The organism is Mucilaginibacter tolerans, from assembly GCF_030519375.1.
Lineage (GTDB): Bacteria > Bacteroidota > Bacteroidia > Sphingobacteriales > Sphingobacteriaceae > Mucilaginibacter.
In genome coordinates, this window is the sequence record NZ_JAUMKB010000017.1 from 1 (window position 1) to 88906 (window position 88906).

An 88906-nucleotide genomic window follows, 5' to 3' on the forward strand; every position below is an offset into this window, starting at 1 on the left:
ATCTGATAGGTTAGCGTTGGGTCTGAGTCACCATATATTTTGGTTTTGGCATCCGCTGTGATGGTCACCGGCCTTGCGGTAATATCAAGATTGGCGCCTGAATAGCTCAGCGCATAGTTCGTGCCGAGCGTGACTGTACCCTGGCCGATAGGGTAGCTACCAACAGCTTCTCCCGTAGCTCTTGCAAGTGAACCTGAAAAACTATCCCCGGTTACTACAGTTCCGGAAGTGACTTTATAGGTCAGCGCCGGGTCGGGGTCACCGTAGATTCTTGTTTGGGCATCGGCGGTGATCGTAACGCTGGCAACAGAAATATTGGCGGTCGTCGTCGCTGTTGAATTAAATGAATAATTACCCGCGTCGGTACCAGTTATCGAGATACCCGATACGCTTACAGTTTTGCCGGTGCCGACGTTCTTGTCTGCAAAGTTAGCTGAGGTATAAGTATCAATGAATGCATCACCAGGCAGACGGTTGTCAGTCAGGGTGACCGTTGCTGTGGTAGTGCCGTCATAAACTTTATTTATACCGGTCGCTGCTATCAACAGCGGAAGTTGGGTGATATTCGCTGTCGTAGTTATCGTAGTGCCGGCAAGCGTATAGTTGCCGGACGCAGGTCCCGTTATAGAGAGCGGTGTTACCGTAACAATCTTTCCGCTGCCCACATTTTTGTCTGAAAACGTAGAGGTGGCGAAATGGACAGTAAGATTATCGCCACTGGTTCGGTTATCACTCACTGTTACACTAGCCGCGGTGGTTCCGTCGTAAACTTTGTTTGAAGCCAGGGCTGTTACGGTCAATGTCCTGGAGGTAATACTGGCAGTGGTGGCAGCGCTGGTGTTGAAGCTATAATTACCTGCATCGGCTCCGCCTATAGATATACCACTTACATTGACCGTTTTGGCAGTACCAACAGACGCGCTTGAAAAAGTTGCCGACGTGAACGAATCGGTAAAGACATCGCCGCTTATCCGGTTATCACTCAGGGTGGCCGAAGCTGAATTAGTGCCGTCATAAACTTTATTGGCCGCAGCAGCTGTGATCGTCAAAGCCTTAGCGGTAATATTTGCTGTCGCAGTAGCAGTAGTAGTGCTGAGGCTGTAATTCCCGACATCGGCTCCGCTGATCGATATTCCCGACACACTCACCGTCCTGCCGTTCGCTACAGTTTTATCCGCAAAGCCCGCCGCTATATAGGCGTCTGTTATTATATCCCCGCTTACTTTGTTATCGCTTAAGGATACTGTAGCAGAGGCAGTACCATCGTATGTTTTATTGACGCCGGTTGCTGTAACGGTTATAGGCCTTACCGTAATATCAGCAGTAGTAGTCGTCGTGGTGTTAGCTGCATAGTTAGCGGCATCTGTACCAGTGATCGTAATACCGCTGACCGTTACCGTTTTGCCCGTACCGACATTCTTGTCGGCAAAAGTGGCTGATGAATTAGTGGTTGAAAAAACATCACCGGCTACCCTGTCATCGTTTAGGGTAACAGTAGCCGCAGTGGATCCGTTATAAATTTTATTTGAGGCTGATGCTGTGACGGCTAAGGCTCTGGGTGTAATATTGGCTGTAGTTGTAGCCGTTGTGTTAGCCGTATAATTACCGGCATCTGCACCACTAATCGAAATACCGCTTACAGTCACCGTTTTGCCGTTGGCGACAGTTTTCGATGAAAAAGTTGCCGATGTAAACGCATCGTTAAATACGTCACCGCTTACGCGGTTATCACTTAATGTAACTGTGGCTGCGTTAATCCCATTATATACTTTATTAGATGCGCTGGCGCTGATCGTCAATACTTTAGCAGTAATATTGCCGATCGGATTTGCAGTGGCGTTAAACGTATAATTGCCGGCGTCTGTGCCAGTGATCGAAATACCGCTTACTGTTACCGTTTTGCCGTTGCCTACATTCTTATCGGCATAAGTTGCTGAGGTAAAAGCACCGACAAACACGTCACCTGATACCCTGTTGTCGCCGAGCGTGACCGTGGCAGCGGTCGTTCCGTCATATACCTTGCCGCCACCCGTTACAGTTGCTGTTACCGTTAACGCCCTTGCAGTAAGACTCGCCGTTGTTGATGGAGTCGGTGCTCCTGTCAATGTATAATTCGCAGAACCTAATGTTGGAACGAGTGCCGCCGTTACCGTCTTTCCTGCGCCTACGTTCTTATTCGCAAATGTAGCAGTACCACCTGATGTGGTAACCACGTCAGGGCTAAGAACGCCGCTCAGTGATATTGATGCAATTGCTGCTGTCGTATTACCATCATAAACCTTGTCTGAAGCTGTAAACGACCAGGTTATAGCCAATGGATTAACAGTTAACGTGCCAGTTGCGCTGCTGCCATTAAATGAAGCATCAGCTGTAAAACTGGCTGTAATGGTTGGACTACCTGCAGGGATGCGTGTTCCGCTGAGCGTTAGAGCAATGTTCGGCAGTGTTGCTACACCGGAGCTATTCGTAGTCGCACTTCCCACGGCTGTTCCATTTATTACAAAATTGATAGTTTTACCTTGGATGGCGTTGCCATTTCCTGGCCCGCTCGATTGTGTGAGTGTAGCAGTAAATGTGGCGGTTCCACCATAGGTACCCGTAACATTAGTGACTACTATTTTGGTATTAGGATTGGCATCCGTAAAAGTCACCTGGGCGATTAACCCGGAACTCTGTCCCGTCGCGGTCAATTGAAGCGTTGCCCCATACTCATCCTGATCCGGCGGCACTACCCATGTAGCTGTAATATTTCCGACTGAATCCGCTGTTACTGTCCATGGCTGATGCGCTGTGCTTATCTGATCATCAGCAGGTTCTCCCACATGGAGCACCTGTAGTGTTACAGGCTCATTAACCATAAAACCCGAACCGGTAATGTATACCGTTGATCCCGGAGGATAATCCTGCTGATCAGTCTGTACAGTCGGCTGTTGAGTAGTTTGAGAAAATGCGTAAGGTGAAATAAAATATAGTAAACAGAAAATTATTACCACCCTGGCAGCAAACAAACGTACAACGAAGTTCATTGCCATTACGATGGGCTTCGGTACAAAATCTTTGAACCGTTTATTTTTCCGAGGAAAATCATTGACAACTGGCACGCCCACTTCGGCATAAAAACCATTATCTGTTGATAATTCACCGGCTTCTGTTGAATTTGATCCAAGGGATTTAATTCCTGTTGATAAAAGAACTTTGTCTTTTATAGATAAAATCGGATGCAAGATTCCTTTTTGTGACATGTTAAACTAGTTCTAGGTTGAAATTGGTTGGTGAATACTTACTTAAGGCATTCACCTTTTTGAGGCTTATCGTTACGCTTACCAGAAAATTATATTCCCTGATATTGTATATATTGCTTATGCCTATGCCAACTATCATACCATTCACGAAAAAATGAATGGCATTTTCGTCTTAAACTCCCTTTATTTGCATCAACAGTTATATAAATTGCTTCATGATTTATGGATAAATTGCTTCAAAACTTATTTATAAATTAAAAGAACAATAATTTTAAAAAAATCAATGCGTTGCAGATAATTGCCCAATATGGGGAATAAATATCTGGTAGGTGGGTAAAATAATTGCCATTGTTTACTGATAACTATCACATTATCAATATTATACAAATAACCCTCATAAGATTTTGATTATTAATCACATATATGATTATATGCTGCGTTGATATCCCTGGGTGAAATGCAAAGAAGGAATTCCTTATCTTTTCAATTTTTCATAAAATACAGATCAGGGCCCTTTATAACCGGATATACGTTATCGCGCCTGGACGGCAGACAAACCGCTCTACAAAATATCATAGTCCCTGTGCGTTGCCTGGTTCCGCGAGTGTCAGAACTCAGGGTCTGACGAAAGTATAGTCGGTTTCGTAGATGGCTTCATCAACCAATCTGCCTATGAAAATAACCAATCCCCGCGGCTTCAACCGAAGCCGGCAAGTCATATATTTTGCCCGTAATTACTCAGATAGATCTATTTTAGTTATTGCTAAATATGGCCGGTTATGATTTGTTATCCGACCGGGATCGGCAAGGTTAACTTCGGAAAAATTGCAGCAAGCCGGGCCTGGCTGAAAACGGATGAATGACACGCTTTGGAAACCTAAGGATCGAATCTCCAAGAGCTTGTCCCCAGGAATATCTATCGGACTGCTTAATCCAATTGTGGAAAAAAAGCCTTATATTAATCCTTTGGATGAATACGGATCGAAGAAAATTATAGTAGGGTAGGTGCGGATCAGGCGCTCGGCGCTTTGCCAAACTTTTTCTTAAACGAAGTGGAAAAATGAGCCAGGCTTTCAAAACCCAGGTCCAAATAGATTGCCGATGGTTTCATTTGCTTCTGTTCGATCAGATGTTTCGCTTCAGTTAGGCGCCTGTCCTGCAACCAATGCCGAGGCGGCGCGCCAAAAGTTTTTTGAAAATCCCGCTTAAAACCTGCCAGGCTCCGCCCGGTCAGCTGCGCAAACTTCTCCACCGGCACATTGAAATGATAATTATTGAGCATAAACTTCTTCAGATCGATCTTATGCGGCTCGGCAAAATCAAACAAAAAACTCCGCAAACCAGGCAGGACATACAACAGCAATTTGACACCCTCTTTGATCTTCAGAACACCCATTTCTTCGGTCAACGTGGCTGATGTTCGCCGCGCATAAGGCAGGATAGACTGAAAATAACCCTTCAGAAATTCATCCGGAGGCACCAGAATATTCGGCGGTCCGACATACTTCGGACCTGATTCAATCTTCTCCTCCAGGGCGATCTTCCGCAGCAGATCCTCCTGCAGCGTAATAATGATCGTCTCATAATTTCCGCCCGGCAGAGGCGTCTTGGTGATCGTACCCAACTGGCTCTTGCCAATCAGCAGCATCTGGCCGGCCGACATGGAGATCGTTTGTGCAGTCGTTTCCAGATGGAATGCGCCAGAAACCTGCAAAACCAGGGTATGATGGTTCCAAAAGCATACCTTCTCCTTCCTGGCGGCGGAGAGGTATGCATGGAAAATAACACCGGGAAGAATTTCTTCGTGATTCGTCATTTACCGTTGTAAGTAGGTGCCGCCTAAAATAGCGCCCGGTGCAAAAGTAGTATTTAAGGTATTCATTTCCTCCGGCGTAAAGGTAATCTCCATAGCGGCCGTATTCTCCGGCAAACGCGACCTTCGGCTCATACTTACTAAAGGCATGAACTCAGCGCCCTGGGCATTGACCCAGGCGATGGCGATCTGCGTAGGAGTGAAGCCCTTGTCTTTTGCGAGTTGCTTCAACACCTCCACCTTCTGCAAGTTCTTAACCAGGTTGTCGCCCTGGAAACGCGAAAAGTGCGTGTGGTAATCATTTTCCGGTAGCGGCGCCTTCATTTCACCGGTCAACAAACCCTCTGCCGTATTGGCAAAAGTCACCACCGCGATGCCCAATTCTTTAGCAACAGGTAACAAATCCTTTTCGATCTGGCGGTCAGCTAAAGAATAACCGATCTCCAAAGCGCTGATTGGATAAACGTTATTGGCTTCCCGTAACTGATCCGCAGTAATTTCAGATACGCCGATGTAACGCACCTTACCTTCCTTGACCAGGTCAGCCACCGTGCCGATGATATCGGCTACTGGCACGCTGCCATCCATGCGACAGGGCTGATACAGATCAATGGTCTCGATGCCTAAACGCGTCAGCGAATAATTGATAAAATTTTTGATGGCGATAGGGCGGAGGTCCAAACCCAACCATTGACCGTTATGAAAGATCGCCCCGAATTTCACGCTGATGAAAGCATCGTCCCGACGACCTTTAATGGCCCTGCCAACAAGCATCTCGTTATGCCCGGCACCATAAAAGTCGCCGGTATTTAAAAAGTTGATGCCATTGTCCAGCGCCTGCTGTATAGTGGCTATACTTTCGTTTTCATCCGGCGTCGGGCCGCCCCAGATGGACGACATGCGCATACAGCCCAAACCTAACTTCGATACCTCCGGGCCGTTGATACCTAATTTAATTTTTTGAATGTTTTTCATGACACAAAGGTCAACATGCAGACCTTTGTAAGGTTTCCCTGATGGCTCAATTTACTTTACTCTGCGGCTCACCGTATCTTTACCGCTTGATATTCCGGTTTGTAATTCTTCTCATTCGAGGACATTCTTGGGGGCAAATGCGAATTCATCACGTTAAACATAATTACGCGTCAGTCACGCCCCCTGAGTTACAATTCTAATGTAAACTCATAACGACCAGCCGGTAATCGGAATGTATTTGTGAAGGCAGTCTTGCCATTAATTGTGAGCAGTTTTTTCCCTGCCTTGCCAAGATCGAGATCAGCTGATGTATTTGGCGGAACAATTAATTTATAATGGATCTGATGCCCTTTGGTCTGCCAGGATGAAGTGATCCTGCCGAAAGGGCTGTCATGCCTCGATTCAAGATCTGTAATTAGAAAATTAGGACTAACCTCAAAATGTCTGAAGCCGGGTTGCGCCTCGTCAGTTTTTATGCCACCTAATGCCTTAAACATCCAGGCACTAATCTCGCCGAACATAATGTGGTTGAGGGACAGGTCACGCTTCAGCTCAATATTCCAGTTTTCGTATAAGGTGGTTGCCCCGTTTACTATCCACCATCCCCACGATGGAAATGTGTTCTGTGTTGCCAGTTTATACGCCGTTTCTGCCTGGCCGTTGTCACTTAACGCTCCCAATATAGCTTTCGCCCCCAAAATGCCGACGTCCAGATGATAATTATTCGCAGCAACGGACCTTGCCAGTATAACTGCGGCTTTTTCTTTCAGTTGGTTCGGTACAATGCCCCAATATAGTGGCACAGCCTGCTCGGTTTGATAACCATCTGCGTACTGACCGGTTTGAATGTTTAAATATTTAGCATTGATGGCATTCTTGATTTTGGAGGCGAGAGCTGAATAGGTAGCTGCATCTGCCGATTTTCCTAATAATTTGGCGGTTTTTGCTAAGATGTTAGCATCAACGTAGTAATAAACGGAAGACGTTAGTTCTACAGGGGTTTTTGATTTTACCGGCGCCCAGTCGCCCAAACCCCATGTCGTCAAACCAGTCGGATATAATTCATTGATATGATCCACATAGCGTTTAATGTTATCATAGTTATCGCGTAATATCTTATCGTCACCATAAAAGACGTATACATTCCATGGAATTATAGCTATCGTGCTTGTCCAGTCGGGACCATTACCCCATTCATAGCCCCAGCCATCGCTCGGAATAATGGACGGCAATACGCCATTGGGTTGCTGCTCGTCGCGGTGATCGGCAAGCCATTTTTCATAAACGGTGATGCTATCAAAATTATATAATCCGGTTTCACTGGCTATATGAGCATCTCCGGTCCAGCCGTTCTTTTCGCGCTGCGGGCAATCGGTTGGATAACCAAACAGATTAGAAAGATAAGACGCGTTAGTAGCCTCATAGATTTTGTTGATGAGATCACTTGAGGTATGGATATAACCTACTTGCTTCACATCGCTGTGCATAAACCAGGCGCTCAGGCTTTCCTTTGTTAATTTAATGGGTTTATTACTCACCACTTCTACATACTGAAAGCCTTTGTAATTAAAGTGCGGCATAAAAGTTTCGGGGCCTTTGCCATGAAGCCTGTATATATCGGTAGCGTACGGATCGAAAGCTTTGGTGGCGGTATCGAGGAAATAGTCTACATTGCTTTGATCCGGATACCCGTTGGGATAAAGTTTTTCGGCATGGATAACGCGCACGACCGTACTCGAATCACCCTCCAGCGTAATTTGTGTCACACCGGCAATATTGCGCCCGATATCGAAGATGTAAGTCGTATCATTCAGCTTTTTCAAAGTCACAGGGACTATCTTTTCAACATTCCGGATCGGCTGGATGGCCTGTGCTACGATCTTCTGCGCGGGCGCCTGCCGGTTGATCACATTGTGCCATTTACTATCATCAAAATCCGGCCTATCCCATCCCGGTTGTTCCATGCGGGCATCGTAATGTTCGCCGGTATAAATGCTATTGTAAATGACCGGGCTAAGCGACGTTTTCCAGTCCTTACCGGAGGTGATTACCTGCGCCGAGCCATCGCTATAGGTGATCCGCAGGTCCAGGCAAAAGGCAGGACGGTTGCGCCATGGAGCGCGCTCAAAATCCCATACCCCTATTGATTGAAAATTATACCAGCCATTGCCAAGCAATACGCCGATGGCATTTTTGCCGGTTTTCAGATTTGCGGTCACATCGTATGTCACATAGAGCGTCCTGCGGTCAAAGCGGGTATACATCGGATCGAGGCGATGGTCGCCTATCTTTTGCCCGTTGACATAAAGCTCATACAATCCCACTGCACTGATGTAGGCCCGCGCAGAAACGATGTGTTTCGAAGTCTCGAATGCTTTCCGAAAATAAGGTGCTGCTTTAGTTTTGATGGTTTCTCCATCACTTATCCACGATCCCTGCCAGTTTGATGAGAGCATCATACCCGTTTCAAAACTGCTTGCTGCCGGTTTACAGGGCCTGCCATTTTTATCCCATAAGATTATACGCCAATAGTATTTGGTAAATGGCTGCAAGGGTTTACCATTGTAGACTGCCAGGTTAGTATTTGAATTTGTTTGATGGAACACCCAATTATCGCCATTGCCTTTAACGACTTCGGCAGAATCCGTACCGACAGCTATTTGGTAACCTGTTTGCCTGGCACCCGGGCGGGAATCATCCATTTGCCAGGTAAAACGTGGATGCGGGTTGTCTATACCCAGGGGTATAGACAAATACTCGCATTCCAGTTTACGTATTTGAGCGTTTTGTCCACGGCAAAAGCAAGGCAGGGTCAGGAAAATAATAAAGTATTTAAAAAGTCTCATTTATAAGAATAGGTGATTAGCAATCTTACAAAAATAATACTTCGTTTTTTTCAACTGTCCCCCACTGTTCGAGACTGTTCTTTATTCGGTACCAATCTCCAGCGTCTTGCCTTCTTTTAGCTCTTTGTCGGTTATCAGATACCCATTTAATTTTTTCCCGCCATAATTCAAAGACGAAATCTTTTTCCCCGATTTTCTTTTAACGATCGAATACGTCTTGCCATTAGCCAGTTCGATGTGGACCTGGTTGAAAAGTGGCACCGAAATCATGTATTGTGGGTCGGCAGGGGAAAACGGATAAAACCCCATTGCGTTAAACACATACCATGAGGACATCTCGCCCGCATCATCCATTCCGGCATAGGAAAGATGCTCTTTCCCCAAATCGTAAAAATGGTTCATGATGCTATCCAGTATGACTTGTGATTTCTTCTGTTTGCCTACAAAATAATATAGGAACGGGTAACTATGGTCGGGCTGATTGCCCTGGCAATACTGGCCGATAAAGCCGGAAATGTTGTAAGCCTCATCACCTTTCCAGGGAACGCTAAAAAGCGAATCCAGTTTGTTTTCAAAAGCGCTCTGACTTTTATACAGACCGATGAGGCCCGGCACATCATGTGGTACAAAAAATGAAGATTGCCAGGCGTTGGCCTCGCGGTACATATATTCATAATATGGATAATATGGATTAAAATTTTTTACCCAATCGCCGTTTGCCAAGCGTCCTTCCATAAAGCCGTTGGCGGGGTTAAATACATTTTTATAGTTTTTGGTTCGCTTCATCAACATGCGGTAGCTGGCGGTATCATTTAGTTGCTTTGCCAGTAGCGCAACGGCATAGTCATCATAGGCATACTCCAGCGTTTTAGTGACTGCCGCCTTAGTCACTGTTTCGGTAACAGGATTAGGTACATCAAGCTCGGATATATAACCTTTCGTGTTATACTCATCTACATATTTCCTGGTACCCTCGACGGTGGCATTTTTTAGCATCAGGCGATAGGCAGCATTTACATCGAAGTCTCTCAATCCTCTCAGATATGAGCCTGTGATAAACACCGACGCGTGATCACCATGAAAGAAAGTGGGCATAAAACCGGCAATCTCACCTTTATCGATCAGCGATTTGATTACATCGATAGTTACCTTTGGTGAAAGCAGACCCAGCAGGATCAGTTTGTTGCGATAATCATCCCAAAGAGACGGTTCTGTATAATAATTAAAGCCCTTGTTTTGCACTTTCCCGTTCAAATCGATAAAATCGCCATTTATGTCGCTTCTCAAGGCAGGCCAGAGAAATGAGCGGTATAGGCATGAATAAAATATACCTTTTTGTCTTTCTGTCCCACCGGCGACTGAAATCTTTGATAGCAAATTTCCCCAGGTTGACGTCGCTTCGCCTCTGACCTGGTTGAAGCTTTTGCCGAGCATTTCTTTCTCCAGATTCTCTTTTGCATTTTTTACGCTCACAAAAGAAAACCCGATCTGTAGTTCAAGCGGCTTATCTCCCTTGGCAAAATGGACCACCTGGATGATCACTGCATCTTTCTTTATCGAATCAATCTTATCGACCTTCTGATTAGCGACCGCATAAAAGTAAAGTTTCTCTCCTGTCTGCTGAAAGCCGGTAAACGTATGATCGTTTTCACGATGTATGTTCCAGCTTCTAACCCTTTCGTTAGACAGGGCAAGGTTTGCTACGACCTCTTTATCAGCGCCGGGTCTGAAGGTGTACTTGTGAAATGCGCAACGCAGGGTTGATGTCAGCTCAGCATTAATGCCATACCGCTCCAGATAAACCTGGTAATAGCCAGGATGCGCTGCTTCGTTTTTGTGACTATAGGCAGATTTGTAATCCTCAGGATTAATGGTTCCGGTAACAGGCATCAACGGCACATTGCATAAGTTCCAGTGGCCTTTGCTGGTGTGGGCAAATCCATAAATTACCGTATCTTCATATTGATAACCCGATCCGCTGTGAAACTGCGTAACCGGCGTCAATTGCACCATTGCATTAGGCAAGGACGCACCAGGGAATACCTCAGCACCCCATGTTCGGTGGGTGGGCGTAAAACCAAGGTCCTTTTTATCCCAGAGGGTTGCCGTACCTAAAAGCGGATTGACGTAGTCAACGGGTTTTTTTTGCGCCAGCAATTGGCTGGCTGCAAGCAAAAGCATTATGGTTATCCAAAGGTTCTTTTCAGACATAGCATTTTGTTTTTAGTAAGGGTAGATGCAGGGCGTAATTTTTGAAATGTTCGTGCATTTATAAATATTATTGAATCAGTGAGGCGGATTTTAACCTGCCTGCCGCTTCCATCATTATCACTCCACTTAATTGCGTCGTCAAATCGGTGCTGCCTGATGGCTGCATAGTCCAGTCAGGGCTGATCATTAATGATGGCCGCGATATACCTTTGTAATAAAGCGTCTGCACATTCCTTTGTAAAAAAGAGGCATACTTAGTGCGGTCGCTTTCATCGAGAGCCGTTAGCTGTACAAGATCGGTCAGGTAACGCGCTGCCACGGCTTTGAACAGGCCGCCATCACCCTGGCCTTCGTTTTTTAAAATTCCGTTGGGGGAAAGGTTCGGATCAGCTATCAGGTTGTTGGCCACCGATTCGGCATCCTGCAGATAGCTGGCATCTTTTGTACAATTGTACAACTCCACAGCTGAGCCTATGAACAGCCCCTGATTATAGGTAAATTCCCAGCTATCGATTTGGCCATCCTGGTTGCGGTTGATGCCATCATAAACCACGCCAACAGGAGTGACCAGCGTCGATTTCATCCACGTGTATAAGCTTTTGGCAAACGTCAAGTCGGCCTGGTTGCCGTTCAACTCATAAAATCTTGCTGCCAGAATAGTGGCGTTCCCGGTAGAGGGAATATTTTTGTAATAGAGCTGACTTCGTTGCCAGGCTATTCCACCTCCTTCCGTATTATTGTAACCGCCTTTGATCTCGGTATACAGTGTTTGCGCTACAGCCAGGTAATCGGCATCGTTTAGTGTAACGTAACTCCTTAAACTTGCATTTGCCAGCCACCCCATGTCGTCATAAAACTCGTTAGCATACGCGCCGCCGTTCTTTATTTTAATGCCATTGAGCAGAGCCTTCATACGTGCCGAATATTGTCCGTTTTTGGTGCGCAGGTAACCGTCCAGCAACATATCCAGCACATGAGCCTGCGGCCAGTAGTTGAAAGTAGTGTTGCCCTGGTTGTTCTGTACAAAATAGTTCCGGTCGGCGGAAATGAAGGTGTTGTAGGTAGCGGTCTGTAACGAGTCAGATAACAACGCATAATCGTACGTTAGTGGCTTAGTCGTTACAGAAGTATCGGTGCGGCCACCTTTGCCGGCTCCCGGGTCATTGTTTTTTGAACAACTGCTGGCTATTAATGCTGCTGAAATTGACGATAACGTTATCAGACTTCGTATACGTTTAGATATCATAATATGTGGGTTTTAAACAAAGGGCCGCTTTAAAACGGCCCTTGCCATTAGATTATTGAAGCGTCACACTGTTGGTGTACTGCGTAATAGTTGGGCTAAAGTTCACGTTGATATTACACTTCTTGCCGCTGTAGCCTGGTACCATCTTAAAGCAGTTATCCCACTGTGAGCCATTCACAGGATACATATAAAAGTATGATAGCTGCGTACTGGTTGTTGGATCAGGATTGTCCTGATTGGCGCTGCCATACCATTCATCCCCCTGGTTACCAGCGGCATCCTTGACAATAAAATGATATTTATAACGACTCTCATCGCCCCACGGTTCCTGCGGGATCACTACGTCAGCTCCGTCAATCTCCCACTGACTGTTGCCAATGTAAGGCAACGTAAACCATGTTTTATCGTCGATTGCCAAGTACATGTTTACTGATACGATCTGAGTGAGTATTGCGGCTGCATTGTTGAAATCGAGCGAGATACGGTACACGGTCTTATTACCGCTTACTGTAGTTTCGCCGTTGAGCGCCAGGCTAACGCCGTTGATTGAATAAGTAGTCGGTGTACCGGTGTTATTATCAATTAATTTATAAGTACCCGGCTGCAGCGACGTATAAAGTTCAAAAACGCCATCGCTTAATTTTTTAAACGGAATGGCTTTAGAGGCATCTTCGCCCTGTTCAGAAGCTGAACCGGTAAGGTATAAAGCACTCGGAACGGTCGCGAAACCGGCAGGGCGAGTCAGCTGCAGCGTATGACTTGTTGTACTTACCTTGTTATTGGTAACTTTCGACGTGACCACTGCCCATTTCAGGGTGCCGGAGGCCAGGGCTGCTATGCCGGCGCTATTAGCGATCATATTCAGTGTTTTCTGCGATATGGTGGCCTGTGTCTGAACACCTGAACCATCTGACATCACCGTGTAGATGGGCTTACTGAAGTCGCCACCTGTTTTGTCAAATACCACCTCATATAGAACCAGGTCAGCAGATGCACTTGCCGCCCATTTAAATACGACGCTCGCGCCTGTGGTTGGTGCTATATTTATGCTCGTATCGTTTAGAGGGCTATTGATTGTGGTAACCGGTTGAACGCTCGTATTAAGCGCTCTGACATCTTTTTTACAAGAATAGAAGGTTGTGGCGCATATCATCGCCATCAAACCTAATAAGAATATCTTTTTCATCTTTTGTCGTTAATAGATTAATAGCCAGGGTTCTGAGTGAGATTTTTGTCAAGGCTTACATCATTGGCCGGTAATGGCCACAAATAATCCCTGCCTGGGTTAAATGTTCTTTTTTGAGCCCTGATGAAACCGTTGTCGGTCGAAGGGTCGCCCGAAAATTGAGCGCCGTGCGCGTAGCCGTTCATTACGGTTTCCGCAGTCCGCCACCTTCTGATATCATCGGTACGCAACCCTTCTAATGCCAGTTCCACACGCCTTTCCGCACGAATGATATTGGTCATGTCGCCCGAAGCCGGATAACCTGTGGCACCCGGATCGGTAAACCCAGCTCTTTTTCTTAATGCACCAATTGTTTGATCCCAAACAGTTGCATTCATTTGTCCGAGGCTGTTTTTTGCTTCCGCGTAATCCAGCAGTACTTCCGCATACCTGATCAGGTGAAGATTCAAGCCTGATATATATTCCGCTTGTGCACTTGGATCGAAATATTTACGCCAGTAATATCCTGTTGGTGATGAGCTTTGGCGGCCTCCTACATATTCATCAGGCCCGTTGGGATTTGCCTGACTGTCGGACGGGTCACTTCCAGGTTTGATATAAATTGTTTTGGATGTTCCGTTGGCTCCTCCTTCAGCGTCCCATTGATAGCCATCATAGACGATACTTGCCGCAAGGCGTGGATCGCGGTTGGCATACGGATTACTTGCATCGTAGCCAGAGCCCGGGTCAGTGATTGCTTTCCCATTTAGCATTACATAATCATTGACAAGCTCCTGGGTAGGGGCCATCGAGTTTACACGACCGCCGACAGAAACCGGCGCAAAGTCCCAGAAATCCTGCCAGGTGCGTTTAGTCGGCACATATTGAAGCGACAGGATCGTTTCATTATTGGTTTTGTTGATAGTAGGGTCGCTGAACAACGCGGTATAACTTGGGTTTAGCGCATAAGAACCGTTGGTAGCCTGGTCGTTCATTAATTTTTCGCACACGGTCGCAACATCCTGCATCCTGTTTCCCTGGTATAGTAGAACCCGTGCTTCCAAAGCTAGTGCCGCCCCCTTAGTTATCCGGCCGTTTTCGTTTGCCGGTAATTGATCCTTTGAAGGAAGATCAGCAGTAATGGCCTCCAGTTCAGAGATAATAAAATTGATCACATCAGCTTTTGGAGTGCGCGAAACAGTTTTAGACTCCTCCTGTGTGATATTATAGTTGATCAGCGGTACATCCCCGTACCATTTTTCCAGGTTAAAATGCTCAAAGGCGCGGATAAACCTGGTTTCTGCCGTCAGACGGGCGACGGTTGCTGCAGGCAGGGTCTTATTCTGTTTTATACCGTCCAGTAACTCGTTGCACGATTTGATGCAGGAATAGTAATAGGACCAATCGCCGGCGAATTTGCCGGTCAGCGGAGTAGCATTGCCACTGGAAATAATAGTTACGTCGCCAGCCGAGCTAAAGGCATTATCTGACAACGCTTCTTCTGTAAAATAAAGGTTGGAATTGTACATAATGCTATAATTGTTATATAATGCATTGTACACATTCGCATCAACCTTCCAGAAAGTCAGGTCGGTAAACCGGTCTGTTGGCGCGATATCCAGCTTTTTGCATCCGGATGCAATTGCGATAACCACTGTTATGATGAGAAGCTTATTTAAAAGTTTCATGTCTTTGATTTTAAATGATAATTATTGGAATGTAAGATCAATACCACCTCCGTAAAAAATTGGGAGCAAGTAACTGCGCGCACTGGTCGAGGAGGTGAACCCTACGTTGTTGCCAAACTCCGTAAGCTCCGGATCAACAAATTTGAGCTTGGTCAGGGTTACCAGGTTTTGACCGGTAAGGTAAACCCTAAGTTTTTTGATGCCGGTTTTTGATAACAACTTCGGTGGTATCGTGTAGCCAACGGTCACATTTTTAAGCCTGGTATATGCCGCATTGAACTTATACAGATCTGAGCCATGCTGCCAATTATTCGTATTTGATGCTGAACCAGCTATGGCGATACGGGGGAAACGCGCATTCGGATTTTCAGGCGTCCAGAAATCGGTTTGATGATCAAAAAGTGTTGCGCTATAATTAGCGTGGAAAGGTTCAACCAATTCGCCACGTAAGAATTCATCCCGTTTACCTACCCCTTGAATAAACATGCTAAAATCGAAACCAGCGTATGCAATGCGATAAGTAAAACCAAAGGTATACCGTGGAAAGGGATTGCCCAGTACGGTTTTATCATTGTCGTCAATCTTGCCATCATTATTCAAGTCTTTAAACTTCAGGTCACCCAAACCTACTACCGCTCCTGCGGGTTTTGGATAACTGTTCAGATCGCTTTGGTTTTGATAATAGCCGTTGGTTTTGTAACCGTAATATTCTGTTATAGGCAAGCCTACTTTTCGTATCAACTGAAAAACATCTTCATTATAGATTTGCTGCGTGGTGTTGCCGGTTAGCTTTAATAATTTATTCTGGCTATCGGCTATATTCCCACTAAAGCTTTGGGTTACTGCACCAGTTTTTAAGGTATAAGTGATTTCTGCCTCCCAACCCTGGTCACGTACCTTTGCGACATTCTCATTGGCAGGTGAGGCACCAAACAGCGATGGCACATCAGTAGGCGCCTGTAAGATGTCGCTTGTCGTTTTATTGAAGTAGTTAAAGCTTCCGTACAACTTATCATTAAACAAACCGAAATCAACTCCTATATTAAATGTCGCCGCCCTTTCCCAGGTAATGAATGGGTTTGACTGGTAAGTGCCGGCGCCCCCATGCAGAATATTGTTAAACCCATAGGCCACCGGGTAATTAAAGTAAGTGGTTTCATACTGGTAGTTGGCCACGTTTTGATTACCAAGCACACCGTAAGAGGCCTTCAGCTTTAAGTGAGTCAGCGTATTTTTTACCGGCTGCATAAACGATTCGTCGCTGATCTGCCAGCCAGCGTTCACCGAAGGAAAGAAGCTTGCCCGATGCCCTTTTGCAAATTTTGACGAAGCATCATCACGGAATACAAAGTCAAGGAAATAGCGGTTATTGTAATCGTAGTTAATACGGCCAAATGCCGACAGCAGGCTGCTTGCATCAACGCCGATATCCGTGTTTGACGATGTGCTGATGATGGTGCCGGTTGTAGCGGTACCCAGTAGCGGGTCGGTGTATTGCTCGGACAAACTAAAACCGCGTGAATTATACGCCTCGCTCGAGACACCTATGGTTCCATGCAAATGATGTTTATTAAAAGCCTTGGTATAATCGAGATAAACCTGGGTGTTAAATATCGAGGTTTTGGCATTGTTATTGGATACGGTACGATCATCGCCCGAAACGCCCTGCGGTAGGTAATGCTGTTCGATGTCGCGATAGAAATTGCCGTTATTATCCAGCGTTCCACCAAAGACGCCTGTCAGGTTAAGACCCTTGACGATCGTTAAAGTACCGTTTAAGTTGCCGAATATTTCGTCGCCGTCAAACTGATTATAACCGCCATTTTTTAAAATCGCTAATTGGTTAAATTGGGAAGATACGGGGTTGGTCAGGTAGTTGCCTTGTGCATCCTGCCAGTTGTAGTTGGCCGGTACGCGGTTGGCGTCTGCGAAAATATTATTATCGTTCGATGCGTTGGTCTTGTTACGGCTTTTTGTATAGTTCAGGATGGCATTGAATTTGAACTTACCAACCACTGTCGACTCGTTTACGCGCAGGTTGTATTTCTGATAACCAAACTTGCTGCCGGATCCGCCATTACCTACAAAATTACTCAATTGGTTCTGGTAGCCTGCGCCGACAAAATACGATGTATTTTCGCCGCCCCCGGTAACATTAATGTTTTGGGAGGTCATTGGCGCATCATACAATAAATGATTTACATCCCAGGTGCCGCGACCCTGCACCGCTATCGCCTGGATTTGATCCGGCGTATAAGCGGGAGGAAGTCCGGAATTGATCAGGGCCTCATTCTTATAATAGGCATTGTCCGCAGCGTCCACCTTATGTACGAGTATATCCGGCTTTTGAATGCCATAATTGCCGCTATAGTTAACGGATGCTTTTTCATGCAGTTTGCCACTTTTAGTTGTGATGAGTATAACGCCGTTAGCCGACCGCGAACCATAAATAGCAGCGGAGCCGGCATCCTTCAGTATAGTAACGTTAGCGATGTCGTTAGGATTTAACGTAGCCAGGTTGCCAAGGCCCTGCATAACGATACCATCTATAACAACCAGCGGCGAATTATCACCTGTGGTGCCTACGCCTCTGATATTAACTACCGGAGTAGCGCCAGGATCAAGCACCGGCTGCTGAATGATCAGGTTAGGAGATTCGCCTTGCAGTGACTGTAAAGTGTTCATATTAGGCTTGCCGCTGATATCCTTTGATCCCACGGTGCTTACAGCGCCATTGATATTTGAACGCTTTTGCGTTCCATAGCCAACCACTACAAGTTCATTAAGGTTGGTATTAATTTCCTTCAGCCGGACGTTTATCGGTCCATTACCAGATACCGGAACATCTGCTCGGGCATATCCAATGAATGAAAATTCCAAAACGGCATTATCAGCAACCGTTATACTATATTCCCCTTTCGCATCGGTAATTACTGTATTGGTCGTATTTTTTTCTCTGACCGTTACGCCAGGTAAAGGCATATTGGTTGTATCGGTGACCGTACCTGCTATCGTAATTTTTTGAATTTCGAGCTGGGAAGCAGGCAGCTTTTTAGTGATCAGAATGCTGGTATTCGTTATTGTGTATGACAAGGGCTGGTCACTAAAGCAAATATCCAGCGCCTGCTTTAAAGGAACATCATCCAGCTTTAAGGTTACCGTGTGTGAACTTTTCAGATCTTCCGCATTGTACAAAAAATCATAGTTGGTTTGCGCCTGTATTTTTTCAAACACATCCCTGATACTTGCCTTTTTAACCTTTAGGGTGACCTTCTGAGCAAAAGTTGCCGCCGAGACTTGAAGAAAGGTTGCTGTCAGCAATAGCAGCGTTAGTTTCATGACGAGCAGTGGTTTATAAATGTAGCCGCGCACGCCGCCCCATTTAAAATCGGTAAAAATTTTATACATTTGATTGTTAGGTTAATTAATTGATTGTATAAGCTGCAATTGGTATGATTATCCGACATTAGCCTTTGGCTGATAACCGGGAGCGGTACGAACGCGCCTGGTTATTTTTTTTGTGGATAACCGTCATGAGAAGTATAAACTAATCCATAACTATTATCCTCCTTCCTGAAATTTTAAAATGAACCTTTCCGATCTTTTCAAGGTGGGCTAAGAGCTCGGAAATGCTTTTTGAGCGGTAGAACGTACCTCCGAATTGCTGGTCGTTATAATTACCACGGTATTCTACGTCAACGTTATACCAGCGCGATACCTTGCGCATGATACTGGCAATATTATCATCATTGAAAATAAAGTAGCCGTTCTTCCAGGCCATTACATTATTAATATTAGCATCAGAAACAACAATCGCATTCGATCCGCTCTGGACGACTGCCTGCTGCCCGGGTTTCAGTATGGAGAGTGAATTGTTATTGGTTACCTGTACTGCACCTTCCAACAAAGTGGTTGTAATAGCTTGATCATCATTATATGCTGATATATTAAAATGCGTTCCCAACACTTTTATCTCCGTGTGATTTACATCGACATAAAATGGCTTTTCCTTGTTTTTGGTAACCTCAAAATAAGCCTGGCCGGTGAGCTTGACCCGTCTCGAGTTGCCAGTGAAGGCAACCGGGTAGCTGATTGAAGAGGCTGCATCCAGCCACACTTTCGTGCCGTCAGGTAATTCAAGTTGATATTCGCCACCTCGTGGTGTAGTCAGGGTATTGAATTCAATATTCGCGGTAAGAGCGGTTACACTACCCGAAGCCACGGTCTTGTAAATAATCCGGCCGCTTTGCGTTTTAAGTATTTCGCCGGCACCAGTAGTGGCAACTAAACCGTTGGCAGCGCTGTCTAATAGGATAGTTTTACCACCCGAGATCGTCAAAATGGCTTTATCTCCACCAGGTTTGATAACTGCTGGCGGACTATTTTTTGTTACCTGGTTGGTTGTTCGGGTCTTTCGGTTACTAAAAACGATCAGCCCGGCGGTAAGGAAGATCAGGATCGCCGCAGCCATCTGCACCAGGCGCCGACGGTAAAATTTAACTATATGAGGGCGATCCGAGCCGTTATGCTCAGAAGTTTGAGTAAAGCGCGGGTCCGCTTTAATACGATTCAGCACCGCCTGCGACTGGCTGTCTTTAAACTCAGGGCCGTCGTCCAAAGAGGAAAATTCGATATCAGTCAGCCCGTCAAGCTCCGCCGGATCAGCTGAATTGAGGTACTTTAGCAGCTCGATACAATCCTCACTACTGATCGAATTGTTAAAATATTGAACTATCAGGCTTTTGAGCCGGTCACGTTGCATACGGTGTTGGTTTATAATTAGCCCCGAGAGGGTGGTTTGTACATAGGGAACACCAGGCAGGAGGGGTAGGACTAGTTGAAATGAAAAAAAAATTAAAAATAGATTAAGAAAATAACCAGGAACCAGAAATCAGCATATTTCAGGTGTTTTCTCAGGGTTTTTAAAGCCTCTACCATGTGGTTTTTTACGGTATTCTGAGATATATCCAATTGTTCAGCTATCTCTTTGTGCGACATGCCTTCAATTCGGCTCAGCCTGAATACTAGTTGTTGCTGGGGCGGTAGCTGGTTGATGAGTTTTTGGGTATAGTGTTCAAGATCATGGGCAATGATTTTTTCCTCCGTAGTATTTTGAAGATCACTGATCCGGTATAATAATTTTTCGAGCAAAATTGATGACTTGCCAATCTGTCTTAATGCGTTTAATGAAAGCCGTTTGGAAATAACATAAAGATAAAGCCACAGATCTCCACAGGGGTCTAGTTTTTCCCGACTTAGCCAAAAATTGATGAAGGTTTCCTGAACGATTTCCTCACTCTGCTCGCTGTCCTTTAGAAAACGGAAAGCTAGCCTATATACTTTCTCACTGTATAATTCGTAAACCGCCGTGAACACCGATTGATCTCCGGCTATAAGCTGTCTAATCGCGTTTTCATCGATAAATTTCTTCTCCACTTAGGCAAAAAGCAATAATTGATTGGGATAAATTTAACAAGAATTATTCTATAGCTGCAATGGTAGTTGATTCCGTTATCATTTGACTGCATTAATAGGAATCCCTCCACACAAATGTTCCCAAACTGCTTGTCCGAAAGTTTGATGATTTTATTAGCGATTTTAACAATAGATGCTAGCTGGTTAAAGAATGCATGCTCAATTATCCTGAACACATCTGAACCCCAAATGCTCCATGCCGCTGTCTTCTGTACTTTTCATACGGCGAGCTACACGGTAGCCTGTACAATAACTTTCATTGCATAGAAAAGAACCTCCCCGGATCACACGCTTTTTTGCGAAAGGTTCATCTGGATCATAGCTTTTTGAGGGGCCTTTAGGATCTACCGCACCGCTAGCCACCGACTTATAATAACTACTGTTGTAATAATCAGCGCACCATTCCCATGCGTTTCCAGCCATGTCATATAAGCCGTAACCGTTTGGCACGAATGAGCCTACCGGCGCCAGTCCATAAAATTTATCCTTCAAGGTATTCCGATCAGGGAAATGTCCCTGCCAGGTATTGGCTTTTACTTTGCCCTGATCTACCGGTTCATCGCCCCAGGGATAAAGCTTATTTTGTAGCCCCCCGCGCGCAGCCCATTCCCATTCGGCTTCAGTGGGCAGCCGCTTACCCGTCCACTTGCAATACGCTACTGCATCCAACCAGGATATATGTACGACTGGGTAATGCTCTTTCCCTTTTATCGAGCTTCCGGGTCCGTGCGGGTGCCGCCAGTCGGCACCTTTTTTCCACGTCCACCATTGGGTATAATCGTTCAGATCAACGGCTTGTTTGGGAGGGTCGAACACCAGTGATGCGGCCACCAATAAACTATCAGCAGGTTTTGCAGTCGCCGGCGGCAACTGCTTTTTTAATTCATTCCAGTTGGGTTTACGCTCAGCTGTGGTGATGTAGCCGGTGGCTTTAACAAACTGTGCAAACTCCGCATTGGTTACTTCTGTGGCATCCATCCAGAATCCGTGAACAGCAACTTGATGCTTAGGATATTCATCCTGATAAGCCTCCTTATTATCGGCACCCATTTGAAAATTACCTGCCTTTATCCAAACCATTCCTTTATGATCTTTGACTGAGGTGATCTCTGATACATCGGGCCTTTCAGAAACAAGCGAGGCAAAGCGTTTTGGAATATGGGATTCACAGCAAAGCGGCGCTTTATGCGCAAAGGTTACCGGGGCGCTGACGCCGTCGGTAACCAACTGTTTTATCGGTGCTGCTTTCTGTTTGCAGGCAAAAGAAATTACACAGCAAAACAAGATAAATAGCGGGGAATTATATCTCATCACTTTAATCGAATTACTTCAAATTGGCCGAAAAAGCCTGCCCTGTTTTTACAGCCTTCGCTATCTCAACTTTCGGAAATATACCTTCCTTTTGCCAAATGAGGGCGCCATCTTTATACAGAGCAATGTTCGGTATCGCATGGATCTTAAGTTGATGTGCCAGTTTAGTATGGTCAAAAACTTCGATCCTGACAATTTTAACACCAGTTTCTGCTGCTGCCGAGTCCGCTACCGGCGCCATTTTAATACACCCGGGACAGTATTTAGAGCCGAACTCAACAATGATCAATTTCTCTTTAGCGATCAAGTCATGAAAGGTTGTCAAATCCAACTCCTTTTTTGCCGATTTTTCGACTGGTTTGCCCGAACCTACCCAATTGGCTATGCCCCCGGGCAGTTCATATACTTCGTTAAATCCAAGGGCTTTGAGCCGTTTGGCCAATATCGCGCTTCGCGCATTGCCTATAGCATATACAAAAACTGGTTTTTGCTTATCGAGTGTGTTTATTTGCTCCGCCGACTTTGCAGAATCCTGGTTTAAAACGATCGCGCCCTTAAGGTGAATTTGCTCGAACTCAGCGGCAGATCTCGCATCGATTATTTGAGGCTGTTTTGATTGATTTATCCTCTCTTCGATTGCGTCGATAGATAGTTTAGCACTATTTTGCTGACCAATTGCCTGTATGGAAGTAGTGATAAGACCGATAACAATAATTATATTAAGCTTTTTCATAATTTCAATTTTTTGTGACATCGATTTCGCTAGTTACTTGATTGCGGAGGCTCTGCAGGGCTTTTTCGGTGCAGCCGCCCTTTAAGCACATCTTCCCAATCGATAAAAGGGTAGATATGGTTTTTCTTTGCCTGCTCGTCGTATAGTGCCTTCAACTCGTTCAGCTTTTCCGGGTATTTGCTGGCAAGGTTGACTCTTTCCGTATAATCTGTGTTCAGATTATATAATTCCCAAACGTCTTTATCGAAATTATTAACAGTCGAATCAGGCTTCCATTGACTGCCTGGACTAGTCAGGTCAGTGAAATCAGGATGATGATAAACTTCTGCCTTCCATCCATCTTTATAAATTGAACGCGAACCGAAAATGTAGTAGTACTGAACGCGGTGCTTAGAAGCAGCCAGTGCATCATTTAATGAATATGCCAATGAGGTGCCCTGCAAGGTATCCTGTTTGATACCCCGGATATACTCAGGGACATTCAGACCGATCAACTCCAGCGTGGTTGGCAAAACATCGATTACGTGACCATATTGCGTGCGGATAGCCCCAGGGTCTTTGATCGTCTTCGGGGCAAAAACAATCAGCGGGTTACGCGTTCCGCCTTCAGCATTGGCGTCCTGTTTCCAGTATTTAAATGGGGTATTGGCTGCCTGCGCCCAACCCAATGGGTAATTGGTTTGCGTGCCTTCGGGCGTACCGATCTCGCCGATCTTGGCAAGGTTATATTGAATATTCTCCTGCTCGCTATGCTGTTTAAGCAGAATTTGCCTGTCAATATCACCGTTTAACGAACCTTCTTTACTTGCACCGTTATCACCAATGATGACAAAGATGAGCGTATTATCTAACTGCTTGCTGGTTTTCAAATGTTGGATCAGGCGACCAACTTCATGGTCAGCATAGGTAAGGTAACCTGCATATACTTCCATAAAGCGGGCATACAAACGTTTCTCATCAGCCGATAAGGTATTCCATGCTTTTATATTGGGGTTACGTTCAGGCAACACAGCAGTAGCGGGAATAATGCCCTGTTTTTTCTGGTTATCAAAAACCCGCTGCCGGTATACATCCCAGCCTTCATCAAACTTGCCTTTATACAGGTCGCTCCATTCGTGGCTTACCTGGTGCGGTGCATGAGTGGCGCCGGGCGCATAGTACAGGAAAAATGGCTTATCGGGTGCGGCCTTTTGCTGCCTGGTCAGGTAAAAAATCGCCTTATCGGTGATCTGATCATTCAGGTTGCGGCCATCGGGTTTAACATGCGCATTGTCTTCAACCAGATCAGGTTGATACTGATCGGTTTGCGAACCCAGGAAGCCGAAGAAATGATCGAATCCTTTTCCCGATGGCCAGCGGTCAAACGGACCGGCATCGGTAGCATCTTCATCAGGGGTTACACCGTATTTGCCTACAGCAAAAGTGTTATAGCCGTTTTCCCTGAGTATTTCGGCAACAGTCCCTTTATCAGAGGGAATACGACCATCCCATCCCGGAAATCCGGCTGATAATTGTGTGTGCGAAAAACCGCCTTCATGTACATAATGATGATTACGCCCTGTTAACAAAGCAGCGCGCGTAGGCGCGCAAATACCGGCAGTATGAAAGTTGGTATAACGCAAACCTAAATGCGCCAGCGTGTCAAAATTGGGCGTAGCGATCAATCCGCCAAATGTGGATGATGCACCGAAGCCAACGTCGTCTAATATCATCCAAACTACATTGGGGGCACCCTTGGGCGCTTTTGGATTAGTCACCCATGACTCTTTCGATTCGGCAAATGTTTTCCCCTCAACACCCTTGAATGGCTGTTGCTGCTGCGTATAATTTTGCCCGTGGGCTATATTTGTAAAAAGCGCTCCCGCCAATAAAGCTAATGACAGAGCCTTAATTTGATTTGTGTGCTTCATCTTTTAATTATTGGAAAATGCGGGGGACGTGGTCAATTGTGGTGTTACAGTTTCTTCCTTCTGGTTATTTGCTCCCCTTCGTGCCAGTGCTTCGTAGTCATCTTCTATTCTTACCACAGGGCCGTTCGGTGCCAGTTCACTGCCTTCGACTTTTGATTTGAATATCGGCCAAAGCAGTTGTGCGGTCCACTGATCGCCTTCATAGTGGGAAATACCGTATGCTGCCGGATACTGTCTTGATATATGAGCCGTGCCGAAGATGATATCCCACAGGAAGAACATATTACCAAAATTGCCCTTGTAATATCCTACGCCATCATCTGTTGTAGCAGCATGGTGCGCATGATGGGTAGCCGGTGTTGAAATCAACCGTTCAAGTACCCAGGCCAGCGGATGAAGTATTTTGTACTTATACAGAGGTTTATCCCATGGTATACTTGAATGAGCCAGGGTGGTGATGGTAGATTTGATGGCCCTTACGGCAATTGCAGGGATACCCAAACCCAGGTATACCAATGCTGCTGTTAGGTATATCTGCGAGAAGAAGATAGTATAAATCACATTCTGCCTGCTGGCCATTGCCATGCCCATATAGGATGCCGAATGGTGCGTGCGGTGAAAGCGCCACAACCACGGCACCTGGTGATGCAGGCGGTGATACCAATATTGGGTCAGGTCATCAGCTACTGCGATGATGATGAATCCCCATAAGAAGGGCACCCAGCTAAAAATGTCTTTAGCTGCCGGCAAAATAAAAGGCAGAAAATGCAAGCTGTAATAAGCAACAGCCGGCTGCACAACCAGCTTTGGCAGAATAAAGCAGCTAATATCTACCCAACGTTCGTTTTTTGGCCATTTACCCTTGTAAAGACCGAATGTTACTTCAAGTATGCCTATAAAAAAGACCAGGAACGGGAAACCGATACCATTCAGATTATCGATGATCCGCTTGATGAAATCAATCGTTGCTTCCATTATTTTGCGAGTTTTTAGAGGTTATTGTTTTAGTGTTTTCTATGTGTTGTATTTTCTTTTCCCACGGCCGTTGCCCGGTGATCAGAAACGTAATGAACATTGCTGCGATGGGCAGGATATAAATAAACAGGCTCACGATCACATTCCTGGTGATCTGATCCTTAGTTGTTTTTTCCATTTTCATGATTTTCTGGTTTTGATGTGGTTTGTACTGAAGCCTTTTTTGCGTCATGCGCACTAAGCGCATGCTGGGTGAACCATAGCCCGCCGGCAATAATTACGAAGGGAACAACGGTGACAATAATGCCAACCAGTATTTTTTTCCCGATAAGTGATACATCTGACAGTGTCATAATTATTTTATTTTAATGGTTAAAATTTGAAATCAATACCCCGGATTCTGGGTCAGTTTTGGATTCAACTGAGTTTCAACCAGAGGTATTGGGAACAAGGTGTTTTTTGAACTTGCTGCTGATTTAGCCGGAATCGTGTGCAAAGCGTCTACTAATACAGTTCCGCCCTGACGTACCAAATCGAACCAACGGTGACCTTCCTGGATAAACTCCTTTCTTCGTTCGAGGAAGAGCGAATCCCTGAAATCAGATTGGCTCAGGCCAGCAGTCAGGGTGGGTACATTAGCACGGGTTCTTACCTGGTTAATGGCAGCGTAGGCATCTGTCGTAGGACCGCCATTTAATTCGTTTTGTGCCTCGGCATACATCAGCAGCACATCCGCATAGCGTAATACCGGGTAGTTAATGCCGCTCTGTGCCTGTGTGGTAAGAGGGGTCAGGCTATAGTCGACAAACTTATTGAAGTATGGTACATAGGGATTGTTAAAAACCACCGTTTGCCCGGTTGCCGCATTATAAACAGAACTATAGAAAGTAACCGCGCGGCGTGTATCTGTGGCACTAAACAATTTATAAAGGCTGCTATCGGCAGGTACATCTATCGGCCAGGTTTGTGTATTGAACGATGTGAAACTCAGACTCAGATATTGCTCACTATTCACTGCGCCAAGGTTGGTTTCAAACTGCACCGAAAAAATATGCTCCTTGCCATTCTTGGTGGCTTTTTGAAATGCATCATAATAATTCGGGAACAGCGAGTAACCATAACCACCATTTATGACTATGTTAAGCTGCGCCAAAGCATCGGCCCAATCCTGTTTTGTAAGATATACCTTTGCCAGCAAAGCGTGTGCAGCTCCCCCGGTCGCCCGTCCCACATCCGTACCAGAATATGATTTGGGCAGACGGGTCGCATCCTTCAGGTCACTGACAATTTGTGAATAAATAGAATCGACCGATGTGCGACCGGCCAATAAGGCAGTTGGGTTGATCGTAGTTGGATTATGCAGTATGAGCGGTACAGCGCCGTACAGCCGCACAAGATTGAAATACAACAAGCCGCGGATGAATTTCGATTCACGTATCAACCTCGCTCGCAATGTGGTATCCATCTGGATAGCCGGTAAATTATCGATAGCAATATTGGCCCGGTTGATACCATAGTACAACTGCTGCCATACCTTTTGCACGCGGCTGTTGGATGATATGTAAGTGACGGTTCCTAAAGCCCGCACATCCGGGTTGGTGTTGCTTGGACTATAAACCTGGTTATCGCTGGCATTTTCTACTAATAGATTCAGTTGACGACCATACAGGGGAAAGTCACCCGCCGGATCGCTATTTAAGGTGCTGTATACAGCGTTTACAGCCGAATTTGCGTCGGAAGCAGTTTTGTAAAACTGCGAGGATACAATCACTGAGCTTGGATTCTCATCCAGCTTTTTGCACGAGTATATTCCTGCCACGGAAATAACTGTGATAAAAACTATCAATTTTATATTGGATATCTTTTTCATCTTTTCGTATTCAATTTGGGTTAGAAAGTGACATTTACCCCGGCCAGGAAAGTGCGTACAGGCGGATAGGTACCATAGTCGATACCCTGTTTGGTATTGTCATTATCATAAAAGTTTGCTTCGGGATCCAGGCCCTTGTATTTGGTAATAGTCAGCAGGTTTTGACCGGAAACATATAACCTAATTTGTTTAGCGTGAATCCGGGAGGCCGCAACAGCATTGAGGGTGTACCCTAACGAAGCATTCTTCAATTTCAGATAGGAGCCATTCTCGATATACCTGTCAGTAACCTGCGGAACCGGGGAGTTAGTTGCCCGTGCAACTGTGCCGTTCGGATTAGAGGCGCTGTAACGATTAAGCAGTTCCGCTGACGCATTTAAAGAAGTAGTCGGCCTTTCGAGCGTTTGCTGTAACAAGTTAAATATTTTACTGCCGTACGACCCCTGGAAGAATACCGACAGGTCAAACTGTCCATAGGTAAAAGTGTTGGTAATACCTCCTGTAAATTTAGGCTGGGCACTGCCAAGGTTATGCTTATCTGCAGTAGTGATCTTGCCATCATTGTTAGAATCTGCATATTTGGTGTCGCCCACTTTTTGAGGTACGCCTGCCAACAGCGGTGTCCCGTTTGTCTGGTCAGCAGCAGTTAGCAATCCATTGGTTGAATAGCCCCAGAACGTGCCTACAGGTAAACCTACTTGTACGATCACAGGTGACACCTGCCCGATAGGGGCGATCGGGAAATAACTGGTAACACCCGGACCAAGGCTCAATACCTTGTTTCTATTGGCTGCTAGCTGCAGATTTGTTTTCCATTTGAACTTGCCCGATTTGATATTTTCTGTATTGATGCCCAACTCCAACCCTTTGTTCTCTACACTTCCTACATTCTCCAATTCACTGGCATAACCGGTGTATAATGGCAGTGGTACATTCAACAATAGATTGGTGGTCTTTTTATAATAGGCATCAAAAGTCAGATTGACGTGGCCATCGAAAAAGCCGATATCAAAACCACCATCGTATTGTGTGGTAGTTTCCCATTTCAGATCTGGGTTAGGTAATTGCAGCGGCGCACTGCCGGTAACCAACTTGCTGCCGAAATAATAGTTAGTTGGTGCAAGTGATGAAAGGGATGCAAAGGGCGGTACTTCAGAGTTTCCGGTTTTGCCTGCGGTTAGGCGAAATTTAAGACTGCTGACCGTACTCTCGAGCGGTTTGAAGAAATTCTCCTGATCAACATTCCATGAAAACCCGGCTGAAGGGAAATAGCCCCATTTATTGTTGGAACCCAATTTTGAGGAACCATCCGCACGTATAGAAACAGTAAAGTTATATTTATGCAGATACGAATAGTTGACCCTGCCCAGATAAGAATTAAGTGCCTGGCTGGATGCTGCAGATGTTGGGATGTTAGCTATTCCCGCATATGACAAATTATTATAGGTTGTCAGATCATTCGGGAACTTTTGTGCTGAAGCGACTGATGATTTAAACTGCGTATACTGCGTGGTATAGCCTGCCAGGATATTCAGAAAATGCCTGTCATTGAAGTTATGATCATATGTTAGCGTGTTTTCATTCAGCCAGCTTAACTCATTACCTGATCCTATCGATGCATAACCGCTTGTTGCATAACCTGTTGAGCCACCGGCGGGTGAACCGGTGTAGGATGGGGCATAATAATCCTGCGAAGTATTAAGAATGTCCGCACCGGCACTGATCTTTAAAGTCAGATCGGGTAGTATTTTATACTCCGCTGCAAAATTGCCCAGGAAACGGATAAGTGTGGTTTGATTAGTAGTTTTTGCTATATCCTGTATCGGGTTGGTTGGCGTAGTCAGGTAGGGATTCGAGGTATTATACGAACCATCCGCGTTCTTTATCAGTGCCAGCGGTGATGTTGTCAACAGCGTGGCGAAGGCGTTGCTGAAGTTGATGCTATTATAAGAGCTCCCGTAAAGTTTATTTTCGATGGATTGGCTGCCGAATGTATTAGCAGTAACTTTCAGATGCTCGGATACATTCTTTTCGTAATTAACACGGGCCGAATATCTCTTGAAACCCGTGTTCAGAATTGTACCCTTCTGGTTAAAATAATCACCTGAAATAAGATAACGGGATTTTTCGTCACCGCCGGAGATCGTCAGTTCATCATTCAAAATGGGCGCAGTTCGCAAAGCGGCTTGTTGCCAGTTGGAACCTGCTCCGGCTGAAGCGATTTGCGCAGCTGAGAATGTGGAAGCTAAGCCATCGCTCGCATTAACATCGTTTACCAGTTGCTCCCATTGGGCAGCATTCAACAGGTCGAGTGTCTTCGATACCTTTTGTATGCCATAGTAAGAACTGAAACTGACATTACTCGTGCCCTTTTTACCCCGTTTGGTGGTGATGATCACCACACCGTTAGCACCGTGTGATCCATATATCGCAGTAGCAGACGCATCTTTCAGCACTTCGATCGACTCGATATCATTTGGGTCGATAGTGGCCAAGGCATCAACGCTAGTCCCGTTAGAGCCTACGTTAGTATAGTCGTTATTATTGTAGATGATGAATCCATCGATTACATACAGCGGGGCATTACCAAATGAAATAGAGTTACCTCCGCGGATGCGCACGTTTGCGGTACTTCCCGGCTGCCCGGAATTCTGTGTTACTGCTACGCCGGATACACCGCCCTGCAGTAGGTTATCAAACGATGATGCCGGCTGGTTTAGTAATTGTTTAGGAACAGACGCGACAGATCCTGTCAGATCGCTCTTACGTTGCGTACCGTAACCTACTACCACCACCTCACCTAGTTGGCTGACGATATCGGAAATTTTTATAGTTACCGGGGTGCCATCCACAATAACTTCTTTGGTTTTATAGCCAATGAAGCTGACGATCAAAGCGTAGGGCAATCTTTGACCTGTAATAAAGGTGAAGCGGCCATCGGGCCCTGTTGATACCGAGTGGGTAACACCTTTTATCTGTAACGTTACACCTGCAATGGGTTGTTTGGTGACGCTATCGATGACAATGCCTTCCTGGTGCGAATTAATTAAGGGCGCGCTGGTCTCTTGAGCAAAAAGCGCTGCCGGAAATATTAAGAAAATTAGAACTCTGAGGAAAGGGTAGATGTAGGATTTTGCATGGACATATATTTCCATATATTTAACTGTTTTATGTTAATGATTCAATCGTTAGTAAAACCGGGGATGATGAGCAGTAGTGATTGGCGTTACGGCTGTTCACTCATCCGAAAAGACCGGCGAGGCTTCCTTGCCGGTTTATTTTTCTGGGGTAAAAATTATTTCGCGCACATATTATTTCTTTGTTAAATTGTTCAATGCCAGGGAGACTTTCGTCTTCAATAAATAAATTAATCAGAATGAAGAATGATTTGTGAATACTGTTCGTTAGTAGCGACAACAACAGACCATACCCAGTGCTTTTGCGGAACAAAGCATTCGATGAAAACCAGAAATACCCTTGTTATTTTGAGAGTACATTTTCATTTGTATTAGTTCTTCGCGACAAATATAAAAACATTTTTTATAAACACTACTAAATAGATAGATTTTATAGTTTTTATGATTTTCACAAAAAAAAGCTCCCAAAGTTTACCGATTTATAATTATTCCAATTTATAAGGCCAAATCAATCGATTGAAAATGACATACCTTCATCGAGCTGACTAGTTTCTCATACGGAAAGACTCATAATTTTTTGGTCCTGGTTCGAACCCAAGGTGGATGTACAAATTAAAAAGCCGTTTAATTACAAGACCTACGGCTTTATCATTTTCCAAACGCGGGTTAGGAACACCTTCAGATCCGTTGTTAACTTAATTAGCAGTTACCTCCGGTAGGACTAAACTCTAATCGTTGCGTAGAAAGCATCAAGCTGTTAACTACAATTATTTAATTGGTTCGCGCCCAGCCTGGGAGAAAAAAGGACATGCAGAACATTTTTTGTCGTCCAATCCTCTCTTCTAAATTTACGCTAAAACGCTCATTTTCGATAACGTTCTCGCTAATTTATTCCCCTGTGTTCTCCAAATGGGCACCGTTTTTCATTAGTTTTACTTCAAGCGAGCGCAAGTTATTGGGCCAGGAAACACTTAGGGAACGGCCAGATTTTGCCTGTCGCTCATTGCTCGAATCAAATAGTTTTTCTATCACCCCCGATTTGGTTTGCAGGCATGTTGAACAGCTCTTATGGGATTAGATAACAATAAATATGAAGGTATTGATATGCATGACAAGATAAGTACTTATAATTTCAAAGACATTATTGCAAATTTTAACATCGCTCCCGGAGATTATGATATTGAACCTTTTGGTTCGGGGCATATCAATGACACATTTCTGCTCACAATCGGATCCGGATATGACGGTGCCTACTTACTTCAAAAAATCAATCATTTTGTTTTTAAAAATGTCGATGGTTTGATGACCAATATGCTTCATGTTATCAATCATTTAAAAGGAAAAGCAGGGACCTCCGGCGACCCTGCGAAAGAGATACTTACGCTGGTGCCATGCAAAGACAATAAGTACTATTGGCAGGATGACCAGGGTAATTACTGGCGAATGACTTACTTTCTGAAAGATACGCAAAGTTATGATTTGGTTACAACCGTTAAGCAGGCGTATCAGGGAGGGGCTGCTTTTGGAAATTTCCACTGGTTGTTATGCGATCTTGACCCTGCTTTGCTGGTTGATACTATTCCCGATTTTTTAAACATCGAAAAAAGGCTTGATAACCTGCAAAGAGCAATAGAGAAAGACAGCGTCGGGGTTGTGAAACAGGTGCAACCAGAATTGCTTTATCTGCTTGAATACGCAAGCAGCATGGGGGAGATATCGCAATTAGGCAGGGCCGGAATATTACCGTTGCGTATCACCCACAACGATACCAAATTCAATAATATTTTACTCAATCAGTATGATGAAGTTCAATGCGTAATTGACCTTGATACAGTTATGCCCGGTTTCGTAGCCTATGATTTTGGCGATGCCATTCGTTCGATTATCAATACTGCTGCCGAAGACGAAAAAAATCTTGACGCCATACAATTAAATATGCCGCTTTTCGAGGCCTTTGTCAAAGGATATCTCAGCAAAACGGTGTGCTTTCTGACCGAACAGGAATTAAAGTCGCTTGTAAAGGGCGCATTGCTGCTTCCCTATATGCAAGCAGTCAGGTTTTTGACAGATTACCTGGAGGGGGATGTTTATTACAAAACCCACTTTCCGGGGCATAACTTGCAACGAGCAAGGGCCCAGATGCAATTGTTTAAAATGCTTGAATCGAAAAAGGACGAACTAACCAATATAGTACAACAGCAATGGTTGCTAATAAAAAATGATCTAAAGGCTTTGAATGCTTAAATCAATAAAAATTTATTAAAACGAACATGAAAAGACGGTTATTTATTCAGCAAAGCACAATTGCGGCCACCAGTTTGGCCATACTACCAACTGGTAGCCTTTTTGCGTCTGTACCAGGCAAAGTAAAATTAGGATATATCGGGGTTGGGGTGCGCGGAATGAGCCATATCAGCGAAGGATTGCTTCGGCAGGACGTAGAAATTGTTGCTATATGTGATACGCAGGAAAGTTCGTTAAAAATTTGCCGGGAATTTATAGCTAAAAGTGGCCACCCTAAAGTAAAAGAATACACCGGCGGCCTGGATGCCTATAAGCGTTTGCTCGATCATGAAGATATAGATGCAGTCATTATCGCTACCCCATGGCAATTCCATTACCAACAGTCGGTAGATGCTATGAAAGCGGGTAAATATGTTGGTTGCGAAGTAATAGCTGGCTTAACTGTTGAAGAGCACTGGGATATCGTTAAAACTTCGGAGTTAACAGGCATGCCTTATATGACCCTTGAAAACGTGTGCTATCGCCGCGATGTTATGGCCGCGCTAAACATGGTCAGGCAGGGCCTTTTTGGTGAGTTGGTTCACCTGGAGGGCGGTTACCAGCATAACTTAAGAGCCGTGCTGTTCAACAATGGCAAGCAATTTCATGGCGGCGGCGTTGAATTTGGACCCAATGCCATAAGTGAGGCTCAGTGGCGCACCCAGTTTAATATTGATGTAGACGGAGATATTTATCCAACTCACGGTGCCGGGCCATGTATGCATTACGCAAATATCAATGCGGGTAACCGCTTTACCAATTTGATATCGTTCAGCTCCAAATCGCGCGGTTTAGCTGCTTATGTACAGGAGCTTTCGCCCGGGCACAAAAATTCGAAGATCAATTATAAAAACGGAGACGTAACAACAACGATGATTAATTGCGCAAATGGTGAAACGGTATTGTTAAGTCACGATACGCACTTACCAAGGCCATACTCGTTGGGTTTTCGTGTTCAGGGAACAAAAGGGCTTTGGATGGATGTGGCTGACGGTATATATATCGATCACCAGGCAAAACAGGATGATGCATGGGATCCGGCAAAGTTATGGTTCGATAAGTATGATCATCCGCTTTGGAAAAAATATGAAAAACTGGCCGAAGGCGCCGGCCACGGAGGTATGGACTGGTTTGTATTCAATGCATTTATAGAGTCAGTTAAACAAAAAAAACAAACCCCGATTGATGTTTATGATTCTGTCACGATGAGCGTGATAGCTCCGTTATCCGTAAATTCCTTAAGATCAGGAAACTCATTGCAGGATTTCCCTGATTTTACAAAAGGTAAATGGAAAGAGCGAAAAAACACCTTTGCCCTTGATGATAGTGGATTTTAATCAGATAAGAGCCTATACAACACTCATTTAGCAGCATAAAAATAAATGGCAAGCAGATGCTGTATTTTCGATAACGTTCTCGCTGATTTATTCGGACAAACCCTCTCTAGGTGATTCGCTTTTTGTTAGTTTTACTTCAGACAGGTGTTAAGACCGTATTAAATAACACGTGATCTGGCAATTATAAAATTAACAGACATCTGTTTTTGGGATTATAGAAACGTTCGCAAGTCAATAGAAGCACATACTATTTAAATGTTTTTCAACTATAATATATAGCTAATACATGAAAAATAACCGCAGAGATTTTATTAAGTATTCTGGCATAGCTGCTACAGCATTGGTGGGTGCAGCGTTGCCTCGGTTAGCAATTGCCGATGATATTACGAGTAATCCTTTTAACGGGGTAAAGAGCAGTCAGGCCTTTAATATGCATGGCTATGCTGCCCCAAAAATCGGTAAAGTGAGGATCGGGTATATCGGGTTAGGGAGCAGGGGGTCGGAGGCTGTTCCTCGTATACTTAATATTGAAGGGGTAGAGGTTAGAGCCTTGTGTGACATTAAAGCAAAGCAAGTGGAGTTGGCAAAAGAAGCCCTAAAGGGAACGCCAAATAACCCCGCTTTATATTCGGGAAATGACCACGAATGGAAAAAGTTATGCGAACGAAGCGATATTGATTTGGTTTACATCTGCACGCCGTGGAATTGGCATGCACAAATGGCCATTTACGCGATGGAGCATGGTAAACATGTTGCCGTTGAAGTTCCGGCAGCGCAAACCATAGACGAATGCTGGCAAATGGTAGAAACATCAGAAAAAACCAAGCTGCATTGCGTAATGCTAGAAAACGAATGCTACGATTTTTTTGAGCTGCTGACGCTTAATATGGCGCGTCAGGGCTTTTTCGGAGAAGTACTTCACGGAGAAGGCGCTTACATTCATAGCATTGCAAGGTCGCTTTTTGACCCCATTCAGCGACCTGGTTTATGGCGGCTGGACGAAAATGCCCATCGCAATGGTAACCTGTATCCCACACACGGATTGGGGCCAATTTGCCAGATCATGAATATCAATTGTGGCGATAAAATGGATTTTTTAACCTCAGTGAGCACCAATGATTTTACTTTACATGATATAGCCGTAGAATTGGCTGCTAAAGATGCCTCGTATAATAAGTATGTCGACAAACATTTTCGGGGCAATATGAATTCGTCCATCATACGGACGACAAAGGGAAGAACAATTATGCTGCAGCATGATACCTCTTCACCAAGACCTAAGTCATCGAGGTATCTCATTAGTGGTACCAAAGCAACCATTCAGTGCGATGCCGGGCCGGCCAAAATCTCAACCAGTCATGAAGGATGGGTTTCGCCGGAGGTTTTTGCAGAAATAGAGGCAAAATACACGCTGCCATCTATCGCAAAAGTGAGTGAATTGGCCAAAAAAGTTGGCGGCCATGGGGGGATGGACTTTTTAACAGATTGGCGTTTAATTGATTGTCTGCGTAATGGTCTTCCGGTAGACCATGATGTTTACGATGCCGCTCTTTGGAGCTCGATTGCCCCTTTGAGTGAATGGTCTGTCGCAAATGGCTCAAAGCCAATAGAGGTTCCGGACTTTACGCGTGGGGCATGGCAATCTAATAAGCCTTTCGACATTTCGTAGACTAACCGGAATGTCTGCTAATTAAAACAGAGTTAATAAGATGGTATGAGTGCGGCCTGAAAAGACAGCTGAAATTTAATACCATCACCAGTAAAGCAGGTTAGAAACCAGGCTACGGGAAGGGTTATGTAAAATAGTTTATAAATAAAAAATACGAGTCATCTTTATGAGAGTTTACATCGAAAAAAATGCACAGGATTTAGGCGTTATTGCGGGCAATGCAGCGGCACAACACATTCGGGAAGCGATAGCCGGGCGTGGCACAGCCAACATCATCCTGGCAACAGGCACCAGCCAATTCGAAACATTAAAGCAGTTGATCAAGGCGCCGGGAATAGCATGGAATAAGGTGGTTATGTTTCATCTGGATGAGTATATTAATATCCCGATATCACATAAAGCAAGCTTCAGAAAATACCTGACAGAACTTTTTCTTGACAAATTACCACCATTAAAAGCAGCCTATTTAATTGACGGCGAATCAGAGCCGAAAGCAGAATGCGAACGCTTGAATAAGCTTATTAGCGACCATCCCATAGATGTTGCCTTAATTGGTATTGGTGAAAACTGCCATTTGGCATTCAATGATCCTCCGGCTGATTTTGAAACCAATGCGCCTTATATCATTATTGATCAACTGGATGAGGATTGTAAACAGCAACAAATGAATGAAGGCTGGTTCTCTTCCATGGATGAAGTTCCTACGCAGGCTATCAGTATGTCAGTTCGGCAGATCATGAAATCCAAACATATTATTTGTTCAGTTCCGGATCTGCGCAAAGCAAAAGCGGTTAAAAACTGCCTTGAAGAACCAATAAGCAATATTTATCCGGCAACTATTTTATCGTCGCATCGAAGCTGTGATCTGTTCCTGGAAACGCTGTCCGCTTCCTTGCTGTCAAATGATGCATCTCGTTATACAGCGACTGCAAATTATGAAGCTTAATATTTCAGAATAAAAATTGTAAACCTGTTTTAGAAAACTTAAGCAAAATGATCAAAAAAGTAAAGCATGTCCGCCACATAATAATATTGACATTGTCCGTATTGTTGTGTTCCGTATGCGCCGCGCAAGAGGTCAACACTTTCGATCATTACTTTAAGCTTCTGCCACGTCCTCAAACTGTTCAACTATTAAATGGAGAAGGGCTGTTATCTACTGACATCCGTAGCATTTGTTTTAATAACTCCGGCACGGGACTGGTTATACCGGGTTTGTTAAGCAAATTTCCACGCGTAAGCATCCCGGCAAAGGGTTCTCTCTTGCTAAAACTTAAAAAAGAACTCGCACTACCATCAGATGAAGGCTACATTCTTTCAGTCAGAAACAAAAAGGTGGTCATCGAAGCTAAAAGCAGAAGCGGGCTATTTTACGGGATGCAGACTTTGAATCAATTGTTGGAGGATGCGCACGACCAGAATGTCCCGATTCCGGCCTGCAGGATAATGGACTATCCGGCTATGCCCGTGAGAGCTGTTCACATCGATCTGAAAAACCACCTGGATGCGCGCAGTTACTACTACAAAACCATTGATCGTTTAGCAGCAATCAAGGTAAACAATATCATTTTTGAATTTGAAGATAAGCTGAAATACAAAAAGGCAAAAGAGGTTGGGGCAGCTGATGCAATCTCTATCGAAGAATTTGCCGCATTAAGCAAATATGCCAAAGATCGCTTTATTGAAATAAGCCCGCTTGTTCAGGGCTTGGGTCATGCATCTTTCATATTAAAACACGATGCCTATAAGCGTCTGCGTGACAACCCGGCTTCGGATTGGGTATTTGATCCGCTTAACCCAAAGACTTACGAGCTCCAGTTTTCGATGTATGAAGACGCTATAAAGGCCACGCCCTATGGGAAGTACCTGCATGTCGGTGGTGATGAAGTGGGGGCGTTGGGAAAATCTGAACGATCTAAGGCTTCCGGCAAAAGCCCGCTCGAGCTGCAAATGTACTGGTTAAAAAAGGTGACAGATTTTGCGCGGGAGCATCGCCGGATCCCTATTTTTTGGGACGATATGGTGTTCAAATTAGGCGGCCTGTACCAAACAACCTGGGATTCTACTTTAAGTACTAAGCAGGTAAATGAGCTTTGGGAGAAAAATAGGAGCATTCTGGATAAAAATATTCCCCTTTTCCCCCGGAACTGCATTTACATGCGCTGGAATTACGAGGCTCCAGCCTCTGCCGGTAACATCTTAGCGCTTGATTGGTATAAATCGCACAACCTGGATGTAATGGCGGCGACATCGGCACAAATGTCTTATGCCATGTTGCAACGCAACCAATCAAACTTTCAAGCAATTAAAGACTTTTGCCAGCTTACCGCTAAGAAGAAATTAAAAGGAATATTATGTACCGTATGGGACGATAGTTCGCCCCACTTCGAAACTACCTGGCGCGGTCTGCATGATTTTGCCTGGTTTAGCTGGAATGATAAAGATTATAGCGAGAAAGTTGTTCATGCCACCTTCAGGCACCGGTTTTATTCACCCAAATTGGCTGGAGAACAGTATGAGTTCCAGAATATTTTAGAAAAAGCGGTAAGCGTTTGGGATACAGCCTTTATAGTTAATGGCGATAGGGAGAACTATCACCAGTCGTTTAAGCTTGTAGACATGCCCGACAAATCCAAAAGTGGTCAATGGAGCTTGTTATATCAAGACCGGTTAAAACAGGCTGCGAAAGCGGTTTCTAGGTGTGATACTGTAAAACACCGGATAGCAGAAGCCCTGATACTGGCGAGAAGAAATAAGTACAGCCTTGAGGTGTTCGCGCAGATAAATGAGCTGCAGGCCTATTCTTCAAAATTATTGCTCCTGCTTAAGCAGTACGATGACGCCCCGACATTAGATGACAAGAACCGGGTATTACGCAAGATTGGAGATTATCAAAGTGAATTTCCAGTGATCCGCTCTCGGCTAGAAAAGGTCTTTGCTGTAACGCGGGTTATGGCCAGACCACCCGGTTACAAGTTAGACTCAAACCTTCACGCTCACCTGGCAAGCAGTACTTATAATACCGACTGGATGTATTGGTATGAACTGGCAATGAACAGGAAAGTGTCGGAATGGCTACAATCCAATCACGTTAAGCAATAAAAATTTTGAATGAAGAAAGCAGTAGCCAATAAACTATACTCAAATCAACCCTAATACTTAATTGTAAAACTTTTGACCATGCAACACTTTACTCACCCTCCATTAAAAAATGGCATTTTGAAATGGAAAGTCATAACAAGCATCCTGCTTGTTGTCATACCGATTCTTCTATTTGCACAAACGAAACCCATTTCGGGCATTGTAAAAGATGAAAATGGGAATGGCGTGCCATATGTTACCGTTACCTTAAAAGATGGAAGTTTGGCTACCCGAACTGATTCAGCAGGCCGGTTTTCTATATCCGCTGCTCCCGGTTCGGTACTGGTTTTGTCGGCTGTCAGTTATGAGAAAAGTCAGCTTACAGTTGGTTCTAAAAGTCAATATGTGATAACGCTTAAATCGTTAACCTCTCAGTTAGGTGAGGTATTGGTAATTGGCTACGGCACACAGAAAAAAAGTGATCTGACAGGGTCAGTTAGCCGGGTAAAGGGCGAGGACTTAAAATTACTTCCGACACAGCGGGTTGACCAGGCTTTGCAGGGGCGTGCACCGGGTGTATCTGTTCAGAATACAGACGGATCTCCGGGGGGCAACACGGTAATTCGTATCCGCGGATCAAACTCTATAAATGGGGACAACAGTGCTCTTATTGTTATTGATGGATTACAGGGTGGTAACCTCAATTCACTAAATCCCAATGATATTTCGTCTATTGAAATTCTAAAGGACGCTTCTGCTACGGCCATATACGGGTCACAGGGTGCCAATGGTGTTATATTGGTCACAACCAAACTGGGCAAGCAAGGAAAGGCAGTGATTAATTATACGTTTGATGGTAGTGTTGCCAACCTTAATAACAAACCAAAACTGCTAAATGCAGCCGACTATGCCAGGGAAATAAATAAGGTGCGTTTAGCGCAAAATGGCAACGGCGCTCAACCTCAGCCAATTTTTTCAGATGCAGAAATCGCAGCATTTCAGCAAAATGGCGGAACCGACTGGGTTGACCAGGTGTACAGGCCAGCTTATACCCAAAATCACCAACTGTCTGTCAGCGGTGGTAGCGAGAAGGTTAGTTACCTGCTGTCTGGCGCATATTTAAACCAGGAAGGTATCCTCATCAACTCTGCCTATGACCGTTATTCTATACGTGGGAATTTTAGAGCGGAAATTGCTAAGTGGGTTAGCTTCGGCGCGAATTTGTCAACATCCAAAGAAAAATCAAACTCAGCTTTATTTGGCGGAAGCATTAATTACCCCGCCAACCCGGTAATAGCGGCGCCCAGGTTCTCACCAACCATACCTGTGTATGATTCAGTGGGTAATTACAGTGCCGCAGCGCTAAGATATGCCAACCCAACGCTTTGGAACCCGGTTGCCAGCGCGAAGGAGCCTATAATTAATAATGGTACGATACATAATAATATTAATGCCTACCTGGAATTTAAGCTGCTGGAAGGCTTAACACTGAAAATTACCGGTGGCGCTATCCTGACCAATATAGATGACTACAGCTTTTATAATAACAAAACATTTACCGGGTTAGCCAAGAATGGCAGCGGGAATATTTTCGCAGATAACAACACCTATTTTCAGAATTCCAATATACTTACCTATGATAAGACAATAAACAAAAGCCATTTTACCATTACCGCTGTTGCCGAACAGAAATATACTAAAGATTTCAATTCGACGATCAATGCCAGCGATTTTGCGGTACAACAGACAGGTGTTTTTGATGTAGGCGGGGCAAATACTGTAACCACTGCTTCGTCTTCATCAGAAAGGGTTATCAACTCCTACCTTGGTCGGATAAATTATATATTTGACAATAAATATCTCTTTACCGCCAGCATAAGGGCTGATGGGTCATCTGTATTTGGGAGCGATAACAAATGGGGGTACTTCCCGTCGGGATCGGTAGCCTGGAGAGCTTCAGAAGAGCACTTTATTAAAGATCTTCATATCTTTTCTGATTTAAAATTCAGAGTCAGCTATGGCGTTACAGGTAACCAGGCCATTAATCCTTATCAAACTTTGGCACATATTAGCTCAGGCTTTAATTACCCGTATGATGGAACTGATGTATCAAATCTGGGTTATTCGATTACCTCTACCGCTAACCCTAAACTTAAGTGGGAAAAAACAGCTCAAACTGATGCCGGATTGGACATGTCGATATTCAATGGAAGATTAGAGTTCACTTTTGATTATTATAATAAACTTACCACTGACCTGTTGCTTCCGAGAGTTCTTCCATCTTACTCGGGGTTATCTTCTATTCTCGACAATGTTGGTTCTATCCGTAACAGGGGTATCGAGTTTTCAATTTCAGGGAATCCATTTGTAGGGAAGTTTTCATGGAATACAGGCTTAACTTTTTCAGCAAACAGGGCTAAAGTAATAGACCTGGGCGGCGTGGACCGTATCGGTTTTGCCTCAGGTGGTTTCGGCGGGCAGAGTGTTAATAGTGTATTTATGTACCTGGTAAAGGGTCAGCCGTATGGTGAGATGATTGGTTATGGGTACAAAGGGGTTTGGAAAACAAGCGAGGCGGCAGACGCCGCCAAATATGGGCAGTTGCCCGGTGACCCGCATTATGACGACCTGAATGGCGATGGCATCATCAATTCAAAGGATGAAAAAGTTATCGGTAATTCCACCCCGAAATTCATTTTTGGATGGACAAATAAGTTTACCTACTCAAATTTTGATCTCAGCTTTTTGATACAAGGATCGAAGGGCAACAGCATATTTGACATATCCAGAATTGCTCTTGAATCGCCGGGAGGAACCAGCGCTGATCTTTTGAACAGATGGTCGCCGTCAAATCAGAACTCATCTATCCCCGCAATAATTGACCAGGCGACAAGAGCTGCTTCTGGCTTGGTTAGTACCGTAAAAATACCTGGTAGTTCCGCCAATAGAACTTCCAGATGGGTGGAGGATGGATCGTATGCGCGCTTAAAAAATATCACTTTGGGTTACAACCTGCCTGCGGCGATATCACAACGGTTTCATGTAAACAATCTCCGGGTATATGTAAGTGCCACAAATTTAATCACGATCACAAAATATAAAGGCAGCGACCCGGAAGTAAGTTCATACACTGGTAACGATGCCCAGTTTGGATCTGATTTTGGTACCTACCCGCAATCTAAAATTTTCAATGTCGGCTTAAATGTTTCATTATAAATAGTTACAGAAATGAGAAATTTAAATTTGTTTACTAAGAAGACTGGCTTTCAGTTGGTAGCCATTCTTATACTTTTATCATCTTGTAAAAAATTGCAGGAAGAGCCTAAAAGTGTTATTACCCCCAATAATTTTTACACTACCACAACCCAGATACAGTCTGCTTATACGGCTTCTATGAGCTTGTTATGGAGCCGCAACCAGGGTTACTCGGCGTATATGGATGATTTTAACCAGGATGATCAGATCGTAAGGGGGGATTTGAATATATCGGAGAACTATGGAGCCGAACTATGGGCCGCCCATTATTCTGCTTTGTTAAACATCAATACCGCTATCAAAGCTCTGAAGAAGGGGTTGGTTGGGGTAGACCAGGGCCAAATAGATGATTTGATGGGTCAGGGTAAATTTCTCAGAGCTTTCAATTATTTCATGCTAGTGAGAATATTCGGAGGCGTTCCACTCATTACCGAAGATACGCCCGATCCGGTTAATGTGAAAATGGCACGCTCAACGGTCCAACAGGTCTATGATCAGATTATTAGTGATTTTACAGATGCAATAGCCAAGCTCCCGGTAACACGCTCAGCAGATATGCGGGGGTTGCCAACCAGGGATGCGGCTAAAGGTTTGCTAGCAAAAGCTTACCTTACAATGGCTACTTTCCCGTTAAATAAACCGGAAAATTATGCAAAGGCGGCCGAAATGGCCGGGGAAGTAATTGATAGTGCAAATTATTCGCTTGTGCCGGACATATCTACATTATTCTCTGTTGCTAATCAATATGGCCCGGAGATGATGTGGAGCTTCAACTCAAACGCTCAGAACCAGGGACCCGATCCGCGTATATGGTCGGATATGAGGGGTTTTGGAGATATTTGCGCTGAACCTACCTGGGAACAAGCCTATCCAAAACAACCCAGAAAGGACGCTTTTATAGAAACCACATTAAACGGGGTTCTCTACTATGATCTTGGCGATTACTGGCCGGGGGTTAAGAAGTTTCAGTATGATGCCCCCGCAGATTTTGCTGCCGGTCGCTCTGTAGTGAGCATGCCTATTATTCGTTTTGCCGATGTATTGCTGATTTTTGCTGAAGCCGACAATATGGCCAAAGGTGCCCCCTCGCAAAAGGCTGTTGACGCTATTAACCGGGTGATAGACCGGGCAAATGGACATGTAATAAATTCGGAGGACCCTTTAGCTACTACCAGCATGACCATGGCTGAGTTTGATAATAAGGTGATTATGGAAAGAGATTATGAACTATGCTTTGAAATAGATCGGTGGTTTGACCTTATAAGAAAACATATTCTGAAACAAGAAAGTCTTCCTGATTATCAAATCAATTTTAGTGATAATGATTATTTATGGCCCATTCCGACAAATGATATACAAGTAGATCCTTTACTTACGCAAAACCCGGGATATTAAAAGAGGTTTATTGTGGTATACCGCTCCTTAATAGTTTTAAATGGGTTGGCAAATTGCTCGAATGAAAAAGCTTATATTATCTGGAATATTAATATCAATTTGTTCTGTATCGTTTGCGCAAAAAAGAATATCCCGGGAATCGATGCGGAAGTTAGTGACTGCGGACCTGGAATTTTCTGTGCAACAATACAAATCGCTGATACATATTTTACCACCTGGGGAAATGCTTAAAACTTATGACGCGGCAACAGGTAAGTTGATAACAAGCGATTCGGAATGGTGGTGTAGCGGGTTTTACCCTGGTACACTATGGTATCTGTATGAGTATTCAGGCGATACTGCATTAAAACGGGAAGCAGAGAAACGAATGACAATTATAAAAGGAGAGGCATTTAATTCGGGCAATCATGACCTTGGGTTTAAAATATTTTGCAGCTTCGGTAATGCATACCGTATTACCAAACAACAGCAGTATAAAGAAACTATACTGACTGCCGCAAAATCTTTGGCATCACGGTATCGTCCAACTATTAAATCAATTCAATCGTGGGACTCTTCTGCCATGTATAAGTGCCCGGTAATTATTGATAATTTAATGAACCTCGAATTATTGGAATGGAGCAGCAAAAATGGAGGGGAGAGTCGGTTGGGTGAGATAGCTGTAAACCATGCGAATACAACGATGAAAAATCATTTTCGCCCTGATTTCAGTTCCTATCACTTAATTGATTATGACTTATCTACAGGGAAGGTGATGCGTAAGATCACCAGGCAGGGCGCAGCCGATTCATCCGCGTGGAGCAGAGGCCAGGCATGGGGATTATACGGTTATACTATGATGTACCGCTTTACTAAAAATAGACGGTACTTGTCCCAGGCAAAGCATATCGCAAAATTTATACTCAATCATCCGCATCTCCCGGCTGATAAGATTCCCTATTGGGATTTTGATGCACCGGGGATTCCTAACACCTATCGCGATGCTTCAGCGGCTGCTGTAATGGCATCCGCTTTTCTTGAATTGGGAAGATATACAAAGGGGCAGCTTCGGATACAGTATATTGCAACGGCGGAGAAAATAATTCAGACGCTCTCTTCCCCTTTATACCTTGCTAAGTTGGGTACCAATGGCGGCTTTTTGCTAAAGCATAGTGTTGGCGCCTTACCTTTTAGATCTGAAGTGGATGTGCCATTAACCTATGCAGATTACTATTTTGTGGAAGCTTTAATAAGATATAAAAATTGGTATTTAAAGGGAACCCGCAAAGTATGAAACGGATGCAACATGTTTATTTGAAAGTAATATTTTCTGCTTTAGTTATAATAGCTTTTGCTCCTGATGCATGGTGTTTATCCGGAAATGGTATTGCTGCAGATACGCTGACTTTTTATGACGGCCGTCAATTCACAGTGATTGGCAGGTTTCATAATGAAGAAAACTATCGCCGGTTTCCGCAACGATATAAGGGTGTTTTGAGAGACCAGGTTTGGGAAGAGAGTTTGAGCTCGGCAGGTATTGCTATCCGGTTCCGAACGAACGCAACCCTTATAGCAGTAAGGTGGTCCTTAAGGGAAATTGATCCGCTATCAAAAGAGGCCGGATCTATCGGCACCGACGGGGTTGATTTGTATTGTAACACCGCTGCAGGCTGGCAGTATGTCAACACCGGGAAACCAAAACATAAGGAGAACCAGTTTATATTGCTGCGTAATGGAGATGGAGGATACAAAGAATATTTGTTAAACCTTCCTTTGTATAATGGGGTGGATTCACTTTCTATTGGCGTAAATGGAACGGCAGATATTTCGAAGCCTGTTGAAAAATATCTTATCGAAAAGAAACCGGTTATATACTATGGCAGCAGCATTGCCCAGGGAGCAGCGGCCTCGCGGCCCGGGATGGCCTTTACTAATATTCTTTCACGAAAATTGGATATCCCATTTATCAATTTTGGCTTTAGCGGTGAGGGGAAATTTGACTTGTCAGTTGCATCGGCAATGAGCGAGGTTGACGCGTCTTTGTATATTATAGATTGTACCCCAAATTCAAAAAAGGAAATTATTTGCGACAGTGCAATAAAGGTGGTGAGGCTTTTAAAAGAGAAAAGGCCACTGATCCCGGTTTTATTGGTGGAAGGGTTTTATTATGAAGATAGCTACTTTAATAAGGATGGCCTGGCTAACATAGATGATAAGAGAAAGGAATTGAGAAAAGCCTTTGAGTTGCTTAAGGAATCAGGGATTAAGGGATTATATTACAAAAAAGGAGATGGATTAATTGGGTATGATCATGAAGGAACTGCGGATGGGGTGCATCCCAACGATGTTGGCATGTTGCGGTTTTCTGAGCAAATGTTACCCGTTATTGAGTCTGTTTTGAAAAAGAAAATCAGTAAAAATGACTAACCAGGACAAACTAAACCCTGATCACGAGCGCATACTTTCTATTGATTTTTTTCGTGGGTTAACCATGTTTTTGTTGGTGTCGGGTTACGGCCAGTTGTTTAATCCGGTCAGCAGTAATCAGATCGTTGCCGCCATTGGCAGGCAAATGGACCATGCCTACTGGCAAGGGCTTACCGCCTGGGATCTTATTCAACCCTTTTTTATGTTTATTGTCGGTGTGGCAATGCCATTCTCCTTTTCAAGAAAATGGGCTAAGGGTGAAAGCTGGAGCAAGTCGCTCAGGGGTGTTTTGCGGCGTTCGCTGTTATTGCTTTTTCTCGGTTGGCTGGTGTCTTCAGAAACAAAATCTTCTTTTACAAACGTGTTGGCACAACTATCAGTTACCTACCTTATTGCTTTTTTGGTAATGCGAAAAGCCATACAATGGCAATTGTTGGTTTCGGTTATATTAATTGTTTTAACCGATGTGATCTACAGGGTCTGGCCAGTAGAGGGCTTTAATCAGCCTTTTACTGCCGACCATAATTTTGGATCCTGGTTCGATATTTTCCTGACCGGGGGGCTAAGCGAAGATAGATGGGTTGCATTTAACGCCATTCCTACAACAGCGCATACCATTTGGGGGGTAATTGCAGGGACGATATTAATGAAAGATTATACGCCCCGAAAAAAAGTGGGCGTGCTGCTGATCATAGGTGTTGCAGGTATTATCGCCGGGTGCGCGCTTGGCATGTATATTCCTGTTATCAAGCGTATATGCACAAGTTCATTTATCATACTGAGCGGAGGGTATGCTTTTGTTGGCCTTGCTGTTTCTTATTTGCTGATTGATGTGCTCAATTTAAAAAAGGGCACAGCTTTTTTTGCAATTGTTGGCATCAACCCGCTATTTATTTACCTGTTCTGGCATTCAGGGGGGCGACTTGTGCTGATGAATCTTACCAAACCGGTTACAAACCGGCTGTTTGGTTGGATAAGCCCTGACGCTATTACCATAGCCACCATACTTGTTGTGTCGGGTATGATGTGGTATATCTGCTACTTTTTATACAAACGAAAAATATTCATCAAAATTTAAGAGTGTCAAAGCTTGAATGACGACCATGTCTGATCCTACTGCTACTGTTCAACCCCGGCAAAGATTGGCTTCCCTCGATTTTATGCGTGGGTTCATCATGATCTTGCTGATGCTCGAAGGAACAGCTTTATATGAAAAATTAGACGCAGCTACAACCGGTTCTGGCCTTAATGCTGTTGTTCGGCAATTTTTTCATCATCCCTGGAATGGTCTCCGTTTTTGGGACCTTATTCAGCCTGGGTTTATGTTTATCGCCGGCGCTGCTATGTCCTATTCATTACATCGGCAGCGGGAACAGGGGGTGCCCTGGAGACAGTCGTTTATAAAAACGCTGAAGCGATCCGCTCTTTTGTTATTCTGGGGCATCTGGACAAGGATAATAAAGGCCGACGGGTTAAACTTTGAGCTATGGAATGTTTTGGCTCAGCTTGCATTTACAACCTTGATTGCCTTCCTTATTTTTCGCTGGTCAATTGAGAGACAAATTATTTTCAGCCTTTTTTTATTGGTTTTAACCGAAATTCTATATCGTTTTACCAATGTAAGCGGCTTCAATCAGCCGTTTACCGATCAGCATAACTTCGGAAATTACATCGATCTTTTATTGGTGCATAAGATCAGTAAAGGTGGTTGGGTTACCATCAATTTTATTCCAACAGCCTGCCACACTATTTGGGGAATGATGGCCGGTTCACTCTTGTTGTCAACTAAACCAGCCGTAATAAAATTGAAGCGGTTGTTGTTGGCCGGAATCATTTTGCTGGCTGCGGGATACCTCGAAGGAGCCACCATTACACCTATTATTAAAAGGATTGCTACAACTTCATTTGTCCTGGTTTCGGGCGGATGGTGCCTGATCGCACTTGCATTTTTATACTGGTGGAATGATATAAAAGGGCATACCAAATACGCATGGCTCGTCACCGTAGTTGGGATGAACTCATTGTTCATTTACCTTTTTATCGAAACAATTTCCGGCGGAATTAACGAATATGTTAATAAGATAGCGGCGGGTTTCCTAACGCCCGCCCATCTGCCGGTATTGCTGATCGGGATAATTGCATCCTCACTAACATTTTTACTTGAGTGGTATCTATGCTGGTATATGTTCAGGAAAAAGGTATTCATCAAAATATAGATTTAGCAGAGTGGAATTTAATATCAAACAAGTTCAATATATGATTAGCGCTGCATCCATATTTAAAACGATCGCTCAGCTTACCTGCCTGAGTTTGCCGGTAATTTTAATGTCTGCTCAAAGCTACTCCCAGGAGAAAATAGCCAAACCTGCAAAAGATGCACCGGGTGGGCAGTATTATACTGTCGGCGATTTTAAGTCGGTTAAAAAGATCGACTCCCATGTACACCTGACAGAGGATCTAGATACAGCATTTATTAGCCAGGCCGAGGCAGACAATTTTAGGATGCTGACGATTAATGTATATAGCTCACCTGGCGACCCCATTGAACAACAGCAGGATTTTGCCATCAAGCTGATTAAGGCTCATCCCGGCCGCCTTGCCTATGCGACGACATTCTCTTTAAAAAACTACAATGAACCTGGCTGGCAAAGTGAAGTTATTGCCTATTTGAGGAATTCATTTGCCCAGGGTGCGGTTGCAGTTAAAGTATGGAAGAATGTGGGAATGCAGCTGCGGGATAAAAATAATCAATTGGTTTTTGTCGATAACCCGAGGTTCGATACCATTTTTAACTTTCTTGCGATTAATCATATTCCCCTTATCGGTCATTTAGGTGAGCATAAAAATTCATGGCTTCCATTGGATAAAATGACTGTAAAAAATAACCACGACTACGCTGCCGCACATCCGGAAGAGTATATGTACTTGCACCCCGACCGGCCATCGTATGAGTACTACCTGAAAGTAAGGGATCATATGTTGCAAAAAAATCCGAATCTGAAATTTATCGGGGCCCATTTAGGGTCTTTGGAGTGGAGCGTAGACGAACTTGCTAAAACACTGGATAAATATCCCAATATGGCGGTGGATATGGCTGAGCGCATCTCTCATCTGCAATACCAGGCAAAAACGAATTGGAAGCGTGTACACGATTTTTTTATCAAGTACCAGGACAGAATATTATACGGAACAGATATGCGGCATGACGCAATGGATATTGTAAATGAGCACATAGCTACCGTGGAAGGATTAAGAAAACATGCGCATGAAACCTGGCTAAGGCATTGGCGATTTTTTACAACCAATGAAAAAATGAAAGCACCTGAAGTTCAAGGAGAGTTTAATGGTTTAAAACTACCGCGCCAGGTGATTGATAAAATATACTATAAAAACGCTCAACGGTGGATCCCCGGAATTCCAAAGTAAATAAGGAATAAAGCTGCGGGGATATTTTCACCAAGCACAAATAAAATATAAATAAAATATGTCAGGATCGAAAATCAAGAATTACCGTTGGATTGTCTGTCTTTTTCTGTTTACCGCAACCACAATCAATTATATCGACAGGCAAATATTCGGTTTACTTAAGCCGGAATTAGAGAAAGTTTTTAGCTGGACTGAAATGGATTACAGCCGGATTGTGATGGCATTTACCGCCTGTTACGCATTTGGCCAGTTGACCTACGGAAGAATAATTGATAGAATTGGTACCAAGATGGGCTATACCATATCAATAACCCTCTGGAGTATTGCAGCAATGCTTCATACCGCTGTTAAAAGTACTTTAGGATTTGGATTGGTGAGGGGTTTTCTTGGTCTAGGAGAATCCGGAAATTACCCGGCAGGTGTCAAAACAACAGCAGAGTGGTTTCCAAAAAAGGAGAGAGCGCTTGCAATTGGCATATTGGATTCAGGTTCTAATATCGGGGCATGCGTTGGGCCTATCTTGGTTCCATTCTTATTAGCGGTTTATGGTTGGCAGGCGGCATTTCTAATAACAGGATCGTTGGGTTTTATATGGCTGATTTTATGGCTGATTTTTTATGAAATACCCTCAAAACAAAAACGCCTTACTAAATCCGAATTTGATTATATTAATAGTGACGATGAGGATAATGAAGGCATTATTACCGGGAATGTAACCTGGGTCGGGCTGCTTAAATTGAAGCAAACATGGGCGTTTATCGCGGGTAAGTTTTTTACGGATCCTATATGGTTTTTTTTCTTGTTCTGGCTTCCCTCTTACTTTAGTTCCTATTTTCATCTTGATCTTAAAAGGCCCAGTTTGCCCCTGGCAATTATTTACTCCGGGGCTATGTTAGGCAGTTTGGGCGGGGGTTATCTTTCCTCATGGCTGATTAAAAAAGGATATCCCGTTTACAGGGCCCGGAAAATTGCTTTGCTGATATCGGCAATATGTGTCATTCTGATTATACTCTCAAGATTTACCACCAATATATGGACCGTTGTAACACTAATAAGTATTTCAGTTGCTGCAAACCAGGCATGGAGCGCTAATATTTTTGCTATAGTTCCGGATATGTTTCCAAAAAAAGCCATTAGTTCAGTAGTTGGTTTAGGGGGAATGGCCGGTGCTATTGGCAGCGTGCTTTTTCCGCTCTTTATTGGTTATGTTCTTGATTTCTATAAAGGTGCCGGTAACATTGTCGCCGGGTACAATATTATTTTTATTATCTGCGGAAGTTCGTTTATGCTGGCCTGGGTAATTATACATTTTATAATACCCAAGATGCAAAAAGCAGTTCTTTAGCGCGTTATGAAAAAGATTATATGCCTTGTTATAAATGTGCTGGTTATCGTTTCGTGTTCGTTTGCACAGCTTTCGGTTTGTAAGCTCCTGACGGAAAATCGCATCAATCCGATCGGGTTAGATCAGAGAGCACCACGTTTTAGCTGGCAATTGGCAAGTAAAAAACGGAACGTTTTCCAGGTTGCATATCAGATAGAGGTCTTCACTTCGGCAAAAGAAAAAGCTTTCTGGGATTCGGGTAAAGTACGGAGTGCAGAATCTGTATTTATATGGTATGCAGGCAGTCCCCTGCAAAGCGGGAAGAAGTACTTTTGGGTAGTTAAGGTCTGGGATAATTATCAAAAAGGACCTGCGCTTAGCGACACCGCATCGTTCAGGATGGCATTATTAAATGGGAGTGACTGGAAAGCTAAATGGATAGAGCCAGGCTTTACAGAAGATAGCGTGATGCGCCCAAGTCCCTTATTCAGGAAAGCGTTTTCTGTCAATAAAAAGATATTATCTGCAATCGCCTATATAACTGCGCATGGTTTGTATGAAGCTCAAATAAACGGAGTTAAGATTGGCGATGCTTATTTTACGCCCGGATGGACATCCTACAATAAACGGTTACAGTACCAGGTGTATGATGTGACAAATATGCTGGCAAAAGGCAATAATGTTATAGCAGCAACACTTGGCAATGGATGGTACCGGGGCATTATTGGTTTTAAGAATAAAGAGAATATGTATGGTAAAGATATTGCCCTGCTCTTTCAATTGGAAATTACATATGCTGATGGGACGAGATCAACAATTATTTCTGATAATAGCTGGAGATCATCTACCGGCGCGATCCTTTACTCGCAGATTTATAATGGTGAAATAATTGACGCTCGGCGGGAAAAAAAAGGATGGGCATTGCCTGGATATGATGATACCCGGTGGGACAGTGTGAAGGTTACCAATCACCCTATCGATATATTGGTTGCCACGGTAAATGAACCGATAAAAGAGCAAGAGCACTTTAAGCCGGTAAAAATATTCACAACTCCAAACGGTGAGCACGTAATTGATTTTGGGCAGAACATGGCTGGTTGGGTAACGCTTAAAGTCAACGGAAAAAAAGGAGATAAGATGGTTGTGTCCCATGCGGAGGTATTGGATAAGAATGGAAACTTTTACACCGACAACCTGCGGGCGGCAAAAGCCCAGGATACATACCTTTTAAATGGGGGCGGAGTTGAGATATTTAAACCGCATTTCACATGGCACGGGTTCCGTTATATCAAGATTGAGGGCTATCCCGGCGAGTTGCGCCCGGAAAACTTTACAGCAACGGCTTTATATTCAGACCTACGGCCAGCAGGTACTTTCAGTTCGTCAAATCCATTAATTAACCAATTACAGCACAATATTCAGTGGGGGCAAAAAAGCAACTTTATAGATGTGCCTACCGATTGTCCGCAACGCGACGAGCGCTTGGGCTGGACCGGTGACGCCCAGGTTTTTTTCAGAACCGCGGCCTTTAACATGAATGTCGATAATTTCTTCGCCAAATGGCTGAAAGATGTCAGCACAGACCAGTTACCGAATGGCAGCGTCCCCTTTGTTATACCGGATATATTGGGCCAACGCAGATCCGGGTCGGCCGGTTGGGACGATGCCGCCTGTATTGTTCCATGGAATTTATATGTTGCGTACGGCGACAAAAGGGTGCTTGAACAGCAATATCCCAGCATGAAAAAATGGGTTGAATTTATCCGGAATAGCAGCCACAATAATTTATGGAATACTGGAATTCATTATGGCGACTGGTTATTTTACCATCCGGATGATGATAAGTATGGAAAGGCGGCCGTGACGGATAAGTTTCTGATAGCGCAATGCTTTTATGCCAATTCCATCCAGCTGGTAATAAACGCGGCAAAGGTTTTGGGCCATACCGAAGAAATATCTGTTGATGAGACTTTATTGGCAAAAGTAAAACAGGCATTTGTAAAAGAATATGTAACTGCCAATGGCAGGCTGGTTTCCGGCACTCAGACCGCTTATGTGCTTAGTTTGCAGTTTGATATGTTGCCTGTAAATCTCAGGCAGCAAGGGGCAGAGCGCCTGGTTGAAAATATCAAAAGTTACGATAATCATCTTACCACGGGGTTTTTGGGCACGCCTTACCTGTGCCATGTTTTAAGCCGTTTTGGGTATACAGATATAGCGTATAAGCTTTTGCTGCAGCAGGAATACCCATCGTGGTTGTACCCGGTAAAAATGGGTGCAACAACCGTTTGGGAGAGATGGGATGGTATAAAACCCGATAGCACTTTTGAGTCGCCTGCCATGAATTCATTTAACCACTATTCATACGGCGCTATTGGCGACTGGATGTACCGGGTTATGGCCGGGCTGGATAATTATGATGACGGGCCAGGATATAAGCACATTAAAATAAAGCCTCATATCGGCGGAGGATTTACCTACGCTTCAGCAACTTTGGAAACCTACTATGGTAAACTAAGCAGCAGTTGGATACTTAAGAACGATAAAATTTTTATGGACGTTGAAATTCCCGCAAATACTACGGCAACAGTTTTTGTTCCTTCAACTAATGCCAATGAAGTAACAGAAAGTGGTGCTGCATTATCCTCTGCTACTGAAATGAAAACAGAAAACGGTTATATGGCGCTTACTCTGGGTTCGGGCACTTATCATTTCGTCGTATCAAAAAAGTAGTTGCTTTGAATCAAGAATTTAATCACTTGTAAATATGAATGTTAAGTTATTTGTCATCATATCGTATTTGGTTTTTCAGTGCTCGTTAGTTCATGCACAAGAAACCGGGAACTATACCTGGTGGGATCCTGCTAAAAATGACGTCCCGGTTATTGAAGGGCAGGCATGGCCTCAGGAAGTTAAGAATCCGTATGACAGGCTGCCGGCCCGGGCGGAAAAAATAGTGCGCCCCAGGGTATGGGAGTTATCACATGACGCTGCGGGTTTATCGGTTTCTTTTATGGCGAACAGCTCAGAGATTGTTGTAAGGTATAGAGTAAAAAACGGCCAGGCTTTTCCACACATGCCAGCTACGGGAGTAAGTGGGGTGGACCTATATGCAGTAAACAGTGATGGAGACTGGATTTGGGCCGCTGGTAAATATACCTTTGGAGATACGATCACCTTCCGGTTTAAAGGGCTTAATCCCAATGATGCCTATCATGAGCATGGAAGAAGATACAAATTATATCTGCCACTATATAACACAGTTGAATGGTTGCAGATAGGTGTGCCCAAGGAGACTTCATTTGTGCCCTTACCTTTATCAAAAGAGAAACCAATAGTTGTTTACGGCACCTCAATAGTACAGGGTGCTGCTGCATCAAGACCGGGGATGGCCTGGACATCTATTCTCAGCCGGAAAATGGAAAGGCCATTGATCAATCTGGGCTTTTCTGGTAACGCCAGGCTTGATAGTGAAATTGTCGACCTGATGAGCGAAATAGATGCTAAAATCTTCATTTTAGATTGCTTGCCAAACCTTGTCTATGGCGAGTTTACGCCAGAAGTGATCAAAAATAAAATTCTGAATGCGGTGACTAAATTGCGACAGCAGCAGAAGACTACGCCTATTCTTCTTATTCAGCACGATGGTTACGCGGATGCTGAGATAGATACGACCAGGAAAAAGCTTTATGCTGATGTTAATGTCATACAGGAGGCAGCCTTTAATCAATTGAAAGCTGCGGGTATAGATGGCATTTATCTCTTATCCAAAGAAGCCATTGGCCAAACTATTGATTGCACGGTTGACGGCACTCATCCCTCAGATCTTGGTATGATGCATTATGCGGAGGCGAGCGAAAAAATTATACGCCAAATATTAAATGAACCAGTTGGCATTTTAAGCACTACCAGGCCACGTACACAAAACCGTGATGCCAATACCTATGACTGGCAAAGCAGGCATAACGAACAATTGGGCCTAAACAAAGCCGCGGAACCTTGTATTGTTTTCATCGGTAACTCAATCACTCACTATTGGGGGGGCAAGCCCGCGGCACCGATAAGCAGGGGCAGCGATTCGTGGAATAAATATCTCGCTCCCCTTGGCGTGCGGAATTTTGGTTTTGGATGGGATAGGGTTGAAAATGCTTTATGGCGGGTGTACCATGATGAACTTGACGGCTATACGGCCCGGCAGGTAATAATTTTAATTGGAACCAATAACCTGAGCGTAAATTCGAACACCGAAATTCTCGAAGGGTTAAAATTGCTCGTAGAGGGTATTAAGGGACGACAACCCCAAAGTGATATTTTATTATTGGGTATACTTCCACGTAGAAATCAAGAAAGCAGGGTTTTACAACTAAACTCGGGCATCAAAGAATTATCTAAATCGTTGCATGTAAAATACGCAGACGTAGGCAAATCGCTGCTTTACAGAGCAAAAATAAATGAACAATTATTTGTGGATGGCTTACATCCCAATGCCGAAGGATATAACAGGGTGGCGCAAATGCTCTTACCTTATTTAAGAAAAGCTGGCAATTAATTTCTTTGCTGTTGCTATAGCCGTTAAATAGAGAATAGTTTCGTGATATGTCGTAAGTAAGGGAAGTTTAAAAGGATTGAAAATGCAATTTATCTCATTTTCCACTAAAATTGAATATTAGTGTTTTAAAGATTAAATTGTATGTCTTAATCACTTTTAATAATGAAGCCGCATGCTGTTACTATAAAAGATATCGCAAAAGAATTAAATATTTCGGTAGCTACTGTTTCAAGGGCGTTAAGAGATGCTTATGATGTAAATCAGGAAACACGACAGCAAGTTCTTAATAAAGCATTGGAAATGAACTATAAACCTAATTATAATGCGATAGGTTTAGTAACAAATAGCTCTCATAACATAGGGATTGTTTTACCTGCAGTTGTGAATTATTATTTCTCCACGGTTATTTCCGGTATACAGGAAGTGGCCTATAAAAACGGTTACAATATTGTCCTTTATGTAACCAATGATTCTGCAGAACGCGAAAAAGACATCTTATATGATATTTCTCCGGGTAACATTGATGGACTTCTACTTTGCGTATCCTCAGATTCGGATCAAAGCGAGCACTTTACCAAAATCATCAATATGGGCATACCGATCGTTTTTTTTGATAGGGTTGCAGCTCACATAGACACTTCCAAAGTAATGCAGGATGATTTTAATGGAGCCTACGCTGCCGTTGACCATTTAATTAAAAGCGGGTATAAAAAAATTGCGCATATCACAGGACCAACGGGCTTGCTTTTTACCGAAAAAAGAATGGAAGGTTACCTTTTGGCACTTAAAGAGCATGGTTTCCCCATTAAAAAAGAATGGATTATTCATTCAGGGTTTACGCAAAACTGCGGTTCAGCAGACATGATGCAATTGTTAAAATGCAAAGAAAAACCAGATGCAGTCTTCGCTGTTAACGACAGAAAAGCTATTGGTGCTATGCTGACTCTAAAGAAAAAGAAAATAAAAATAGGTAAGCAAATAGGCATTATTGGGTTTACAAATGACCCGATGTCTGAAATTATTTCTCCCACTTTAACTACCGTAGAAGAACCAGCCAAGGAGATAGGCAGGAAAAGTTGTGAACTGTTGATGAAGCATATATTTAAAAAGCATTTTATTGCCGAGGAGGTAATTTTACCAACGAAACTTATCATAAGGGAATCCACCCAAAAACTATAATTAACAAGGATAATAGCTGAATAATTTGCTGTTTAGACAAAGACCGGGCAAGTATGATTTTGTTGCTTGCTTCTTGTTTTTTTGATATAGTTCGCTGTTAATCAAGTAGGTAAAAAGTGAAATTTGCTCTGTATAAATACAGTCGTATGGAACGGTATCGATTTGGGTATAAGGCAATGATTGTGAAGCTTTTTTGTTTTATGACCTATTACTTTGTATCTACTAGAGAGAATATTCACTATAGAGATTGCAGAAAAACTAAAAGCCCCGGGCTTTACAACCCGGGGCTTATCGCATCAACTTATTCTCTCAACAAAATCATTTCGTTATCCAAATTTTGGTACTTGTAAGATCATTACCTCCAGTAGCAGCTTTCCAATTGGTATTATTGAACTGGGATTCGTCTGCTGGATATTGATAACGCTGTAAGCTGCCGTAATTTTGTGTGTAGCCTGCCGGATTGCTGGCGTCCTGGGGAGTGGCATTGCCGGTCCTTCTCATTAAGGTCCAGGCTACCCATGGCTGGCGGAACAAGTCTACCCATTCCTGCGCATAGATCAGGCTAAGGGCATTGCCGGCATTAAAGGCTACTTTTGGATTGGTTAATACAGCGTTAATCTCGGCATTAGTTGGCGTAGCGGATGTAGGTTTATTCACTACCCAAATTGATGAATTAAACGCCATGTTTTTCCAGAAAGTAAGCGAAGCTGTTACGCCTGCTTCATACTCAGCTTTTGCCGAAGCCATATTCTGCGCAACGCCGGCGCCTCTTGCATATGCTTCAGCTTTCAAAAAATGTACTTCAGCTGCTGAAATAAAAATTTCAGGACATGCACCGGTTGATCCGTTTATAATGCCGTCACGCCCAAGGTAATAATTATAATCTGAATATAAATTCGCCGCCTTATGTGCCGACCAACCCTTATTATCAGGGTCTCTCTCCACATTATAAGGGTCTCCGCCATCGGATATAGGCGTAACCGGGTTTTGCGGATAAGGCACCCATTTGCCTTTAACATGGTTAGATGTGTCTACGCCAACAGTTCCTGAAGTGTCTCCATTTACCTCAAAAAATATTTTACACCTCAGGTCAAATATCCCGGTGCCGTCGGTGTTGTTATTGTTGCTAAATAAATTCCACAGCGTGCTGCCCATTCGCGCACGACTTTCCGAGTGAAAAAAGAAGCCTCGTCCGGCCCCATCAATATCGAATGATATGCCGGGTATATTTGTTTGGCTAAGACCAACTACATCGGCAACCGCGTCCGTTAACAACGGCTTGGTCAGTGCATCGGCAATAATCGGTCCGGCATCCGCACTATCTTTGTCATACATAGTTAACGCATAACGCAAGCGAAGGGAGTTAGCGAATTTTTTCCATTGGCCAATATCGTTGGCTAAAAGGAACTCGTTCGAATTGAATGAAAATTGTGGACCGTTGGCGGTAAAATGATTGACAGCCCAGGTTAAGTCACTTAAACAAGAAAGATACACCTGCTGTTGTTTATCGTAAGGCACAACAAGGTCAGCGGTATTTCCCGAAAATGCCTTTCCTGCCTTAAAATAAGGTATGTCGCCATACAAATTAGATAGCTCAATGGCCTGGTACGCCCTTAGTACCTTTACCATGGCGATGGCATTGGTATAGGTTGCGGAATCGGGGCTCTTTGCCATAGTATTCAGCATTTGATTCATTGCAGGTAGATTCGCATAAAATTCGCTCCAGCTCGTCCCCTCTACGAAAGAATAATCCGATATGGCATACACCGCGCCCAACTGCGTAATAGGGTACAGCCATCTTGCGGCGGACCAGTTCCCGATATTGGCGGAACGATCTATATTTGCTCCTATACCCACATAAAGCTGTGGCAACGTTGCTGATGCCGGGCCACTATAGGGCGCATTTTCTTTTAGAAAATTTTTCGTACAGGACGCAAGGATTGAAGCAATAAGGACCGCCAGGGCCATTGCTTTCATCCAATGTTTTATATTATGATGCTTTAACATAACGTTTCTTTTTTAATTTTTAAAATCATATTAAAACCCTGCTTTTACAGTAAAACCGTAAGAACGTACGCCAGGCAAACCGCCGAATTGTATACCCTGAACATTCCCGCTACTAACAGTACTTTCAGGATTAATTTTATCCGGCAAGGTGGTGAACAGGTAGAACAGGTTGCGGCCTATCAATGAAACCGACAGGTTTTGAAAGACCTTGGTTTTTTGTACCAACTCGTTCGGCAGTCTGTAAGTAAGAGATACCTCACGCAATTTTCCCCATGAATCATTAAATATGGAATTGGTACGTACTATAGGATCATTATCCCACGATTGATAATTACCTGCATATTTCCACCAGGCGTTTACCACATTGGTGTTTGGTACATACGTGCCTGGTGTTGAACCTTGTACAACTCCAGGTAAAATTACACCAACATTAGCTTTGGTGCCATCGGGATAAGTATACGGCAATCCGTGGCCATCTCTTTCCCATACCGTTTCAGGTGCCATGCCCTGGCCCATTATAGTTGCATAATCTCCAGACCAGATTTGGCCGCCAATTTTAAAGTCAGTCAAAACATATAAGCTGAAATTTTTATAGCGGAAAGTTTGAGAAATACCACCTGTCAGTTTTGGTGTGGCATCACCAATTTTAACAAAATTATCTGTGGTAGCATATTGCGCTCCCAACACAGGTCCAGTCCCTGTATTATAACCATCCGCGTACACCAGGTTTACTATTTTCTGACCATTAGGCGCATATTTATAATCCCGGCCATATATGGCGCCGTAATCGCTGCCAACGTCAACCTTCATGGTTACGCCATTGCTTCCAAACCATGAACCCAACTGAAGTGAATTAAGGCCAGGCTCCAATTCTACAACCTTATTTTGGTTATGCGCCGCATTTACGGTTACGTCCCAGGAAAAATCTGCGGTCTTAATTACCTTAGCATTTACCGTTAACTCAACACCCCTGTTACGCAAAGCTCCCGAGTTGATCAAAACGCCGTTAACACCGGATGAAGCTGGGGTCTTAATAGTCAATATCTGGTGGTCTGAATAGGTATTATAGTAAGTGAAATTTACATTTAAACGGTCATTAAAGAAGCCCAGATCAGGCCCGATCTCAAAAGATCTGGAACGCTGCGGTTGAATATTGGTAGGGTACGTGCCCGGCAAATTTAAGCCAGTTGGAAAACCAGGCGTATTACCGGCTACAGGCACATAAATAAGTCCGGTTTGATAAGGTTGGTATGCATTGGCACTTTGAGCCTCACTGATTCTCAATTTACCATAGCTCAGCCAGTTTTTTACTGAACTCATGTCAAACGCGTCGGTGAAAACGAAGCTCAAACTTGCTGATGGATAAAAATAACTCCAACGTGATGGGCGCAGTGTTGAAGACCAATCATTAGTTCCCGAGAGATCTAAAAATAAATAATTTTTGTAAGAAAGATTAAGTAACCCATATACCGTATTTATTTCCATCTCGTTCCTGTTCTCTGTAGGGTTAAGTACAGTTGGCGCATTGCCATTATAGTTACTAACATTGAAAACGAACGGATAATTAAATGGACCTGGATTGTTTGTTGCAATATCATACATATTGGTATAATAATGCCTTGCGCCGAGTGAAAGACTGGCATTAAAATCCTTTAACAGTTTATCTTTATGGAAAACTAAACGGCCATCCAGGTTATTGGTAGATGTTCTTGCAAGGTCATAGCCATAACTTCCAATTAATCCCGCAGCATCTGTAGGATAGTTTTTGGTTACAAACTGGTTAGTGTAGTAATTTAAGCCAACATTGCCAACAGCTTTCAACCAAGGGGTGACTTCAGCGTTAAGCGAAATAGATCCTATGAATTGATTTTGTGTGAGCGTAGTGGTGTTATTAAAAACGTTCCACCAGTAATATTGCTGCCCATATTCAAATGGCGACTGTTTCAATATAGGATTTTGCGATCCGTCAGGTAACGTGGTTAAGCCTCTCTCAAGGGGTTTGTAATCAGCCGGTAAATTATATACCGTCATATAGCCAACACCAATACCAGCGCTTCCGGTTCCACTTTCACCATATATGTTTGGCGGATTAAATTTATTCAGGTTAATATAGCTCGCGGTCGCATCAACTTTTACTTTAGGGCTGATGTTGATAGAGGAACCGATATTAAATGTGTTTGTCGCGTTGTGGCTGTTGTAAGTTATTTCGTCATTTGTCGACCTGGTATAGGATACACGCAGTGTTCCAAAGTCACCTCCACCCGAAAGAGATACATTATGCGTTTGTGTGTTGCCGGTTCTATAAAAACTCTTGAAAATATTAGGATTGCCGGTGTATGGCCTGGTTGTGCCATCCCACCAAACCAATGGCTGGCCTTCCATTTTTGGCCCCCATGATGCACCATCGCCCGGGAAGCCAATATAGTTATAAAATGGGCCGCCCGCAGCGCTGGTAACTCCCGGGCTAACATAAGCGCCCGGTATGTTGCCCAAAGAGCCATAGGGGTCTCCGCCTATTTGTTCTTGCCGGTTATTTCCATTGCCGTCTTTATAAAAAAACGGATTGGCCGAATAAAGGTCTTCGGTCATACCATTACCATATTCATCCTGCAATTTTATAAAACGGTATGGGTCGTTAGCGCGGTATGAATAATTATAATCAACGCCAAATCCCTTCTTTTTTGAACCTTTTTTAGTAACGATAACAAGAGCGCCGTTGGCTCCGCGCGCGCCATACAAGGCTGCTGCCGTTGGTCCCTTCAATACGGTGACGCTTTCTATATCATCCGAATTTAAGCTGTTTAAAAAAGAACCGTTGTCTATTGGGGGCTGTGATACGTCGGTGTTGCCTAGATTTAATGCATCACTATAAGATTGAATAATGCCTTTTGGCTGTACCGGCTCGTTATCAATTATAACGTTATCTAAAACGATCAAAGCCTGGTTATTGCCGTAAAGATTATTATTCCCTCTGAGCACGACACGTGTGGAAGCGCCTTCAACACCGTTAGGTGTGGTAATGTTCAATCCTGCTATTTTTCCCATCAGACCTTCGGAAATATTCGGCGGGTTTACTTTATCCAGGTCAGCTCCTGAAATTGTCTGGGCCGAATATCCTAATGATCTTGTTTCACGTTTGATGCCTAAAGCCGTAGTAATTTCGACATTTTGTAACGAACTTGCTGATGGCTTTAAGCTGATGGTAATACTGGTCCTGTCGCCGACCGTAACTTCCTGTTCAGCATAACCAATAAATGATACTGTCAGAACAGCAGATTTATCGGGTACCGTTATTTTAAAATTACCGTTTACGTCGGTTGAGGTAACGGTGTTTGTGCCCTTCACCCGTATCGTCGCACCCGGAAGCGGAATACCCATGTCATCGAGCACTTTACCGCTTATGTTAATAGGAGCGGCGGGCGTGACTTCTGCGTTTGCGGGCGTTTTTTCCGTCAGTACAATTGTTTTCTGTACTATTTTATAGGTTATGGGCAAATCTTTAAAGCAAAGCTCAAGCGTATTCTCCAGGTTAAGGTTCTTTACGTCTAATGAAACTTTATAGGATTGCTTTATAATATCTGTTTTGTACCAGAATGTATAACCGCTTTGTTTTTCGATTTCGCTTAAAACCCTTTCAAGTTTTGCGTTTTTATTTGTTATTGTTATGTTCTGTCCGAATGTGGCTGCATGTAGGTGCAGACATAACACTGTGACAAGAGCAATAGTTAGTTTCATAACCAACATTATCTTTTTAAGCCGCGGGTAGTTATACCTCAACGGATTAATAGTAGAAATTTCCATACATTTGTTTGGTTTTTGGGTTTAGAATAGATTAGGTTACTCCATCTTATTTAGCCCAGCCATTTTGCCGGAGGTGCTCGCAACACGTTCCGGCTTTTTTGCTGGTGAGCTATCAGGCCCAGCCTTTTAGCTTTTATCTACCAGTGATTATTTTACTATAATTTTCCTCCCTTCTATAGTAAAGTTTATACCGCTTAATTCCAGTATTTTTAAAACCGTTGATGCATTTGAGTTTCTTGAAATCCGGCCGTGGTAGGTTGATACCGGTATCTGCCCCGAATATTCAACATCTACGTTGTACCACCTGCTTATTTGTCGCATGATGGTTTTTATATCAGCATTGTTAAATTGAAACATGCCACTTTTCCAGGCGGTCGCTTCATCAACATCCACATCAGTTTTTACTTCTGACATGCTATTGGATTTTAATAAATATTGCTGCCCGGGCCTGATCATTGTTTGCCCTTGGGCGTGATATATTTTCACGCTGCCTTCAACCAGGGTAGTTGCTACCGCTTCTTCGTCTGCATAGGAATTTACATCAAATTGGGTGCCTATATCTTGTACAATTTGCCCGGCAGTTTTTACTTTAAATGGTTGTTTTGAATTGTGTACGACGTCAAAATAAGCTTCGCCCGTTAACTCAACAACCCTTTCGCTGCCCGAAAACGCAGTTGGGAACTTTAATGAGGAAGCGGCATTTAACCACACTTTCGTTCCATCGGGAAGTGTTAGCTGGTATTGGCCGCCTTTAGGCGTGGTGAGGGTATTATAGCTTGCCTGGATTGAACTTGAGTTGTCCGAGGCGGCCTGATAGTCCAAATGCCCGCTTTGTTTAACAATATGAGCGCCAGGCTGCAGGGTTAACGAACCGTTTTTTATATTATTCAGGTTAATTTTTGATCCATCGGAAAGGGTTAAGATCGCCTTACTTCCGCCAGGCGGCAGGTCATGATTTTGCGCCCGGAGTACCATCTGTTTATGCCTGAGCTGGTTTGCGGCAAACAACGAAAGCATCAAAAACAATAAAATAGATGCTGCCACCTGGAATGATTTCTTTCTATAAATAGGGATAACCCGTTTTTGAATGCGACCGATGCGATTGTCTATTTTCAGCCGAAGGGTAGCTTTAAGTGCGCTAATCTCTTCTTCATTCAAGCTTTCGGTAATATCCGGATCATTAGAAAAGTGGGAATAATAATCTTCAATGATCCTTATCTCTTCAGCGGATGCACTGCCGTTTAAATACTTTTCTACCAGCTTAAAAAAATCTTTCTTTAGTTGCGGGGGCATAAGTGTTTTTTTATACATGTATCAAAACATGTATGAATCTCCCACGCACTTCTAAAATTTTTATAAAAAAATTACAATGATTATCTATGAGCAGGAAGTGAAGGGAATGTTGGGATATCAGAGCAATAAGGATATGATCTTTCCTAAATGCACACGGAGCAATCTTAACGAGGTTGTGAACTGATTTTGTACTGTTTTTTGCGAAACATGCAGTATCTCGCTGATCTCACGGGTCGACAGATCCTGGCCAAATTTCATAATGAAAACTTGCTTCCTTTTCTCCGGTTGCATATTCAGCCAGATCTCAATACACCCACGTATTTCTTTCTCAAAGAAAATCGAAGCCGGATCCGAAGCTGAAGCGACTATAAATTCAATAGGCTCCACAAAGCGGCCCATATTCTTTTCCTTTTTATACAAAGAAAACACACGGTATCGAACAGCGGTACATAAGTAAGCCGCAAGATTTTCGATTTTCCTGTCCTCCCTGTTCAGCCATAGGTCGGCAAAAACATCTTGTATAATATCAGCACAAAGCTCTTTATCTTTTAGTCTTTTATGGCTTTCATTATAAAGTTTAAGCCAGTAGCGTTCGTAGATCTCGCTGAACGCAGCCTCATCGCCTTGTGTTAAAAGGGTAACCAATTCATCGTCCCGATATGAATTTAGCAGCCTCATAGTTCTCAGAGGTAAAATTATAGTTTAATTAATTAAGTATAATTTAGGTAGATGAGATGCTACATTTAGTAGCGAAAGTATAAAGATATAAACATTTGTGTTTAACTAGCAAATTATTGCAGTAAGCTTTGACTTATTTCAATACAAATCCTGAAAATATCTTATTATTACTTATATTACATACAGAGTAAACCTATTAACGTTTTTGTCTTTAGCGTATAGCAAAATGCAAACACCTATGATGCAGGCTATGATATTCGAAGGTGTCGGTAAGCCTCTTGTTTTAAAACAGGTACCCCTTCCTGAATTTGGTGTTGAACAGGTTTTGATCAAAATCATCGCCTGTGGTATTTGTCGTACCGATTTGCATGTATTAGATGGTGAACTCAACAAACCCAAGCTACCTTTAATCCCTGGCCATGAAATCATTGGCAGAGTAATGTCTGCGGGTAAAAAGGTTACCGGCATTAAAGAAAACGACTTAGTTGGAGTTCCATGGTTGGGTTACACTTGTGGCAAATGCAAATATTGCCGGCAGGATAAGGAAAATCTATGTGAAAATGCAAAGTTCACCGGATATACGTTGGATGGTGGGTATGCGCAGTACACAGTAGCTTTTTCTAAATATTGTTTTAAGCTTTCAGAACATTATCATAACGCAGGATCGGCACCATTGCTTTGTGCCGGGCTTATCGGCTTCCGGTCGTATCGAATGATTGACCCGAAAGCGAAAAATATTGGAATGTACGGTTTCGGTGCAGCCGCGCATATCCTAATACAAATTGCCATTGCACAGAATAAAAAGGTGTTTGCTTTTACAAGAGAAGGAGATACCCAATCGCAGGCATTTGCACGCGAACTTGGAGCACAGTGGGTTGGCGACAGTTCAGCTATACCTCCTGAGAAGCTTGACGCTTCAATTATTTTTGCCGCGGCCGGTGAACTGATTCCAAAAGCCTTGCAGGATCTTGATAAGGGCGGAACAGTAATATGCGGAGGCATACACATGAGTGAAATACCGGCATTTTCGTATGATTTGCTTTGGCAGGAGCGTATGGTCCGTTCGGTGGCTAATTTAACCCGCGAAGACGGGCTCAATTTTTTTGACCTTCTCAAGTCGACGAAAGTGCATACTCAAACAGAGTCATTCAAATTGTCGCAGGCTAATGAGGCGATTGCAAAATTGAGAACAGGGGAAGTAAAAGGGGCCGCCGTACTGGTAATGGATCATATTTGATATTCACCAAATAAAACCGATATTGTATTGTTAAAAAACCTTGTATCCAGGCAGTCGCTGAACATGATGAAGAATATATTAGCAATTACATGCTTAGCATTACTGATTATAACCTGCAAAAAGCCCTTCACACCAGTACTTAATCAATCGGATAAAAGATATCTCGTTATCGAGGGAATAATCAGCGGGAATGATTCAACATTCATTAAGCTTAGCCGGAGCAAAAATATAGACACATTAAGAACGATCGTTGCTGAAAACAATGCACAGGTTACTATTGAAAACGATGCAGGCGGCAGTTTCCCTTTAGCAGAAATCCGAAGCGGCACTTATGCTGTAGGACCTTTAAATTTAGACAACTCGCATAAATACCGTCTCCGCGTTAAAACCTCTGATGCCAAAGAATATTTATCTGATTTTGTGCCATTAAAAAACGCTCCGCCGATTGACAGTGTCGGGTTTAACGCTAAAAGCTCCGGTGTTCAGATATACGTAAATGCCCATGACGATGCCAATGCAACCCGGTATTACCGCTGGGACTTTACTGAAACCTGGCAATTTCATAGCGAATATCCCTCGGGATACTATAGCAATGGTATCGATTCCATAAAGGCCAGAACTGTAAGTCAGCAGGTGTACAATTGTTTTGGAAGCGATAGCTCGACCAGCGTGCTTATTGCATCAACAACCAAATTAAATAAAGACATCGTAAGTGAAGCACCAATGACGTTTATATCGGGGAGCGCTGAAAAAGTTGAAACCAAATACAGCATACTTGTAAAACAGTATGCGTTGACGAGCGATGCCTACGAGTTTTGGGAAACCTTGCAAAAAAACACAGAGAAACTCGGCAGTATATTTGACGTTTTGCCTTCCGAAACGCAAAGCAATTTCCATTGTGTTTCTAACCCGGGCGAATTGGTAGTAGGGTACCTTTCGGCAGGTAATGTAAGCCAAAAACGAATATTCATAACCGCCTCGCAGCTCCCTCATTATACTACAGATTATCCATATGGGTGCCAACTGGATACAGCCTGGTTAAATCCTCCCCGATCAGGATCATACCTGGAAAACATTCTTATACCGGCAAGTTCTCCTTATGGCATTGTTAATGCACTGTATCTGCAACCGGCCAACCCATTTGGATTACCTTCTGCTTACAATTTTTCAACGAAGCTGTGTGTCGATTGCACATTGCGCGGAAAGCGAACCCCTCCCTCTTATTGGAAATAAAAACTAATTTTTTAATTATCAACTGACGCTGTATTGGAAAAATAAAAGCGATATTAGATAATTATAAACCTCAAAGGTTGGCAACGAGCCCCGAAAAATAATGAAAAGTTTATTCGTCCTGGTCTGTATAGTCTTGTTAGCCGTTAGCTGCAAAAAGCCTTTTACACCCGTTCTTAATCAATCAGGGAATAAAAGGTATTTGGTAGTTGAGGGGGAAATCACGGGGAATGACTCTACTTTTATCAAGCTAAGCCGGACTAAAAAGATTGATACTTCAAAAACTATTTTACCGGAAACAAACGCGCTGGTGACCATAGAAAATGATGCGAATGTTACGATCCCATTGGCAGAGATCAGGCCGGGGGTCTACGCAGCCTCACCATTTACTATTGATGTGACTCGCAATTACAGATTAAGAATAAAAACGTCCGAGGCAAAAGAATATGTTTCGGATTATGTGCCGGTAAAAAACTCCCCGCCAATTGATAGTATAGGGTTTATTACTCAACCATCGGCAATGAAGATATATGTCAATTCGCATGATGCGTCTAATTCTACCCGCTATTACAGGTGGGATTACTCAGAAGCATGGCAATTTCATTCTCAGTATAATTCTTCCTGGACAAAATCAGGGGCACGAAAACCCGAAAATCAGATATATTACTGTTTTACAAACGATAGCTCTTCAAATGTTATCATCGCGTCAACGATCAAACTTTTGAGCGATGTGATGTACCAGGCTCCCATAACAACAATAGATGCGAGGTCTGAAAAAATAGAAATGAAGTACAGTATCTTGGTTAAGCAATATGCATTAACTTCTGATGCTTATGCTTTTTGGCTCAATCTTCAAAGCAATACTGAAAAGTTGGGAAGTGTGTTTGATGTGATGCCATCAGAAACGCCAACAAACTATCATTGTGTTACTAATCCTAATGAGTTAGTTGTGGGTTATCTGAGCGTGGGCAATGTGGCCTATAAACGCATATTCATTTCAAAGGAGCAGCTCCCATCGTCATATAAAACGGTATACCCGGCAGAATGTGAATTGGATACAGCTTTTCTCGTCAATCCTCCGAAAACTCCACTGGAGATGGCTCAAACCGACAACTATATTCACCACGGTGACCTTTATGAGGCCGTACAGGGGCTGTATCTGCCTCCGCCAAACCCATTTGGTGGCCCCACGGCAGTGAGTTATTCGACAAAGCTTTGTGTGGATTGTACCATACGTGGGAAAACTGCCACCCCGCCTTTTTGGCGATGATTACTTTTTTACCTCAAAGGTAAAAACACCACTGCCGCATCTGCCATCAACTGTATTTCCCTCAATAATGCCCATATATTGTCCACCTTTATCGCTGGTATAAAATGCCAAACGGGCTTTTCCGTCCGAGCCGGTGTTTACTTTTGGATTCCAGTATAACGCTGTCCTAAAGTCAGGTATAGTGCTATTTGTCTGTTCGTCTGAATCATAAACTGGTGAATAAAATTTGCGCTGCAGCTGCAAGCCTTCATAATCCAGCATTACTGCATGAGGGTCTATCTCAATATTACTGCCATCGCCTTTATAAGTAGTAAAACTCAATATGCCACTAAATAACACTGGCCCGTAAATATAATTCTGAGCGACCACATCAAGTGCTTTAATCCTCAACGGATCCCACTTAAATAGCTTATCAGCATCAAATACAGGTATACCATCCAATAGCACTAACGGTTCTCCAAGCAGTTGATCGCCGTTATAAGTGCGGATAATAAATTTGCCCTGGCGTTTAGCTACTGTAATGGAGCCCACATATTCTCTTAATACTTCTTCCATTGTAGTGAAACGGGTGTAATCATCCAACTTATAAGTCTTAGTCGGTTTGCCAAAGAACCAGGAGCTATCTGTTAATGACTTATCGAACTGCTTAATTTGTTCAGCCGCAAAGATGTTTTGAACCTGCATGTTTAAACTGTTTTCAATCAAGGTTCTTTTAATGTCCTGACTGAAGGCGAATGTTTTGAGATGTATTGTTGTATCGCGTTCAGCAAAAGGGCTTTGGATATCAATACGATAACTGCTATCAGCCCTAGTATTGGTTTGGGCAACCATCTCATGAAGACCATAGAAATTTTGTGTATTGAATAATACCCTTCCCATAGAGTCGCTTTGCGCTATATGAAACTGCTGTGGATTACCATTGACTGTAAGATAGGCTGTAATACCAGATGCGGGTTTATTACTTAAAGTATTTATCAAGCGGCCAGTTACGATAGGTCCGGTGTATTCGGGCAAATATTTGATTTTGAAAGTATTACCTGCTGATATGCTGTTCCAGTCGAACTGAGTCCATCCCTGCGACAGCAATAAGTTATCCAGCGCTTCATTAGCTTCCTTATCAGTATTTTCCAAATAGTAATCAGGCGATTCAATATATCCTTTTAAGCCAGCCCGCAACCATAAATACCCGCGGATATGATCGGGGCTTTTATTTTGAAGATCATCTGCCCGAAAGACCGACACAGAAAGGTCGGCTGCAGCAAGATTATTCATTTCATTATTCGCCGATAGGTTTAATATCACCTTCTTTCTGGTGCCATATGTCTGTCTATCCGACTGCGCGCGGATAAGTAGCTTGCCGGCGGGCCTTTTAAAAATTAATCTCTCACATAAAGGTCTGTACTGCCCATCAAATAGTGTAATATAGCTAATGCCTTCATCCAGCTTATTCTTTTCTATTAAAATATTGGCTGAACCTTTAATCAGATGTATCTCATCGGCTTGCTTAATAACATGGCTATTATGAACTAAGATATAGGCAGTTTGCGCAGATAAACTGTCTGGGTTTTGGACAGTTGCATTCAATTTGTCCCCATCATCTGTTACTTTCAGCGTATACCCCGATTGATAAACCTGTGGCAGTTCCCTGGTTAAAGTCTGGTCGTTTACTTTGATAACCGCTTTGTAAGTTTCGCCGGCTTTAGGCTTAAAGTTAAAACTCCCGATACCGAACTTAAGCGTATTGAATTTTACTGCCGTGTCACCACGACTTGCAATTATCACTCCGGCGCATGTTGCACCTTTGCCATCACTTCCCGTTGCTTTGAATGCTACTCTATTACTTATCCCAGAAACCAGGTGGCCACCTTCGGGGAAAAAATGGACATCATATTCCAGGGGAGAAGCTTTTGTCTCTGTTGTAAGCTTACGGGGATTGATAATGTCAACCCGCCCTTCAAAGAAATACCCGGAATCATAGTTTCTCATCCAGCTGGTGTACGACCTGATTAAATAATGCCCGCTATTGAGCGAAAATGGCAAGTATAGCGAGCCACTACCGGTACCATCATTAAGCTCCACCATACTTTGTACTGCTGCATTATGATTTTCATCCAATAATTCAACATATGCTACTTTGCTCAGGCTTAGCGGTTTATTATTGCTGCCGTCGGTACAATATATTTTAAACCAAAGTATCTCACCAGCTACATAAAAGCTCTTATTAATGTGCATGAATAGCTTTTCGCGCAGATTCCATTTTTGGCTCGCATTAAAATTGTTTTGCAAGCCAGATAAAACCTGTCCATAGCTGGCTGATGCCGGGATGCACAATGCCGTGAGCATCAGGATAATCCATGTTTTATATTTTTTCATCCCTGCCATCAGAACCTGATATTATAATTGACAAATGGAATTGGATTAGCAAAAATTGATAGCTTGTAACCCTGTATATTGCCACCCTGCTCCACAAAGTATGTTGAATATGCATTGTTATAACCTGTAATGTTGTAGACACCAAATGTCCACGAATTATGAAAGCGTTGATGCACCTTATGATTGCCATCCAGGTTGACAGATATATCCATTCTGAAATAATCAGGAATACGATATTGGTTTCTGTCCGAATAAAGCACACGCTCGGCTCCGTCATAATAATATTCGCCAATAGGGTAGGTAATCGGTCTGCCTGTACTATAAACAGCATTAACCGAAAAACTATACCGGTGCGTAAAACGATAGTTGCCTATGAAATTTAACGCATGCGGTTTATCATAATTGGCAGGATAATAACTACCGCCATTTATTGGAATGCCGCCCCCAGGATCGTTTTGTTTAAGGAACGTACGTGAATAGGTGTAACTGATCCATCCGTTTAACTGCCCTGTGTTTTTCTTAATCAAAAATTCAACACCGTAAGCTTTCCCCTTTGTCTCGACTACATCAGTTTCAATATGAGGATTTAAAATAAGTGTTGCTCCGCTTCGATAGTCCAGATAATTATTCAAGTATTTATAATAGCCTTCTGTCGAGGTTTCTATCGTGTTTGAGTTAAAGTTTTTATACAGGCCCAATGATAGCTGATTGCCGGTTTGAGGTTTGATATTTGGATCACTGAGTTTCCATATATCTGTTGGTGATACGGCCGTGGTATTTGATAGCAGGTTAATATATTGACGCAATGTGTTGTAGCTGGCTTTAACAGACAAATCATCGTTAATGATATATCTCACTGAGGCACGTATCTCAGGGCCACCGTAGGTGTTTATTATACCGTTACCATGATAAATACTATCTGCAACGTTCCCGGGAATACGGGCTACACCCGGCGCGTACTGTCTGATAAGCTGAGGTCCAAGATAGTTATAGAGAGAATAACGAAGTCCTAAGCTTACCGAAAGCGCTGAGGTAATGTCGTACTTATCGCCTGCGTATAATGCACTTTCCAAAGCCCGTTCAGCAGGTATGGTAATGTTGGTGGTTTCTGAAGCAGTACCTAATGGTTCGTTACTGCCCGGATCTATTTTGTAATGAATGGAACTAAGGCCAAAGGATATGGTATGTTTGGAGCTTAAATAGTAAGTAAAATCTGCCTTCAGGTCAAGCTGGGTAATATTGAAATGAAAACGATAGGCATTAACCGGGTTTTCCCGGCTTGATATGGCGTAATTATAGCTATCCCATCCACCAGCTACCACTCCGAATAGCTTATTACTGAAATTGTGTTTCCACTTCAAGATGGCATTGCGGTTGCCGTAACTGTAGTCTGTGTCGCTATTCAGCTTAAATCCGTCATGACTCAAATAACCGGACAAATAGATAGAGTTATTTTCGTTAATATGATGACTAATATTAAGATCGAGATCATAAAATGAGGCACTGCTGTTTTTGTAAGCAGCGGGCAGCGCTTTCAGCAGCCAGTCTGCATAAGTCGTACGTCCGCCAAAAATGATCGAAGTTTTGTCTTTTACAATAGGGCCTTCTATATTAAACCTGCTGGTAAGCAGGCCTATCCCGGCCGAACCTGTGAATTTTTTGTTGTTGCCATCGCGTTCTGTAATGTCGAGCACGGAAGATAAACGGCCTCCGAATTTTTCGGGAATGCTGCTTTTATATAATTCTATATCTTTTACCAGATCCGGATCAAAAGCAGAAAAGAAACCAAAGAAGTGTGATGGATTATAAATCGTCGAACCGTTTAGTAAAATCAGGTTCTGGTCAACCGAACCGCCTCGTACATTAAAGCCTGTGCTTGCTTCACCCACAGTTTGAACTCCGGGTAACGTCAGCACCACCCTTAAAACGTCAGCTTCGCCAAAAACCGTCGGCACTTGTTTGATACTTTTTATATCCAACTTTGCTACGCCCATTTCTGTGCTGCGCACATTAGCCACCTTCTCGGCTGATATTTTTACTTCTTTCAGCGAGATCACTTGTTCCTTCATGTCAATATTCAGGCTGCCGTTAGAATAAAGTGCGATGTTTCTGCGGGTGTCGCGCATGGCCGGGGCCTTGATACTCAATATATGACGTCCGGACGGCAGGGCAATGGAGTAATAGCCAAACTGGTCAGTAATAACGCGGGTATGTGCCTCAGCCTCGTAAATGCTGGCACCTACAACTGCTTCCCCTGAATTTATATTACGTACGTAGCCGGTCATGATCGCCTTGCCCTTCGGGTGACTAGTAGGATTTCCTACCGTATAAAGTTTATTTTCGGAAGACGCACCTGAACTTATTTTGGTCTCCGTAGGGTTTGAGTAATCTGTTATAGTGTTATCTGCAGGGGGAGGGGCTGATTTATTGTCAGCATATCCGGTCATGTCCGTATTGATCTGCAGGTTTTTGGTCAATATTACCTCCTGTTGGTCTGTTATTACATAATGGAAACTCGTTTTTTCAAACACCATATCCAATATAATATTCAGGGGCTTTTGATGTAGAGCCAACGTGACCCTCAGGCTATCAAATTGGGCAGGGTTGTAATAAAAATGGAAATCTGTTTTTGATTTCAGGTCATTTACAATTTGAGAAATACCAGCCTGATTATAATCAACATCGATCAGGCTGGTCTGACTTTGCTGCGCTTGAGCCCAGACAGACAGCCTGATGATAATAAGTAACGCCAGGTAATATTTTCTCATACTAATGACTAATCTGGTCGTAATAGGCTGCCAATTGGGCTATTGAATGTTCTTTATCCTTCCGGAATGAGATTTTGTTAGCAGATATATAATCTTTTAACTGCTTCGCCTTGCTTTTAAATACATTCAAAACGGATTGCTTACTGTTTACCGGCAGATAATCAGAACCCTTTTTGATATAAATTACATCATCAAGCTCATAAATCACCTGCACGGATTGCTGATCGACCCGTTTGACTACCCCACGTTTTCTTTTAACCAATACTTCGGATGGACCATCGTATAGCTGGTCATAATATCCGGTTGCCAGGTTGAAATTCTTCGACTCCAGCAGATAAACAAAATGATGCCCTTCTAAAAATACGTCTGAAAGCTTTTCACTTCGAACCGAGTAAAGGATACTATGCGATACGGAAATCATCAAGTCGTCGTACGCATCATATAGAATTGGAACATCTTTATACGCTGTCCCATTGTACCGGATATTGGCTGGCTGAACCGATGCCGAATCCAAAAAATATGGAGAGCCTCTATATGCTTTGGGCGGAGGATTATATTGAGGCCCATTGTATATTTCCGATTGATCGCCGATAGTTTTATTGTAAACATCAACAACATGCATTTCTGCCTTAGAATAAAAAGGGGTATCCGGTGCGTTTTGGGCAATTGCACGGGCAACAAACAGGCTTAAGGTAATAATTGGCAGGAATGTTTTTAAGGTCATTGAAAAATGAAGTTAACTCTAATATTCCAAACTTAAAAGCATTACTAATTTATAACTATTTTTTTCGTTATTTAATGATCGAAATTTGTAGATAATACCTCGCTAAGAAGACGGAGCGACGATAGGAATTTTTTTAGTTTCCCTCTTTTTCCCAGCCTGTATCTTTCAGGGCGGGATCGTTTTCTTTCTTGAGAAAGTCATTTTCCGCAAATGAACCGGATTCCCATTCAAGGATCGCTTCATCGGGGACAACGTCAACCGGTGTTTTCCAAGACGTAGAGGTTTCATTATAAGCCAGATTGGATTGCAATGAATAACATGAAATGATAGACCAGCGGGGATAATCGGACAGATTTGCTTCTGAACGGTGCAATAAATTACTATGGAAAAACAAGGCATCGCCTGGCTGCAGTTCACAATAAACCAGTTCCATTGTTTTTAGTGCGTTATTAACCATCACCATATCGGCACCCACTTGCTCACCGGCAAAGCCATGATTAACTCTGCCTAGTTTATGAGAGCCCTTAATTACCTGTAGGCAACCATTTTCTTTATTAGCCGGAGTAAGGGCGAGCATGACACTGATTAACTGATCTGGGAACATAAACTGATTTTTATACCAATAGCCATAATCCTGGTGCCATTCCCATGCACCGCCAACTTTAGGCTCTTTTTGCATCAGCTTGGAATGAAAATGGCAAATAGGGGCACCTGCGCCAAGTAGCTTACCAACAGCTTGTGTCATTCGCGCACTACGCGTCATATAGCCAAATACATCATCGCCAGGGGTGAACCATAACGAGAGTCGGCTTTTTTTTCCTGATTTGTCATTCACGTCGAGTGCATTCTTTTGCATAGCATCGTCAGCTATTGCTTCCCCGAACATTTTATCGGTTTCTTCTTTGCTGAAAAAGCCTTTGATAAGTAAATAACCCTGATCATTGAACTGTTCAATATCCCGGTCAGTCAATTTGTATACCTGCATTTCCTCTCTTTAAGTTATCTTTTGATAAACCACTATGCCAAATCTCGGTTATATCATTAATCAAAACTACTAGTTATGGAGTTATTTGTCAAAGACCCTTCCACAGGAGCCCTGTTACGTTTTGAAGCAAGACCGGAAAGACTGGGCAGCGATCAAGGTTTCCATATTATTAATGCTATGGGAAACGGATTCTTTATTGCCAGCAAGTTTGGCGCATGGCGGGTGGTTGATGGGCACCATGTAGAACCAGAATTACTGACCAACATCGGCCTGGCACTTGAAGGCAGGCCCCTTAAGGAGCAATTGTGATAAAAGTTGTTTCCTGCTGCCTGTTGTTTGTAGTAAATATTCTTAGTCAGAGACTTCGAACGGCGGTGGCTTTTGCTCAACAGAAGTCCGTCAGGCCGGAACTGCAGGTGGCCAGAATTATGCTGCCGATTGCCCTTCCGTCCAGCCGGCATGTTGGCAATATTCATGTAGCGGGAGTGCTTCGGTCATCACAATAGAAGATCTGCTTCCTATTTGAGTCCCCGAGTAATTAATGAAGCATTTTGATTTACTTCGTAGTCAACCGAAGAAACATCTTTATCACAGAATCTGCAGGGACATAAATTTATGATTTATTGCTTTGGTAAAATGCTCGCTACAGAATCCTGGAATCTAATCGGCTAAAATCCGCCCAAAATAAATAATTTTCTATCTTTGCCGCCTAAACCTTATACAATTATATGAAGAGATTTCTACTCATTTTAGGCCTGGCGCTGGTACACACCATCACATTTGCACAAAACTATGGCTATGGCGACAAAACAATAACCTTTGGAATAGCAGGGGGATCAAGTTCTGCTGGTTTTTATACGAAAGCACCTGAACAGTTATATGTTGATGCTAACGTTGCAACCCCAATTTCGGCGGGTATAAATGCTGATTTTAAATTTAACGACTTCTTTTCTATAAGGCCAGGTATATTTTACCAGGGCAAAGGTGGTACAATTAATGAAACGGCCAATTATGTAGTAGACGAAGAATACCGATTACATTACTTTGAGATCCCCGTAGATTTTATTGGCCATTTGCCGATTGGGCAGGAGGGTGCAAACCTATTTTTAGGTGGGGGACCATATGCCTCAATAGGCTTAAACGGAACTTGCCGGAACACTGAATCTGATGTGCCAACAACCCAGAAAATAAAATTTGGCAGTAACGGCGATTTCAAGTCGACCGACTTTGGAGCTACCATGCTACTTGGCTTTCAAACGGCTGGCGGAACCGCTATTGGGGTTAATTTTGAACTGGGTTTTACTAATATACTCCAAAAAAGCGATTTAAATATCGGCGCTACCTCAGCAAGGACAGGTGTTTTTTATCTTTCCCTCGGACAAAGCTTTTAAATAATTATTGATCAATACCTTGATCTGCAAATTTTAGCAAAGCTACAGGGGGTACTGCAGAGCTCCTTTTCAGGAGACCCTGCAGGGACGTAAGTCAAAGACTTCGAACAGCGGTGACTCTTATTATTATTTCATTTTAACCGGCCTGAGCAGGGTAGAGAAGGTGAGCGAGCCCATTTTCCATTTGCCATTTTCTTTGAGATAAACTTCAGTAACCATAAAAGCATGAGTAACTTCGTTTCCGCCGACTACTGCGAGCAGGTCGATATCATTTAACAAGATAGCCGTATTGCCAAAGATGTTTACTGATGCCCCGTAGACTTCGGCTTTTTTGTACCAAATCATCCCGCTTTTTATCGTATTTAATTCCTGGGTCTTACCCCAGCTACCGCCCATATGTACAAAAACGCATTTCTCGTCGAATAATCCGTTTAAGGTTTCAACATTTTTGTCTGCCATCCATGTCCATTTACTCTTAGACAGCTCAAGGAGTTCCTGTTCTTCTTTTGAAGGATTTGCTGGTGGCGAAGCTGGTAAACTTGCCTGAGCGTGTGAAAGTTGTACAGTGCCTATGCACAATAAGAACGCGATAATTGCTTTTTTCATGATTTTAATTTGTATGGTCATTTTTATTGTGATTAAATATCCAGTTTTCTTTCCCCGAGCCATTTCACCATTGCCGGGTCCCGGTGGTCAAAGAAGCTGCTTTCGTTAGTATCCAAAGTTTTGATGGCTTCCATATCCTCGCTGCTCAGCTCAAATTCGAGGCAATTGAGGTTCTCCGCCATCCTTTCTTTGCGGACTGATTTTGGGATAGCCACCACACCCCTTTGTGTAAGCCACCGAAGGATTATCTGGGCAATTGATTTGTTGTGCTTGTTTGCAATTGATTGCAGCAGTTCGTTATGGAAGATGCCGTTTTTTCCTTCGGCAAACGGGCCCCAGGATTCGATCTGCACATTGTTTTCTATCATGAATTGCTGCGCTTCGTTCTGCTGATGGAAAGGATGCGTTTCTACCTGGTTTACGGCCGGAACGATATCATTATGAACGATGAGGTCGATCAACCTGTCCGGGTGAAAATTGCTTACACCTATGGCTCTAACCTTCCCTTCTTTGTACAGTTCTTGCATTGCGCGCCATTCGCCATAAACATCCCCAAAGGGCTGATGCATAAGATACAGGTCCAGGTAATCCAATTGCAGCTTTTTCATTGAATTTTCAAAAGCCTTTTTCGTCCCTGCTTGACCGTCAGACTGTATCCAGAGCTTGGTTGTGATAAACAACTCTTCCCTTGGTACTCCACTGCGCCTGATAGCTTTACCTACGGCTTCTTCGTTCATATAAGAAGCTGCAGTATCAATCAAACGATAACCGGTTTCAATTGCATCTACCACGCTTCTTTCACATTCGGCCAGGTTTGTTACCTGGAATACACCGAATCCCAGGATGGGCATTTCAACGCCGTTATTTAACTTGATTTTTTGCATAATTCCATTTTGACAAAACAAAGGTCTGACCTTTTATCTGCTCTGACAGGATACAGATTACGGGTATGTATACCATTATTACTGATTCGACATCAACCGTGAACCAGCTACTGAATAAAGTGATAACTTTGATATAGTAAATGAAGGATATGGAAAACATGCGAAGATTCAATACGATCAGCGAGTACAACGCTTTCAATAATAATGTCACCAAACATCCGCTGGTGAGCGTTGTTGATTTTTCAAAAGCAGCTCCCAGGACCGGCTCCCGCATGTATTTTGGTTTCTATACGATATTCCTGAAGGATGTGAAATGTGGTGATCTGGTGTATGGTAGAAATACATACGATTACCAGGAAGGAACGCTGGTTTTTATGGCACCCGGACAGGTGGCCGGTGTGAATAGCAATGGTGAAATTTACCAGCCTAAAGGCTACGGTGTAGTATTTCACCCAGATTTTATCCATGGCACTGCGCTTGGGCGACATATGCAGGATTATACCTTTTTTGGCTATCAATCAAAAGAGGCGCTTCACCTATCGGACCGCGAAAGAGAAATTGTCCTGGATTGTTTTTCAAAAATTGATTATGAATTAGACCATGCCATTGACAAGCACAGCAAAAGATTGATTGCAACTAATATCGAATTGCTTTTGGGTTATTGCGCCCGCTTTTACGACAGGCAGTTCATTACCCGCGATCATGTGCACAAAGGTGTCCTGGAAAGATTCGAGCATCTGTTGAATGATTACTTCCGGTCTGAAAAGCCGCAAACGATCGGATTGCCTTCTGTTGCCTATTGTGCGGATGTACTCAATTTATCTCCAAACTATTTTGGTGACCTGGTTAAAAAAGAAACGGGCAAGACAGCCCAGGAATATATACAATCCAAACTGATCGATATGGCTAAAGAAAAGATATTCGATACAAACAAAACCGTTAGTGAAATTGCTTACGAATTGGGCTTCAAATATCCCCAGCATTTTGCGCGACTATTTAAGCAACGCGTCGGTTATACGCCTTTAAAGTTCAGGATGCTTAATTAAGGCCACCAGCCATAAAAACAAATGTTTGAAATGCTTAACTTTTTGTTTGATTTTTATTAGTCATTACAGCATAATTTTTCTCAACTTTATATTAGCATAATCACAGTTCAAACCAATACACAAGCTTATGATTACCGTCACAGTCAACGGGCAGCGGCACGATATAGACGCAGACCCAAATATGCCCTTATTGTGGGCCATTAGGGATATCCTGGGCCTTACAGGTACAAAATATGGTTGCGGGGCGGCGCAGTGCGGTGCTTGCACTGTACACCTCAACGGAGAGTCCATACGCTCTTGCTGTACTAAATTAAGTCGTGCAGCAGGTCAGCAGATAGTGACTATTGAAGGACTTTCTGCTAACAACAACCATCCTTTACAACTAGCATGGAACGAAATGAACGTGCCGCAATGTGGTTATTGCCAATCGGGGCAATTGATGTCGGCCGCAGTATTGTTGCGTGAAAATCCCAATCCAACCGATCAGGATATTGACGATGCTATGTCTGGCAACATTTGTCGTTGTGGCACCTATCAGCGTATCAGGGCAGCTATTCACAGAGCTGCGGAGTTGGCAAAGGAGGGGGCCAAATCATGAAGAAACTGATCTTTTTGAGCATAATGCTAATGGTCACAAGTATCATAGCATTATCTTTTAAGACGGAACCGGCAAAGAAAAAGAACAATACTGCTACTGTAGTGAAAGACAGCATAGGCTCGGTAAGGGCATTCATGTCGGTCTATAAAGTGCTGATGAGTCCGCGGTGTATGAATTGCCATCCGGCAGGCGATCAACCTTTGCAGGGCGATGACAATCATATACATACGATGAATGTTAAGCGAGGAGTAGATGGGCATGGGGTTTATTCCATGCGCTGCAGTAATTGCCATCAGGCTGAAAATGATCCAGGGGTACATTTGCCTCCGGGAAATCCTAAATGGGGATTGCCACCTGCAAATATGCGTATGGTGTTCCAGGGACGTACGCCGCGGCAGTTGGCAATACAACTGCTCGACCCTAAACAGAACGGTGGGCGCACTAAAGCACAGCTGATCGATCATATGACTAACGATGGCTTGGTTGGCTGGGCATGGCATCCGGGCGAGGGACGCACGTTGCCCCCTATGACAAGGGCTGCATTTGCTGCAAAGGTTCGTTTATGGATTGCAAAGGGCGCCTATGTGCCAAGCGCAAAGGCGAAATAGAAAGGGCTAAATGATGAACGGGATTTCGAGACGTCATTTTATAAAAACTACGGGTACAGCGGGTGTCGCGCTTTGGCTGGGTATTTCGGCTAAAGGAAGTACGCGCAAAGTTTCGAACGTCGCGACAGCAAAGAATTTTAACCCTTTAATACTTGTTGAATCTAACGGGAACATCACCATTTTTAATACCAAACCCGAAATGGGGCAGGGAACCTTTCAGTCGATGCCTGCTATGATCGCAGAAGAGTTTGAAGTTTCCCTGGATCAGATCACAATCAAAAATACAAGTGGCGAAAAAGAGTTTGGCGATCGTCAGCGTGCCGGAGGGAGCTCATCTATCAGAACTACTTATAACGACATGCGCAAAATTGGCGCGGCAGCAAAAACTGTATTTATTACTGCCGCAGCAGCAAAGTGGCAGGTGGATGAAAGCACTTGCTATGCCGAAGATGGAAAAGTAATTCATCAGCCATCGAATAAAAGCCTTAGTTACGGTGAATTGGTAGAGGAAGCCTCGAAGATTGAACTTCCTAAAGAGCCCAGACTCAAGGATCCTAAAGATTTTAAAATACTGGGGAAGGTCTCTAAAAGGCCTGATATTCCCCTGAAGACCACTGGTAAGGCTGTATTCGGTATTGACGTGATCGTACCGGATATGCTTTATGCAACAATAGAGCGCTGCCCTGTATTAGGCGGGACGTTGAAAAGCTTTAATGCCGATGATGCATTGAAAGTCGCGGGAGTTCAAAAGGTGGTGGAAGCAGAAAGAATTGTTGGTAAGCATCATTTCACCGGAGTGGCAGTTATCGCAGATTCTTACTGGAACGCATTGCAGGGACGCAAAAAGCTGAAGATAGAATGGGACACTAAGGGACACGAATCATTTAACTCTAAGGAATACGAAAATAACCTCCGTAAACTTGCAAGCCAGGAAGGAATAATCGATAAAAACATAGGTGCTATCGATACGATAAAAGTATCATCTCAAAATACAATTGAAGCGTTTTATGAAACACCTATGATAGCCCACCACACCCTGGAGCCGATGAACTGCATTGCTCATGTGCAGGGTGACAAAGCAGAAATTTGGACATCCACCCAGGTGCCGAGTACCATTGTAGGAGGCGGGGTTAATGATGTACCGAAGCTTGCAGGTTTTGCACCGGAGAACGTGAAATTACATTCTATGTTTATTGGCGGCGGTTTCGGCCGCCGGCTGTACCCCGATTATGTTATTGAAGCTTTGAACGTTGCCAAACAAACAGACAAACCGGTGAAGGTGATCTGGTCAAGAGAAGATACTACCACGCAAGGGCCTTTCAGACCGATGACATTTTCTCAGCTCAGTGGCAGTTTTTCGGATGATGGAAAATTGGTGGCCTTCAAGCACAAGGTGATCAGCCCTTCTTACCAGGAGTCGGTAAGAAAAGATTTTGAGAAAACCAAAGTCGATGGAACGATGGTGGAAGGTATTGCTGAACAGGATTATGAAATCCCCCATATGAAGACCTCTTATGTAAGAGCTGATTACCATGTTCCTGTAGCAGCCTGGAGATCAGTCACCAGCTCGACATTGGCTTTTGCCCACGAATGTTTTATTGATGAACTGGCAGTGAAAGCCGGTAAAGATCCATTTGATTTCCGTATGGAGTTGTTGTCGAAACCGTCGGATACAAAAAGGGTATTTCAGAAATTGAGGGAGTTATCTGGTTGGGATGAACCATTGCCAAAAAATAAGGGACGGGGTGTAGCACAATGGAAGTTTTTTGCGGGTCAGTGTGCACAAGTGGTCGAAGTAAGTTATGACCCGGCACAAAAAACGGTTAAAATTGATAAAGTAACCGCAGTTATCGACCTGGGTGAAGTGGTTAATCCTGATAATGTCAAAAATCAGACGGAAGGTGCTGTAGTAATGGCGCTGACAGCTGCTATAAAACCTGGAATCACATTCAAAGACGGTAAAGTAATTGAAAGTAATTTTTATGATAATCCTGTCCTGCGCATGAACGAGATGCCTGTAGTTAATGTACATATACTAGCCGAAGGTGGAAAAATAAAAGGTGTTGGCGAGCCGGGCCTGCCGCCATTTGCTCCTGCCTTAGCAAACGCAATTTTTGCTGCAACAGGAAAACGGATACGCAAAATGCCGTTTGATTTGAAAATAAGTTAAAGAATCTGGTTGTCTACCAAAACATATTCGAAAATGGAAACGAACGCAATATCAAGAAGAAATTTTCTCAGGGTTTCCGGCGTTGCCGGGACAGCGCTTTGTTTAGGTTTTTATTCTTCTGCAAGTGCAAAAGAGGAGCAACTTATACATGCCGCGGATGCAGAAAAAGCAGGTGTTCAGATGAATGCCTGGATCAATATTGATACCAATGGCAAAGTGACCCTGACCGATCACCGTGCCGAGATGGGGCAGGGGTCTTACCAGTCAGTACCTCAGATTATTGCTGAGGAACTGGAGGTGGATATGAAGGACATTAATATCATTTTTGCCCAGGGGGATAACAAGAAATATGGAAGCCAGATCACGGGAGGAAGCTCAACCATACGTGGTTCTTATAAAAACTTATTAAAGTTAAGTGCATCAGCGCGCGAAATGCTGATTGCCGCTGCCGCAGCCAAGTGGACAGTTCCGGCATCGGAATGTTATGCTGAATCGGGAAATGTGATCCACAAACCATCTGGTAAGAAGTTTCATTATGGAGAACTTGTTACCGATGCATCAAAATTGGAAGCACCTAAAGACGTTCACCTTAAAAAAGTATCAGAATATAAGCTGATCCGCAAGCCGCTGAACCGGCAGGACACACCTTTAAAAACTAATGGACAGGCCATATTCGGTTTAGATAAGAAGTTACCCGGAATGCTTTATGCGGCTGTTGAACGTTGTCCGAGGCAGCGTGGTATAGTAAAGAGCTTTGATGATAGTGCTACAAAAAAGATTCCCGGTGTTAAACATGTTTTTAAGGTACAGATGGCTGTTTTCAATACCACCCGCGAAGGGGTTGCTGTAGTAGCAGATTCTACCTGGGCGGCAATAGAAGGAAAAAAAGCATTGCGTGTGGAGTGGGATGATAGCGGCTTTGATCATGTGAATACTGCTGATATCTTTAAAAAGCACAATGAATTAGTGCAAACGCAGGAAGGCTTACCGGTTAAAACCCAGGGTGACCCGGATGGTGCTCTTAAACAAGCTTCAAAAACGCTTGATGTTACCTATCAAACCCCCTACCAGTCGCACAGCGCAATGGAACCGCTGAACTGCGTTGCCCATTACCAGAGCGACAAGGTGGAAATATGGGGTCCTATACAAGCACCGGACTGGATACAAGCGGATATCAGCGGCCGGCTTAAGATCCCGCAGGAAAAAGTGATCGTCAACATGACCTTTCTCGGCGGTGGTTTTGGCAGGAAAGCTTTTATGGATTATCCGCACGAAGCTGTCATGATCTCAAAAGAGATAGGCGGACCGGTGCAGGTGGTTTGGACACGCGAGGACGACATGACCCAGGGGCCGTATCGTGCAGGTGTCACTTACCGTTGCCAGGGTGCTCTTGAAAATGGTGGGATAAGTGCTTTGAAATTTAAAACTGCCGGGCAAAATATAGGACATTGGCAGGGTGGTAAAACGGATAAGGGAAACGACAGTATTTCGGAAGGTTTCCTGGCACCTTATTACAAGAGCATAAAAAATATCAGTTTTTCGGATGTTCCCTACGAAATGCCTCTGCCCAATATGTGGTGGCGCTCGGTTTATGCATCGACCAACGGTTTTGCAATCGAGAGCTTTTTGAATGAGATGGCTATAGCTGCGGGGAAAGATCAGCTCGATTTTCGTAGGCAATATTTAAATGATGACCGCTGCCAAAAGCTAATTGACAAAATGGAAGAAGTATCGGGATGGAAATCAAGAGAAAAGAATAGTGGGTATGGTGTCGCCATAACGGAATGTTTTAGCAGTACCGTGGGCCAGGTGGTAAAAGTTTCAAGAAAAAGTAACGGAGGGATTAAGATAGACCACGTGTGGGCGGTAATGGATTGCGGGTGGTATGTTAACCCCGATATTATTAAAGCACAGGTAGAAGGCTCGGTGGTTATGGCCTTAGGTGCCGCTACTACTCATGAAATTACGTTTAAAGATGGCCTGGTCGAGCAGAAAAACTTTTACAGCTACCAGATGCCCCGAATGAGCGATGTACCCGTGGTCGATGTATATGTTATGGATAACGATGCGGATGCAGGAGGTGTTGGCGAGCCCGGTTTACCGCCGTTTACTCCGGCTTTGACTGACGCTATTTTTGATTTGACTGGCAAGCGTATCAGGAAACTGCCATTTAATATGAATGCGGTTTAGCTTATTTCGTTGTTTATAGTAAACTTACGCTTGATCAACCTATAAAACCTGAATGAATATAAAATTCTTTTGTCCACGCTGGGGGAGTACCGGGCTATCATGGGGTGACTTTCTCTCCAAAGTAAAAGATGCAGGCTATGATGGTATCGAATACGGAATTGCCAATAGTACACCTGCAAGTGAACTTGAAATGGTCTGTAGAAAAGCAGAGCAGATGGGGCTGCTGGTAATTGCCCAGCATTATGAGACCAGCGACCTGGATATCAACGTTCATGCCGATAATTTTGCAGCATGGTTCAGGAAAATTGAACCTTTCAATTGGATAAAAGTCAACTCACAAACTGGCAAAGATTTTTTCACCTTCGAACAAAATAAAAGAATGATCGATGTGGCGACTGCCTATGCTGACAGAACGGGTATGCCCGTATATCATGAAACGCATAGGGGTAAATTTAGCTTTGCTGCACATATCACTAAAGAATATCTGCAAAAACTGCCGGACCTGAAATTAACACTTGACATATCGCATTGGGTAAATGTGGCTGAATCTTTCCTCGAAAATCAACCTGAGGCCGTTGAACTGGCGTTGGAAAGAACAGGTCACTTACACGCCCGTGTAGGATATCCTGAAGGGCCTCAGATTCCGGACCCGAGATCGCCGGAATGGGAGGAAGCACTGAATAAACATCTGCTGTGGTGGGATAAGGTCGTTTACAGAATCTGCAATCAGCAAGGCGATAACCTGGTAACAATATCACCTGAATTTGGGCCTCATCCCTATATGGTTCATTTGCCGGGAACAGGTACTCCTATCGCCAATCAATGGGATGTAAATGTATTTATGATGCAGCTGTTAAAAGCCCGCTATGCCTGATGCGATTCAGGTTTAAATCCTCGTTGTTTTTAATTGCTAATCCGGTAATTATTTCATTAACAAATACTTGTATTTAAAGAAACGAAACTTTTACTATGCAATCCCGTATAAGGGACGGTGAAAGACCTGCATCCAAAACTCATTGTTCAAAAACTTAAGGAATCGTTCAAGGCGGTTTTCGGAGGGGATGCTACGAATGAACAGTTCATCGAGGTTTTTATCACAATCTTATTTTTCTCCTTACTTATAGTTTCATTCTTCGTCCTTAACAGATATTAGAATATTAGCTTTAACTATATTTTCTATCTACTTCTGTTTCAATAACCTTTCTTTTAAAGATTATAATTATCTTTAAACCATCATTACTTCCTATGTGGGCCAATTAAGGGGATTAGTATTCCCGGTCATATTTTAACCGGCAGAAGCAGAATAGTAGTTGTTTCGGAAAGCAAAGGCTCTCCGGATAGATTTTTAGTCGAAGCAAATGGATAAACTTATACTCGAATCTTATAATATCTCACTAAAAAGCAAAGTAACAGGGAAAGTAAACCCAACAACAATTGCAAATAACGGTGGGATAAGGCGTATATGGGCAAAGACTGTTGGGCTGATATTGATATGCGCGTTGTTGATGATGTCTGCCACACCTGTTTTTGCACAATCAACAGATGCTACTTTATCCAATCTAACAATCAGTGATGGTTCGTTAAACCCGGCATTTACCAGCGGTACAACCAGTTATACAGATAATGTTGGTAATGCGACCACCAGCATTACTGTTACACCAACGAGCAATGATCCAAACGCTACAATTACGGTTAATGGATCATCTGTGACAAGCGGAACGGCCTCTGGTGCGATCAGTTTGAGTGTAGGTGATAATACAATTACGATCATCGGCACTGCGCAGGATGGCGTTACTACAGACACCTACACAGTCACGGTAACACGTGCCCCATCGTCTGACGCAACTTTATCGGGTTTAACGTTAAGTACAGGAGCTTTATCACCTGGTTTTTCGAGTGGAACTACAAGTTATACAGCTAGTGTAAGTAATGCAACTACAAGCATAACAGTTACGCCGACTACTAATGATGCAACAGCAGCTATTACTGTGAACGGCAATGCAGTAACAAGTGGAAACGCATCAGGTGCAATCAGTTTGAATGTTGGTACAAACACAATCACTACCATAGTAACGGCACAAGATGGAACGACGACAGATACGTATACTGTTGTAGTCACACGTGCCCCATCATCTGATGCTACTCTATCGAATTTAACGCTTAGCTCTGGTACATTAACACCCGGTTTTGCCAGTGGGACAAATACTTATACGGCCAGCGTAAGCAATGCAACGACAAGCATAACAGTTACACCGACTACCAACGATGCAACAGCAACGGTTACTGTCAATGGTAATGCAGTAACAAGTGGAAACGCATCAGGGGCAATCAGTTTGAATGTTGGTACAAACACAATCACCACCATCGTAAAAGCACAGGACGGGACAACTACAAATACTTACACGGTCACGGTAACCCGCGCACCATCAACGGATGCCACGCTATCTGATTTAACACTCAGTGCCGGAACATTAGCACCTGGTTTTGCCAGTGGAACAAATAGCTATACTGCAAATGTTAATAATGCTACTACCAGTATTACAGTTACTCCGACAACCAACGATGCTACAGCTACTGTAAAAGTGAATGGTACTACTGTAGCAAGTGGTAATGCTTCAGGGCCAATCAGTTTAAACGTAGGTCCAAATACGATAACAACGATAGTTACAGCACAAGATGGAACCACGACGGATACCTATACCGTTGTTGTAACCCGTGCTGCTTCGTCGGTGGCAACTTTATCAAATCTGACTCTTAGCTCTGGCACGTTGACACCAGGCTTTGCCAGCGGTACAACTAGTTATACAGCCAGTGTGAGCAACGCAACGACAAGTATTACGGCAACTCCAACTACTACAAATGCGAATGCTACTGTAACGGTTAACGGGAATGCAGTAACAAGCGGAACAGCGTCGGGAGCTATCAGCTTGAATGTCGGTACCAATACGATCACCACCCTTGTTACCGCACAGGATGGAACAACAACAGATACCTACACGGTTGTAGTTACAAGGGCTGCGTCTTCTGTTGCTACGTTGTCCAATCTGACTCTTAGCTCTGGGACATTGACACCAGGCTTTGCCAGTGGCACAACCAGTTATGCTGCCAATGTAAGCAATGCAACAACAAGTATTACAGTGACCCCAACTACTACCAATGCGAATGCTACTGTAACTGTTAACGGGAACGCGGTAACAAGCGGAACAGCGTCGGGAGCTATCAGTCTGACTGTTGGCACCAATACCATCACAACCGTTGTGACGGCCCAGGACGGAACAACAACAGATACTTATACAGTTACAGTAACCAGAGCCGCATCAGCAGTAGCAACATTATCTAATTTAACTTTAAGTGCCGGGACGTTAACGCCAGGTTTTGCCAGCGGTACAACTAGTTATGCAGCCATTGTAAGCAATGCAACGACAAGCATTACAGTGACTCCAACCGCGTCAAATGTGAATGCTACGATAACGGTAAATGGTAATGCGGTAAACAGCGGAACAGCGTCTGGAGCGATCAGTTTAAATGTTGGTACAAACACCATCACGACAGTTGTAACTGCTCAGGATGGAACTACGACCGATACTTATACCGTGGTGGTTACCCGTGCTGCATCATCGGCAGCGACACTATCTAACCTGACAATTAGCGCCGGGACATTAAATCCGGCATTTTCAAGCGCGGTTACCTCGTATACCGATAATGTTGTCAATGCAGTTGCCACCATAACCGTAAGCCCTACAGCCACCGATCCAAATGCTACTATAACTGTTAATGGTGTTGCCGTAGCGTCAGGGGGAACATCTTTACCTTTAATTTTGCTGGTAGGCCCGATATCCCTGGGTCAGAATATAGTTACTATAGTAGTAACTGCTCAGGATGGAACCACAACGGACACTTATACTATTAATGTGGGGCGTGGAGCTTCTTCGGTTGCTACGCTGTCGAATCTAACTTTAAGTTCAGGAACATTAACACCAGCTTTTGCCGGCGGTACCACCAGCTACACGGCCAGTGTGAGCAATGCAACGACGAGCATTACCGTTACCCCAACCACCTCGGATGCCAATGCGGCAGTAACGGTAAATGGAAATGCAGTGACATCGGGAACTCCGTCCGGCCCGATCAGCCTGAATGTTGGCACCAATACCATCACAACCGTTGTGACGGCCCAGGACGGAACAACCCAAACAACCTACACGGTTACAGTGACCCGTGCGGCATCGTCAACAGCGACATTATCCAACCTGACACTTAGCTCGGGAACGCTGACCCCGGCATTTGCCAGTGGAACCACCAGCTATACGGCCAGTGTGAGCAATGCAACGACGAGCATTACCGCTACCCCAACCACCTCGGATGCCAGTGCGGCAGTAACGGTGAATGGTAATGCCGTAACATCGGGAACTCCGTCCGGTCCGATCAGCCTGAATGTTGGCACCAATACCATCACAACCGTTGTGACGGCACAGGACGGAACCACCCAAACAACCTACACGGTTACAGTGACCCGTGCGGCATCGTCAACGGCTACTTTATCGAACCT

General features: G+C 43.6%; 57 protein-coding genes. 28 read left to right on the top strand and 29 right to left on the bottom strand.

Annotated elements, in window-relative coordinates:
- The 19 genes from Q3A68_RS19065 to Q3A68_RS19155 form a co-directional block, all read right to left on the bottom strand.
- Positions 1-3242, bottom strand: a 3242-nt coding sequence (locus Q3A68_RS19065) for a beta strand repeat-containing protein (protein ID WP_302902721.1), incomplete at its 3' end; no start/stop codon positions are given.
- A 1012-nt stretch (positions 3243-4254) separates the two neighbouring features.
- On the bottom strand, positions 4255-5058 hold the full coding sequence (locus Q3A68_RS19070) for a helix-turn-helix domain-containing protein (RefSeq protein ID WP_302902722.1): 804 nt from the start codon (positions 5056-5058) through the stop codon (positions 4255-4257).
- The gene (locus Q3A68_RS19075) at positions 5059-6030 is read right to left on the bottom strand and encodes an aldo/keto reductase (protein ID WP_302902723.1); all 972 of its coding nucleotides are present in this window, start codon (positions 6028-6030) and stop codon (positions 5059-5061) included.
- A 188-nt stretch (positions 6031-6218) separates the two neighbouring features.
- Positions 6219-8876, bottom strand: coding sequence for an alpha-L-rhamnosidase (locus tag Q3A68_RS19080; protein WP_302902724.1), 2658 nt, complete (start codon positions 8874-8876; stop codon positions 6219-6221).
- An 81-nt stretch (positions 8877-8957) separates the two neighbouring features.
- The gene (locus Q3A68_RS19085; RefSeq protein ID WP_302902725.1) at positions 8958-11087 is read right to left on the bottom strand and encodes a GH92 family glycosyl hydrolase; all 2130 of its coding nucleotides are present in this window, start codon (positions 11085-11087) and stop codon (positions 8958-8960) included.
- Positions 11088-11154: 67 nt separating this feature from the next.
- The gene (locus Q3A68_RS19090) at positions 11155-12333 is read right to left on the bottom strand and encodes a glycoside hydrolase family 76 protein (RefSeq protein WP_302902726.1); all 1179 of its coding nucleotides are present in this window, start codon (positions 12331-12333) and stop codon (positions 11155-11157) included.
- A 52-nt stretch (positions 12334-12385) separates the two neighbouring features.
- On the bottom strand, positions 12386-13519 hold the full coding sequence (locus Q3A68_RS19095; protein ID WP_302902727.1) for a SusE domain-containing protein: 1134 nt from the start codon (positions 13517-13519) through the stop codon (positions 12386-12388).
- 17 nt (positions 13520-13536) lie between these two features.
- Positions 13537-15186, bottom strand: coding sequence for a RagB/SusD family nutrient uptake outer membrane protein (locus Q3A68_RS19100; RefSeq protein WP_302902728.1), 1650 nt, complete (start codon positions 15184-15186; stop codon positions 13537-13539).
- Between the two features lie 21 nt (positions 15187-15207).
- A complete protein-coding gene (locus Q3A68_RS19105) occupies positions 15208-18594 on the bottom strand; it encodes a TonB-dependent receptor (protein WP_302902729.1) in 3387 nt (1128 codons plus the stop codon).
- 139 nt (positions 18595-18733) lie between these two features.
- A complete protein-coding gene (locus Q3A68_RS19110; RefSeq protein ID WP_302902730.1) occupies positions 18734-19948 on the bottom strand; it encodes a FecR family protein in 1215 nt (404 codons plus the stop codon).
- Between the two features lie 92 nt (positions 19949-20040).
- Positions 20041-20622 (bottom strand): RNA polymerase sigma factor, encoded by a 582-nt coding sequence (locus tag Q3A68_RS19115; protein ID WP_302902731.1) that lies wholly within the window; start codon positions 20620-20622, stop codon positions 20041-20043.
- Positions 20623-20820: 198 nt separating this feature from the next.
- The gene (locus Q3A68_RS19120) at positions 20821-21972 is read right to left on the bottom strand and encodes a formylglycine-generating enzyme family protein (protein ID WP_302902732.1); all 1152 of its coding nucleotides are present in this window, start codon (positions 21970-21972) and stop codon (positions 20821-20823) included.
- Between the two features lie 13 nt (positions 21973-21985).
- The gene (locus Q3A68_RS19125; protein WP_302902733.1) at positions 21986-22705 is read right to left on the bottom strand and encodes a rhodanese-like domain-containing protein; all 720 of its coding nucleotides are present in this window, start codon (positions 22703-22705) and stop codon (positions 21986-21988) included.
- 29 nt (positions 22706-22734) lie between these two features.
- Entirely contained in the window at positions 22735-24615 is a 1881-nt protein-coding gene (locus tag Q3A68_RS19130) for an arylsulfatase (protein ID WP_302902734.1), read from the bottom strand.
- Positions 24616-24618: 3 nt separating this feature from the next.
- Complete coding sequence (locus tag Q3A68_RS19135; RefSeq protein ID WP_302902735.1) at positions 24619-25590, bottom strand: sterol desaturase family protein; 972 nt, start codon at positions 25588-25590, stop codon at positions 24619-24621.
- Positions 25574-25768 (bottom strand): hypothetical protein, encoded by a 195-nt coding sequence (locus tag Q3A68_RS19140; protein WP_302902736.1) that lies wholly within the window; start codon positions 25766-25768, stop codon positions 25574-25576. The genes Q3A68_RS19135 and Q3A68_RS19140 overlap by 17 nt, the downstream gene beginning before the upstream one ends.
- Positions 25752-25943: a hypothetical protein gene (locus tag Q3A68_RS19145; protein ID WP_302902737.1), complete on the bottom strand. Its 192-nt coding sequence runs from the start codon at positions 25941-25943 to the stop codon at positions 25752-25754. The genes Q3A68_RS19140 and Q3A68_RS19145 overlap by 17 nt, the downstream gene beginning before the upstream one ends.
- Before the next feature lie 32 nt (positions 25944-25975).
- Positions 25976-27460, bottom strand: a complete 1485-nt coding sequence (locus Q3A68_RS19150) for a RagB/SusD family nutrient uptake outer membrane protein (RefSeq protein WP_302902738.1) — start codon at positions 27458-27460, stop codon at positions 25976-25978.
- Between the two features lie 20 nt (positions 27461-27480).
- Positions 27481-30615 (bottom strand): SusC/RagA family TonB-linked outer membrane protein, encoded by a 3135-nt coding sequence (locus Q3A68_RS19155; RefSeq protein WP_302902739.1) that lies wholly within the window; start codon positions 30613-30615, stop codon positions 27481-27483.
- A gap of 1050 nt (positions 30616-31665) precedes the next feature.
- Here Q3A68_RS19155 and Q3A68_RS19160 point away from each other — a divergent pair.
- The 16 genes from Q3A68_RS19160 to Q3A68_RS19235 all read left to right on the top strand — a co-directional run bounded on the left by Q3A68_RS19160 (position 31666) and on the right by Q3A68_RS19235 (position 56501).
- Complete coding sequence (locus tag Q3A68_RS19160; protein ID WP_302902740.1) at positions 31666-32841, top strand: phosphotransferase enzyme family protein; 1176 nt, start codon at positions 31666-31668, stop codon at positions 32839-32841.
- Between the two features lie 26 nt (positions 32842-32867).
- Positions 32868-34217, top strand: coding sequence for a Gfo/Idh/MocA family protein (locus tag Q3A68_RS19165; protein WP_302902741.1), 1350 nt, complete (start codon positions 32868-32870; stop codon positions 34215-34217).
- A 286-nt stretch (positions 34218-34503) separates the two neighbouring features.
- Positions 34504-35886, top strand: a complete 1383-nt coding sequence (locus tag Q3A68_RS19170; protein WP_302902742.1) for a Gfo/Idh/MocA family protein — start codon at positions 34504-34506, stop codon at positions 35884-35886.
- A 166-nt stretch (positions 35887-36052) separates the two neighbouring features.
- On the top strand, positions 36053-36832 hold the full coding sequence (locus tag Q3A68_RS19175) for a glucosamine-6-phosphate deaminase (protein ID WP_302902743.1): 780 nt from the start codon (positions 36053-36055) through the stop codon (positions 36830-36832).
- Positions 36833-36879: 47 nt separating this feature from the next.
- Positions 36880-38988 (top strand): glycoside hydrolase family 20 zincin-like fold domain-containing protein, encoded by a 2109-nt coding sequence (locus tag Q3A68_RS19180; protein WP_302902744.1) that lies wholly within the window; start codon positions 36880-36882, stop codon positions 38986-38988.
- Positions 38989-39066: 78 nt separating this feature from the next.
- A complete protein-coding gene (locus Q3A68_RS19185; RefSeq protein ID WP_302902745.1) occupies positions 39067-42183 on the top strand; it encodes a SusC/RagA family TonB-linked outer membrane protein in 3117 nt (1038 codons plus the stop codon).
- A gap of 12 nt (positions 42184-42195) precedes the next feature.
- Positions 42196-43617 (top strand): RagB/SusD family nutrient uptake outer membrane protein, encoded by a 1422-nt coding sequence (locus Q3A68_RS19190; protein ID WP_302902746.1) that lies wholly within the window; start codon positions 42196-42198, stop codon positions 43615-43617.
- Between the two features lie 142 nt (positions 43618-43759).
- Positions 43760-44890, top strand: a complete 1131-nt coding sequence (locus Q3A68_RS19195) for a glycoside hydrolase family 88 protein (RefSeq protein ID WP_302902747.1) — start codon at positions 43760-43762, stop codon at positions 44888-44890.
- Positions 44887-46023 carry an SGNH/GDSL hydrolase family protein gene (locus tag Q3A68_RS19200; protein WP_302902748.1) on the top strand — a complete coding sequence of 379 codons (1137 nt, stop codon included), beginning with the start codon at positions 44887-44889 and terminating at the stop codon, positions 46021-46023. Before Q3A68_RS19195 ends, Q3A68_RS19200 begins: the two co-directional genes overlap by 4 nt.
- Positions 46016-47101, top strand: a complete 1086-nt coding sequence (locus Q3A68_RS19205) for an acyltransferase family protein (RefSeq protein ID WP_302902749.1) — start codon at positions 46016-46018, stop codon at positions 47099-47101. Before Q3A68_RS19200 ends, Q3A68_RS19205 begins: the two co-directional genes overlap by 8 nt.
- A 25-nt stretch (positions 47102-47126) precedes the next feature.
- A complete protein-coding gene (locus tag Q3A68_RS19210; protein WP_302902750.1) occupies positions 47127-48239 on the top strand; it encodes an acyltransferase family protein in 1113 nt (370 codons plus the stop codon).
- Between the two features lie 40 nt (positions 48240-48279).
- A complete protein-coding gene (locus tag Q3A68_RS19215) occupies positions 48280-49449 on the top strand; it encodes an amidohydrolase family protein (protein ID WP_302902751.1) in 1170 nt (389 codons plus the stop codon).
- 58 nt (positions 49450-49507) lie between these two features.
- Positions 49508-50794 (top strand): MFS transporter, encoded by a 1287-nt coding sequence (locus Q3A68_RS19220; RefSeq protein WP_302902752.1) that lies wholly within the window; start codon positions 49508-49510, stop codon positions 50792-50794.
- A 6-nt stretch (positions 50795-50800) separates the two neighbouring features.
- On the top strand, positions 50801-53506 hold the full coding sequence (locus Q3A68_RS19225) for an alpha-L-rhamnosidase (RefSeq protein WP_302902753.1): 2706 nt from the start codon (positions 50801-50803) through the stop codon (positions 53504-53506).
- Positions 53507-53540: 34 nt separating this feature from the next.
- Positions 53541-55322 carry an SGNH/GDSL hydrolase family protein gene (locus tag Q3A68_RS19230; protein ID WP_302902754.1) on the top strand — a complete coding sequence of 594 codons (1782 nt, stop codon included), beginning with the start codon at positions 53541-53543 and terminating at the stop codon, positions 55320-55322.
- A gap of 162 nt (positions 55323-55484) precedes the next feature.
- Positions 55485-56501: a LacI family DNA-binding transcriptional regulator gene (locus Q3A68_RS19235; protein ID WP_302902755.1), complete on the top strand. Its 1017-nt coding sequence runs from the start codon at positions 55485-55487 to the stop codon at positions 56499-56501.
- Positions 56502-56819: 318 nt separating this feature from the next.
- On the opposite strand, the gene Q3A68_RS19240 is transcribed toward Q3A68_RS19235, so the two are convergent.
- The 4 genes from Q3A68_RS19240 to Q3A68_RS19255 all read right to left on the bottom strand — a co-directional run bounded on the left by Q3A68_RS19240 (position 56820) and on the right by Q3A68_RS19255 (position 64280).
- Positions 56820-58508 carry a SusD/RagB family nutrient-binding outer membrane lipoprotein gene (locus Q3A68_RS19240; RefSeq protein WP_302902756.1) on the bottom strand — a complete coding sequence of 563 codons (1689 nt, stop codon included), beginning with the start codon at positions 58506-58508 and terminating at the stop codon, positions 56820-56822.
- A gap of 30 nt (positions 58509-58538) precedes the next feature.
- Positions 58539-62243, bottom strand: coding sequence for a SusC/RagA family TonB-linked outer membrane protein (locus Q3A68_RS19245; protein WP_302902757.1), 3705 nt, complete (start codon positions 62241-62243; stop codon positions 58539-58541).
- Positions 62244-62456: 213 nt separating this feature from the next.
- Positions 62457-63602, bottom strand: coding sequence for a FecR family protein (locus Q3A68_RS19250; RefSeq protein WP_302902758.1), 1146 nt, complete (start codon positions 63600-63602; stop codon positions 62457-62459).
- A 117-nt stretch (positions 63603-63719) separates the two neighbouring features.
- Entirely contained in the window at positions 63720-64280 is a 561-nt protein-coding gene (locus Q3A68_RS19255) for an RNA polymerase sigma factor (RefSeq protein WP_302902759.1), read from the bottom strand.
- 226 nt (positions 64281-64506) lie between these two features.
- On the opposite strand from Q3A68_RS19255, the gene Q3A68_RS19260 reads away from it, so the two are divergent.
- The 3 genes from Q3A68_RS19260 to Q3A68_RS19270 all read left to right on the top strand — a co-directional run bounded on the left by Q3A68_RS19260 (position 64507) and on the right by Q3A68_RS19270 (position 68017).
- The gene (locus Q3A68_RS19260) at positions 64507-65517 is read left to right on the top strand and encodes a zinc-dependent alcohol dehydrogenase family protein (protein WP_302902760.1); all 1011 of its coding nucleotides are present in this window, start codon (positions 64507-64509) and stop codon (positions 65515-65517) included.
- Between the two features lie 27 nt (positions 65518-65544).
- Positions 65545-66750, top strand: coding sequence for a DUF4249 domain-containing protein (locus Q3A68_RS19265; RefSeq protein ID WP_302902761.1), 1206 nt, complete (start codon positions 65545-65547; stop codon positions 66748-66750).
- Between the two features lie 100 nt (positions 66751-66850).
- The gene (locus Q3A68_RS19270) at positions 66851-68017 is read left to right on the top strand and encodes a DUF4249 domain-containing protein (RefSeq protein ID WP_302902762.1); all 1167 of its coding nucleotides are present in this window, start codon (positions 66851-66853) and stop codon (positions 68015-68017) included.
- Here Q3A68_RS19270 and Q3A68_RS19275 read toward each other — a convergent pair whose 3' ends face one another.
- The 4 genes from Q3A68_RS19275 to Q3A68_RS19290 all read right to left on the bottom strand — a co-directional run bounded on the left by Q3A68_RS19275 (position 68018) and on the right by Q3A68_RS19290 (position 74867).
- Complete coding sequence (locus Q3A68_RS19275) at positions 68018-70390, bottom strand: hypothetical protein (protein WP_302902763.1); 2373 nt, start codon at positions 70388-70390, stop codon at positions 68018-68020.
- Between the two features lie 8 nt (positions 70391-70398).
- On the bottom strand, positions 70399-73158 hold the full coding sequence (locus Q3A68_RS19280; protein ID WP_302902764.1) for a TonB-dependent receptor: 2760 nt from the start codon (positions 73156-73158) through the stop codon (positions 70399-70401).
- A gap of 1 nt (position 73159) precedes the next feature.
- Positions 73160-73882, bottom strand: a complete 723-nt coding sequence (locus Q3A68_RS19285) for a hypothetical protein (RefSeq protein WP_302902765.1) — start codon at positions 73880-73882, stop codon at positions 73160-73162.
- A 133-nt stretch (positions 73883-74015) separates the two neighbouring features.
- Complete coding sequence (locus tag Q3A68_RS19290; protein WP_302902766.1) at positions 74016-74867, bottom strand: phytanoyl-CoA dioxygenase family protein; 852 nt, start codon at positions 74865-74867, stop codon at positions 74016-74018.
- Positions 74868-74942: 75 nt separating this feature from the next.
- On the opposite strand from Q3A68_RS19290, the gene Q3A68_RS19295 reads away from it, so the two are divergent.
- Both Q3A68_RS19295 and Q3A68_RS19300 read left to right on the top strand, forming a co-directional pair.
- Positions 74943-75176 carry a hypothetical protein gene (locus Q3A68_RS19295; RefSeq protein ID WP_302902767.1) on the top strand — a complete coding sequence of 78 codons (234 nt, stop codon included), beginning with the start codon at positions 74943-74945 and terminating at the stop codon, positions 75174-75176.
- A gap of 419 nt (positions 75177-75595) precedes the next feature.
- Complete coding sequence (locus Q3A68_RS19300) at positions 75596-76258, top strand: outer membrane beta-barrel protein (protein ID WP_302902768.1); 663 nt, start codon at positions 75596-75598, stop codon at positions 76256-76258.
- 126 nt (positions 76259-76384) lie between these two features.
- Here the strand turns inward: Q3A68_RS19300 and Q3A68_RS19305 are convergent, their stop codons facing one another.
- Complete coding sequence (locus Q3A68_RS19305; RefSeq protein WP_302902769.1) at positions 76385-76864, bottom strand: nuclear transport factor 2 family protein; 480 nt, start codon at positions 76862-76864, stop codon at positions 76385-76387.
- 32 nt (positions 76865-76896) lie between these two features.
- Complete coding sequence (locus tag Q3A68_RS19310; RefSeq protein WP_302902770.1) at positions 76897-77748, bottom strand: aldo/keto reductase; 852 nt, start codon at positions 77746-77748, stop codon at positions 76897-76899.
- Positions 77749-77897: 149 nt separating this feature from the next.
- On the opposite strand from Q3A68_RS19310, the gene Q3A68_RS19315 reads away from it, so the two are divergent.
- The 7 genes from Q3A68_RS19315 to Q3A68_RS19345 form a co-directional block, all read left to right on the top strand.
- Positions 77898-78794 carry a helix-turn-helix domain-containing protein gene (locus Q3A68_RS19315; RefSeq protein ID WP_302902771.1) on the top strand — a complete coding sequence of 299 codons (897 nt, stop codon included), beginning with the start codon at positions 77898-77900 and terminating at the stop codon, positions 78792-78794.
- Between the two features lie 127 nt (positions 78795-78921).
- Positions 78922-79392: a (2Fe-2S)-binding protein gene (locus Q3A68_RS19320; RefSeq protein WP_302902772.1), complete on the top strand. Its 471-nt coding sequence runs from the start codon at positions 78922-78924 to the stop codon at positions 79390-79392.
- On the top strand, positions 79389-80000 hold the full coding sequence (locus Q3A68_RS19325) for a hypothetical protein (RefSeq protein WP_302902773.1): 612 nt from the start codon (positions 79389-79391) through the stop codon (positions 79998-80000). Before Q3A68_RS19320 ends, Q3A68_RS19325 begins: the two co-directional genes overlap by 4 nt.
- A 10-nt stretch (positions 80001-80010) precedes the next feature.
- Entirely contained in the window at positions 80011-82170 is a 2160-nt protein-coding gene (locus tag Q3A68_RS19330) for a xanthine dehydrogenase family protein molybdopterin-binding subunit (RefSeq protein WP_302902774.1), read from the top strand.
- Between the two features lie 33 nt (positions 82171-82203).
- Positions 82204-84360, top strand: coding sequence for a xanthine dehydrogenase family protein molybdopterin-binding subunit (locus Q3A68_RS19335; RefSeq protein WP_302902775.1), 2157 nt, complete (start codon positions 82204-82206; stop codon positions 84358-84360).
- A 52-nt stretch (positions 84361-84412) separates the two neighbouring features.
- Entirely contained in the window at positions 84413-85234 is an 822-nt protein-coding gene (locus Q3A68_RS19340; protein ID WP_302902776.1) for a sugar phosphate isomerase/epimerase family protein, read from the top strand.
- A gap of 484 nt (positions 85235-85718) precedes the next feature.
- The coding region (locus Q3A68_RS19345) for a beta strand repeat-containing protein (protein WP_302902777.1) at positions 85719-88906 on the top strand (3188 nt) is incomplete at its 3' end.

Bases quoted from the DNA above. Each gene is read 5' to 3' on its own strand.
- Q3A68_RS19145 (WP_302902737.1), bottom strand. From the start codon at position 25,943: ATGACACTGTCAGATGTATCACTTATCGGGAAAAAAATACTGGTTGGC.
- Q3A68_RS19085 (WP_302902725.1), bottom strand. From the start codon at position 11,087: ATGTCTGAAAAGAACCTTTGGATAACCATAATGCTTTTGCTTGCAGCC.
- Q3A68_RS19175 (WP_302902743.1), top strand. From the start codon at position 36,053: ATGAGAGTTTACATCGAAAAAAATGCACAGGATTTAGGCGTTATTGCG.
- Q3A68_RS19070 (WP_302902722.1), bottom strand. From the start codon at position 5,058: ATGACGAATCACGAAGAAATTCTTCCCGGTGTTATTTTCCATGCATAC.
- Q3A68_RS19290 (WP_302902766.1), bottom strand. From the start codon at position 74,867: ATGCAGGTATACAAATTGACTGACCGGGATATTGAACAGTTCAATGAT.
- Q3A68_RS19125 (WP_302902733.1), bottom strand. From the start codon at position 22,705: ATGAAAAAGCTTAATATAATTATTGTTATCGGTCTTATCACTACTTCC.
- Q3A68_RS19105 (WP_302902729.1), bottom strand. From the start codon at position 18,594: ATGTATAAAATTTTTACCGATTTTAAATGGGGCGGCGTGCGCGGCTAC.
- Q3A68_RS19185 (WP_302902745.1), top strand. From the start codon at position 39,067: ATGCAACACTTTACTCACCCTCCATTAAAAAATGGCATTTTGAAATGG.
- Q3A68_RS19150 (WP_302902738.1), bottom strand. From the start codon at position 27,460: ATGAAAAAGATATCCAATATAAAATTGATAGTTTTTATCACAGTTATT.
- Q3A68_RS19270 (WP_302902762.1), top strand. From the start codon at position 66,851: ATGAAAAGTTTATTCGTCCTGGTCTGTATAGTCTTGTTAGCCGTTAGC.
- Q3A68_RS19320 (WP_302902772.1), top strand. From the start codon at position 78,922: ATGATTACCGTCACAGTCAACGGGCAGCGGCACGATATAGACGCAGAC.
- Q3A68_RS19160 (WP_302902740.1), top strand. From the start codon at position 31,666: ATGGGATTAGATAACAATAAATATGAAGGTATTGATATGCATGACAAG.
- Q3A68_RS19165 (WP_302902741.1), top strand. From the start codon at position 32,868: ATGAAAAGACGGTTATTTATTCAGCAAAGCACAATTGCGGCCACCAGT.
- Q3A68_RS19220 (WP_302902752.1), top strand. From the start codon at position 49,508: ATGTCAGGATCGAAAATCAAGAATTACCGTTGGATTGTCTGTCTTTTT.
- Q3A68_RS19315 (WP_302902771.1), top strand. From the start codon at position 77,898: ATGGAAAACATGCGAAGATTCAATACGATCAGCGAGTACAACGCTTTC.
- Q3A68_RS19080 (WP_302902724.1), bottom strand. From the start codon at position 8,876: ATGAGACTTTTTAAATACTTTATTATTTTCCTGACCCTGCCTTGCTTT.
- Q3A68_RS19140 (WP_302902736.1), bottom strand. From the start codon at position 25,768: ATGGAAAAAACAACTAAGGATCAGATCACCAGGAATGTGATCGTGAGC.
- Q3A68_RS19305 (WP_302902769.1), bottom strand. From the start codon at position 76,864: ATGAAAAAAGCAATTATCGCGTTCTTATTGTGCATAGGCACTGTACAA.
- Q3A68_RS19205 (WP_302902749.1), top strand. From the start codon at position 46,016: ATGACTAACCAGGACAAACTAAACCCTGATCACGAGCGCATACTTTCT.
- Q3A68_RS19280 (WP_302902764.1), bottom strand. From the start codon at position 73,158: ATGAGAAAATATTACCTGGCGTTACTTATTATCATCAGGCTGTCTGTC.
- Q3A68_RS19245 (WP_302902757.1), bottom strand. From the start codon at position 62,243: ATGAAACTAACTATTGCTCTTGTCACAGTGTTATGTCTGCACCTACAT.
- Q3A68_RS19130 (WP_302902734.1), bottom strand. From the start codon at position 24,615: ATGAAGCACACAAATCAAATTAAGGCTCTGTCATTAGCTTTATTGGCG.
- Q3A68_RS19120 (WP_302902732.1), bottom strand. From the start codon at position 21,972: ATGAGATATAATTCCCCGCTATTTATCTTGTTTTGCTGTGTAATTTCT.
- Q3A68_RS19285 (WP_302902765.1), bottom strand. From the start codon at position 73,882: ATGACCTTAAAAACATTCCTGCCAATTATTACCTTAAGCCTGTTTGTT.
- Q3A68_RS19155 (WP_302902739.1), bottom strand. From the start codon at position 30,615: ATGGAAATATATGTCCATGCAAAATCCTACATCTACCCTTTCCTCAGA.
- Q3A68_RS19170 (WP_302902742.1), top strand. From the start codon at position 34,504: ATGAAAAATAACCGCAGAGATTTTATTAAGTATTCTGGCATAGCTGCT.
- Q3A68_RS19200 (WP_302902748.1), top strand. From the start codon at position 44,887: ATGAAACGGATGCAACATGTTTATTTGAAAGTAATATTTTCTGCTTTA.
- Q3A68_RS19095 (WP_302902727.1), bottom strand. From the start codon at position 13,519: ATGAAAAAGATATTCTTATTAGGTTTGATGGCGATGATATGCGCCACA.
- Q3A68_RS19110 (WP_302902730.1), bottom strand. From the start codon at position 19,948: ATGCAACGTGACCGGCTCAAAAGCCTGATAGTTCAATATTTTAACAAT.
- Q3A68_RS19250 (WP_302902758.1), bottom strand. From the start codon at position 63,602: ATGCCCCCGCAACTAAAGAAAGATTTTTTTAAGCTGGTAGAAAAGTAT.
- Q3A68_RS19215 (WP_302902751.1), top strand. From the start codon at position 48,280: ATGATTAGCGCTGCATCCATATTTAAAACGATCGCTCAGCTTACCTGC.
- Q3A68_RS19195 (WP_302902747.1), top strand. From the start codon at position 43,760: ATGCGGAAGTTAGTGACTGCGGACCTGGAATTTTCTGTGCAACAATAC.
- Q3A68_RS19340 (WP_302902776.1), top strand. From the start codon at position 84,413: ATGAATATAAAATTCTTTTGTCCACGCTGGGGGAGTACCGGGCTATCA.
- Q3A68_RS19300 (WP_302902768.1), top strand. From the start codon at position 75,596: ATGAAGAGATTTCTACTCATTTTAGGCCTGGCGCTGGTACACACCATC.
- Q3A68_RS19190 (WP_302902746.1), top strand. From the start codon at position 42,196: ATGAGAAATTTAAATTTGTTTACTAAGAAGACTGGCTTTCAGTTGGTA.
- Q3A68_RS19275 (WP_302902763.1), bottom strand. From the start codon at position 70,390: ATGAAAAAATATAAAACATGGATTATCCTGATGCTCACGGCATTGTGC.
- Q3A68_RS19135 (WP_302902735.1), bottom strand. From the start codon at position 25,590: ATGGAAGCAACGATTGATTTCATCAAGCGGATCATCGATAATCTGAAT.
- Q3A68_RS19100 (WP_302902728.1), bottom strand. From the start codon at position 15,186: ATGAAACTTTTAAATAAGCTTCTCATCATAACAGTGGTTATCGCAATT.
- Q3A68_RS19180 (WP_302902744.1), top strand. From the start codon at position 36,880: ATGATCAAAAAAGTAAAGCATGTCCGCCACATAATAATATTGACATTG.
- Q3A68_RS19210 (WP_302902750.1), top strand. From the start codon at position 47,127: ATGTCTGATCCTACTGCTACTGTTCAACCCCGGCAAAGATTGGCTTCC.
- Q3A68_RS19240 (WP_302902756.1), bottom strand. From the start codon at position 58,508: ATGTTAAAGCATCATAATATAAAACATTGGATGAAAGCAATGGCCCTG.
- Q3A68_RS19235 (WP_302902755.1), top strand. From the start codon at position 55,485: ATGAAGCCGCATGCTGTTACTATAAAAGATATCGCAAAAGAATTAAAT.
- Q3A68_RS19310 (WP_302902770.1), bottom strand. From the start codon at position 77,748: ATGCAAAAAATCAAGTTAAATAACGGCGTTGAAATGCCCATCCTGGGA.
- Q3A68_RS19295 (WP_302902767.1), top strand. From the start codon at position 74,943: ATGGAGTTATTTGTCAAAGACCCTTCCACAGGAGCCCTGTTACGTTTT.
- Q3A68_RS19330 (WP_302902774.1), top strand. From the start codon at position 80,011: ATGATGAACGGGATTTCGAGACGTCATTTTATAAAAACTACGGGTACA.
- Q3A68_RS19255 (WP_302902759.1), bottom strand. From the start codon at position 64,280: ATGAGGCTGCTAAATTCATATCGGGACGATGAATTGGTTACCCTTTTA.
- Q3A68_RS19090 (WP_302902726.1), bottom strand. From the start codon at position 12,333: ATGATATCTAAACGTATACGAAGTCTGATAACGTTATCGTCAATTTCA.
- Q3A68_RS19230 (WP_302902754.1), top strand. From the start codon at position 53,541: ATGAATGTTAAGTTATTTGTCATCATATCGTATTTGGTTTTTCAGTGC.
- Q3A68_RS19225 (WP_302902753.1), top strand. From the start codon at position 50,801: ATGAAAAAGATTATATGCCTTGTTATAAATGTGCTGGTTATCGTTTCG.
- Q3A68_RS19260 (WP_302902760.1), top strand. From the start codon at position 64,507: ATGCAAACACCTATGATGCAGGCTATGATATTCGAAGGTGTCGGTAAG.
- Q3A68_RS19075 (WP_302902723.1), bottom strand. From the start codon at position 6,030: ATGAAAAACATTCAAAAAATTAAATTAGGTATCAACGGCCCGGAGGTA.
- Q3A68_RS19335 (WP_302902775.1), top strand. From the start codon at position 82,204: ATGGAAACGAACGCAATATCAAGAAGAAATTTTCTCAGGGTTTCCGGC.
- Q3A68_RS19325 (WP_302902773.1), top strand. From the start codon at position 79,389: ATGAAGAAACTGATCTTTTTGAGCATAATGCTAATGGTCACAAGTATC.